Genomic DNA, 115,343 nt, shown 5'->3' with positions numbered 1-115,343 from the left:
GAATGTACATGCTGACCTGCAGGCAACATACTAATCACAACTTGAGCGTTACTCGCAGCATCTTTAGGACTTTTTGCGATGCTAGCCCCTGCTTGTGCTAAGCGCTGGGTTGCAACCTCAGACAAATCAAAAACAGACAGTGCATAACCTGCTTTTAACAAGTTCTCCGCCATTGGCGCGCCCATATTACCCAGCCCGATAAAGGCAATATTTGGTTTGCTGGGGTCATTACTCATTGTACTTATATCCTTTGTACCCATCTCATCACTCCTTGATGATTTATGATGTAGCTATTGCTACATACTATTTAACAGTATTTATTAGCGAGTATTGCTTATTAATGAATGCTGCCATCTTATGCCTTAGCACCCTTCTTTAGAACTTTATAAAATCGCTGGTTGTCTTACGTTATAAATGTCTTTTAGGCAGTTAGCGGACACTTTGACTAGCTAGTGCATTATCACCCAACCAATCGCTCAAAGGATGCTCACCTTTTGGATAAGGATTGACAAAATGCTGATCGATATACGCTTGGCCTTCTATGCTTAGACAGTCTGCTAATGAACGTGACCATTTAGGATTTCTATCTTTATCAATTAATAATGCCCGCACACCTTCTTTGAAATCAGGGTTGGCCGCGCAATGTACTGCGACATTAATCTCTAAATACAGTACTTGTTCGATCGATAGGTCAGCGACTTTGTGATACAGCGCATAGGTTAATGCAGCCGTTACCGGGCAACCATGCCGATAGGTTGCAACTGCTCGCTGAGTCCAACTGTCTTCTGCAAAGTCTTGGTTTAGCTGCATGAGTGCTTCATCGCTTTGTAGCAACGTATCGATATCAGCCAGACCACCGCTATTCATCAGTTGCTGAATAGGCTGCCAGTAAGTTGCAAGCTTACTATCAGGTAGTTCGGCTACTGGCAGCTCAGCAAGTGCCCCGCTGACAATACTATGTGCACTATTGCTATGGCACTTATCTGCACCGCTCGTGTTATCGACTGCCTGCCAGTCGCTCTGTTTAAGACGCTGTATGACGGCATCATAGTCATGGCTAGCAACGGCATACTCTGCCAGATTGGCCAATAGCGCGTCACTGCCATTGCACATCGCGCCAGTTAGACCTAAAAACAAACCCGTCTTAGCAGGCATACGCTGCAAAAACCAACTACCAGATGCATCAGGGAACAGTCCAATTGTGACTTCAGGCATGGCAAAACGCGTACGCTCAGTGACTAGACGATGACTACATCCTGCCATCAGCCCCATACCGCCGCCCATGATGATACCGTCACCCCAAAGTATTAATGGTTTCGGATAAAAGTGCATTTGACGATAGAGACGGTACTCGTAACTAAAAAACTCAGTAGCATACGGGTTTGGTATTGGCGCATCAGTAGACATGCTGTCATAGAGCTTACGAATATCGCCGCCCGCACAGAACGCTTTATCCCCTGCACCTTTTAATACAAGCGCAACCACTTGCTCGTCCGCTTGCCACTGCTCTAACTGCGCTGAGAGCAATTGACACATATCAACGCTGAGTGCATTAAGCGATTTGGGTGTATTAAGTGTCATGATCCCAATCAAGTGCCCGCAATCTGTCGGTTCAGTATTGAACAGTACAGGCGCTTCTGGTTCTATATTGGTTGCCAGCTTTTGGGTATTAGTATCATTCGTCGCTGCTGTCATAAAAGTGACCTACAAAAATTAAATAATAAAAATGGCTCAAGCGTTTTGATCGCTGCTTATTTGTTTTGCCAATTGGGTTGACGCTTTTCTAAAAAGGCTTGCACCCCTTCGCGCTGATCGTTGGTATCAAACAACTTCACGAACGTTTCACGCTCATGGATAAGATTTTGTGCAGGCGGGGTATTTCTCGCCGCTTGGATAAGCGATTTAGAATAGCTGACAGCAACAGGAGACTGTTTAGCAACTTTTTGCGCTAATGCTTGCGCCACTTTTAACCCTTCTCCTTTGGCAGCAACTTCTTCGACCAGACCAATACACAACGCTGTTTCTGCATCGACCCGCTCACCGCACAGTATCATGCGCTTAGCCCAACCTTCCCCTACTAACATAGGTAGGTTCTGTGTGCCGCCAGCACATGGCAATAATCCCACGCCCGTCTCTGGCAATGCCATCTGTGCGTGCGCTTCTGCGATACGGATATCACATGCGAGCGCACACTCTAGTCCGCCGCCCATCGCATAGCCATTGATGACAGCGATACTAACACCGCGATAGGCAGACAATGCTTCAAACGCCTCACCAAATGCAATTGCCATACTTATTGCACGGCCTTTATCACCGTCTGAGAAGTTGTTTAAATCCGCACCTGCTGAGAAGAACTTTTCGCCATCACCATGCACGATTAATGCGTAAACATCATCGTTGGCATTGAGGTCGTTGATGAGCTGCTTAAGCGCATGCAAACTGTCCATCGTCCATGTATGTGCCGGTGGGTTATTCAACGTCAATGTTGCGGTATGGCCATCAATTGATAGCTGTAGATTTGTATACTCTGTCATAAAACATCCTTGTTTCAGTAAAACGAGATAAATTAGCGTAGCTGGCTTAACCCTTCATCTTGCAAGACCTGACGTGAAATAATCACTCGCATGATCTCATTGGTGCCTTCCAAGATTTGATGCACACGTAAGTCTCGTACATGGCGCTCAAGTGGATATTCATTTAGATAACCATAGCCACCGTGCAATTGTAGAGCTTCATTGGCAACATCAAAACAAAGATCCGTAGACAGACGTTTTGCCATTGCGCAGTAGGTAGACGCTTGCCCATCATTATTGTCAACTTTATCAGCTGCTAGATACAGCATTTGCCGTGCGGCAATGGTCTGAGTCAACATATCAGCAAGTTTAAACTGTACCGATTGTAAGCTAGCAATCGGACTACCAAATTGACTGCGCTCTTGCACGTAACTGGTTGCGGTCTCTAACGCCGCTTGTGCCGTTCCTACTGCACAAATACCGATATTAATACGACCACCATCTAGTCCTTTCATCGCGATACGAAAACCTTGGCCTTCCTCGCCTATTAAGTTCTCTACTGGGACTTTAACGTCTTTAAAACTAATCGTGCGTGTTGGCTGTGCTTTCCAGCCCATTTTGTGCTCGTTTTTGCCATATTCGATACCAGCACTATTGGCGTCTACGACGAACGCTGACACACCTTTTGGCCCAGCATCACCAGTACGTGCCATCACCACCAATACATCGGTTGAGCCTGCGCCAGAAATAAAGGTTTTTTCGCCATTCAGTACGTAATGTTCGCCTTGCTTTTCAGCTTTGGTACGTAATGAAGCTGCGTCCGAGCCTGCATTTGGTTCTGTTAAGCAGTAGCTACCCAACCACTCACCGCTGACCATATTGGGCAGATATTTTTTGCATAGCGTATCGCTGCCATATTCACCAATCATCCATGCGGCCATGTTATGAATACTCATATACGCTGCTACAGCCGTGTCGCCCCATGCAAGCTCTTCGAATACCATCGCTGAGTCGAGTCTTGGTAGGCCCAAGCCGTCATACTCTGGATTGGCATACAGCCCCAAAAATCCAAGCTCACCAGATTTTTTGATCACATCTATTGGGAAATGCGAGTTACGATCCCATTCAGCAGCATTTGGCTTTAGCTCTTTTTGCGCAAACTGACGGGCGGTTTGGCGAAAGGCGACTTGGTCATCGGTCAATGAAAAATCCATAGGGTCATCCTTGTTCTTATAGATCAAATATAGGGCTTAAATCTCAGATAAACGTTAATAAAAGCACTAATGAAAATGTTGGTCAGAGATTTTATAAGACATTAGCGCGACATGATAGCGGCATAACGATAATAAAATTGCGTTTAATAGTACCGCAAGTCGCATTATCGTCATACCGAAAACACAAAATGTCATACTGAAACAACAATGAGCTGACGATTAAATTGAAATCGTCGTATTAACACCGCGGCTTGCTTCATCATCAAACCAACGTGCCGTCACTGTCTTCGTCTGAGTATAGAACTGGACGGCTTGCTTGCCATAAGGTCCTAGGTCACCAAGCTTGCTGCCACGTGAACCTGAGAAGGAGAACATAGGTAGTGGCACAGGGATGGGCAAGTTAATACCAATTTGACCGACTTGAATGTCTTGCTGGAATTTATGTGCAGCTGCTCCTGACTGAGTAAATATCGCCGTACCATTGCCATGTGGATTGGCATTCAATAGTGCAATCGCTTCGTCCAAGCTGTTAGCACGCATAATACATAGTACTGGACCAAAGATTTCTTGTTGATAAATTTGCATATCACTTGTGACATTATCAAAGATAGTTGGGCCAACGAAGTTACCTTTCTCGAACCCTTCAACGGTAATTCCGCGACCATCTAGTATCAAGCTCGCGCCCTCTTCTACCCCAGTCCCAATCAAATGCTCGACACGGGCCTTCGCAGCAGGCGAAATCAACGGCCCCAAATCCTTGTCATTTTTGCCAGCTGAGACGACCAAGCTTTCTGCTTTTGCTTTAATCTCATCAATCCACTCACCAGCTGCGCCTACTAGTACGACGACTGACAGCGCCATACAGCGTTGACCAGCTGCACCAAATGCTGCGCCTGCTAACTGATTGAGCGTTTGCTCTTTATTGGCATCTGGCAGGATAACGCCATGGTTTTTGGCACCCATCATGCACTGGGCACGCTTACCTGATTGGCTAGCACGCTCATAGACGTGTTTGCCTACATGAGTAGAGCCTACAAAAGAAACGGCTTTGATATCTGGATGGTCGCAGATAGCATCGACGGTTGCTTTGCCTCCATGTACCACGTTTAGAACGCCTTCTGGTACGCCCGCTTCAATCGCTAGCTCAACCAAACGCATAGTCACCATCGGATCTTGTTCAGACGGTTTTAGGATAAATGTATTACCCGTAGCAATCGCCATTGGGAACATCCATAGTGGAATCATCGCTGGGAAGTTAAATGGTGTGATACCAGCGCAAACGCCGAGTGGCTGCCAAATACTATAAGTATCGACACCTGACGCCACGTTTTCTACGAAGTCGCCGATTTGCAGATTGGCAATACCAGCGGCATGCTCTACCACTTCTAGACCGCGGAACACATCACCGCGTGCATCTGCAATCGTTTTGCCTTGCTCTGCGGTCAAGATTTCTGCCAGCTCATCCATATGATCACGAATCAAAGATTGATACTTTAAAAAGATACGCGCACGCGTGGTGATTGGCGTTTTGCGCCATGTCTCAAACGCTGTCTGTGCAGCGGCGACAGCTTGGTTAATCTCATCATTGGTGGTTTGAGGGACTTTTGCGATGACTTCTTGAGTTGCTGGATCGGTGATATCAATCCATTCGTCGGTATTTGATTGTACGAACTGACCATTGATGAGCTGCTGAACGTGGTGCATAAGATATCCTTATCTTTTTTGCGAGACTACCGTGTGACGGTATCTGAGTATTCATTAAAAGTTAAGCGCTATAAATAGTTATTTGTAAAATATTTATAGAAAACCAAATTTTAAAATGATTTATTTTGTATCGTTATTGACTATAACAATAAATCAATTTTACGGTCAAGCGCTTTATCAAAATTTTCGCTAAGTTTGTTTTGTTAAAGGGGATTTATCCAAATATTAGAAACAAAAAGCCCATGATTGCTCATGAGCTTTTTGAAGTTAACCTGACTTTGATACGCGATGAACAACATCACTATTTTTGTATGAGGCTAATTTATACCAATCAATAATCTTTCATCGCCTGCTTGATCGCATCAATAGCAGTTGGGTTATCAAGCGTTGACATATCTCCTGTCGGTTGGTTTTCCGCTAGAGCACGAATTGAGCGACGTAAGATTTTACCAGAGCGAGTTTTTGGCAGTGCCTGTGGGAAGTAGATAGCAGCTGGTCGGGCAATGCCGCCCAAAGATTTGACGACAGCGCCTATCACTTGTTGCTCGATACGGAAACGGTTTTCGGTGGTTTCAATTTGCGTTTGATCTTTTAGGACGCAGAACGCAATAGGTAGCTCACCTTTTAGCTCGTCTTGAATACCCACCACGGCACACTCTGCCATCTCTGGATGCGTACTGATTGCCTCTTCAATCTCTTGTGTGCCTATACGATGTCCTGCGACGTTTATCACGTCATCGGTACGCCCTAAGATATAAAAATAACCCTCTTCATCTGTCACTGCATAGTCCGAGGTTGAGTACTGCTGACCATCAAACAGACCAAAGTAGCTGCTAATAAAGCGCTCGTCATTACGCCATACCGTGGTGAGACAACCAGGCGGTAGTGGTGCTTTAATTGCAAGTAATCCTTTTTCGCCAGCCTGACAAGGATCGCCCGTTTCCTCATTGATGACATGCGCCTCATAACCGTACATCGGGTAACCAGGTGACCCTTGCTTGTGCGGCTTATGATTGAACTTTGGCGTATGGCTCAAGATTGGCCAACCAGACTCTGTCTGCCAATAGTGATCTAAAATCGGTACGCCTAGGTGCTGAGTCAACCAACTAGCCGTCGATTCATCAAGTGGTTCACCTGCCAAAAAGAATGACTTCACACTGGAGACATCGTAACGCGTCATCCAGCTTTCATCTTGTTTTTTGAGCATACGCACGCCTGTGGGCGCTGTGAATAAAATATTAACTTTGTTAGCTTCAACAATACGCCACCAAATACCAGGGTTTGGCATATGCGGCAAGCCCTCATACATGATACTGGTCATACCCGCCAGTAACGGCGCATAGATCGTATAAGAGTGCCCTACAGCCCAACCAATATCAGATATCGCCCAGAACGTCTCGCCCGCCTTGCCGTCATAGACATAATCTATCGACGTCGTCAGCGCGACGGCATGACCACCTGTATCGCGCTGCACCCCTTTTGGTGTGCCAGTAGTGCCAGAAGTATAAAGCAAATAGGACGGGGTATTTGACTCAAGCCAAACTGGCTCTACGACTGCATTGGCCTCACAGCTATGACGACGCTCGGTCGCATAATCAACATCGATCGCTTTGGTTTCAAATGGCAATATACCGCGATTGACCACCAGTACATGCTCTGGCTTGATAGTCGCTTGTTCGACGCCTTGATTGACTAGGTTTTTATAATTGACGACCTTACCGCCGCGTAGCCCTGCATCTACCGTAATGACCATTTTGGCTTCGGCATCATCCATACGAATAGCCAAGTTATGGGCGGCAAACCCACCAAACACGACTGAATGCACGGCACCAATACGCGCACAAGCCAGCATGGCATAAGCCGCTTCCAATATCATCGGCATATAGATAATGACACGGTCACCCTTGCCAATACCGTGACGCTGTAGCACATCGGCAAAATAATTAACTTCTTTATACAAGTCATTATAAGTTAGACGACGCTTGGTATAGTCTGTATAAAACTCGACGTTATTGCCCAAATCTTTAAACGAATCAACGACCGCTGGAAAGGTTTCTATCAATTCTTGATTAATCTCTGATGACACCCACACAAAAGCATCTTGCTCTGCACGGTCTACCAGATGACGATCGACACAGTTATAACAAAGATTGGTCTCACCGCCGACAAACCATTTGGCAAAAGGCAGATTACTGTCATCTAGAATTTGCTCAGGCTCTTTATGCCAATAGATACGCTTCGCCTGCTCAGCCCAAAACTGCTCTCGATCCGTAATAGACTCATGATAAACATCAGCGAAGTTTGGCGTGTCTGTCGTTTGGGTAGAAACTGGGGATTGGGAATGGTCGCTCATAGTAGCTGTCCTTAGCATAAACGAGAAATGAGGCAATAGTATTTTATAGTTAAGGCACTTAATAAGTTATAAAGGTATTCACCTCGTGCAACGTACTGTCTACGTGCCACTGGCTAATACCAACTCTAAAATGCTTCAACTATAAAAAACCATGTCTTAGTAAATACTGGTCATCCTTGCCAGAATTAAAAAACCGATACATATTGTATCGGTTTAAAATGTAGCAGAGCCTATCGGAAAGGTCAACTATTAAGCGTGTAATACGCACTACATTTTGACGAATACAAATATTTGAACATTTAACTAATACTAATTAAATCTCAGTTTGATTGGCATACATCTCACGCATGACTTTTTTATCATGTTTACCAACGGAAGTTTTGGGTAGCTCATCAACGAACTTAAACTGACTTGGCACGCCATATTTAGGAATGATACCGCGCTCTACCGCTTTTTCTGCAATCGCTTTGATATCATCAGCACTAGTATCCTTAGCATCAGGCTTTAGCACCACCAAAGCCAACGGACGCTCACCCCATTGCTTATCACGCACCCCAATCACTGACACATCAGCCACTGACGGATGTAGTGATAAAATGGTCTCAATCTCTAGTGATGAAATCCACTCACCACCTGATTTGATTACGTCTTTTAAGCGATCGGTGATTTTAATGTAGCCATCAGGACGTAGGTAAGCGATATCTTGGGTATGCATATAGCCATTTTCCCACAGCTCTTTGCCAGCATCGTCATTCTTAAGATAGCTTTGGGTCAACCAAGGCGCACGCAATACCAGCTCGCCTGTATTGTCTGGTCCAGTCCCTACGGATTTGTTGCCTTCACCCCATACTTGAGCATCAACCATGAGCACTGGCTTACCTGTCATACAACGACGTTCAATATCCTCTTCTTCCGTCATTGCTGGCTCATCTAAGCTAAAGTGGGTCAAACTAATGAGCGGTGCAGTCTCTGACATACCATAGCCTGTATAGACTTCGATACCTTGTGCCATTGCCGTCTTAGCTAGACCTTCTGTCAATCGTGAGCCACCAATAATCATTTTTAGACCATTAAAGCTAGCGTCACGGTCTTGTGCTTCTTTGAGTACCATTTGCAAAATCGTTGGTACACAATGGGTGATACTGACCTTTTCATTGACAATTAAGTCCATCAACGTATCAGGCGCATAGCGACCTGGATAGACTTGCTTTAGACCTACCATCGTTGCTGTAAACGGAAAACCCCATGCATGCACATGGAACATTGGCGTCATAGGCATATAAACATCACCATAGCTCACGCCTTGCTTATCAGGCAGCATACCCAAAGTTGCCGCTTCTGCTAGTGTATGTAGCACTAGCTGACGATGACTAAAGAAGACCCCTTTTGGATCACCTGTCGTGCCTGAGGTATAAAAAGTCGTTGCGATGGTGTTTTCATCAAAATCTGGGAAATCAAATTCGCTATTGGCAGCTTCTAATAGCGCTTCATACTCGCCTGTGACACGGCTTTGATTGCTACCAAAGATACCTTCAGCAGTGACACCGTTGTCATCAAGCCAGATAATATGCTCAATGCTTGAGTTCTCAAACTGATAGTCTTTAACCAATGGCGCAAACTCAGAATTGAGCATGAGTACTTTGGGCTTGGCATGGTTGATGGTATAGAGGATTTTTTCAGGAGATAAACGGATATTGACGGTCTGTAAAACGTACTCTGACATTGGCACGGCAAAATAAGATTCAAGATAACGATGACTGTCCCAATCCATCACGGCAACCACATCACCTGCATCAAGCTTTAAGTCTGCCAATACATTGGCCAATCGATTGATACGCTCAAACAACTCTTTATAAGTCAGGCGCTTTTTGTCCGCATACACAATCTCTTGATCTTGCGATACCGTTTTTGCACGGCTTAATAACTGCTTGACCAGTAATGGATAATCGTAGGCAGATGGTGCACTGTGGTAAATGTTTGACATAGATCTGACTTCCTTGTTTATCGTACTTATAAGAGATAAATAACAATCAAGTTAATAGCAGCATAAAATCTACTGCGCTAACCATTTTAATTTTTATAATAACATCGTTATTGATAGTAAGAAAAAAGCGGCGCTGTGTAAAGCGGTCTTACATTAAGTATCACAAGATGACTGATCAAACATACACTACATAAGAAAGCCAATCACTTTGCCCGTACTGTGGTTTTAATCATTCCAAAGCTGGCTATTAATAACGCCAGTACCTGCACAAACAATAACAACCATACGGTAAGAGACCACTGCCCTCGCGCATAAGCTATGCCACCCAGCCAGGCCCCTAGCGTACCGCCTGTATAGTAGCCCATATAATATAGACCCGAAGCTAATGAACGACCCTTTTTCACATTGACCGCGATATAGCTGATAGTCGCTGACTGTGTGATAAATACACCTGACGACATAATAGCCAGTCCTATAATCACCCCCCATAATGGCGTGACTAGAGTCAATAATACTCCGACCATAGATACGACGATAGCCACCCGTACTGTACGCGCTGAGCCAAACCGACGTAGCAATGTCGTAGATAACGGCGTGATAATAACACCAAGCAAATATACTGCAAAAATATTGGCGAGCGCACCAGTGCCAAGCTCATAAGGCTTATCTGCCAAATGTAAATTGATAAAAGTGAAGCAGCCTACAAGGGAGAACAGCACGCAAGCGCCAAGCAGACATGCTGTTACCACATAGCGATTGGTGACATGCTCACCCAGCGTCTGTATCGCCGAGCGAAAATTAGGGTTGGCCACAAAGTGACGAGACGATGGTAGCATCTTGCCGACCCATATCGCGCCTAGCAAGGTCATTGCGGTCATGACGTAGTAACCATGCCGCCAGCCAATCAACTCATGCAAATGCCCCAGCAAGAACCGACCCATAAAGCCGCCAAGCACGCATCCTGACACATAAAAGGACATCAACTCAGTCATTGCCCGGCCCTCAAACTCCTCACCGATATAGGCAATTGTCACCACCGTAATACCCGGTACAGACAACCCTTGCATAAAACGCCAAATGCCGACCCATTCAATGCTCGAGCTCTGGGCAATAAGCGCTGTTGGTATCGCTAAAAACAATAAAGCACCAACGATAAACGACTTGCGCCCGACTGCATCTGAGAGCATGCCTAGAAATGGTGACATAATCGCAATGGCTAACACAGTGGCACCAACGATCATGCCTGCTTGTACTTCGGTCGCAGCAAAGTCCACCATCATGACCGGTAGTACTGCCTGAATAGAATACACTTGCAAAAAAGCAAACATACCTATCAAACCGATTGTGAGCTTCAATATCCACGATGTTGAATGATTGGAGGTGACTGGTGGCACAGCTGTTATATCTTGGATCTGATCTTTAGAATTATTCACAGGGGATCTGACTATATTGGTTATACCATGACTGTAAATGATAACCGTCACTGGCGTGGATGGTAGAGAGGAATAAAGGTGATTTATGCTAAATGTATAAGCAAAAGCACCGTTATTAAACGATAAATGTTCATCATAATGACAAGCCAATTATGGTAGCACATTCATCAATATACTCAGGTTTAAAAGTGTTATTGCCTCTTGATAGATTCTTTATTTGGGTTCGAGATTATCGTAGAAAAACTTGACTAGGAATCACATTTCGACTTAAGACGGTGAAGACAGTTTTCGACTCACAAGGTCATGATCAACGTTACGTTTATTGCATATACAGGATAGTATGGTTAGATGCTGTTGACGCATTTGTTAATCATTTAACTACTTTAACGATTGATAACAGTGACAGTTAACAATCACTACCTACGTCTATTTTTTCTAGCCTAGAGACGTGCACGACTACACAATCTTTTAGAATACAATTTACTATGATGAAAAATATGGTGCTTTCAAAACTGATTATTGCGATGAGTACATTGGTTTTCTCTACGATGGCTGTAGCAGAAATAACTGTGTCCGAAACTAGGGTTAAAAACCTTAATCCAGTCGTATCGACATTTAACTCTACAAACTCACTAGCGGCATTAGACTGTATAAAGGATGACGCTATCACTGCTACTGAGCTCACAAAAACACGTGATAACGGTCCGTTTTCTGTAAAGTCCAAGCACGTGAATCGCCAATCAGCCAATGGTTTTGGTGGCGGCACCATACACTATCCAACGGATGCTGCTAACTGTGGTCTACTAGGTGGTATCGCGGTGGTGCCAGGTTACGTGTCTTATGAGTCTTCTATCAAATGGTGGGGACCGCGTTTAGCCTCTTGGGGATTTGTCGTTATTACTATTAATACTAGCTCTATTTACGATAACCCAGATAGCCGTGCTGAGCAATTGGGCACTGCTCTCGATCACCTTATCGCTGATGAAACAGTAGGACATATGATCGACTCAAACCGTTTGGGGGCGATTGGCTGGTCAATGGGCGGCGGCGGTGCGCTACGATTGGCAACTGAGCGCAGTACGGTGCAAGCCATCATTGCACAAACGCCCTATCACGATACGAGCTATGGTGCGATGGATACGCCTGCTCTATTCATCGCTTGTGAAAATGACCGTATCGCCCCGAATAAAAAATATACCAATGCCTTTTATCAAAAAGCTGACGGTCCAAAAATGAAGGTCGAGATTAACAACGGCAGTCATTTCTGTGCCAGTCATCGTTTTAACGAAAAGCTATTAAGTAAGCCTGCTATCGCATGGATGCAACGTTATATTAACGGCGATACCCGTTTCGATAAATTCTTATGTGGCAATGAAAGCTACAAAGACGATCCTCGTATCTCAGCCTATGATTACGAAGACTGTTTATAAGCTATTTTTTAATCTACTTACAAAAGGAAGGACAGACAGCTTTCACTGTTAATAATGACATTTGAATAACAACTCTTTTTTATTTTTACACATCTACATTGCTTCTATCTTTTTTCTTACAGACATTACTGCCATAAAAATTAATAATCATATAGTCAATCCTCTATAAATTGGATTCGGTGTCAGGCTCGCTTAGTCTACTATTTGTGTCAGGCTCGCTTAGTCTACTATTTGTGTCAGGCTCGCTTAGTCTACTATTTGTGTCAGGCTCGCTTAGTCTACTATTTGTAGTACTTTCACTCGCCTTCCTTGTATCCAAATCATATTGAACTGACTATAGAGTGCTACAAACAAGTAAAACGATTGAATAAATGAACAATCAAGGAGTAATGTTGATGACTGATGAAATTTATGATCTAGGGGCAGGGTTTTGGAGTATTCGAGGCTCATTTATAAAGAACGGCATACTTGATATCGGTGTCCAATGTGCCCTCATAAAACTACCATCAGGACGATTTATATTCTTAGATAGCTATACGTTAAAGGATGACGTTCATCAGCAAGTAATGGCATTGACCAATGATGGTCAAGATGTTGAAGCCGTGCTTAATGTTCATCCGTTCCATACGGTACACTGTGCTCAAATGGCGAAAGACTTTCCGCAAGCGACGTTTTATGGCAGTAGCCGACATCCAGAACAAGTGCCTGAAGTCAATTGGGCAGATGACTTGGTCGAAAGCGATTCCGTTGCTGCGCGCTACCCTGAACTTAAATTTTCCTTGCCCCAAGGCATCCATTACATCTCACCGGATGAAACGGTTCATGCCAGCTCGCTGTTAGTCTACCACCCTGCTAGCCAAAGCATTTATGTCGATGATACTTTTGAGATACCACCTTCCAAGCGATTCAATGCCGTACAGCCTAACCTAGGCTTACATCCAACCACCAAAAAAGCGCTCAAAGATGACGCTAATGCTGGTAAAGAGTATTGTGATTGGGCAATAGAGCTGGCACATGAGTGGCGCAGTGGCCGTCATTTTTGCGGCGCACATTCAGGCTTAGTGGTGTTTGAGGAAGGTAAATTTGAGGCAGCACTCTTGTTAGTCATTGATAGCGCTCGTAATGAGCTTGAGTCTAAGTGATTTTAGACGTTACTATATTAAGAGCGAAAGTTAAAGATTAGCAACAGAAAAGCATGGTTATTTTTTTAACTCAATATATAAAATAAGGAAAACTATAAATGTCAGATAAAATTCATGATTTAGGGGCAGGGTTTTGGAACATACGCGGAACATTCCGTCTCGGTGGCGTGTTAAATATCGGCACTCAATGCTCGTTGGTCAAGCTGCCATCAGGGAAATTTATCTTTTTGGACAGTTACGCTCTAACGGGTGATGTTCGAGATGAGGTTATGGCACTTACCAATAATGGTCAAGATGTTGAAGCGGTGCTGAACGTACATCCGTTTCATACAGTCAGCTGTGCTCAAATGGCCAAAGACTTCCCGCAAGCGACGTTTTATGGCAGTAGCCGTCACCATAAAAAAGTACTAGAAATCAATTGGGCAGATGATTTGGTAGAAAGTGACGCAGTCGCTGCACGCTATCCTGAACTTAAGTTTTCAATGTCAGAGGGCATTTACTATATTTCGCCCAATGAGATGATCCATGCAGGTTCTTTATTGGCTTATCATCCTGCCAGTCAAAGCTTGCACGTAGATGATACTTTTATGAGTCCACCAACGAAGCTATTAGAAGCTGTATTGCCTGAGCTAATACTGCATCCTACAACCAAAAAAGCACTGAAAAACGAGCCAAACGCTGGCGCGCAATACTGCGACTGGGCGACCAATTTGGCTCATGAATGGCGTGACGTACGCAATTTCTGTGCTGCGCATTCTTATCTTGTTCAGTTCAAAGAAGGTGGGTTTGAGAAAGCACTGGTGAAAGCCGTTAAGAAAGCACGTCCAAAACTAGAAAACGCCTAACTTCTCACACCTTAGACATATATTTTTTATAGATATAAAAATGGGTCGCTATTACTGTATTTACTAGTGTAGCGACCCATTTTTGTGAGCTGATCATAATCATATCAACACTATTATCGAAGCTGTTACCGAAACAGCAATGTCGCAAGCTCATCTTCGTTGTTCAGAATATCTGCTAATGTATAACGCTCAAGCACATTGATAAATGCGGTGAGTGCTTCAAAAAACACGCTTTTTAGCTGGCAGGCTGGACTAATCACACAGCCTAGTGATTTATTCTTTTCTTCCTCAATGAATGTCACTGGTAAATCCGTCTGATGATCGCCCTGCTCACTATCATTATGAGACACTGGTACGGCAAAGCACTCAACCAAATTAAAATCAGGCTCTATCTGTTTGATCAATACGCCCAAATTTATATCTTTAGGTGCACGTGCCAATCGTATGCCACCGTTTTTGCCGCGCACACTTTCTATATAACCCAGCTGACCCAGCTGATGAATAATCTTGGTCAAATGACTTTTAGAAATGCCATAGCTGTCAGCAATATCGCTAATATTAGCCAATAGTGATGGATCTGGTCTCACGGCTAAATAAATCAATGAGCGTAGCGCGTAGTCACTATAATTGGTCAGTCGCATTCATTTGCGCTCCTATTTTTATAAATTTTATATATTAAGCTAGGGCGTGTCCTCATTTTAAAAATGGTGATAAAAATGAGATAAATTGATGCTAAATAAGGAAAAGTTCGCAGTGAATATGAACATATTGACAAGAACTTTGACACAGTTTAGCGAAAATTTAGCCATTTTAAGGCCATAAATTGCATCAATGTGCTAATTGATGACACGCCCTAGACAAAGTAAGTCACATTTTTGGTAATAACATTTAGACATAGCATTTGTGGACAGTATCGTTAGCCGGCTTTAACCAAACAAACCATCAGGCCGAGGACGTGCCAGCATGGGCAGATAACTGATGCAAAATAGCACAAAACATGCAATCCAAGCACTTTGCGCCACCATAATCCATATTAGGTAATGACTCATATCTACTAGCGGTAGTAGTACGCGACTGATAAATACCAATACCATCAAGCCATACATAACGTTTACCATTTTTGGCGGTTGATGAATACTGCGACCCGTATGTCCCAGAGATACTCTAGTCATCATTGCTAACGTCATCATACCAACACCTGCAATCGCTAGTCCATGCATGGCGATGCTGTGCGGATAACCGAGCCAAGGTTGTAGTGCATACAATAAGAAACTCAAACACGTGCCTAAAAACGCAATATACAGCGACCAAAGTAATGGTTTTTGCCAAATACCGTGATGATACCACCCTATCAGACGTACGATATTAATCACTGCTACGCCAAGTGCAGTAATCGTTAAAAAATACTTATTTGGATAAAATACACCACTAATAAAAAAGGCGAAGAAAAACACTAAGCTTGCGATATCTTGTGTCTTACTATTACGTAGTTTAATGGGTTCTGACGTTTCCATATCCATACTAAGACCACGTTCGATAAAAAATGGCACTACACGTCGACCAATCGTTAGCACTAACCCGATGATCAAATAGAACCCAAAATAAATGCCTATCTTGGTTGTGTTCATATCAGCATTGATAATGCCCCAATAGCAGAGTCCGTTGCCAAAGGTCAGCAGTGCCAGCTTGGCCAAGATACCTGTTTGCTTGTATTGCTTAACTTGCCGTACTGCTCGACATATCACATATGCCATCGAGGCGACAAATACTACATCAAAAAGGGCTGCTATATATAGCAAAGATATACTATCACCTATGAGCGTTATGCCAAGCCCAAAACTTAGCCAGCTCAGACGTGCTAACAACCAACAGACAAAGATACCTAGCAATTTATAACCATGCGGCATCATAACCCCTGTCCATGTTTTGACCGCAGTTAGCAAGAACCCGGCTACCACTGCCAGAGCATAACCATACACCATTTCATGACCGTGCCAGTATAACGGGTTCAAAACCTGTGCATCGATATCGGTGTGACCAGTAAAAACAAACACCCATAGCAGCATCGTTACTACGGCAAATAGTGCAGCAGCACTAAAAAATATGCGAAAGCTTAAATTAAGGATAGGATGCGGAGAGCTTGGTGGTTTGCTAGGTAACTTGATAGAGTGCATAGCCATCTTCTTAGAGGAATATAGATGGCTTTGATTATAACATTCATTTTAAATGAACTTTATAAATCTTTAGTCTAACTATCAAACACTTTACTCACCAAAGTGCGGCGCCTGCGGAAATCTCTAAAATCAATCTCCCAATTATAAAAATAGAGAAATCAAGCTGGCTGTTCTTTAGCTATTATTTAGCCATGACTTAGTTAATACCACTTACAACTGTAATGCCGCGACGACTAACGATATGACTACTATCATCGTGACATACTTCCTAACCTTAAAGTATGCATGGCTAATAATTTGCGCTCGATGAAGATTGTAATCAATAACCAACAGACTTATAAAACCAATCACTAATAGCCAAATAAAACTACTGGCTGATAAGATTAAAAAACCAAGCCAGAGGCCAAGCGCAATGATATTGCTATACAGTGGAAGTCTAATAGCCCACTTATTGTCGTCAGCCAAGCTCAGATGATTACCCCAATGCGCGCCTGCCATAAACGATGCAATCACTAGCCCATAAGCACTTAGTATATCGACTACCGAGCCAAGCATAGGCACGGTAACAACGTCTATCATCAGCAAAAATGCACAGGCGGCAAACGGAATAGCACCTGCAAAAGTTAGATAAGGACTGGGCTTTTTCATTGTTTAAACCTATCTTATGATTAGTCTAATAATAGTTGTCACCTGTTGAGTGGAAGTTTTCAACATACATTAATCACTCTTTTGAGTGTTGCCTTGCCACTGACGGATAAATTCACCGTTTGGATCGTATTGCTGGGTTTGCTTGTCGAGATTAAACTGTCTGCATCCTCTTGGATCAGCGCCGACGCCTGCCAAATATTGCCAATTACCCCAATTACTGCCGACATCGTAATCAACAAGATGTTGCTCAAAGTAAGCTGCCCCGTAACGCCAATCAAGCCCTAGCTCGTGAATAAAGCAACTGGCAACCAGTTGTCGCCCGCGATTCGACATATAGCCTGTCGTGCGCAATTGGTTCATGCAAGCATTGACGATAGGATATTGTGTTGTACCACGCTTCCATTGCGCTAACAGACTCTCAATCAATTGGGTTGAAGGCGCGTGCTGACCGATACCTTTAAACCAAAATAACTTTTGCTGATGGGTGACAGCATACCAGTAGAAATACTCACGCCACAGCAGCTCAAACCATATCCAGTAAGTAGAGTCATTTGCGATGATATCGCGCTCATAGCGACGCAGACGATTTAATACTGTGTTTACAGATAGCGATCCGTTTGCAAGCCAAGCGGAGAACTTCGTAGAATGTGTCCAGTCATCTAGCGCGTTTCGGGTTGTTTTATAAGTGCTGGGTGCATCGGAGTCAAAATAGCTATGTAAGTGATTCAGGCCATTTAACTCACCACCTCTAAAACTGGATAGCTGCTGTGATGGTTTATCATGCCCTGCCTCATTAGACAACTGAGATTCAAAAAAGTACTCGTTCCTACTCAGCATATGCTCAGGCAATGGAGCAAGTGATTCTGGCGTTGGATAAATTACTATATCTTTTTCTGCATGTAGCAAATCATAATCAGTTTCGATTTGTTTACGAAATTGCGTAAAGCTTTTGGGCAACTGCTCTAACGGCAACTCATCAAACAAAGTCGATGTTGTTTGAATGTGCCACTGTATCTCTGGATATTTCGCCTGTATAAGGTCATATACTTTGTTTTGATTATAATCTGCCGTTTGACTGATGCAGATATCTGTCACTTGTTGCTGCGCTATTAGATCATTCAACTGAGTAAAGACGTCCAATGCTTCATCGTCTTTCTGTAAATACAGCAACCTATTACCCCGCTGCATCAATGACGCATTTAAATCAGCTAGGCTCTCATGCAAAAACTGCTGGCGGGCTTGGCCCATAGCCTCATAGCGATAGGCATCGTAATGATCTTTATCGTCTAATACATCTGTCAACGATGAGGCATAAACCAATAGCAGCCTTCCATCAGTGGAGATTTCAGATGCTTTTAATAGAGTGGCATTGTCCGCTACCCGCAAGTCATTGTGAAATAGCACCAATGTGACATTGTTGTGCTCTGAGTTGTTCGTTGCTTGATTTGACATACCCTATCCTTCTGGCTGTTTAGCGCTTATCTATTATTTTCAATATTTAGTCTGTAGTCTTGAAATATCATATACAGTGTAAAACATACTTAGCATTCAACTATGATGCGAGCCTAATACTTGTAAGGCAATGCGCTCAGCCCCAGAAACTACTTATAAGCACTGACTCTCATGTGTCTGACTGCTTAAATGGCTTACCTCTAGGAGAACACCATGACTCAAAATAATACTACGACTGAAGAAAATAAATCAGATGAAAAGCGTAAACTTATCAATCGATTTTTGATGAGATTGACAAAAGAACAGCCTCAAATGTATTACGCGACTACCTCTGAGATATCGCGGAGTATTCATACGATGATAAAAGAGCACACCAATCGCTTGTCGGTAGAAGAACAAGCACTGGTAAGACGGATGACGATGGAAGAGATTGAAGGGCTACTTGGCTTTCATGCCAGATAAGAAATTGACCAACTTCAAATACGTCATTCTCAGTAAGTTGCCAAATATCACACAAAAAAGACCGCTATCAAAGCGGTCTTTTTTATTAGCTATCAGCATTCTATTTTAGGACAATTAGAATGGATATTCACGTGGTTCATTTTGCATTGAGATCCAATGCGTTCTAGTGAACTCTTCTAGTACCCACTCACCGTTAAAACGACCGATGCCTGAGTTTTTCTCACCACCAAAAGCCACGTTACTTTCATCGTTTACTGGAATATCATTTATATGGGTCATACCTGCTCGGATACCACGAGCGAAACGTAAACCTTTTTGCATGTCTGCGGTAAACACCGCACTAGATAAGCCATACATAGAATCATTAGCTATCGACAAAGCATCCTCTTCATTTTTGGCTCGAATAATGCCTATCAATGGTCCAAATATTTCATTATAGGCAATATCCATCTCTCTAGTAACTTCGGTAAAGACATGGGGCGGGACTAATTGACCATTGATTTCACCGCTCAAGAGCATTTTTGCGCCCTCTTTCTGTGCCTCATCAATCTTATCTCTAAGTGACTGAACTTGTTTCTCATTGATGATTGGGCCAATAGCAGTACCTTGATCGTTAGGATCACCTACCTGTAACGTTTTAACATGAGACAAGAAACGCTCTACAAACTCATCGTACACTTCATTTTCAACAATAATTCGGTTAATAGCCATACAAATCTGGCCTTGATGCAAGAACTTACCGAACACGGCTGCTTTTACTGCCTGATCAATATCTGCATCCTTGAGTACAACAAATGGACTGTTTCCACCTAACTCAAGTGCCACTTGTTTGATATGCTCACCACCATTAGCTAGCTCACCGATGTGTTTACCCACTGAAGTTGATCCTGTGAATGACACAAAACTTGACGCTTTGTGTTCAACGATTGCATCGCCTATCTCGCTACCTGAACCCACAACCACGTTTAACAGACCTTTTGGTAGACCCGCTTCTTCAAATACTTTGGCCAATAGCAAACCACCAGTCACTGGCGTATCGCTAGCAGGCTTGAGTACCACTGCATTGCCAAGTGCTAAGGCTGGTGCGATAGAACGCTGGGTCAAATGCAGCGGAAAGTTCCATGGGCTAATAACAGCGACAACGCCGATTGGCTCACGATAAATGAAGTTTTCTTTACCAGGGGTATTCGATGGACGAATCTCACCATGGACACGGTTAGGAAAAGTCGCTGCTTCAAGGGTAATCGCGCGCGTCGCACCGAACTCGACCATGGCTTTGATACGGGTACTGCCCGACTCTTTGATTAGCCAATCAACGATTTCTTCTTGGCGCTGATCAAGTATGTTTACGACTTTATACAACACTGCAGAACGCTCTGCTGGCGTCTGCTTGGCCCACGCTTCTTGAGCTTGGGTCGCAGCATCATAGGCTTCGTTCAACTGATCTTTGGTCGCTTGCTGGATCTCTACAAGCGTATCACCGTTATATGGGTTGGTATTGGTGTTGGTGCTGTTGTCTTTACCGGTTTGCCATTCACCAGAGATGAACTGCAAATGGAAATCACTGTATGCACTCGTAGTATTGGTTGACATAATCATCCTTATTTTTGATTTATTGTGTTAAGTATTGGTTTGCGATTATTAAAATAAAATTATCAAGTCGGCGATATCTTAATGAGAAAATATCTGGCAAGTAGTAAGTCTAAAATCGTTACCGATCTATAGTCATCACACTATAAAAGTATTACAGCGTTAACCTTGCTTGAGGTATCAAATATACATCTGCACTCGGTTGCCTTGTACTACTCTTAAATTGCATCGACTAGATCAATTAACAGTCATCAATTAAAAAAGCTCTAATGAAAGATGTTCTTTAGCAATAAATACTAACGGTAACGGATAACAACAAAACCTACCTTGCTAGACGACTGGTCTAATGCTACCATAGCTACTAATAAAACAAGACTATTTTGTCAGTGAATATTGTTGATAAAACGTAACACATATAACTATATCCTATTACAATATGCCATCAACGTGACGTTCAAATGAACGCTAACTGTTTTAACTGACTATCTAATGCATACGCTAATACAAGCAACTACTAAGGGAGATAATCCTGTTTATGTCTAATACAGACGCAACGACACCAGATACTAAAGCTCATTTACTTGCCACTGGCTACCAATTAATCGCCAAAAAAGGTTTTACCGCTGTTGGTCTAAAGCAAATTTTAGATACAGCAGGTGTGCCAAAGGGTTCTTTTTACCATTATTTCGCTTCTAAAGAAGCCTTTGGTGAAGCCATTATTAATCATTACTTTAGCTTATATAAGACTCGGTTGGATGTCATCGATGCACAAGATGTCAGTGCACAGCAAAAGCTATATGATTATTTTCAAAACTGGTATGACACCCAGCAGAATGGCTGTGACCATGAGAAATGCTTGGTAGTGAAGCTCAGCGCAGAGGTAGCCGATATGTCAGAAACCATGCGTAAGGCACTCGATACTGGCTATCAGCAGACGACCATGTGGCTCGCCAAGCAGATCAAAGCTGGCTGGCTCGATGAGTCCGTCCCTCGTCACGATAACATCTCGGCTGAGAGTATGGCCAAGCGTTGGTATTTTGCATGGCTTGGCGCAAGCTTGATTGCAAAGATTAGCCAAACCAATACCCCTTTAGCAGAAATTTGGCAAATGACCACGACCCAAATGGGACGCTAATCGTTAACCGTTCAGATTTCTAGCAACTGCAATTCTAGCGTAACCATTAAGGCACATTGAATATTTATAACTCTCATAGATAGTAGCGGTTAGTACTACGCTTGAGTATTCAGTGTGCTTTATTGCCTTCTCTTTTTTAAATAAATTTCTGAAAGACATCTGCATACGGCTTAGACAGTTATACGAGAGTTTTGTAAATATAACTAGACGACTGGTCTAATTGGTGTACAATGCGCACAAATATTAAGAATGAATGTCTATACGAGCATTGCTTATCATTCATTGATTGATATCAGACAATATCCCATGTCAAAACCATTTAATTGAACCGTTTTTATTACTAATTAGGAATCTTATGAATAACTTCCAATATTACAACCCAGTCCGTATCGTTTTTGGTGAAGGTCAAATCGAGCAATTATCAGATCTAGTCCCTACTGATGCGCGTGTCCTCATTACTTATGGTGGTGGTTCAGCACAGCGTACTGGTACTTTAGACGAAGTAAAAACTGCCTTGTCAGCAAGCGGTAACCGTACTGTATTTGAATTCGGTGGCATTGAAGCCAATCCAGAGTTCACTACGTTATTAAAGGCCGCTGATATGGTTAATGAGCACAACATCGACTTCTTATTAGCAGTTGGCGGTGGTTCTGTGATTGACGGCAGCAAATTTGTCGCACTCGTTTCTTCGTTGACTGAAGAAGACGGCACTGTCTCACGTGACCAAGCTTGGGATGCCTTAACTGGTTATTGCAAAAACATCGATTCTGCTGTCGATTTGGGCGCGGTATTGACCATCCCAGCCACAGGTTCTGAGATGAACTCAGGCGGCGTGATCAACTATAGCGAACGTCAAGCAAAACTACCGTTTGGTAACCCACTTGCCTTCCCTAAATTCTCAATTCTAGATCCAATCAAAACACTTACCTTGCCTGAACGTCAGGTTATGAATGGTGTGGCTGATGCATTTGTTCATGTAATGGAACAATATCTGACTTACCCAGTAAACGCTAAAGTACAAGATGCCTTTGCTGAAAGCTTGCTTAAAATCCTTATCGATGAAGGTCTAGTTGTTAAGCAATATCCAGAAAACCTAGAAACACGTAAAAACATTATGTGGACAGCAACAATGGCATTGAACGGCCTGATCGGTACTGGTGTGCCACAAGATTGGACAACTCATATGGTTGGTCATGAGCTGACGTCACTACATGCTATCGATCATGCACGTACGCTAACCATCGTATTGCCATCAGTCATGCGTGAGCTAAAAGAAAGCAAAAAAGAAAAACTGCTTCAATATGCGCGTAACGTATGGAACATTACCGATACTGACCTAGATGACGATGCCATCATCGAAACTGCTATTGTTTACACTGAAAACTTCTTCCGCGAGCTTGGCTTGCCAGTTAGCCTAGAAGACGTTGACTTGACGGAATCAGCGATTGATCCAATTATCAAGCAGCTTGAAGTACATAACATGGTTAAGCTTGGTGAACATGGTACCAACGACCTAGAAGTATCACGTCGTATCTTGCAGCGTGCTGTAACTAGCAAAGCGTCTTAATAAGCGCTATAGCAAGAACTGTCAAAAGAACTATAAGAAAAATCGTGACAGTAACAATAAGTACATATCGTTATGCTATCTATAGTAGCTATTCCATGCTGAGTAGCTACTACATTTAACCCCACTATAATAATGACAATTAATAAATATAAAGGAGTCCTACAATGAGCTTCGACAAACAACAGAATCAACAAACAAACCGTCAAATCAAATTAGCGAGCCGCCCGAACGGCGAGCCAACTGCTGACAATTTTGACATGGCGACTAGCGACATCCCAACGCCAAACGATAACGAGATGCTACTACGCACGGTATATCTGTCATTAGACCCATATATGCGTGGACGTATGAGCGATGCAAAAAGCTATGCAGACCCATTAGCAGTCGGTGACGTCATCATGGGTGGTACCGTAGCGCAGGTAGTCGAGTCAAATATCGATAACTTCGCAGTAGGCGACTTAGTCGTATCAAACTCAGGCTGGCAGGACTACAGTGTCAGTGATGGCGAAGGCGTCCTAAAACTGGACAAAAATATGACTAACCCTTCTTATGGTTTAGGCGTGTTAGGTATGCCAGGGTTCACGGGTTACATGGGTCTGACTGATATCGGTAAACCACAGAAAGGCGAGACTTTAGTCGTGGCAGCAGCAACTGGACCCGTCGGTGCCACTGTCGGTCAAGTGGGTAATCAATATGGTCTGCGCACCGTTGGTGTAGCAGGCGGTAAAGAAAAATGCGATTTTGCGGTCAATGAGCTTGGCTTTGATGTCTGTATCGACCACAGAGCCGATGATTTCGCTGAGCAATTAAAAGCAGCGTGCCCAGATGGTATTGATATCTATTACGAAAACGTCGGTGGTCATGTGTTTGATGCGGTCATGCCTTTACTGAATGCTCATGCTCGCATTCCTGTCTGCGGCCTTGTTGCCCAGTACAATGCAACCGAACTGCCTGAAGGTAAAGATCGTTTGAGCGTATTGACCGGACTTATCTTAAGCCGCCGTCTCACCATCAAAGGCTTCATTATCTTTGAAGAGTATGGCGACCACTTCCCAGAGTTCTTAGAAACCATGAGCAAATGGGTAGAATCGGGCGACGTCAAAACTAAAGAACACATCGCTGATGGTCTAGACAATGCACCAAAAGCCTTTGTCGGTATGCTAAATGGTGATAACTTTGGTAAGACAGTGGTTAAAGTCTCTGACGTTCAATGATTGATGTTAGGTAAGTCTTGTTAAGTAGCTCTTGTTAAACAACAAGCGATAGGTAGCGATTTTTGTTAATAACCACTTAACAACACAACTTGCTAAGATCACTACTGAAAGTTACGTTTGAAGCAGGAATAATATTAGCGGTCACCACTTATACTGATAACGTTTATACTGATAACGTTTATACTGATAACGTTTTGGTCATCTGGCTCGCCATTTGAATGAATCTTCTATCAATGAAAATGTGGATGTTAATAATTTGCTTTACTCACATATAAACAATAAATAAGGATAATTATGAATATTTTAATGGTACTAACCTCACACGACCGTCTAGGCGATACTGGTAAGAAAACAGGATTTTGGCTAGAAGAATTTGCAGCTCCTTACTACGCGTTTCTCGATGCGGGTGCTAATGTCACTTTAGCTTCTCCTGCTGGCGGTCAGCCACCACTAGATCCTAGTAGTGATACTGAAGACACGCAAACCAAAGATACCAAACGTTTTAAAGACGACAAAGATGCGCAAGAGCACTTGGCCAATACCAAAAAACTTGCTGACATGAAAGTAGAAGATTTTGATTCAGTCTTTTATCCAGGTGGTCACGGTCCATTGTGGGACTTGGCAGTAGATAAGCACTCTATCGAATTGATCGAGAGTTTCGTCAAGCAAGACAAGCCTGTTGCCTTTGTTTGTCATGCACCTGGCGCGCTTAAAAGCGTCAAAGTTGATGGCGAGTACTTAGTAAAAGGTAAAACCGTTACTGGCTTTACCAACTCAGAAGAAGAAGCGGCTGGCTTAACAGACGTGGTGCCTTTCTTAGTAGAAGATGTCTTGAAAGCCAACGGTGGTAACTATGAAAAAGCCGCTGATTGGGAAGAGTTTGTGGTCGAAGATGGTTTATTGATCACAGGTCAAAACCCAGCCTCATCAGAAGAAGCGGCTAAGCGTTTGATCAACAAGCTCAAAGGTTAGTCAAATTCACTACGCAATAAGGTCGATACCATGATTCGCTTACATCATCTCAATCAATCACGTTCATTACGTACGCTATGGCTCTTGGAAGAGCTAGGCGTTCCTTATGAAGTAGTCAGCCATCAGCGCGATACCAAGACTCATTTGGCACCAGATTCCCTGAAGGCAGTTCACCCACTCGGTAAATCTCCAGTTATCGAGATGGACGGCCAAATTTATGCTGAATCAGGGGCCATTACTGAGTTACTGATTGAGCGATTTGCGCCCGAGCGTCTACGTCCTGCGACAGACAGCTCGGACTATGGGTATTATCTACAGTGGATTGACTTTGCAGAAAGCTCGCTGATGTTGCCATTAATGCTTGAGCTATTTACTAATAAAGCAGGCATCAATGACAATGAGTTTTTGAGTGGCTATATCGATACAGAAAAAACCAGATTGTTTGAATATCTGGATGCTTCGGTTAAAGGTAAGTCGTTCATTGTGGGTGATAAGCTAAGTGGTGCTGACTTTATGTTGTCATTTGACTTAATCATTCTCGCTAAGCGTCAAAAACTCGACGCTTACTCGAATATCAGGCAGTATGCTGAAGCGCTTGCCAGTCTCGATAGCTATCAGCGCGCTATGCAGCTAGAGGCTAAGTACGACCAATCCGTTTAGCATTGCATCATAACTGACAGACCAATTTTCCGATACACACAAACAGCTCTGTATAGAGCTGTTTTTTATGCGTGCTTTATTTTATGATTGCATGAGTAACCATCGAATTATAGTCATCAATGTCATATGAGAGCATTAAGCTATAGAGCAACCAAACAAATTGCTCAGCACCATCCATGAATTACGTGTCGATGACAAAAGCACGATAAAAGTTATGATAAAATCCTTTCTGAATTTTTTGGGTTATCTTTCAGATACCATCAGTGAGTTGACTGGCTTTTCACGCTATAAATACCAATTACACTGACCTGACTCCCCGTCTGGCATCTGTCCTATATCACTCTATTTCCTTATACAGATTGTGGTACGCCCATGAGTAACGAATACCAGTTTAAGCCCCACGAACAGCCAATAATGGTGGGATCTCCAGCCAATCCTGACCATCCGGCACGCCGTAAAGTATTTTATTTGCTTATTGGGATTTTCGTTGGTCTCACTGCCAGCTTCCAAAATGGTCTACTTGTCGCCAACCTGACGCAAATTCAGGGTCAGCTAGGCTTAACGCCAGCTGAAGGTGGTTGGATATCGGTCAGTTATAATATGACCAATGCCTGTATCACCGTTCTGCTGTACAAAATTCGCCAACAATTTGGTATGTCACTGTTTAGTAAAATCACTCTGTTCTTTTTGTTAGCCGCCACCAGTCTACAGTGGCTGATCAGCAGCCACTTGTTAGACACACCTAATATTAGCATTGAGCCCTATTATTTAGAGATTGTCGCTAGGGGACTTAGTGGTATGGTGGCAAGTGGTATGACCGTATTGGGCTTGTTTTATTGTCTTCAGGGTATGCCAACCGTCAAACGTACTAGTGGTCTCATATTGGGTTTTGGTTTGGTACAGTTTGGTATTCCATTATCACGTGTCATCTCGCCCTACCTCGCCATCGACGGTCAGCTTGAAAACTTATTTTTATTTCAATTTGGTCTGGCGCTGATTTGTTTTGGGCTGATTAATATATTAGAGCTACCACCAGGGAATACAGAAAAAGTATTTGAGAAATTGGATTTTGTAAGCTTTGGTTTTTTCGCCAGTGGTCTGGCTGCATTGGCTGTCGTTTTGGTACAGGGTCGAATTTTATGGTGGACAACACCTTGGCTCGTCTATCCACTGATGATTGCTATCGTCGGGATTAGCATCGCGTTATGGATTGAGACGCATCGCAAAAATCCGATGCTACAAGTGCGCTGGATGCGTAGCCGCAATATTATTGCCTTTATGGTGACTGGCGCTGTCATGCGGATTTTGCTATCTGAGCAAAATGTCGGAGCGGCAGGATTGCTCGCTAACCTCGGCTACGGTAACGATCAGCTGGTTACTTTTTATGCTGTTATTATAGCCGCCAGTGCACTGGCTTTGATTATTAGTATTTTTAGTACCAATGCGATGGATTTGCGCCGACCTGTTATTTTTGCAGTGGCATTGATTGCCTTAGGGTCTTGGATGGATGTTGGTGTGTCTATTAATTCAGCGCCCTATATGTTTTATCTTAGCCAGTTTTTGATTGCCTTTGCTGCAGTCTATTTCATGGGGCCTTTGGTTTTTGAAGGGTTTTTGCGGGCTATTGGCAGTGGCCCTGCGTATATTATTAGTTTTTCAGTGATTTTTGGCATCTCCCAAACAGTTGGCGGACTGGCAGGTGCGGCAGCCATTCAGGCATTTACGACCATTCGTACACAAATGCATTATGCAGATATGGTCAGCTCATTGAATTTGGGCGATCCTGCATTTAGCGCTCAGGTGGCAGGCACTCGTAACATGCTGTCGAATCAGACCACTGACGCAGCCCAAGCAAATATCAGTGCAGTTAGCCAAGTACTGCAAGGCATTCAGCGCCAAGCAACTGTCTCCGCTTATAGTGATCTGTTCTTTTTGATGGCCAGTTTTGCTACTTTCGTTACAGCCATTTTATTGATCAATTATTTTTATAACCGTTACCACAAGCGCAATCCACTTGCTAAAGAGCTTGCCGTTATTGCAAAAATGCGTGAGTCAAAATAACTCAGCTTATTCTATTAATAATGTTTCACCCCATTCATTTATAGCCAGTCTATTTTAATATTTATTGAAAATTTAGGAGCACGTCATGAGCCAAGAAAAACCAAATGAGCTTAATCAAACACCTCAGACGTCCACTGGCGCTCCAGCAACAGACACACCTATAGCGTCCGATATAAGTAAAGAAGAGTCTGCTGCAACTTCTTCGCCATCAGCAACTAAGACAGCAGAAGGTGATGTAGAAAAAAGTTCAGACAACAATGAAACACCAATGCCACCAAAAGAGCCAATACCCGATACTACTGGTTGGTCGCCCAAGAAAAAATCCTATCTAAATTTAGGCTCATTAATTTTATTGATTGTCATTGGCGTGGCATTGATTTTGTATGCATGGAAGCTTCCACCGTTCACCCCAACGGTACAGCAAACCAATAATGCTTTTGTCAAAGGTCAGACGACTATTATTAGCCCGCAAGTTTCTGGCTATGTCACCAAGGTAGCCGTGCAAGACTTCGCCAACGTAAAAGCTGGCGACTTACTCATAAAGATAGATGATCGAACCTTTCAGCAGCAGCTCGACCAAGCCCAAGCAAATACCGAGGTAGCCCTTACTAACCGTTCTACCAATGACCAGGATACACAAACCAGCCAAGCGCAAATTGAAGCACGTAGAGCTGATTTGTATAGTGCCAAAATCAATGTAGAAAGCGCGCGTGAAGATGTCAACCGTTATCAAGGTTTAGATGCTATTGGTGCGGTATCGAAAGCAGAAGTTGCTCACATCAAGGCGCAATTGGCTCAAGCACAAGCAGGGGTACAGCAAGCAGAGGCTAATTTACAGGCCGCTCAAGAAAACCGTGAAAAGACTAGCGGTAGTCGCTCATCGCTGGACGCAAATATTAAAAATGCTGAGGCAGGTGTCAAGCAAGCGCAAATCAATCTAGACAATACTATCATCACTGCGCCTGAATCTGGCCAGCTAAGCCAAGTCAGTGTCAAAGAAGGTCAATACGTCAGCGCTGGTACGCAGCTCATGTATATCGTGCCAAAGGGCATTTGGATTATTGCAAACTTTAAGGAAACTCAAATAGCCAATATGGCAATCGGCGAGCCTGCGACCATTCACGTTGATGCGCTTGGCGGTGCCAAATTTACGGGTCACGTGAGTAATATCTCGCCAGCGACTGGTAGCGAGTTTAGTGCTGCTGCTGCCAACCCTGCGACAGGTAACTACATAAAAATTGCTCAACGTATTCCTGTACGCATTGACTTAGACCAAAACCAGCCTGAACTGGCACGCTTACGTCCTGGCATGTCAGTCTCAGTGGATGTCGATACCAATATTAAATGAAAGGTTGAATGAAAGGTTGAATAAAAAATAATGCCAAACAAGGTAAATAGTCAACGTAAAAAAGCCACTCTAGATACCAAAGAAATTGGATTTAGAGTGGCTTTTTTAGTTTTCTATAATCTATAGCTTCAAACTACAGCAACTATGGTAATAAACGTTTGGTTGTCCAGCTTGTATTGCCTTCACTGACTTCACTGTCGTCGCCGCTACTCTGCGCATACACAATTCGGTCATGCATCCGATTGGCGCGACCTTGCCAAAACTCGATTTGTTCAATCGTAATTTCATACCCACCCCAAAACTCTGGCGTTGGTACGGCAGTATTATCAGGATGTGCCGCTTGAAGCTGTTCAAACGTTTGCTCCATGACTTCACGATTGGCCACTTCACCACTTTGCGGTTGACTAACCCAAGCACCTACTTGACTATCATGGGGACGCTTTTGGAAATAAGCAGCCGATTTATCAGCAGCTATTTTAGCAATACTACCGCTGATACGAACTTGGCGCTCCAGCTCATGCCAAAAGAATAACGCTTCGGCATTAGGATTTTCTGCTATATCCTGCCCTTTTGCGCTTTCATAATTGGTATAGAAAACAATACCTGTCTCAGTAATCTCGCGTAGTAACACAATACGGACGCTAGGCTTATTGTCTGCGCCACATGTTGCCAAACTCATTGCATAAGGCTCTTGCACCTTTTGTGCTAACGCTTCATTCATCCAAGCTTTAAAGAGCTCAAATGGTGACGTTGGTACTGACTGTTGGTCAAGCTCGCCTTTCTCGTATGAGAGGCGTTGGTCGGTAAAGTCCATGCTCATGGCAACTCCTTATTTGAAAACTATAATGTTGTTGTCTTAAATACCATTCATTATCTTGAATGCCACTTATTGCCTCAAATACTATTAGCCTAGTACCGATTTTATAAGATCAGCTAAGTCATTAGCCATTACATCACATTCTATTTCATCATCTGATTCTACCATCACGCGAATCATAGGCTCTGTACCTGACTGACGTATCAACAGACGACCACGACCCTCTAGCGTTGCCTGTGCTTTATCAAAAGCAGCAACCAACTCCTCATGTTTGAATGGATCTTGCATTTGAGACAAACGTACATTGACTAGCTTTTGCGGCAACACTTCAAAACCTTCAACAAGCTCACTTAACGCACGCTCTCTGGCTTGCATGACTGCCAGTACTTGCAAGCCAGCAATGATAGCGTCCCCTGTGCGACTTTTGTCCAAGCAGAGAATATGACCAGATGGCTCACCGCCCAATATCCAACCATTGGCCTCTAAGTCCTGCATCACATAGCGATCACCCACCTTTGCGCGAGTAAATTTAATGTCTGCATCTTTTAGCGCCAGCTCTAATCCCATATTACTCATGAGTGTGCCGACAACACCTTCAGCTTTGGTTTTACCTTGGGTAGCAAGCACATATAAGATCCCATCGCCGTCGACTAGCTTACCCGTCTCATCAACCATTACGATACGGTCACCATCACCATCTAGCGCAATACCAACATCTGCGTCATGCTCAAGCACAGCCTTCTGTAAGCTCTCAGGATGGGTAGAACCACATTCAGCATTGATATTGATGCCGTCTGGCGTATTATTGATGGCAATCACGTTGGCCCCCAACTCGCGCATCACTCTAGGTGCTACGCTATAGCCTGCGCCATTGGCACAATCCACTACTACCGTCAGATGACTGAGGTCATATTGATAAGGGAAGCTGCCTTTGCAAAACTCAATATAGCGACCTTTTGCATCATTAATACGATTGTTCTTACCTAAATTTGCAGGATCAAGAATAGGCATCATAGCAACGTCATTACCAACGTCGTTCATAATTGCCGTCAATTTATTATTGATTGCAGTTTGCATCTCATCAGTAAGTTTTTTGCCGTCACCTGAGAAAAACTTGATACCATTATCGTAATAAGGGTTGTGCGAGGCTGAGATAACCACGCCAGCATCTGCATTGAAACTACGGGTCAAATGCGCAATCGCTGGAGTCGGCAATGGACCAAGCATATAAACATCAACACCAGCCGCATTAAAACCTGCTTGTAATGCTCCCTCTATCACATAGCCTGACAGACGCGTATCTTTACCAATCACCACACTTGGCTTACGCGTAGGATTTTCATTTTTTTCTATGAGGACAAGCCCAGTGACATAGCCTAGTTTTAAAATAAAGTCTGGTGTAATTGGTAATTCACCAAATTTTCCGCGAATTCCATCAGTGCCAAAATAGCTCATTATGTGTTCCTCAAGTCAAAAAAATAAAAGGCCAAACGTATACGCAGGCAATACTATTGTTGTAATAATCTGTTTCTGTATTTTACAAAAAAAACAGCCAACAATAACATAGCATTGTTGGCTGTTTGTATCTTAAGCTCGCTGCAGCCTTACGTCTCAGCTAACATCAATACATTTTAAAACTATAAAAGAGAAGTATTTCACGGAACGATCTAGTTTACTCGATAGTTCGGTGCTTCTTTAGTGATTTGCACATCATGCACATGCGACTCTTTCATACCCGCTGAGGTTACTTTGATAAACTGCGGATTGGTACGCATATCTTCAATCGTGGCAGAGCCCGTATAACCCATTGATGAACGTAAGCCACCAACCAGCTGATTAACGATACCCGCAACTGGTCCTTTATAAGGAACACGGCCTTCGATACCTTCTGGTACTAGCTTCTCTACGCCATCTTTTGCATCTTGGAAGTAGCGATCTGAAGAACCGTTTGATCCTGACATTGCACCCAAACTACCCATACCGCGATACGCTTTATAGTAGCGACCTTGGAACAGCTCAACTTCACCTGGTGCTTCTTCAGTACCAGCCATGAGTGAACCAACCATAATGCATGATGCACCTGCAGCGATTGCTTTTGCCATATCGCCTGAGTAGCGGATACCACCGTCAGCAATCAATGGAATGCTATCTTTTAAAGCACTAGCAACATTATCAATGGCTGATATTTGTGGCACACCGATACCTGCAATAATACGTGTGGTACAGATAGAACCAGGGCCGATACCTACTTTTACTGCATCAGCACCTGCGTCACGTAAAGCGATTGCTGCCTCACCTGTTGCGATGTTGCCACCGATTACTTGTACGTGTGGGTAGTTTTTCTTAATCCAAGAAACCTTATCAATCACGCCTTTTGAGTGACCGTGCGCCGTATCAACAACGATAACGTCGACATCAGCGGCGATTAATGCTTCAACGCGTGCTTGCGTATCAGCACCAGTACCAACAGCTGCGCCAACACGTAGGCGACCTTGCTCGTCTTTACACGCATTTGGATTGTTTTCAGCTTTGGCAAAATCATTAACAGTAATCAAACCACGCAGGCGGAAGTTATCGTCAATAACGATGACTTTTTCGATGCGATGCTCATGCAACAATCTTTTGATATTTTCGTTGCTTTCACCTTCATGCACAGTTACTAGCTGCTCTTTAGGCGTCATAATCTGACTAACTGGCAATGACAAATTGGTCTCAAAACGCCAATCTCTATGAGTAACAATACCCACAACGTTATCTGTGCCTTTTTCGACCACAGGCACACCTGAGATATTATTATCTTGAGTCAAACGCAGCAATTCACCGATGGTCATCTCTGGATGCACAGTGATAGGGTCAACGACGGTACCCGCTTCAAATTTTTTGACACGGCGTACTTGTGTTGCCTGCTTCTCGATGTCCATGCTCTTATGCAAAATACCCATGCCACCAAGCTGTGCCATAGTGATAGCCATTTCAGACTCAGTCACCGTATCCATCGCCGCAGAGATTAGCGGAAGATTAAGTGTGATGTTTTTGGTCAAACGAGTAGACAGATCAGCAGTTTTTGGCAGAACTTCAGAATAGGCTGGTAATAATAAAACGTCATCAAAGGTTAAGGCTTCATCGACAATTCGCAACATACAGACCCCTAGTGGTGGTTATTTTGATGGGTAGGAGCTCAGGGTTAAGCGTATCAATCATTGCATCTGTATGCACAGTGCCGACTCATCGCCAACCACTCAGTTATCCTATAAAAATAACGCCACATTATAACAAATAAGCGCCTCGCTGACACACTATATTTGTCAGATTATTTTACACAAGTGCGTCTTTATCGATGACAATCATGCTTCAAACCATTAATAACTCGCTTTTAAAGCTAATCAAGCTCGCAAAGCCCATTGTTACTCCTGAATCCTATTCGCCTTTTGTTAACGTAAAACGCTCTGTAGGTAGATATTTGTTCTGCTGCGCATGCAGGTAGCCAAGCATTTGCTCCCGTATCTCACAGGCCAGCGTCCATGCTTCTATAGGCCCTACTGATGAAACAGCGCCACGCAATTGAATAGTGTTTTCGGTCACATCTACTACATACATTTCGGGTTCTGTTTTATTATCCCAAAGCTTATTGTCCTTGACCATCGATATAAATGCCTCTCGGATAGCGTCGATATCTGCGCCATAATCAATATACAAAAACACAGGACAGGTCTGATGAACTTCTGTATGCGACCAGTTTTCCACTCGTTCAGTGATTAGCTCACGCATTGGCACGATCAAGCGACGCTCATCCCATGTTTTTAACACGGCATACGTGTAACGCAGGTCTTCAACCGTACTAAAATTACCGTCCATTATCACACTATCGCCGATTCGCACTGGCTGCGTCACTGCTACCTGTACACCAGCGATGATATTCCCTAATATTGGCTGTGCCGCAATACCGATAACCACACCTGCAATACCCGCTGAAGTCAATAAAGTTTTGCCAAGGCCTTCCATATTTGCAAATTCACTAAGACCTATCCAGAAGCTTCCCAAAATCATCGCGAAAATAAACACACGGCGAAATATTGATACATAAGTACGGCGGCGACGTTCTTTATCGAAATGCTCTGCAGCCAAATTTTCAATCTGCATGTCTTGATAGCGATTGGCAAAAAAGTTAATGATACGAATGCCTAACCACATGGTACTAAATACCAGTCCAATCCAAATCAATGGACGAGTAGATGAGGCGACTGCATCTAAATAAGGAAAACCACCAGAAACCAAGGTAAAAACCAGTGAAAAACTGATGGTAAAGGTTAATGGTACTGTTAGCTTGCTAACCAAATCGGCGACGCCATTGGTACTGCCAACATACACGCTGTATTTTTCTTCATCGATATAATGATTGATGATTTTTGCAGTACCTTTACTCAGTAGCCAACCCATCCCCATGGTTAATAAAAAGAACAATATCAGCGCTGAGAATTCCCATAGCGCAATTCCAAAAAACTTTAGCTTTAACCAAGTGGGCAAATAACGCTCGAACTCGGCTGGATGATACTGCTCATAGAGATTATCAATATTGCCTACTGTCTGCGCCGAAAATACCCAGACAGGGGCTTCATCCCCTACTCGTACTCGTTGCAAATAAATAGGAACACGGCGCTCGCGATAGTCAACATAGCCAAGCTGAATAGAGCGTCTAGCAATACCCATGACACTGCTATTATTACCAAGCGGTGGTTCAATTAAGCCATCGGGACGATCTGGCATATCGTCGAATACATAGAGCTCTTTTTCAGATAATAAGAAATCCAGTCGCTTTGTGAGATCAAGCGCACGGCTACGTTGACTTTTTTCATCAATCAAATTCATGTTTAGCGCGTAAGCGGCCAAATCATACTGCTGTTTCATTAATGCTGATTGAAAAAACTCTAAGGCTGCAAGCGGTGTTTCTAAGTTAGCTGGCTCAGATAACGGTGGCAACCCTGCATTTAGTTTATCGAGAATATAGTAGCTCTCACTATATTCTCCGGTCAGTGCCGTATCCCCTTGTAGCCTGCCTGCCTGCTCTACTGCGTTACGTTCAGTAGGATCAAAGATCTCTTCAGTAATACCAGAAATACTAACACTTTCATCTTTAAGCGCATTGACTTGCTGAGCGGCATATTCAGAAAAACTATCAGGCTTACTAGGCGTTTGTTTTTCCGGCTCGCTCGTGCTCTGTTCATTTTCACTATTTGCTGCATAAGCGGGTGAATAGATGACATTTATAGCGACAATCAAAAAGCCCAACAATACTTGCAGCACATGGCTTTGAAAACGACTTTTCTCTACATCTACTTGATGATTATCATCTGAGCGCAAAACGGCACAATGATGGTTCATAGGATTGTCTTTAAGTGTATTCATGTTTTCAAAGCCATCAGTCTACAAAAGGAAAGTATAAAAAATATATCGCTGCTGCTTTAACCTAATTCAGTAAGCAAAAAAAAGCCAGCCTAAAGCTGACTTAATTTATTACGAGATTTGTAGCTATTTACCATATAGACGGCAAACATTATTTTAAGCGCGGCGCCATGTGGTGCCAGCACGGCTATCTTCTAGCTCAATACCCGCCTCTTTTAGTTGCTCACGTATCTCATCAGCACGAGCAAAGTTTTTGTTGGCTTTAGACTCTGCACGTTCGATAATTAAACCATCAATAACCGCATCCGTTAGACCATCTTCTGCCTGTTCACCAGTCACTGCTTGCAAAAACTGCTGCACTGGCTGCTGTAAAATATTTAATACTTGTGCCAATGCTTTTAGTTGCTGGGCTAATTGCCATGCGGTATCGACGTCTTCCGTTTTAATGGTTTTATTGATATCGCGAGCTAATCCGAATAATACGCTAATGGCCGTCGAGCTATTGAAGTCGTCATTCATTGCCTTGATGAAATCTTGACCAACCGCGCTATTGTAAGCTTCAGCTACTAAGTCTTCATTTATTGCGATTGACTGTCCTTTTTGCTGCTCAGCCAATTTTAGTGCATTATACAGTCTGCTTAGGCTATTATGCGCTTCATCCAATGCGCTATCAGAGAAGTTAACTTGGCTGCGATAATGGCTCGATAATAAGAAAAAACGCACCGTCTCAGGTAAGTACTTTGCCATGACATCGCGAATGGTAAAAAAGTTGCCCAATGATTTAGACATTTTTTCGCCATCGACATTGATAAAACCAACATGCATCCAGTTGCGTGCATACTCACAACCAGTCGCTGCCTCAGACTGGGCGATTTCGTTTTCGTGATGCGGGAACTGTAAGTCATGACCACCGCCATGAATATCAAAGGTGCTACCTAAGCACTTAGTCGACATCGCTGAACATTCAATATGCCAGCCTGGACGCCCTTGACCCCATGGCGATGCCCACTGCGGCTCGTCAGGTTTTGCCGCTTTCCATAGTACAAAATCAAATGGATTGCGTTTATCATTTTCAACCTCGACTCGCGAACCTGCCTGCATATCGTCCAGATTGCGCTTCGATAATTTACCATAACCGTCAAAGCTATCAACAGCATAATAGACATCACCGTTGTCGCCTGCATACGCGTAGTTGCCAGTGACTAACGTCTCAATCATATCCTGCATATCATCGATATGATCGGTCGCACGTGGCTCAGCATTTGGCATCTCACAACCAAGCGCAGTCGCATCTTCATGCATTGCTTCAATAAAGCGCTGCGTCAATGTACCAATCTCTTCACCGTTTTCAGCAGCACGGGCAATGATTTTATCATCGATATCAGTGATATTACGTACGTAATTCACGTTGTAACCCAAACGTGCCAACCAACGAACGGCCATATCAAAACCGACCATCACTCGCGCATGACCAATATGACAATAGTCATAAACAGTCATGCCGCACACATACATACCAACCTGCCCTGCTTTGAGTGGTACAAACTGACGCTTGCTGCCAGTCAATGAATCGTAAATAGCAAGTTGGGACATCGCATCTGCAAGTGGTGTGGTCATAGTAAAAAAGCCTTGTAACGTAAATAAAATAGAAAATGTGAAATCTCAGCCGCCATGTATGAATAAGCCATACCAACGACTGTGACTATAAATCAGGAAAATAAAAATTCAGACCAAAAAACGTCGTGATATAAAACGTAACCCATTATCTTAGCGAAAACAGGCGTAAAATACTACAATGAGCGTGCAACTAACGCTATTCAATCATAAAAATCGTTTAAGGATGTAAAGATGGGCAATCGCTTAAGCAAAATATACACACGTACTGGAGATGACGGCAGCACTGGTATGGCTGATGGCAGCCGCCTTAGCAAAGCGGACGATCTATTTAGCGTCATGGGTGACATCGACGAGCTCAACTCACATATCGGCTTGGTACGTGCGCAACTAAAGCACAATAAAGGGCAATCTATAGAGAAAGAGTTCTCTGAGGCTTTGGTCATCATTCAGCACTTGTTGTTCAATATAGGCGGCGAGCTTGCTATGCCAGAGTATGAAGGGGTTAATGCCACTCATATTGAATGGTTAGAGCAGCAAATAGATATGATGAATGCCACATTGCCACCGCTAAAAGACTTTATTTTGCCGACAGGTTCTATATTGGTGAGTCAATTACACGTGGCGCGTAGTGTATGTCGCCGTGCTGAACGTCAAGCTGTGATATTGCAGCAGCAGCGTCCACAAGCGATTCGTCTTACTGCCGTCAGCTTTATCAATCGCTTATCTGATTGGTTATTTGTCGCTGCACGCTTTTGTACAGACCCAGAAAAAGTCTCTGAGGTGTTGTGGGACAGTCAAGCATTGAAAACGTTCACTGACAGTCAATAATACAAACTAAGTATTTAACAATAAAGAGCTTAAACCCAAAAAAACCCCGCGACATAATTGTTGCGGGGTTTTTATTATTCAGCGATAGCAATTCGCTCTACTGGATATCGCTATCTCTTATTACAATGACCAATTAATAAGTCGCGCTGTTGTCTTCAATGATCACCATATCGATGGTTTCATCTTTAGGTACGGCTTTTGGCGTGGCGGGCTTACTAGGCTCGGCAGCATCTGCTTGAGTGTTTGCAGTCGAACTGTTCTGACTTTCAGCAGGTTTATTGATGGTTGGCGGCGGCGTAGGTTCAGTTGGACGAATTGGCTCAACTGGCGTTACGGTTCTTGGCTGACGGATTGGCGCTGTTTGAGACGTATCGTTGTTCTGTGTTGCACGGCGCTCAGCAGCACGTTGGGCGCGTTGCTCATCCATTGCAGTTTTAAAGACAGAACCTGCCATCACATCTGCAACAACAGTAATTAAAGCAGGCTGACCTGCAATACGCGTACGCACTTGACCGCCTTGAGTACCGACGATGTAAGTAAACGCGTCATCAACGAGCATATTGTTATTGATGCGGATATTGTCTTGCGCTAAACGTGATTGTAGACTTGGCTGATTATTGGCCGCTTGTACCTGACTGGCTTGATACAAGTCTTCACTTGGTAGCGTCATGCTGACACTTGCTTGACAAGTGGTCATGCCGTTCTCGTTAGCTTGTTGCAAGATAGCAGCGTTTTGGACATCAATGACCACGCCATTGATTTTTTCGCTAACCACACCGTTTGCTAAACTGATTTCAGCATCATTTGCATAATTGGCAGCCAATGACTGTGCTTGTTGATTGAGCGTATTTTTTAGAGCTGACTTAAGGCGATCTTGCACCATAGGATCATCACAACTGATCGCAGGCGCAACGCTATTTTCAGCATCGACCGTCTCTTGTTCTGTTAGCTCTGCCTGCTCAGTAGTGTCTTCTTTATCTGAGCGATCACAGCCTGCAAGCGCCAAACCACATACCAATCCAATCCCAGCAACTTTATGCCACTTGCTCAAACTTATATTTGCTACGCTCATACTAACTCTACTCCCAATTTACAGGTTCGTACCGCCACTGACTGACAGTGTTCAACATTCAAATCGCAACGCTAGCTGCTACAGATATGAAAACCACATCATTATACGGTGTTTAAATCAAATGGTCATTAGTGTAGCCCATGGATATACAAATAGTGCCCCTCATTATGGGGAAAACCTGCGTTTGGTTGCAAAAACATAACAAACATTCGCAGATTTGGACTCTAAAAAGTCATATTCAAAAAAGTACGGATTGCATCGCAGTTTTTGTTAGACGTCGTTGATATGACGCTATATGATTGGGCATAAAAATCATCGATAATTGGTGCATATGATAAATTTTAGAGATACGTTATTACTAGGTCATCGAGGCGCACGCGGTGAAGCGTTAGAAAATACCTTTTCAGGCTTTCAATACTCTCAAAATCTTAAGTCAAGAGGCTTAGCAGGCGTAGAGTTTGATATACAACTAAACGCTGATGGTCACTTAATCGTATTCCATGACGATGATTTAGAGCATATGTGCGGTCGGCAATCACGTATTGACCAGTTAAAACTGACTGAGATTCAATGCCAGTTGCAGTTTGGTCAACCCATTATGACATTGGCAAGCATGGCACCTGCGCTTAGAGGATTTAACGTTATTGAGCTTGAAATTAAAACGCATAGCCGTACCAACTATGCGGTGTTGATTGCAGCGCTTCGGCAGGCATTTATTAATACACCTCTTGCCAGCTTACCAGTTGTGTTGACGAGCTTCGATGTCGAGTTACACAACCGTTTGCAACGTCACAAACTATTATCTCATATGCCTCGCGGCTTGCTTATTCGTACGCCAGAAGCGTTGGCAAGCGCGACCAATACCGCATTGCAACTCGGCTGTATTCAACTGGGCATTCATTATCCGCTTTTGACCCAAGCCGTCATCAAGCATAGCCACCGTTATGGATTGCCCGTAAGTGCTTGGACGGTTAATGATATTCCCACCATTGAGCAGCTCATCAAATGGGAGACTGATGTCATCATTACGGATTTTCCAAGTCATTTGCTGTTGCCTTGACCGAGTTATCCGTACTTTTTTGATATTTAATCATTTTTTCGATAAACGCATTCTTTCATACATATCTACCCTTCTTGTTACACTTCTCCTTCATGTCTGATAAGTCACTCGTATTTTTGACCAATACATTCTATAATCCATACAAGTTATTGTTATTTAGCAATATTTTTATAGTGTATAAGTGTTCACTTTACACGCTTTTTAAGGTACTATGGTGGCTTAAATTAATACCGTTAGGGATATTATATGATTGCAAAAAAAGCACTTGGCTTACCGCTTAAAGGCTTACGTTTCGCTATCAAATCTGGTGATACGCTTGTAAAGACCGCCAGCACTCAAGTAACGCGTTTCAAGACTCGTTTTGATGAGAAAAAAGCGCAAATGGCGCTTGATGAGCAGCCTGTTGCAAAACGCAATTATGCGAAAGCTTCTGAGCAAGCGGATCTTTCTGCGCAAGAGCAAAGCATTGATATGCGTGAGTTTGAATTTACCAAAGCACCAATTAACTGGATTCCAGCGGCTATTTTAGTAGCGACGCCAATTGCTGCTGCTGTGATTACGCCATGGTATCTATGGACTCATGAAGTTAGCGCTCCTGTTTGGGGTGTGTTTGGTGCCTTTATGGTATGGACAGGTATCAGTATCACGGCGGGTTACCATCGTCTGCTATCGCACCGTGCTTACAAAGCGCACCCTATTGTCAAAAACTTTTTATTGTTAGGTTCAACCTTAGCCGTACAAGGCTCAGCGTTTGATTGGGTTTCTGGACATCGTACTCACCATCGTCATGTAGATGATCGTTTGGACGATCCATATTCAGCACAGCGTGGTTTTTGGTTCAGCCATATTGGTTGGATGCTACGCAACTACCCTAGCGGTAAATTTGATTATAAAAACATTCCTGATTTGACCAAAGACAGAGTCTTACAGATTCAGCATAAATATTATGGTTTGTGGGTAGTTGCCATGAATGTTGGTATGGTTGCTGCTATTGGTTGGCTCATTGGTGATGTTTGGGGTACTTTACTGATCGCTGGTTTGCTGCGCTTGGTATTAACTCATCACTTCACCTTCTTCATCAATTCGCTATGTCATATGTTTGGTACACGTCCTTATACGGATACTAATAGTGCTCGTGATAACTTTTTCTTAGCTATCTTTACGTGGGGCGAGGGTTATCATAACTATCATCATTTCTTCCAGTATGATTATCGTAATGGCGTGAAATGGTGGCAATATGATCCAACAAAATGGTTGATTGCTGGTTTATCAAAAATCGGTTTAACGACGGATTTGCGTACTGTTGATGATACGACTATTAAGCATGCCGAAGTGCAAATGCAGTTCAAAGCAGCACAACAGCAGATCGATACAGCCACAAGCACTGGGCTTGATCTTCCTCATGCGATGAAGAGCTTCCAAGACCGCATTAAGTTTGAATACGATGCATTTAAACAAACTGTCGAAGAATGGCAATCACTGAAAGCCCAAACTATTGAAATGAAAAAAATAGAATGTGCTGATCGCTTACGTGAAGTTGATGATAAGCTAAAGCATGATTATGCGAAAATTGAACAGAAAATCCTTGAGCATAACAGCAATCTAAAAACTGCTTTCCGCTCTATTGGCGCGAACGAAAAAGCGGCTTAATTAACCTCTGATTTATTTTATAATTTTGAAGCTTCTCCATCCCCCTATCCGTCCTAGATAGGGGGATTTTTTTGCTTATACTTTATCGATTATGTCATTACAGCTACTTCTAATGATTTTATTATCATAATAAATGGTCAAATACATTGGCTGAACCATTGCTTTCTCTAATCCAAAAACAATAACCATCTCATCCATCATATTCAGTTAATTAAAGACCGAAAAATTTATTTTTTGTCCAGATATTACAAGAGACGGACAGAGTGCAACGATGCCATATGAGAGCTATGCTATAGTGACATTCTCACTTTTATATTTTAATGGAAACGGCCTGTATGCGTTATCAAAACACTTACGTCAACCTAGACACGCGCCTTTATCATGAGCAGCCACCGACGCCACTAGACAATCCTCGTGCCGGTCACTTCAATAGTCAAGTTGCACAGCAGTTAGGCTGGGCCGACGATGAGGACCTGATGAGCAATTGGGTTGAGATATTGGGCGGTCAATACGTGCCAGCTGATTTCAAACCACTATCTATGGCCTATGCTGGTCACCAGTTTGGGCAATGGGCTGGGCAATTGGGTGACGGACGCGGTTTGCTCATGGCGCAGGTACTCGATAATCATGGGCAGCCACAAGACTTGCATCTTAAAGGTGCTGGCTTGACGCCCTACTCACGCATGGGTGATGGGCGCGCAGTCTTACGTAGTACCATTCGCGAATACCTGTGCGGTCATGCATTGACGCAGCTTGGCATCTCCTCATCTAACGCTTTGGGGTTTGTGGTATCGGATACGAGAGTGCGCCGTGAGCGTATCGAAGCAGGTGCAGCACTAATGCGTGTGGCAGACAGTCATATTCGTCTCGGTCATGTTGAATGGATTGCCAGCTTTGCCCCTGATGTACTGGGTGAGTTCACTGACTATATGATTGACACTTACTATCCAGAGTGCCGCGATAGCGAAACGCCTGTCTTAGCTTTCTTGACCGCAGTGGTTGAACGTACGGCTCGTATGATTGCTGATTGGCAATTGATTGGCTTTGCTCACGGTGTGATGAACACAGATAACTTATCTATCACAGGCAGTACTTTGGACTTCGGGCCGTTTGGCTTTATGGAGCGCTTTAATCCTGCATGGATCAATAATCACTCAGACCATACGGGTCGTTACGCTTATCAGAATCAGCCTGCTATCGGGCACTGGAACCTAAACGTTTGGCTGCCACACTTTATGCGCCTAGAAGGCGTTACTCGTGAGACTCTATCTGACTGCCTAGCACCTTATGAAGCAACCTTTATGCAGCACTATCAGCAAGGTCTGTGCCGTAAGCTTGGCTTACCGCATCAAAGAGAGAGTCTCAGCTTGGCCTTTGAATGGTTGACACTATTAGAAGACAATTTGCTCGACTATACTAATAGCTTTCGCGCCCTACTCGGTTTGGTCGCACCAGCAGATCATCCTTATGAGCAAAAGCTACTGGCTACTATGACCACTGAATTAAGCGGTGATGCGCAGCAAGTATGGCAAGACTGGTCAACACGTTATCTGGCACAGATTGAGCAGCTGCCACTTGAGCAGGCAGTTAACGACATGCAGACCAACAATCCTGTCTACGTCCTTCGTAATAGCATGGCGCAGCGTGCAATTACTGCCGCAGAGCAAGGCCAGTTTGAAGAAGTTGATCGGGTATTCCGTTTACTAGCCAATCCTTATAGTGTGCAAGATATCGCTAATGATTTAGATAGCAGTGCGCTTGCGCCTGATACACCGCAGATGCCTATTAGTTGCTCGTCTTAGTAGCTGCTCATCTTAGTAGTTGCCCGTCTTAGCATCTTTCAATTCTGTAATATTTTGAAATATTATGAAATTAAGGTTGATATCTAACCGCGTTTTTTGGCATTATCAACGAGATAAATAACGAATATCATTTTATTATATTATTCGCACAATTCACCGTTGTTGACTAGGCAGTGAATTGGCAATAATGCTAGAATGAATATTTTAGCTGGTTTGCTTTTTTGACCTGATTTTTGATCGTCGACCATGATTCTGATGGTCGTGAGTCGTTTAACGTTTTTATACCTTTCAATTATTATCATTCAATGATCTTTGAAGGGTTGGACGTTGTTTTTTATCACCATTTAATTTATTCCAATTTATTCCAACCATGGCAATTATTATGAATGACGATACCACTTCGAATACGGATAACCTCAGTACAGAAAAAGAGCAGTTTGAACAAGCTGCCTTACATTACCATGAGTTTCCACGCCCAGGTAAAATTTCGGTAACCCCTATTAAGCAGCTAGCTAACCAACGTGATTTAGCACTCGCCTACTCTCCAGGCGTGGCTGTACCTTGTCTTGAGATCCAAAGAGATCCAAAACTTGCGTCTAAATACACGGCACGTAACAACTTAGTTGGTGTTATCACTAACGGTACTGCTGTATTGGGTCTGGGTAATATCGGTCCATTGGCATCGAAGCCAGTCATGGAAGGTAAAGGCGTTCTATTTAAGAAGTTCGCAGGTATCGACGTTTTTGATATTGAAATTGACCAAAATGATCCAGATAAGTTCATCGAAGCTGTTGCTTCTCTTGAGCCTACCTTTGGTGGTATCAACTTAGAAGATATCAAAGCACCAGAATGTTTCAAAATTGAGCGCGTATTACGTGAGCGTATGAACATTCCTGTGTTCCATGATGATCAACATGGTACCTCAATCATTGTTGCCGCAGCGATGCTAAACGCTTTGTTGATTACTGGCAAAAAAATCGAAGATATTAAAATTGTTTGTTCAGGCGCGGGCGCAGCAGCCATTTCTTGCTTAGATATCATTTGCGCACTTGGTGTTAATAAAAACAACATTATTGTTTCAGATTCACGCGGCATTATCAGCACTAGTCGTGAAAACCTTGATGAAACCAAACAGCGTTATGCTCGTGATACCACGGCCACTTCTATTGAAGAAGTCATGGACGATGTGGATATGTTCCTAGGCCTATCTATGCCAGGTACTCTATCAGAAGATATGGTTCGCCGTATGGCAAAAGATCCTATTGTCTTTGCACTTGCCAACCCAACACCTGAAATCATGCCAGAATTGGCACATGCGGTACGTCCAGACGTCATCATGGCAACTGGTCGCTCAGATTATCCAAACCAAGTAAACAACGCACTATGCTTCCCATACATCTTCCGCGGTGCATTGGACGTTGGTGCGACAACCGTCAACGAAGAGATGAAAGTCGCTTGCGTAAAAGCCATCGCTGCGATGGCACACGTCGAAGCTACGCCAACTACCAGCGCTAGAAACATCGAAAAGATGCAGAGTTTTGGTCGTGATTACTTAATCCCAGGCCCTCTAGAGCCAAATCTAATCATTGAAATCGCATCTGCTGTTGCCAAAGCAGCGATGGATTCAGGCGTTGCCACGTTACCGATCGATGACATGCAAGCCTATCGTCAGCGTCTGTCTGAGTTTGTTTATAACTCAGCGTTTGTAATGAAGCCAATCTTTGCTCGTGCTAAAGCCGATCCAAAACGTATCGTGTACTGTGAAGGTGAAGACAACAACATCTTACTTGCTGTGCAAGTCGTCGTTGATGAGAAGTTAGCGCAACCTATCTTAGTTGGTCGTCCTTCAGTTATCGAAGCCAATATCAAAAAGCTAGGCCTACGTCTAAAAGCTGGCGAAAATATTACCATCGTCAACGTTGATGACGATCCTCGCTACAAAGACTACTGGCAGGGCTACTATGAGAAAAACAAACGCCGCGGTGTAAGCATCGAGCTTGCGCGCCGTGATGTTCGCCGTAAGACGACTTTGATTGGTTCTTTGCTGGTTGAAAATGGTGCGGCAGATGGCATGGTATGCGGTACCTTTGGCCATTACCAATTGCATCTAAAATACGTTGAAAGCGTCATTGGCAAAAAACAAGGTATGAATGATTTCTATGCGATGAATGCAGTACTCATGCAAGATCGTAATATCTTTATCGCTGATACTTATGTCCATGAAGACCCAACAGCTGAGCAATTGGCTGAAATGACTGTCTTGGCAACGGATCAGCTACGTCGCTTTGGTATTACGCCACGCGTGGCGCTAGTGTCTCATTCTAACTTTGGTGCTTCAGATCGTGCCAGCGCTGTCAAAATGCGTAAGGTTCATGAACTATTAACCAATATGAATGTCGACTTTGAGTTTGAAGGCGAAATGCAAGGTGATGCCGCGCTTAACGAAAATATTCGTCTAAACGATATGCCATCAAGCCCATTGAAAGGTGCAGCGAACCTGCTTATCTTGCCAACCCTTGATGCCTCAAACATCGCTTTCAACCTGCTTAAAACAGCGACTGGCAGTGCTTCTATTGGTCCTATCCTATTAGGTACTAATAAGCCGGTACACATTTTGACGCCATCAGCGACAGCACGTGGTATTGTCAACATGACTGCATTGACCGTCACTGAAGCACAAGACCTAGAAAATGAAAAATAGTCATACATCATACCCAGTATGAATGCACTATATCGGTTCAATATAATTTGGATACCAGGAAGCCGAGTGAAAGTACTACGAGTAGTAGACTGAACGTGGCTAACACCGGACCCAATTTATAGAGGATTGACTATATTAAGAAGGGCTCTGTCATCCATTGACAGAGCCCTTCTGCTATACTAAAACCAGTCAATGCAACTTATAGAGCATTGGCTGTTTTTTTGATTCATAAAAATTGAGATAGTGATATAAAGCTCAATAATAAGAAGAGGCTTCTATGCAAATTTACCTCGTAGGCGGTGCTGTACGCGATCGACTGCTCAAGCGTCCTATCAAGGACAAGGACTTCGTCGTCGTTGGCGCTACTGTGGCAGAGATGATTGATGCAGGGTTTCAACAAGTCGGTGCTGATTTTCCGGTGTTTTTGCATCCGACCAGTCATGAAGAGTATGCGTTGGCACGTACAGAGCGCAAGCAAGGCTCAGGCTACAAAGGCTTTAGCGTACATGCCAGCCCTGATGTTAGTCTAGAGGATGATTTGCGCCGTCGTGATTTAACCATCAACGCGATGGCAATCGAAGTTACCAGCTTAACTGACGACACCCCTATTGACGGACAAGTCATCGACTACTATGGTGGCCTACAAGACTTAAAAAGTAAGACATTGCGTCATGTGTCTAATGCTTTTAATGAAGACCCATTACGTGTACTTCGAACAGTGCGCTTCTATAGTCGTTACTACGATTTAGGGTTCACCATCGCGGATGACACTTTAACGCTGATGCGTCAATTGGTTGATACAGGAGAGCTGGCTCATTTAAGCGCCGAACGTATTTGGCAAGAATCGAGCCGTGCAACTATGCAGTTATCACCGCAAGTCTATTGGCAAAAACTGTTTGAAATTGGTGCGCTCATAGAGTATTTCGCGCCTTTGCATCATGCTTGGGACAATGTCCAAATAAGAGAAACAGTTCAAACTGCATTATACTTTGCGGGACAGATGCAGTTGAATTTATCGCAGCGCTGGGCACTGCTAATGACTAGCTTGACCTCATCACTATTTAATAGCGAAAACTCTGAGTCTCCGTCTAACGTATCAACCGCTATAAAAAATATTAACGCTATCGGTAATAAAGCCAAAGTCCCAAAAGCACATACTCAGTTCGCAACTTTATTCGTTCAGCAAGCTGAAAAACTAAGCACAATAAATAACTTAACTGCGGCTGAAAAAATCGATCTAATCCAAGCCTGCGGTGCGCATAAGGAGCCTGATAAGCTCTCTCAACTGCTAGTGTGCAGTCATGTGTTACAGCTAGCAATACAGCATCGCCAAATGATGTTAGCACTAAACAGCTTTCACGCCATCGGCATGACTGACATTGCGCCAGACCTTAAAGGCCCCGCTATTGGTGCAGCCTTACGCCAAAGCAGGATTGAACACTTGCAAGCGCAACAATGATATAGACAAGCGCACTAGAGAAAAAAGTAGTATTGCTATGGACCAAGAACTTAATGCCTACCAAGCAGAAAATATGAATAACCAAGCGCCAGTGATGCTTGTCACAGGTAGTGCTAGGCGTATTGGGGCGGCTATTGTTAAAACAGCTCATAGGCAAGGTTACCGCGTCATTATTCATTGTCACCGTAGTGAACAAGACGCTAATGACTTGGCTGACCATCTGAACGACATCCGTGCTAATAGTGCAAAAGTTATCGTTGCTGACTTGACAATAGTTAATGATAAAACAGCTTTAGACAGCTTTGTTGGAAGTATTATAGAGGCGTTTGGACAGCTTGATGTACTGGTGCATAATGCCTCACGGTTTTATCCTAGCCCACTTGGTAGTATCAATCATGCACAGTGGGATGAGTTGCTTTTGACCAATGCCAAAGCCCCTTTATTACTAAGCCAAGCCCTACTACCTTATCTTAAGCAACAACAAGGCTGTATTATCAGTTTATTGGACATACACGCGCATGATAGACCATTTAACAACTATACCGTTTACAATATGGCGAAGGCTGCGCATCGAATGATGGTACAGTCGCTAGCGCTAGAGATGGCGCCAGAAGTAAGGGTCAACGGGGTTGCTCCTGGAGTCAACATTTTGCCTGACCCTACTAGCGACCAAGCTATTGACAATGCACAACAAAAAAGTATCATCGATGCTATTCCTATGCGGCGCATAGGCCAACCTGATGAGATTGCTCATAGCGTACTGTATCTTGTGCAGGCAAATTATGTCACAGGAGAGATCATCACCGTGGATGGTGGCCGTAGCCTAACCATAGCTGGTGGTCACCTGTAATACAAAAATGTGGCTCAATAAAAAATATCTTGATTACTGCCTATCTTTTACTTGAAAAATTAAAAAAATCAGGTATCATTGTGCGTCTAACGTTAGGGCCCATAGCTCAGTTGGTTAGAGCAGAGGACTCATAATCCTTTGGTCGTAGGTTCAAGTCCTACTGGGCCCACCATATTCAAACCCTTATAAGCATTGGCTTGTAAGGGTTTTTTATTGTCTAAAATTTATGCTAACGCATGGATGTAATTAATTTTTTGATACTATCTTGATACTTTGACCCTTATAGTAATTAAAGTATGATGACTACTAACACTATGGTTATGTACTGCTACATGGGTGATATATGAAGGTTAAACTTACCAAAAAACTTATTGATTCAATAGACTATACCGCTAAAGGTACTGATATCTATATGGATGATGTATTGACTGGATTTGCACTACGTGTAGGTAAGCAATCAAAGCGCTATACATTACATAAGCGTATAAATGGAAAGCTATATCGAGATGAAGTAGAAGAAACACACTTGATTACGCTAACCGAAGCACGTGAAAAAGCCAGCATAATGATGGCTAACATCAAAAAAGGCATGCATGTTTATGACGGGCTTCATGAGAACCTAGAAGATCCGAAGGATAAGACCAATAATGTGCCAACACTGCAAGAAGCTTATGACTACTTTAAATCAACGAAGACTGGTTTAGCTGAAGGCACTATTACCACTTATGACCGTCAAATACTGAATAAGCTGAAAGACTGGCTAAATATCTCTCTAAATGATATTACTAAGTCAATGATAAGTAATAAACATAAGGAGATAAGCAAGCATAGCGAAGCTCAGGCTAATGCAACTATGAGAGCTCTGAGATCAGTTTGGAATTATTGCCGTGATAGCTTTTTAGATGATGACGAAGACTTTTTAATCAAAGAGCAACCTATACGCATACTTAATGCAAAGAAAGATTGGAATAGAGTTAAGCCACGTACCAAACATATCGAAGAAGAATATTTAGGTACGTACATCAAAACGCTTTTAAGTTATGTTGATAGAAGCTCACATATGCAAGCGCCTCATAGCAATAATGCACGAGATATCATGCTACTTTTTATGTTCACTGGTGTGCGTTTAAACGAGGCCCAGTCTTTAAAGTGGTCTGACATTGACCTTAAAGCGGGCAGGATAATATTCAAAGATACCAAAAACGGTTCTGATTATCATATGCCTACTAGTAATATTCTACAGGCTCTACTTGAAGAGAGGTGGAGAATAAGTTCTGGTAAGCAATGGGTATTCCCAAGTGACTTGCAAGCTAGCGATGACCATATAAAAGATTTAAGTGGTAGTTATAAGGCCATAGGTAATCAAGCAAACCTATATATTACGCCACATGATCTGCGTCGTACTTTTGGAACGGTAGCCAATAGCTTAAATATCAGCTATCCAGTCCTTAAACGCTTACTCAATCATCGTGAAGCTAAATCAAGCGATGATGTTACCCTACAGTATGTGCAGGTGTCACAGCGGCAACTAAGAGACGCTTTAAATTCAATAGAGTCTTTCTATTGTCAGCATGCTGGCATGACACAAGCTGAAATAATCAGTAAATATTACTAACCTACTAAAATTCCAAGAAGAGTTCTTTAAAATATCGTCAACTGATTTAGTCAGAACAAGCCGTGATGGTGACCAGTTTCACTATTTATGGGCATCAAGAAGAGCTTTATTACTGCTACAGTCCGATTCCAAGTTAAAGCTAATAACGATAGAAGGAGTCTCTGCTGTTGAGCTAGGTGACCAGCATGTTTCTGATGGAGAATATGTGGTTGACGTCGCTGAATACTATGGCGGAGAAAGTTTTGAGACAGCTGATAGCATAAAATATTATCAGCTAAAGCATACGACGAAGAGTAAGGAAACTCCTTTTGACCCAAGTAAACTAAGAAATACGATAGAAGGTTTCAGCGACCGCTACAAAGCTCTTATTGAGGTTATTGGTAAAGAATCAGCCCAAGCTAAGCTCAAGTTTATATTCGTATCGAACAGATCTATCAATAAAGGCTTTCATGAGAGTATCAAACAAGTAGCTTTAGGGTACTCTACTAATCTGACTAATCAAAGAAAGCTTGAGCTATATACAGGCTTAAACGGTCACAACCTCTCTGACTTTTGTAAATTAATAACTTTTGATATCACTGCTGACGATTATTGGGAACAACGTAATATTCTTGCCTCAGAAACCGCAACTTATCTCGCTGGTTCTGACGTACACTCCCCTATTAGTTTAAAAGAGCTAATCACGAGAAAGGCGTTAAGCGAAAGTCAAAATAGCAACTCTATTAATAAAATCGACGTTTTAAGAACGCTTAATACGAATGAAGACGCTCTATTTCGGGAGTTTCCTAAAAACTGTGTAACTGCTTATAATCCATTAACAGGAGAATAAGCAATGACTACTCAATCTGACCTTAAAAAACTGGCCGAGCAAATGGCTGGTAGCATGAAAAGCTTTGATGACATCAAAGACTTTCAGAAGCAGCTCATGCAATCCTTTATTGATACTGCCTTAGAAGCTGAGATGGAAGACCATCTCGGCTACCCCAAGCATGAGAAAGCAGATAAACCAAATAAACGCAATGGGCACACTAAAAAGACCGTCCGCAGTGACACAGGCGAGCTTGAGATATCCACCCCAAGAGACCGTCATGGTGACTTTGAACCTGTACTCGTTAGTAAGCATCAAACCCGTATCTCAGGTCTCGATGATAAAATCATATCGTCACTACAGGCATAGCCTTCCGTCTTGCGCTTCGGGCAAGTGTGCCCCACACACTTGCTTATCCTCGCTCATACGCCAAGGGTCAAACCACCACCGAGATTGTAGAGAGCATTAAAGAGCTCTACGATGTCGACATCTCAAGCTCTCTTGTCTCAAGAGTCACCGATAACATATTAGAGGACATCACTGCTTGGCAGAACCGGCCGCTGAGCAGTGTTTATCCTATCGTCTATTTGGACTGCATCGTCGTGAAGATACGTCAAGACAAGCAGATCATCAACAAAGCTATCTATCTGGCACTAGGCGTGGGACTTGATGGTAAAAAAGAGCTGCTTGGTATGTGGCTCTCAGAGAATGAAGGCGCCAAGTTCTGGCTAGGTGTTCTTACCGAGCTTCAAAACCGTGGCGTACAAGACATCTTAATCGCTTGTGTTGACGGTCTAAAGGGCTTCCCTGATGCCATCAATACCGTTTATCCCAACGCTCAGGTTCAGCTGTGTATCGTACACATGGTGCGCTATTCGATGAAGTTTGTGCCGTGGACGGATAAAAAGGCCGTAGCGGCTGATTTAAAGGCCATCTACGGCGCTGATACGCTTGAGATAGCAGAGGCCAACCTTGAGCATTTTAATGAGGTATGGGGCAAAGATTACCCGCACGTGGTCAAGTCTTGGCGCAATAACTGGGAGGGCTTAACGGTGTTCTTTGAGTATCCGAAAGACATCAGAAAAGTGATTTATACCACCAATGCTATTGAGTCGCTAAACAGTGTGATTCGGACAGCGGTGAATAAGCGTAAGGTGTTCCCATCTGATCAGGCTGCATTCAAAGTGGTGTACTTAGCCACCCAGCAGGCATCCAAAAAGTGGTCGATGCCAATCCGTAACTGGACGTCTGCTCTGAATCGTTTTATGATTATGTTTGATGACCGTATAAGCAGGCATTTAATCTAAATGGCAGTTACACAGAATCTGGGATGGGCTCGTATGAACAGCTCACAGATTGTCGAAAACTTAATATTCTGAAAGAATACGAGAACGAAAACACAGAACTACGCCCTTGAGGTTATATAGCGCGATGTTCGCATGCTGATTGAAACAGTAAAAAAGGCTGCTAACACTTATTATGCATAGTGTTAGCAGCCTTTTTTTTATTTAGTATTTTACTTAGATGATTTGCTGAATATCGAGGCTTGAACAGTACTTTACTTTAACCTAGTTTTAGTTAATATCTAAACAAATATACTTAGTCTCAACATACTCTTCGATACCATATTTTGAGCCCTCACGTCCCAAGCCGGATTCTTTGATACCACCAAACGGTGCCAACTCTGTCGTCAGCATGCCAGTATTGACTCCGACCATACCAACTTCGAGTGCTTCAGCAATACGCCATACACGACCAATATCTCGGCTATAGAAATAACCTGCCAAACCATATTCAGTGTGATTTGCGAGAGCAACGCCCTCTTCGTCTGTCTCAAATTTGAAGATTGGCGCAATAGGACCAAAAATTTCTTCATCTGCGACGCGCATATCGTTATTAACGTCGGTCAAAATAGTTGGCTCAAAAAAGTTGCTACTAGCCTCAACTCTTTGACCGCCACATAATACCGTTGCACCTTTACTTTTTGCATCAGCAACCAGCGCCTCTGCATTATCTGCCGCAGCCTGAGAAATCAAAGGTCCTTGTGTTATGCCAGCTTCTAAACCGTTACCGATTTTTATGGCTCGTACTTGCTCTGCTAATTTTTTGGTAAATTCCTCATAAACACCTGCCTGTACGAAAAGACGATTGGCACATACACAGGTTTGACCGCTATTGCGGTACTTACTCATCATTGCGCCTATCACAGCGGCATCTATATCTGCATCATCAAAAACGATGAAAGGTGCATTGCCTCCCAATTCTAATGACATTTTTTTGACAGTGTCAGCACACTGCTTCATTAGAATTTTCCCCACCCGAGTGGACCCAGTAAAGCTTATTTTCTTGACTAAAGCGTTTGTCGTCATCTCCTCTCCGATCGCTATCGGATCACCTGTGACTACGCTATATATACCATCAGGAATACCCGCTTTCTGAGCCAGATAAGCCATTGCTAACGCAGAATAAGGCGTTTCCATTGCAGGCTTGACAATCATCGGGCATCCCGCTGCTAGCGCAGGACCTGCTTTTCGGCTGATCATAGAGTGCGGAAAATTCCATGGAGTAATGGCTGCAGTGACGCCAATAGGCTGTTTAATCACGACTAAACGCTTATCTGGCATGTGCCCAGGAATAAAGTCACCGTAAATACGTTTCGCTTCTTCAGCAAACCATTCTAAGTAGTCCAGCCCACTTTGTATTTCGCCTTTTGCTTCAGCAATAGGCTTGCCTTGTTCATTGGTCATTAAGACAGCCAAATCTTCCATATTTTCAGCAATCAGCGTATGCCAACGACGTAAGATGCTACTACGTTCCTTACCTGTTTTTTTCGACCAAGTTGATTGAGCGATATCTGCAGCTTCAATGGCGCGTCGAGTCTCGGTACTTCCCATCATTGGCACAGTACCAATCAATTCTCCCGTTGCAGGGTTTAGTACTTCATGGGTTGCTTTGTTATCAGCATCACACCACACGCCATTAATAAAGGCTTGTTGTCTAAACAACGCATTATTTTTTAATTGCATTTCTCACTCCAACTGTTTTTTTAGGACTACAATAATCCGCGTGTGGTCAGCACTTCACGGGCAATTCGAAAGCACTCTACACCTTGTGGTACACCGCAATAAATCGCAATAGCATGTATAGCAGCGCGTATTTCTTCAACAGAACAACCGTTATTAATTGCTCCATTTAAATGCAACTCCCATTCATGCATTTTCCCCAAGGCAGCAATCATGGTTAAATTCATTAATGAACGGGTTTTGGCATCAATCGTCTCATCGCCCCATCCAAATCCCCAGCACCATTCGGTCATTGCTTCTTGAAATGGACGGTTAAAATCATCAGCAGCTTGTAGGTTTTTTTCGACGTACTCAGCACCCAAAGTGGCTTTACGTTGAGTAAGCCCCAATTCAAATCGTTGTTTGTCCATTACTACTCCCTATTTCTGTTTATTAAGATGCAACCCCATATGGCAGGCTTCATCAATGTGTTTTCGACAAGCTTCGATTGCCGACTTACTGTCACCTTTGGCAATACTATTAACGATATCTTGCAAGTTATTAGGACCTTTAGCAGCACGCTCTTGCGTAGATAAAGTCATAAAACGCAAACGACCAATACGTCCATTCAATCTCTCCGTTAACTCCCATGCGACCGTCATACCAGCCGTTACGAATAAATGCTCGTAAAATGAATAAGAATGTGCAAGCGCCTCCACCACATCTCCTGCATGTAAGTGTTCTCGAATCTGGACTAAGTGATTTTGTAACTTATCTACTAGCTCAGGTGTCACTTGCTCAGCACAATAGCGAACTGCTTCGCTCTCTAGCATCGTACGCAAATGATAAATTTGACGAATCTCATCACTTTCTAAAACAGCAACTGAAGACCCTCCCGCAGAAAAAGTCACCAAGTGCTCGCTTTCTAAATGTCTTATACATTCACGTACAACAGTCCGGCTGACACCCAGCTGCTCACAGATAGTGCGCTCAACCAAACGCTTACCTGGTTCAAGCTGTCCAATCATGATCGCTAAGCGTAACTGTTCTAATGTTGTCTCTTTTAACGTTTTTGGTTTTTCCACTTTCTCTAACATACGACCTCTATTTTGTAAGATGTAAATGCAGAGTATAACGACTGTGAAGCAAAAAAACAGTACGCTTTAATATAGTATTACGGTATACCATAATATTTTTTTTCAAAAAAAGCTAGTAATTAATTCAATACCGTATTATGGTATACCAACGTTAAGACGAACTATTAATTATCTTTTATGACCGTAGGGAACCAATAATGCTAAAACCAGAAATCAGAAAAATCGTAACTTTTGAGGAAGAAACGTTCATTGAAGGATTCAAGGCCGCTGATACACCACTTAGAATGTTTGCTGTTGCGGCGGTGATTACTAATCCGTGGGCAGGACGTTATGTCGAAGATCTAAAACCTGAGATTCAAGCGTTTGGTCCTGTGTTAGGCAAGCTAATGACCGATAAGATCATCGCTCTAGCTGGCGGTGCAGACAAAATACAAGCGTATGGCAAAGCGGCTGTCGTTGGACTTAATGGTGAAATCGAACACGCCTCAGGCCTGATTCATACGCTGCGTTTTGGCAATTTTTATCGTGAAGCTTTATCTGCCAGTAGTTATTTATCGTTTACTAACATGCGTGGCGGTGCAAACTCCCCCATTATGGTGCCGTTGATGGATAAAGATGATGTCGGTCGACGTTCACATTATCTGACCATTCAATTCGCCATTCCAGATGCCCCTCGTGATGATGAGGTAGTCATCGTCTTAGGAGGTGCTACTGGTGGCCGTCCGCATCATCGTATTGGTGATCGTTATCAAGACTTAGAAGATTTGGGCCGCGATCTAGATAATCCAGCAGCCGTATAGGGAGTAGATATTAATGAAGTGGTCACGTAAAACATCCAACGGAATCGCTTATCATTACAGTGTAAATGCCAGTGATAGCGTTAATGAAAAATCCACCCCAATTGTTTTTATCCATGGTGTGGGCTTACGAGCAGAGAGTTGGTACCAACAGCTGTCTGTATTTACTAAACACTATCATTGTTATGCGATTGATATGCCAGGACATGGGGAGAGCGATTTATTATCCAACCCTGTCCTGACGTTGGAAGACTTTTCTGATGTGCTAACAACATTCATTAATAATGTTGTGGGTCAACCAGCCATCATTGTTGGTCACTCATTAGGCGCGATGATGGCGTTACAGACTGCCGTATCGTCTCCCAAAGTAGTACTCGGTATCGCGGCATTGAATGCGATTTATAATCGTCCAGATGAGGCGGCTCAAAATGTACAAGCTAGAGCCGAATCACTCATCAATGATCTCAATCAAAATGTCACTGAGCAACCAATAGCCAGATGGTTCGATGGCAATCCTAAATACCGCTCAGAGGCAGAGCTATGTCAAAAATGGTTAGATAATGGCAGTCGCTTAGGATATGCACGAGCCTATCAGATGTTTGCACATTTACGTGGTATTGCAGAAGCGGACTTGCGACCCATTACAGTACCTGCGTTATTTCTAACAGGCGAACTGGATGTTAACTCTAAGCCCGAAATGTCACTGGCAATGGCAAATATATTACCCAATGCTGATGCCGTTATCGTACCCGAAGCCCGTCATATGACTCAAATGACACATTCAAATACGGTTAACGCTGCATTGGCAAAATTTTTTACTCAATGTAACTCACATAATATGACGCTTGCTTAATCTAAAAGCACGCCTGTTTTTAAAAAGAGGTTCTCATGAAGCAACTTGATCCTAAAAGTCTACGTAATGCCTTTGGCAGCTACATGACTGGTGTTACTGTCATAACTGCCATGTCTAATGACGGTAAACCTGTCGGTTTTACTGCTAATTCATTTACATCGGTATCACTTGATCCACCGCTCCTACTGGTATGCCCAGCAAAATCATTGTCCAGTTTTGACGTCTTTGCTAACTGTAAGCATTTTGCTGTCAATATTTTGAGCGAAGATCAACAGAATATCTCGAATATCTTTGCTGGCTCAAAGGACGACCGCTTTAGTCAAATTGAATGGCATAAAGATGAATACGGTAATCCAATCATAAAAGGCGCCTTGACGCATTTTTCTTGTAAAACAGACCGCAATCTCGATGCTGGTGATCACCACCTTTTAGTTGGTGAAGTGCTTGATTTTTCATCTCGCGAGGGGCACGGCTTAGGATATGCGTCTGGTGGTTATTTTAGCTTAGCACTAGAGCGTGAAGCGGCAGAAATCAGTACGCAGGAAAAGCATGTCAATGTGGGTGTAATTATAGAACACAATGGAAAAGTCTTACTCAGTCAAAAAGATGGTAAAGAAACCTTACCCAGTACAACTACCGATGACAATACCAATGCCGTCAGCACGATCCAACAGTTTTTGGCAGACAATGGTATTGATGCGCAGTTGGGTGCGGTCTTCTCTATTTATGAGAATACCAAAACAAATACCAATTATATTTTTTATCGCGCTATTGCAAACTCATCAGAGACCAAAGGGCTCGGCGAATACGTCTCAATTTTTGATATCGCGGAACAAGATTTTGCTACTCCTGCCATGCATTCGATGATGACACGTTATGCGACTGAAAGCGAAAATGGGTTGTATGGCGTGTATGTTGGCCAAGAAGAACAAGGTCACGTCCATTAAAATTTATATCTAAATCAAATTGAACCAAAGTAAATTAAACCAAAAAGCAAAGGATTTGCCTCATGAAATTTTCACTATTTTTACACATGGAACGCCTCGACGAATCACAGACCTATCAACAACTGCATGATGATTTCATTAAGTTGGCAAAAATAGCCGACCAAGGCGGCATGCATGCTATCTGGACTGGTGAACACCATGGTATGGATTTTACCATCGCTCCAAACCCATTTTTAAATCTAATTGATCTATCCCATCACACCGAAAACGTACGTCTAGGTACTGGTACAGTGATTGCACCGTTTTGGCATCCAATCAAACTGGCTGGTGAAGCGGCCATGACTGACATCATCACCAATGGCCGATTGGATTTAGGAATTGCTCGCGGTGCTTATAATTTTGAGTACGAGCGCTTGATGCCTGGTATGGATGCTATGGAAGCAGGCGGTCGCATGCGTGAACTTGTCCCTGCAGTACAGCAACTATGGAAAGGTGACTACGCCCACGATGGTAAGTATACCCAATTTCCATCAACCACTTCAGCGCCAAAACCTCTACAAAAAGGTGGTGTACCCATGTGGATTGCAGCGCGCGACCCTCATAGCCACAACTTTGCGGTAGAACATGGCTGCAACGTGCAAGTCACCCCGCTATGGCAAGGCTTGACAGAAATCCAAAATTTAATGACAGCCTTCAAAAATGCCAAAGCTGAACACGGCGAAGGTAAAAACCCAAAAATCATGCTGTTGCAACATGCCTATGTTGGTAGTGATGCCAATGACGTGGCTGAAGCGGCCAAATGTATCAGCCGTTTCTACTGTTATTTTGGCGCGTGGTTCAAAAACGAACGCCCTATCCATCAAGGACTACTTGAGCCATTAAGCGAAGAAGAAATAGCAAAAATCGACATGTATGCTCCTGAAAAAATGTTAGAAAACATGCCTATTGGCACATCTGATCAGGTTATTGAAAAACTCAAGGTATACGAAGAGCTTGGTTATGACGAGTTTGCATTTTGGATTGACTCTAGTATGACTTATGAGCAGAAACAGGCATCCTTGCGCCGTTTTATTGATGACGTCATGCCAGCATTTGCATAACCGTACTTAGTTTCTAGTAAATGATAAACAGATAACCCAATAAGAAATTTGGAGAACCACTATGGCTAAACCTCATTATCAACTCTATATCAATGGCGAGTGGTGCGAAGGAAGCACTAACCAAGTCCTAGACAGCTATAACCCTGCAACGAATGAAGCATGGGCAACATTCGCCTGTGCTAGCCCTGCTGATGTTGAGCGCGCTGTCGATGGGGCTAAGGCTGCACTGAATAATCCTGAATGGGCAAAAATGACTGCCACCCAACGTGGTAAGTTATTGTACCGCTTAGCAGATCTGATCGAGCAAAATGCCGAAAAACTGGGGAAAATTGAAACAACGGATAGTGGCAAACTGGCTCATGAAACTGTGGCTCAAACACGTTACGTCAGCGACTATTATCGTTACTTTGCAGGACTGGCTGACAAAGTAGAAGGCGCTACACTACCAATTGATAAGTCGGATATGCATGTGTTTACCACACGCGAACCTATTGGCGTAGTCGCTGCTGTTGTGCCATGGAATGCGCAAATGTTTTTAACAGCGACTAAGCTAGGCCCAGCGCTAGCAGCAGGCTGTACTATCATTTTGAAAGCTTCCGAGATAGCACCTTGTCCTATGTTTGCTTTTGCTGAATTAGTAGAACAAGCAGGCTTCCCTAAAGGCGTCGTATCTATCATTACAGGCGATGCTGAAAACTGTGCCATTCCATTGACCAGTCATCCTGATGTAGACAAAATCGCATTTACCGGTGGGCCTGATGCGGCAAGGCATGTAGTCAGAAACTCTGCCAATAGCTTTGCGGTAACTAGCCTAGAGCTAGGTGGCAAGTCACCCATCCTCGTCTTTGAAGATGCGGACCTAGAAAGTGCGGCAAACGGTTTGATTGCTGGTAATTTTGGCGCTTCTGGTCAGTCTTGTGTGGCGGGATCTCGCGGGTTTGTTCACCGCTCTATCTTGCCTGAAATTATCAAACGTGTAGAAGAAAAAGCCAAAAACATTGTCATTGGTAACCCTCTCGATGCCAATACTCACGTAGGCCCTTTATGTACCAAAGCGCAGGTTGAGCGTATTAAAGATACTCTTGAAAAGGCAGTCTCACAAGGCGCGAACATTCGTTTCGGTGGCCAGCCGCCTACTGATCCTGCTTTAGCAAGCGGTAATTACTTTACACCTACCTTAGTAGAATGTCCTAATACTGACATCGAAACGCAAAGTGTGGAGATGTTTGGACCTGTTATGTCATTGGTCGCGTTTGACACTGAAGACGAAGCTATTGCTATGGCAAATGATAGTGTCTACGGCTTGGGCTCTGGTGTATTTACTCAAAATTTAGCTCGGGCGCACCGTGTCTCGCAACAGATTCGTTCAGGCATTTGCTGGGTAAATACCTATCGAGCTATCTCTCCTACAGCACCTTTCGGTGGCTACAACCAATCAGGTTATGGACGTGAAGCTGGGAGCGAATCTGTACTTCAGTATACTCGCACAAAAACGACATGGATTAATATCTCGGCGGAGCCGATGGCTAATCCTTTTGTCATGAGGTAACCACTCGCTGCAATCTACTACATTAGTTTTAAGGAAGAAACTATGCCTATTCGTCCCCCATTGACAGAGTTAAATATAAAAACTCATGACAAAGGTTTCTACAAAGGTTTTAACCGTATTGTCACCATAACATCGAAGATTTTGGTGACATTAGTTGTTATCTGGATTTTAAGCGACATTGATCGTTCCGGTGCGATTCTGGATAATATGAAAAACTGGTCTTATACCAATCTCAATAGCTACTATACGTATTCTGTCGCATTTTATATATTGGTTTGTCTTACTGCTATCTTATGGCCATCTTTTGGACGCACCAAGCTTGGCTCCGATCCTAATGGAAAACCTGAATTTTCAAACTTTTCATGGTTTTCTATGATTTTTGGGGCAGGTATTGGGATTGGTGTACTCACCTATAGTGCTGCCGAACCTATTTGGCATTTGGCAAACAATCCTGACACTATTATGTCCAAAGAAATAATCATATCAGCGTTGAATGCTAATGGTCTCAAGCTACCTCAAGGTGCTGATGTATTCAATTTTTATCAAGACCAAGTGGCGGCCAGTACTTTAACTGCTATCGATGGCGTGGTATTACCCAAAACTGAGTCAGCACTAGACGCGGCCTTTCGCTACTCTTTTCTTCACTGGGGTATCAGTGCTTGGGCAACTTATTGCTTAGTCGGTATTTGTTTAGCGTATTTCAGTTATTCTCGTGGATTGCCATTAACCATGCGCTCAGCATTAACACCTTTATTTGGTAGACACTTAGAAGGGTTGTTGGGTCATATCATTGATATATCTGCAGTAATTGCCACGATATTTGGTATTGCACAAACAATTGGTATTGGCTTAAGCTCTTTTGCTTCCGGGCTATACAGTATTACTGGTATTACTTGGTTGGTGACCAATACTAACAACCCTGAGCCCACCACCGGAGCATTATTACTATCGTTGTTTGTGGTCATGTGCCTAGCGATGATTTCTGCTTTGTCAGGTGTTGGACGGGGCGTCAAGTGGCTAAGTAATATCAATATGGTACTGTCATTTTCCCTTTTAGCATTTTTCTTGATTTTTGGGGCCTCTATGTTTGCCCTAGAAATGTTGGGCAAAGGAATTTTTACCTACGTTGTGCACTTGCCTGCAATGGTATTTACCGTATGGGAACCCAATACTGAATTGGGTAGCTGGCAAACCAGTTGGTCTATTTTTTACTGGGCATGGTGGATTGCTTTTGCACCATTCGTTGGTATGTTTTTAGCACGTATTTCCAAAAACCGTACCATTCGTGAATTTGGATTGATTGGTATTGTAGCACCTAGTCTGACACTATTTGTCTGGTTCTCTTTCATTGGTGGTACTGGCATCGATTTAGAGTTAAGTGGTATTGCTGGTGGTAAAATATTTGAGTCAGGATTAACCGCTCAGCTATTCGAAATTATTGGCTTTATGTTAGAACCAATGATGGCAAAAATATTATCAGCGATGGTGGTGGTATTGCTATTAACCTATTTGGTTACTTCTGCTGACTCTGCTCTGCTAGTTGTCAATATGCTAAATGCTGGAGGTGAGGTCGAAGTTGAAAATGGCCAAAAACACATCATCGTGTGGGGTCTTGCTCTAGCTTCCGTTATTGCAGCATTGTTATTAGCTGGTGGATTGAATGCTATTACCTCGGCTATGATTATTGCCGCAATACCCTTTTCACTCATCATTATTTTGATGGCAGTCAGTTTACTGAAGGCTCTTATTTTAGATGGCGTACGAAAAAGAGAAAAGTGATTGATATTTATTTAAAAGTATCATCTTTGTTAGATCTCTTATAATCCGATTGCTACTTCATAGGAGCTCTTTTTTTAATAAATAAAAATCGTGCTGTTTCTACGTAACGGATATGTTGTTTAATTTATATTATTGCACAGATAAAAAATCACCCTAGCTATTTAAGTGAGGGTGGTTTTTTTAGGTTTGAGAAACTACTTTCTAAGGAAATAAGTACAACGCAAGTCACCTTTCTAATACTGTATAAAGCAATTACATATTTATGAGTGTTCTTATTTTTCGGGGAAACTACCCTTCCACCGAGATGTGGCAAGCGCTAAAGCAAAGAACTTGCATGCTGCCATTACTTATATTTACTTCACTGAACTAGTGCCTGATAGTCTGATTAATCTAGCTAATAATCCTTGAGATTGATATTAGACATAGTTAACGCTAAAGTAGATCAATTTCTTATTGAAACTATAACTTATTAGGTAGTAAATCCCTGAATATTATGGTGTTTAAAATATCATCATACTCTGCATATACTATGGTCAATCTTACTCTGACAATTCGGAAAAGCTCTATATGCTATTATTTATATAGTGTAGAGGGCTGGGGTATGAAAATTATTTTTCTTAGGTGACGCTATTAATATCGGGGTTTGAAAAAAGCATCCTAATGTTTTCAATATATACGTATCTTGCGAATTAAGTTTTTGGGGCTGTAGTAGATAAGCACTATGCTAGACTACTTTTATGAAGATAACCCGTTGTAAACTAAGTAAAAAAGTACAGCGAAGGCTATTAGAGTTTTTCACGGCTGAAGTAACTGCTAGAACAGCCGCAGATTTGCTTGATATCCAGCCTAACAGTGCTGCACTTTTTTATCATAAAATTAGACTTGTTATAGGTCATCATCTCTCATTACAAGCTGATGAGCTTTTTGATGGCGAAGTCGAATTAGATGAAAGCTACTTTGGCGGCGTACGCAAAGGCAAAAGAGGTCGCGGAGCTGCTGGTAAAACAGCCGTGTTTGGTATCCTAAAACGACATGGTAAGGTTTATACCATTGTCGTAGCAGACACCAAACAAACCACCCTAATGCCTGTCATCAAGCGTAAAATCAAGCCTGACAGCTTTGTTTATACTGATAGCTATCGAAGTTATAATGCATTAGATGTGAGCGAATTCAAACATTTCAGAGTCAATCACTCTAAAGAGTTTACTTGTGGTAAAAATAATCACATCAACGGCATTGAGAACTTTTGGAATCAGTCTAAACGAACGCTCAGAAAATATAATGGAATTGATAAGAAGAATTTCCATTTATTTTTAAAAGAGTGCGAGTTTAGATTTAACTATGGGTCACCATCTAATCAGCTTAAAACGCTGAAAAAATGGTGTGATATTTAATCCTTATCTACTACAGCCCCAAGTTTTTTGCTTCGTATTCATTTACTGTAATGTACCTTTATGTATGCGATTCGATGAAGTTAAACGGTACTATTAAGGGCATAACTAACGACAATATCTTATTTAATAATGATGGTAAAGAATTCACTTGGCCGTTACTGACTGAATATTGTCGTCTTCTTGAGTGAAGAAGCTAAGCAATGCTGAACATTCATAGGGTTACACCTCTGTTGCTAAATACTCTAACCTACACTCTCCCTGCCCCGCGACTAGATGCTTCACTATTCTCAACCAATATAGCCGCTGCTGTTTTTTTGAGTATCGCCCACTGTTCGTCATCGACATAGATACCCTCTTTCCATGCGCGCTGATGAGTCTCAAACAGCTCGTCTGTCGATATTTTACGATCGAAATGCTGGATATCATGTTCGATATCGAAGTTTTGAGTCGCAACCTCAATAACCATATTATTGGTATTGTAGTTGGACTGGGGTTTGTCGAAAAAGTAAAGATCAGGATAGACAAACCCTTGATTCAATGTAAATAACGTATGCTTGGGCACAGAGCCATTATCCCATTTGGCCAAACAAGCATAGCCTTTTTGTGTGAGACATTCATCTGAATATCACCCAACTGTTTTACCATAAAACTCTTTTACTCTGTTGATTCGAAAATCACCTAAATGCTATTGTTTATATAGTGCAGAAGACTGAGGTATGAAATCCACTTTTCTCAGGTGGTGTTGTTAATATTGGAGTTTGACCAGGTGTCTTAATCACTAATGCCTTCTAACAACTATGGTGAAGTAAGATGTCGTTGACATCCCTACGTCAAAACGAGCAGCACTTTATATATAATAAAACTGTTGCATGATTTTATCCTTAAGCGAGTCAATATTAGGAAGCTTAACGAATAGTGAGTAAATTGCTTAAATCTCTTCACGCCGATAAACAAACTCCTCTTCATCATATAACTTGTAGGTGACATCGAGTAGCGTTTTTAGCAAATCCGACTTATCAAAATGACGGACATTCATAATAACTGGCGACGTTAATAATCCATCTTCTAATGGAATATAACCAATCTCTGTACCGCGTAGGTTCTTAAGCGCTTGAGGCACAATGGTGATCCCTTCTCCTGCAGCTACTAAACCTAAAGCCACATGCAATTCGCTGACTTCTGAAAATGAATTTGGCTCAATATTGCGTTCCTCAAACAAACTCAAAACAAAGTCAATAAAACTAGGGCGCGGTGCCTTTGGATATAATAATAGATTCTCATTAGCTAGATCAGCGATAGTTATAGTGCTTTGTCGTCGTTGAATGATGGGATGATCAATAGGAGTGGCTACCACTAAGCTCTCCTCTCTCAGTAAAATACGTCTCACCGCAGCGTCTTCAAAAAATAATCTTCCAAACCCCACATCTATCTTGCCATTTGTCAGTGCTTGCGTTTGCTGCCACGAATTTAACTCGTGAAGCTTTATTTCTATATTAGGATATACCTTGCGAAATCGGGAGATCACTCTTGGTAACGTTCCGTATAAAATCGACGCCACAAAACCTATAGACAAAGAGCCATCAAACTTCCCTTTACGCATAGTCATCGCTCGAAGATTATCAGACTTTTTTAGAATCTGTATGGCATGCTCGTAAAAAAAGACCCCTGCTTCAGTTAACTTAAGAGGCCGTTGATCACGATCAATCAAAAGTACACCCATCTCTTCTTCTAACTGTTTTATCTGACGACTAAGCGGTGGCTGTGATATAAAAAGCCGCTCAGCCGCTTTACTAAAGCTCTTCTCTTCTGCCATTGCGACAAAATAACGTAAATGTCTAAGTTCCATACCGTTATCCTTATTATCATTTTTTTAATTATCATTAGGTTGTCAATCAACTTTGTCCGTCTATTTAACCCTTGTATTACCACCATACTATACCTAAAAGGTATAAAAAAGCATCATATAAGGTCTTAGACACGGCAGTTTATAAGTCTTATAGTTAATAACAAGCATAACAACTAATTAATCAAGGGTTAGCGCAATATGATTCGTTCAATTACGACATTGCTGGTTCCGATACCTACCATTCGAACTCATAAACTTGCTTGTACGGTAATGAATGAGCAGACATTAGTCTTAGTTCATATTCAAACAGAAGATGGGCTTGAAGGTTGGGGCGAAGCGACAACCATCGGTGGGCTCAACTATGCAGAAGAGAGCCCACATAGTATCAAGACCAATATAGACACTTACTTCACGCCTTTGTTATTAAAAGAAGCCCCTACTTCCACTGCCAAAGCTATGCAGTTACTAAACCAGCATATCAGTGGTAATCGCTTTGCGAAATGCGCAATTGAAACCGCACTACTCGATATCGAGGGCAAACGTCTTGGCATACCGGTCAGTGAGTTATTAGGTGGCCGTGTACGTAATGAGCTTGAAGTGGCATGGACACTTGCCAGCGGTAATACTGATCAAGATATTAGCGAAGCAAAACAGATGATCGAACAAAAAAAGCATCGGATTTTCAAATTGAAAATTGGCAGTAATCCTATTAATGAAGACATTTCTCATGTACTGGCTATCAAGCAAGCTATACCAGAGTATCGTGTCACCGTCGATGTCAATCAAGCATGGACTGAGCTTGAAGCCATGAGCGCAATCAAGCGTCTGCAAGCTGGCGGGGTAGATTTAATAGAACAACCTATCTCTATGCGTAATCAGGCGGGACTGAAACGTTTAAAAGAGCATTTTGAGGTAGCCATCATGGCCGATGAGATTGTCCAAGATCCACAAAATGCTTTTCGTTTAGCAATTGATCATTGCGCCGATGTCTTTGCAGTCAAAATCAACCAAGCTGGCGGACTAAAGGCAGCCTGCCTCATTGGACAAATGGCACAGCTTGCAGGAATAGAATTATACGGTGGTACGATGTTAGAGGGCCCCATTGGCACGGCCGCATCGGCTCATGTGTTTTCAACTTACCCTAGTTTAAATTTTGATACTGAACTTTTTGGACCTCTATTACTCACCGAAGATATTCTAGCTCGTCCGCTAGATTACAGTAACTTTGGACTGTCTGTGCCAACAGGCCCTGGACTAGGGATCGAGGTGGATCGCGATAAAATCTATCATTATGCAGGACTCAGCCTATCAGCGGTATCAAATACAAACTCTCAACCCTACCTTGCTGCTGAAAATAGCTTATAAAGAATTAAATAATTAACGGGCTCAAAACCATAAGGAAAGAATAATGCTATATCACGTACGAATGGATGTCTTAATACCAAACGATATGGATGCTGACAAAGTTGCCGAACTAAAAGCCACTGAAAAAGCGCTATCACAAAAATTGCAAGAGCAAGGCAAATGGCGTCATATTTGGCGATTGGCTGGCGAGTACTCAAACTTTAGTATCTTTGATGTTGAGAGCAATGAAGAGCTGCACGATATCATGATGTCATTGCCTCTTTATCCTTACATGAAAGTAGAAGTTACGCCACTACTTCGTCATCCATCATCTGTTCGTGAAAATGACAGCTAAAACGATTGAACGACCACGAGGATATCCTCATAAATCAGGTTAAACCCAAGGAGAAAGGACATGGAACAAGCAGATTGAAAAAAAATGACAGCTAAAACGATTGAACGACCACGAGGATATCCTCACAAATCAGGTTAAACCCAAGGAGAAAGGACATGGAACACAAGCAGATTGAAAAATTGGCTGAACAGTTCATTAAAGGCAAGATCGACTTCCCTGAGCAAGTTAATCCACGTGTGCAAGAAATCACCCTGCGCATTGTGACCGATTTGATGAAAACGATTAATGATCTAAATATCACTGCTGATGAATACTGGACTGGTGTGTCTTACATTGGCGATTTAGGCAAAGAAGCCGGCCTCTTATCACCAGGTTTAGGTTTTGATCATTTCATGGATTTAATGATTGAAGAACATATGAAAGCGGCTGGATTAGAAGGTGGCACAATACGTACCATTGAAGGGCCACTATATGTATCAGGTGCTCCTGAAGAAAAAGGCTTTGCGAGGCTTGATGATGGTACTGAAGATGAAGAAGGCACAGTGCTATTTATGCAAGGATATGTTTATGACGAAGATGGCAATCCTATCCCTAATGCTAAAGTAGAGGCATGGCATGCCAACACTTTAGGTAACTACTCTTTCTTCGATGAATCGCAACCTGACTTTAATCTACGTCGTACTATCATTACTGATGGTGACGGCAAGTATGCTTTTCGTAGTATTGTGCCACTGGGTTACTCAGTACCACCAGGTGGTATGACGGATCAAGTATTAAGTGCTTTAGGACGTCATGGTAATCGCCCTGCTCACATTCACTTCTTCGCTAGTGCTGAAGGTATGCGCAAAATAACCACGCAGATCAATATTGATGGTGATGAATACCTTTGGGATGACTTTGCTTTTGCCAGTCGTGAAGGCTTAGTACCGGAAGTCACCATGGTTGACAACGCTGATAAGCTCAAAGAAAAAGGTCTTGATAAGCCTTATGCTTCAATCGATTTCGACTTCCATCTGTTAAAAAATAGTAAAGCTGATGTACATGGTAGTGAGGTAGCACGTCGCCGTGCACAAGGCTAGATAGTATATTTTGTTAAATACTTAGTTAAATACCTAGCTTCTTCAGGTATTTACATAAAAGTCATGACTAATAATCTCAATATCTACTTGATACCACTCCCTGCTGTGGTATCAAGTTTAACTTTCGGCAAGCACTCATTATTTTCAACCTAATATCTAATCTTTTTTAACTCACTAATCCATTCATGAACTTGTTGACTAATATAAACACTAATATTAAGTTTTGGACAATCATAAAATAAAATATGGACAAGGATGTTCTATGAAAAATACGATGAAGAAAATCACCCTACTTACTATCGCTGCTAGCTTGTCATTTACCATCCATGCTTCTGACTCCCACTACGTCCCAGGCATTGAAGGAATAAAAGCAAGTGTAGTACCACCACCTGGAGTGTATTACAGAGGCTATCTCATAAATTATAGCGCTGATGAAAATGAGGCGTTACCAGATGACAGCGAGGTTAATGTTACCGCACTTGCCAATCGAGCGATATGGGTCACACCGCAAAAGGTACTAGGTGGCGATTTGACATTAGAGGCCATTGTACCGCTTATAAAAACAGATCTAAGAGTCGGTGGTCAGGATGTCGATGAACGTACAGGCTTAGGTGATTTATATGTGGGCGGTGTATTAGGCTGGCATGGCGATAGATGGGATGCAGTCAGTGGTATCGGTTATTGGGCAGAAACTGGCGACTATGATAGCAATCGATTTGCAAGCCCTGGCAAAGGTTATGATTCCGTCATGCTTACCCTTGGTGGTAACGTTAAGCTCAACCAACAAGGTGACTTAAATCTCAGTGCCTTAAGTCGTTATGAGATGCCTAATGGTGACGACCTAGATGATGAGCTAATCATTGAATGGGGTTTGAGCAAAAGTTACGGCTTGCTAGATGTTGGCCTGGTTGGTTATAACACTTTTGAGACCGGTGACGGCGACGAGGAAAGAAACGCTTTAGGCTTATCTATGGGTTATTTTTCACCGCCTAACCTACTAGGTGGGGATGTCGCCGTGTATAAAGAGTATTCAAATAAAAATACTTTTGAGGGAGAGGTGATCAGAGCGTCGCTAACCAAAGTATTCTAAAGATTTCCACAAGATCTAAAATGGGGTCAAACTATGATTAACAAAGCGGAGAAAAGCATCACGAATGTGCTCAGTCAAATCAAAGACGGCGCCACGATTATGATTGGTGGTTTTGGTACGGCAGGACAACCTGCCGAACTGATTGATGCGCTCATTGATTTGGATATCAAAGACCTAGTGATTATTAGCAATAATGCAGGCAATGGTGATCATGGTCTTGCCAAACTATTAAAAACAGGGGCAGTGCGTAAGATCATTTGCTCGTTCCCACGTCAGTCAGACTCTTGGGTATTTGACGAGCTATATCATGCGGGAAAAATCGAGCTTGAGCTGGTACCACAAGGCAATCTGGCCTGCCGTATTCAAGCTGCTGGCATGGGACTTGGTGCGGTATATACGCCAACGGGTTTTGGTACTTTGCTTGCTGAAGGTAAAGAGACGCGCCATATCGATGGCAAAGACTATGTGCTTGAATATCCAATCAAAGCAGATTTTGCCTTAATCAAAGCGGATCAGGGCGATCGCTGGGGTAATTTAGTCTATCGAAAATCAGCACGTAACTTTGGTCCCATCATGGCCATGGCAGCTGACGTGACGATCGCTCAAGTTTCTAGAAGCGTCGATCTGGGTGAGCTTGATCCTGAACACATCATCACGCCAGGTATCTTTGTGCAGCATGTGGTGCAAATCGAGCCTACTCATTCTACTACCGCAGCCAGCGCTTAATACGGTCAATCATAAGGAGCGTCATCATGAGCCATACATTACTCACACGGGATCAAATCGCTGAGCGTGCTGCCCGAGATATTCCAGATGGTGCCTATGTCAATTTGGGCATTGGTCTACCCACCAAAATCGCTAAGTACTTGCCTGATGACAAAGACGTATTTTTACATTCAGAAAACGGCTTGTTGGCTTTTGGCCCGCCCCCTGCCAAAGGCGAAGAAGATCCAGAGCTGATCAATGCTGGCAAGGAATACGTCACCATGTTAGATGGCGGTAGCTTCTTTCACCATGGTGACTCGTTTGCCATGATGCGCGGCGGTCATATTGATATTTGCGTATTGGGTGCGTTTCAAGTGGCGGCCAATGGTGATTTGGCCAACTGGAGCACTGGTGAAGAAGGTGCAATACCTGCAGTTGGCGGTGCTATGGACTTAGCCATCGGTGCCAAAAAAGTCTTTGTGATGACCAATCATACGACCAAGACTGGTGAGCCCAAGATCGTCAGCGAGCTTACCTATCCTGTAACTGGCAAAAACTGCGTCGATCGAATTTTCACCGACCTGTGTGTTATAGACGTTTCGATTAAAGGGCTGGTAGTGACTGAAATGGTCGAAAACCTAAGCTTTAATGACTTACAAGCGGTAACGGGTGCCACACTCATTAACGAGACTAAATAAAAACGCCTCATAATTAAAACTTAGGATAATCACTATGATCGATTCGACCACTGATTTAAACAACGCTTATATTATTGACGCCATTCGCACGCCTTTTGGACGTTACGGTGGTAGTCTAGCCCCTGTACGTACCGATGATTTGGGCGCTATTCCTATTAAAGCCTTGATGGAACGCAATACCAATGTCGATTGGGTGCAAGTAGATGATGTTATTTACGGTTGCGCCAATCAAAGCGGTGAGGACAACCGTAACGTCGGGCGCATGTCATCATTGCTCGCAGGTCTTCCTTATCAAGTGCCTGCTACTACGGTCAACCGCTTATGCGGCTCATCAATGGATGCGTTAGCCATCGCCGCACGGGCAATTAAAGCCGGAGAAGCCAGTCTCATTATTGCAGGCGGCGTTGAGAGCATGAGCCGTGCGCCATTTGTAATGGGTAAGTCAAATCAGGCATTTGGTCGTAACCAAAAATTAAAAGATACTACCATGGGCTGGCGCTTTATCAACCCAAAGCTCGACGAGTTATATGGCACGGAGACCATGCCGCAAACGGCGGAAAATGTCGCTGAGCAGTTCAACATCAATCGTGCTGACCAAGATGCCTTTGCACTACGCAGCCAACAACGTACCCATGCCGCACAAGCATCAGGATTTTTCAAAGACGAGATTACCCCAGTCATTATCCCGCAGCGCAAAGGTGAGCCCATCATTGTCGATAAGGATGAGCATCCTCGTGCAGACACCACGCTTGAGAAATTAACCAAACTTCGTGCCGTCGTTAAAGAAAATGGCACAGTCACTGCTGGTAATGCCTCAGGCATTAATGATGGCGCAGCAGCCTTCTTAGTAGCGTCAGAGCAAGCCATTAAAGAATTTAATCTCAAGCCGCGTGCGCGTATTGTGGCTTCCACCACGGTAGGTGTCGAACCACGTATTATGGGCTTTGCTCCAGCGCCTGCGATCAAAAAACTACTGGCGCAAACTGGACTGTCACTTGATGAGATGGATGTCATTGAATTAAACGAAGCCTTTGCAGCGCAATCCCTAGCCTGCACGCGTGACTTGGGATTAGCTGACGATAGCGAGCGTGTCAATCCGAATGGTGGTGCGATTGCGCTTGGTCACCCACTTGGCGCATCAGGCGCACGTTTGATTTTGACAGCACTCAATCAACTTGAGAAAACGGATGAGCGTTATGCCATCTGCTCGATGTGTATTGGTGTTGGACAAGGTATCGCCATGATTATTGAACGAATTGAACATTGAATGCATTAATGGCCAACCACCATAAACCTATACGCCACTACCATCATAATCACCCCAAAATGACAAATAAGGATGATCGTTATGCCTGTACTTGAAAATAAAGACATTACCTTAAACTATGTCACTTTTGGTGATAGCCGTAACCCTGCGCTTATATTCTCCAACTCTTTAGGTACCAACTACCACATGTGGCAGCCGCAAATTGATGCTTTGCAAAACGATTATTTCATCATCTGTTATGACACTCGTGGTCATGGAAAATCTTCTGCACCCAAAGGCCCTTATAGCTTAGATCAGCTTGGACAAGACGTCATTGATCTGCTCGATCACTTGAATATTGATAAAGCGTTCTTTTGTGGTATCTCAATGGGTGGTATGACAGGCCAATGGCTGGCTATTAACTACCCTAATCGCTTTCATCATTTAATGTTGTGTAATACAGCAGCGAAGATTGGTACGGAAGCAGCTTGGCAAGACCGTGCCCAGCTCGTCCGAACAGAAGGTTTGAGCACTATTGCCGCTACAGCCGCATCGCGCTGGTTTACTGAGGGCTTTATCAGTAACCATCCTGATATCGTCAACGCCTTGTCTGACACTCTTGCCGCTAGCAGTAGCAAAGGTTATGCCAGCTGTTGTGAAGCGCTGGCTGTCGCTGATACTCGCGAGCAGTTAAAAGATATCGATGTCGCGATTACGGTGGTGGCAGGTACTGAAGACCCAGTGACGACGGTGGCCGATAGTCAATATATGGTCGATCATATCCCAAATGCCACACTCGCGACTATTGACGCGTCACACATTTCAAATATTGAGCAACCACAAGTATTCAATCAAACTATTCGTAAACACTTTGCCTAAATAAGCATTTTATTTAAATAAACATAATGCTTAAACCGATTAAAATGATTCGCTTTAAACAATAGCTAAAAAACCCCGACATAAATATGAACTGCCCCCCAAAACTTGGACGGTTTAGTTTACCCCAAGGACTGAGTTCTGTACTGCACAGGACTCAGTCCTTTTAGTTTCAATTGAATACGCTCATTGTTGTAATAATGATTCTTTGCTATTTTACCCAGTTGACCTTTATATGATCGGTACTTTTGTCTTCTTATCTTCGCACTGAGTTTCAACTGTTTCATGAGCTTGGCAATAAGCTCATGGTTATGATGAACACCTGACTGTTTTAATGCGACAGTGATTCTGCGATAGCCATACCTGCCCTTGTGCTTGTGATACAAATCGGCAATACGCTGCTTTATATGAGCGTATTTGTCTTTATGACTTAGCGTTGTTCTATGGTAGTAGAAGCTACTCCTTGGTATACGTGCTGTCTTTAATAAGTCAGATAAAAGATATTGATCTCTTAATCCTTCGATGAGCCTTGTTTTGTCGCAGTTTGTTCCCTCTCCCTGAGCAAGGCATCGAGCTTTTTTAGGTAAGCGTTCTCCGTGCGCAGGTATGCCAGTTCACGCTTAATCTCTGCTGTTGTCTTGTCGTCATCTGGTTTTCTTGTGATATCTGGCTTGGTCATGGCGCCTCTACCTTGTCGTTTGGGAGTGAGTCCAGACATACCATACTGTCGATACGCTTTATGCCAAAGGCTGATAAGAGCGGGTGAGCTGATGTTGAACTTTAATGCCGTCTCAGATTGACTTAAGCCTTGTTCTAACATGACGGTTATCACTTGGTGTTTAAAGTCGCTACTGTATTTAGTTTTACTCGCCTTTGGCTTGATAGCATCTATACCGCCGCTTTGGTATTGATAAGTCCACTTAGACACTATTTTTTTATCAAGTCCAAACTTCTTTACTGTTGCGATTCCGGCATGTCCTTATGCGATGACTTTGATCTTAAAGTCTAGATTGTAACGCATAAAAATACCCCATAAGTTGTGTCCAACTTATGGGGCAGTTCAGATGGCGGGGTTTTTATGTAAGCATATAGTGAGAAAAATATGACAAACTTATGACTACTAAATACGCTTAAATAAAGCAGAACGACTTGACTCGTCCGTACCATCAGCCGCAGTTAAGAAACGCTCCATATGAATATCGCGCTCAAATAGACGGGCTTGCATCAAAGTTGTAATAGTCGCATCAATCATAGGCGGCGGACCACACATATACGCTTTATGACCTGAGCATTTCCCATTAAAATGGTGCTTGACCGCATCATTCACATAACCTTTGAAGCCTGACCACTCCCCTAACGTATCTTCATCACTTAAAGCAGGAATGTAATGAAAGTTGTCATGCTCTGTTGCTAGCTGCTCAAACTTATCTCTATGATATAGCTCAGGAATATTTCTAGCCCCTTGAAACAGATAGAGCTGACGAGTTTCCCCTTGCTCTAATAAGTCCAGAATCATCGACTCAGGACTTGATAAACCTGACCCGCCTGCCACAAAGATCATATCTTGACTATCGCTACTGCGCACAAAAAACTGACCATAAGGACCTGACAGCTCGATGCTATCACCAACTGCTAACTCATTATGGAGCCAAGAAGTGCCTTTACCTTCATTGACTAAGCGCACATGCAGTTCAACGATATTAGACTGCGACGGCGGATTGGCAATAGAAAAGGCTCGCGTCCCAACATCAGGGATATCTAAGTTGATATATTGGCCGGCTTGGAATTGCATATCGCGATCTAACTGCAAGCGAATTCCTAAAATAGTAGGCGATAAAGGCGTCACTGACTCAACTGTCGCTGTATAATCTTCTACCGGATAGCCCAAAAAGTCAGGATCAACATCTATATCGGCTTCGATGACCAAATCGGACTCAGGATAACAACAACAAGCGAGTACTTTGCCTTCATCGCGCTCAACCTCCATCAGTGCAAAAGTAGAAGCCTCACCAAGATCCGCAAACCCCTCCAAAACTTGAACCTTACAAGTACCGCAAGTACCATGACCGCAAGCAAAAGGTAACCAAACCCCTTGCCTTAAGGCAGCTTGCAGTATCGTTTGACCATCTTCTACTTCAATAACATCACCGGTCGGCTCAATAGTGACTTCATAAGACATATCGCTCTCCCTCGCAATATCTGTAATTATTTATTACTTAGATGAATCTGCGCTTCAAATAATGGTGGATTTTATACCCCTGTTCCTTTCCAACCATTTAAGCCAGGTGTTTTAAATCGTAATAATGACTTGTGATCAAACCCTAATGCTTCAAGCGTTTTGTCATCTGTTGGCGTTATTGATTCTCCATTAAGATTCCACTCAACCTCATCCCATTTGATATTTTCAAAATCTGGATGCTGATTAAAACCTTCAGATAATACTCCAGCCTTAAAATCTGCAAAAGTCATTGTGGGAGGTAATGGGAAGGCTTTAGCTGAACAAAACAGTAAATGCTCATCCCAACCAATAAAGACTAAAATGTTGTCGCCATAGTTTTCTTGTTTGTCCATAACCTTGCCCGTGTAATCTGGGCGAATCGCTGTAACTGCCATAATAATTTCCTTATTAATATATTTGCTAATTAATTACTTGCTTACTAACTATTTAACATTCTATTGTTGAGAGCTTATTTGTGTATTTTGGTTCAGTAGCGCTGACTTTGTTTAGCCGCGCTACTAAGCTCTAATCAACCAATAAATTAAGCGGTGCCTTTCCATTTGTTCCAGTTTTGCTCATCCACAGAACCTTTGAAGTCCATATTATCGACACCCACATTGAAGCGATAATACTCACTAAGAATCTTCTCAAGCTCAGGGCCACCACAGTTACCTTGCAATATTTGCTGTACTGGTAACCACGCTTGCACGTACTTTTCAGGCTCATCAACGAAGATATCATGGCAACCATTTGAACACATGTGGTAGCGCTCATCGTTATAAACTGTCGTGCGATAGCTAAATGTACCAGGATCACCGTCCATTTCCGTAAAGGTCATGGGTACCTGACAGACTTGGCACAACATAGGCAGGCCTGAGCTATAAAAACGCTTGCCTTCTGCTTCCATTTTCTTTGCCAACTCCCAACGTGGACGATAGTATTTATCGAAGGTCTCAGGATACTTTTCGCTTAACCAATCCATCTCTTCATCTGATGGAATCCAAGTGTGAAAGCCAGCAACATGACCGAAGTTATAGAAGATCCACCACGCTTGATGCGATATATGTTCTTTCTCTTTTTCAATCACTTCACTATATTTTGGTTTTTCGATACCATAGCGAGCTAAATCGTCGAATAACGCTCCACCTGCATCTTCAAAGTAGACTTCCCATGCTTCTTTCCATGACATAACTTTATTTGGCAACATATAATCCATCATCATGCCCACGATAGACAGTAGACGGGTGCCACGCCAAAACCACTTATCAATCCATTTTTGTACAATTGGCAGGTTATCTTCGTGCTGTTCTAGCAAGAACTTGATAATCTCAAGCCCTAATGTCATATGACGTGCTTCATCCGATTGGGCACTAAAGCCAAAAGTGACGGTAGCCATATCACCATTGTGAGCTGCACCAGACATGAAAGGTACAAACAACAGATTGGTTAAGACATATTCGAACGAGAATGATATTGCCAATAAAAACTCAAATGGTCCTGCTGAACGCGCATCTTCAAAGAAAGATTTAGGAACAGATAAGTACCAAACGCGGTCATGCATATGGCTCCAATCTTGAAAACCATTGAAATACTTATTAAAGTGACTCATTGCATGAACTTGGGTTTGAACATGACGTAGCTCATCGATAGACTGCATTTGACAAGCAATGCGTGCACCAATACCACTGAACTGACGACCTACGTTAGCGTAGCCTTGATAGGCCTGATACTCTAAAGGAGTAACTGCTGTCAAAAAAAGCTTGATAGCATTAAGGTAGCGTGGGTCTGAGACGTTCATTTGACCATTATTCTGAGAAAATGCATCAAAAATAGCATAAAGCTTTTTCTCTTTTTCGGCCTGATACTTCCAATAAGTATCCATCGTCAGACGGAAAGGATCTTCCCATTTTGACCAGTCAGTGATTTTAATACCTTCAAACTCTTCATGAGGAAAGGCTTCTTTTTTATCTTCATAAGAAAAGTCCCAATCAAGATCACGCGTCAAGAGACGATACTTCTCTTTTAAATTGAGTTTCTTAGCTGTTTTAGTAGTAGCCATGCTGTGCTCCTTAGCAAATGCTAAATTATTAATTTAATAAGTTTGAATAATTACTGATTCCAACTTAAGGTCAGTGAGTCCTCCTCTTCCTCAACGTTACCACCCAAAGTGACTAGACTTAATTGCAACTCTTGGATTTCCCATTCGCGACCGATTTTTTCTTCGACCGTGGCACGATTGACGACAAGCTTGCCTTCACATTCCATTCGAATCATAGCTGGCTGATAAATCACCGTTACTTCTGGATTATCTTCTTCTACTGCCTGAACAATATAATGTGACATATCGTTGTCTTGTAACGCCAAGTATACTTTTGACATAAGCTTCCCCTTAGAAAATTAATAAATATTAATGAGCAATTTAAATACGGTTAAAAGCAATTAAGCAGCAATTTGAACACTTAACCCTACTGTTTTACAACGTTTTGCTAACTGAGTTTGAATATCATCTAGTGCGATTAATACTTGCTCTTCACTAAACATTTTCTCAATTAAGGGACGATAGGCGGTGACTACTTTTTCTTGCCACTTATCTAACCATCGCTGACAGTTCTGTTTGTTATCATCACTTTCGGCAACTACTATCTTAATAGTGCTGTTACTCCAGCCAGTAAGATCTTTAAAGCAATCCTGCATAAACTCAGTTAACATAGCGACATCACGACCATTGTTTTCGACTAACCACTCATCTAAATGTTGGTAGTGAACCACATGAATAAAAGTATCCATAACTAAAGATTGTGCAATGAATAACTCAAACCAATCTTTTATAATTAAGGTATGTTCACACAATGCACGAATACCTTGCCATGCTTCATCATCCATCCAATAGTTTTTGGCTTGAGTCAATGAATCACTAGAGTTGCCATCTATTAATAAACCTATCCGCGATAGATATTGCGCCATGCCCAGTCTGTCCATGCCAGCATACAAACACGCTTGGGTAATTGCTGTGCCATAACCATAAGCAGCACCATACATATAATTTAAGTTAGCAGTCTGTTCAACATGACGTAACGGTAATAGTCCAAATGTAACTGCGTCTATTACATCTTCGCCAAGGTTTTCAACTAAATCACGCTTTTCAAAAAACTTATAACTACCTTCAGCGGTATCTTGCAGTCGTGCACGATTTTGCACATAAGCTCCATAATAAAACTGACGAGGATCTTTCAGGTCGTACCAATCTTCCATCTGAATAATCGTGTAGTTTTCATCGTTCAATGTTTTGTCAGGATTCCATAGTGGACGATAATGAGAGTTAGCCGTGCCCTGCGCATCATAAGTTGCCTCTTGATAACGAGTTGCAGGTTTGTCACCAAAACGCCGAGCGATGTTCGCATAGGTATGACGGATAGGCTCAAGGTTCGAGGTTTTAATTTCTAAAGACATGATTACTGCTCCTTTTTGAATGTAATAATTCTTGAAAATGGTAAAAGGTTTAGTGACTACTTTCAGATCGATTATTACTAATCAAAGTAGCCTCTGTGCCATAACGCCACTTATCTTCCTCCTCATCATTGAAGACCATCTGTTCTGCAGTCATTGGAATAACTTTGTTATTAATACAGAAATCTTCAAAGCTTTTAGGAGGTAAGACTAATTCGACAAATAGACTAGAGTCGCCGATAGCAAAGTCAAACATTACGAATTTAGCATCTGGCTCACTTCTTACTCGTACATATTTGGGCAAGTCATTAAAAGAAAGATTAGACTCTTGATGATAATTTGATGAGGTATTAGGTGAATTCATTCTCAACTCCTTTTCTTAAATGGTATGAATATAGACAGTCCTTATCCGGTATTTACTACCTTACAAGTTGTATGCCAACTTTATAATTATTGACTTAAGTTTTTGATTTTAATAAAATTATTAAATAACACTACGCATTAACCATCTAAGCTCAATAGTTTTATTTCATGATTTGAGTCATTCATTTTTCAAAATTTCATGAAATACTTAAATTATTAAATTTAGAATCGCTGCTCATAGTTTGATATAGCTTGATAGGCCATGTATTTAGCATGATAAAATTGCATGATTTAGATGGATGTGTAATGATGATTGGCTTAACCATCTAAGGATAGATGTTACTCAGCTCCTTACAAGGAACGCACCTGCTATGTCAAAACAAACCTCTTATAAAGATGATACTCCTGAAGTAAATGCAGTCCCTCATCCATCTAAATTTCTCGATGGCAAGGCTATACCTGAGCCAATCAAACTTAATAAAAAAAATAATAAAGAGAAAACTGAATTCTCAAAGAGAATCGAAGATTTATTGACACATCTTGAGTTTGATTTGCATTCAGGGAAAATATGGTTCGGCGGTCAACGCATGATATTAAGCCATGCTCATGCCCTATGGCGTCTACGAGAGGATGTCGAGTCGACTTTGGGTAGCGATATTATGCAGCGGCTTTTTTTTCGTTACGGTCATTTTGCTGGGGAACAAGACGCTGAGATTAGTAAGAAATTACGGCCAGAAGGCAGTTGGAAAGAGGTGTTTTTATCTGGTCCACAGCTGCATGCCATACGCGGTATGGTGAAGGTCGTTCCTGATAAAATGAGTGTCGACTTCGACAACGGTAGATTCTTTGCAAGCTTTGATTGGTATAACTCTTTTGAAGCCGCTTATCATAAAAAGTTCCATGGGGTTTCAGATAAGCCGATATGTTTTAGCTCACTGGGTTACGCCAGCGGCTATACCAGCTCCTTCTTTGGCCGTCAGATTGCTTTTAAAGAAGTACAATGCGCGGCAATGGGTTTTGATCATTGTCGTATTGAAGGGCGACCATTAGAGGACTGGGAGGAAGAAACGGATCTTGAAAGGTTTTTCAACACTGAGCGCTTAAATACTGAACTGTTTGAGCGGCGCAGTAATTTTGATGAGATAAAAAGACAAAACCCTGATTTACGTATCAACCCTGAAGGATTTTTTTCTGCTATTGGTGAATCGCCTTCTTTTAAAAAGGCAACAGCGCTGATGAAAAAGGTCGCAAAAACCAAAGCGACTGTTTTATTGCAAGGAGAAACTGGGGTTGGTAAAGAGGTGTTTGCTCAAGCGCTCCACGATGCTAGTGATCGCAGAAGCAACCCTTTCATCGCTATAAACTGTGCCAGCATCCCTACCGATCTTATTGAGTCTGAGCTGTTTGGTGTTGAAAAAGGCGCTTTTACTGGCGCTACGCAATCTCGAAAAGGCAAAATTGAAGCGGCACATTTAGGGACACTCTTTTTGGATGAGGTTTTTGAGTTATCATCGCGGGCGCAAGCAGCTCTACTGCGCGTATTACAAGAAGGTATACTCAACCATGTCGGCAGCTACATTGATATAGCTGTTGATATTCGAGTGGTGGTAGCCACCAATGAGAATCTAAAACAGGCCGTAGCTCAAGGAAAGTTTCGTCAAGATTTATATTATCGATTAAACACTTTTCCTATCTACCTACCTCCTTTACGAGAGCGTAAGCAGGACATACTTCTACTAGCCAAGTTTTTCTTACATAAATATGCGGATATGTATCAAAAAAATATTCAAGGTTTTACAGATCAAGCGCGAGAATATCTGAGTTTATATAATTGGCCAGGCAATATACGAGAGCTACAAAACGTCACCGAGCGAGCGGTCATACTCAATGATAACCACAAGTGGATTGATGCTAGTGATTTACTTTTATCCAATATCGAAGATAATAATATGAATGATAATAAGCTTCGAATATCGGCTGAAAGTGGTGGTTTACAGCATTCTAGCATTGACGACCATAGTAATACCGCACTTGCCACCTTATTCCATGGTGGCTTTGATTTAGAAGTGTTTAACGACAAGCTTATTCGTGTCGCTTTAAGTCAGTGTGATGGTAATGTATCAAAGGCTGCACGACTCTTAAATATCAGCCGCGCAAAACTTGACTATCGACTACGCAAGCTCAATTAGCGGTGATTGTTATATGCAAAGTAACTAAAACTATAGTCAATCCCACTGACTTACTCGCTAGATTATCGCAAACAAGTACTAAAAAGCTTAGACGAGGGTATGACCCTTGCCGAGGCAGCTGAGTTTTATAACCTCAGCCCAACCACCATACAAAACTGGAAGCGGCGTGTTCATAGCAAAACAACCAGGCAAACCAAGCCCTATAAAATACCAGATGATGTGCTACTTAATGATGTCAAAGAACATCCTGATGATTACCAGTATGAGCGAGCACGTCGTTTGAACTGTAGTAAAACAGGCATTCATCATGCCCTAAAGTGCCTAGGCATCAGTCAAAAAAAAGACTTTAGAACATCTAAAAGCCTGTCCGATCAAAAGAGCGATATACCACAGTAAGCTTAATAGCTTTAGGCAGCAAGGCTATCCTATCGTTTATATATACGCGCGCGGCTTTGAGAGTCAAACCATTCGCTCTCATGGTTATGCACCGATTGGTAAGCCTTGTATCGATAGCTACAACTGGCAAGGTAAAAAGCGAACCAACGTTATCGGTGCTCTATATGAAAAGATGCTGTTTGCCCTAGATTACTTTGAGACAAACATCAACAGCATCGTCTTCTATCACTGGTGCAAACACAAGCTAATCCCAAGTCTTAAAACAAAATGCGTGATTGTGATGGATAATGCCAGATTTCATAAGAGCAAGCGTATTCAAAAGCTACTGAATAGACATGGTCATCGTATTTTATGGCTGCCACCGTACAGCCCTGATCTAAACTATCGAAAAGAAATGGGCTCAGGTGAAGTTTCTACGCCAAGGCTGGATGGAAAACGACTTATCCAAATTGTTCTATGATGTTTGTCCTAACCATAACAATTTTATTTTGAACTGACTATAGCGTTATGAATCTTTAATTTAGCTGACACAGAGTTTTGAACGTCCTCTACCTTTGATACATATTCTTTTCATCAATAAGTCGATACGATTAAGTAGACTTTAACTTATGATTAAATATTTTTTTAGCTACATTAACGAAATTATCAACGACGGTATAGTTTTCTTTTTTTCGGTATCTGAGAATAATTGGGCTAAAAGCAAACTCTTCACTTAGAGGAAGAAATACCAGATCTTTACTATAAAGATTAACCACCCCCTCATTCACTATTGTAATTCCAAATCCAGCCAACACTAATCCCAAAGCAGATTGAATATCACGTACAGGCTCAAATAAATTTGAGGGTGACATCATTTTGACTTCGAAAATTTCAAGAATAATTAATAGGAAATTTGGTTGTGGAGTATCAGGAAATAAAATCATCGGTTCATTAACGATATCTTCTAAAGACAGAGACTGGTTAACTTTTAGCTGTAACAGTGGATGCTCTTTGTATAAAGCAACATAAAGTTTTTCTTCTTTCAGAATAATACGCTCAATCTCGTGATCTATAATTTTAAGCCCACCAACTCCTATGTCAATCTTGCCGTTTTTTAATTCTTCAATCTGTTGAAGAGTATTCATGGCTTCGACATGAATGGAAATATCAGGATACTTTAATCGGTAATATTTGATGCATTCTGCCAGTTCGCTATACATGGCAGAACCAATAAATCCAATACGCAGTGTATTATTGGCTCCGCCAATTTGCTGAGTCATCTTCTTAAGATGCATTTCACTCTGCACAATTTTTTTAGAATTTTCATAGAAGTATTTACCTGCCTCTGTCAATTCTATGGATCGAGTATTACGTACCAATAACGACACTTCTAACTCTTCTTCCAAATTTTGTATAGCACGACTTAATGGTGGCTGAGCAATAAATAATTTTTCAGCCGCTTTTGTGAAACTCATCTCATCAGCTACAGCAATGAAATATTTCATTTGGCGAATATCCATATTGTGCGGCTGTCCTCTTAAAGATCAATAATAAGGTGCTGTGATTTTATTTTTGAACAGCAGGGTGTAAACATAGTCAAATGGTCTGTTTCATTTAAAATCATATCCTGATGATGTAACTCACCTCCGGTATAACGCAGCGTACATGTGCCACAAATACCCTGTTCACATGACATTGGTACTACATAACCTGCCTTATTTAAAACCTCGGCAATATTATCCGTTTGTAATAATGAAATTTTTTGACCTGTAGATGCAATTTCTAAGCTATGCTCTTGATCAGATGCTAACAGCAACTCAGTCATAGGATTTTTAAAACATTCTTTATGAATAAATTCTTTTGTCCATTGCATAGCTAATGCCTGCGCTTCGACATACTGAATAAAATGTCCAGAGCCACAAACATAAATGTGTGTATTGACTTTTTCTTGCTGTAAAACTGCTGCGATATCAAAGCCGTTAGTTTGTTGATTACCAATATAGGTCACATAATGGCTATTACGGTTCATGATATGAAATTCATCAATACGGTCAATAAATGGGATATTCGGCTGACGTATACAGTAATGTAAATCACATTTACGTTGATCGATAGCAAGGCTCGACCACATACTCAAAATAGGTGTAATGCCGATTCCACCTGCAATCAACAGAACTTTTTGGTCAGTATCATCGAGTTCAAATAGATTACGTGGTTCACTTATTTTAATAAGGTCGCCCACTCTAAGTTGCTCGTGAATATAACGAGATCCACCTAGTGATTGCGGCTCTTTTAAAACACCTATTTCGTAATATCTACGGTCTTGTAGTGGACTGATGAGTGAATATTGACGTACTTTGCCATGAGGAAAATGGAAGTCTATGTGCGCACCACTATTAAAATGAGGTAATAACTTGGTATGAATTGGAACAAGTTGAATACTTAGGATATTGTCAGATTCATAGCGCATTTGCTTTATGCGCACATCAATGAGGTTATTCACATTCAATCCATATCTTCTACAGGGTTTAAAATTATGATTCGATATATCTTTATTAGGCCGTGTCCCTAATTTAAAAATACGGTAAAAAGTGCCAAACTACGCCTAAATTTATAGAATTTAGAACAGGAAAAAATGGCACGAATCGCATTGGCAGATGAATTCTAAAAGTCAGCCTATGATTCTCATTCTTCAAGTTTATAGCAAACCTTAACCCTGTATTTTCTTTCGAATGATTGATATTTTTTTCATGATGAATATCCTTATTGATTTAATGCACATTGTACTGTATAAAATCAATTAGTTTAAAGGTCTAATTCCAGAACAGGAGAACGTGATCTAGAAACACAAATCATCATCCGTTGGTTGCCTTGTTTCTCAGTATCACTTAAAACCATATCTAAGTGCTCAGGTTCACCACGAAGTACTCTGCATTCACATGCGCCACAAATACCCGCACGGCAAGAAAATGGCACCTCTACGCCCTGCGCTTCGATTGCTTCCAAGATTGACTGCTCAGGTTTTACAAGAATGTCGCGTCCTGATTTTGCTAATTTTACGGTAAAGTCTAATATAGCCAGTTCTGTCTTATTCTCTGACGTATTCAGTTTCGGCGCATTAAACCATTCAAAATGTACTCTTTCTGCAATATCAGCTGAAGCCTCTTTGAGTGCCAGCATTAGTGGATTTGGACCACAGCAATAGATATGGGTATTTTCAGCATTATCTTGTACAATTTTTTGTAAATTCAACAAATCTGCTTGTTCATCATTGAAATGGAAATGAATATTTTTTTCCTGATTAAGCGCACATAGACTTTCATAAAATGCAGCACGTTGTCGATTTCGTACAGAATAATATAATGTCCATTTTTTTTGATGTGCAATACACCAATGAATCATCGAAAGAATTGGAGTAATCCCAATCCCTCCTGCAATAAAACAATATTGTTCAGCATCAACCAACTCAAAATGATTACGTGGTGTGCTTACGCTCAGCATATCACCGAGCTTTATCTTTTGATGAATAAAAGCTGAACCACCCTGGCTATTTGGATCCAAACTCACAGAAAATACATAACGATCACTCTCTACAGATGAATTTAACAATGAGTAATGTCTCGTCAGTCCATTCGCAAGATAAATTTCTATATGCGATCCTGGTGTAAATGATGGAAGTGCTTGTTTCTTTTCATCTCTAAGCTCCAAGAGCAGGATACCTTTGGCTTCACATTGGATATCTGTCACTCTGAGCTTTAATTTTCCTACTGTCATAACCACCACCTCCTTTTAGTGGAATGAACGTGAAGTACTTCTCAACAAGTACTTCACGATGTATTGATAATATTTAAGCTTGATTTTGCTGTGTCTCTTGGCTAATCAGCTCTAAAAGTTTCTTACGTACACGTACAGGTGCAATATCATTTGACATTAATACTGGGTCTAAAGAGAAGAAATCGGTAGTTTCCATCTCTGTCTGTACGGCTTCAAGTAACGGTACGTCTTCATCTTCAAATGCACGATGCATATTCTGAATTTTCATCATATTAAAACTTGCATCTTCTTCGATATGATTACGACGTGTCGCAAAGAAATAGTGTGTTGTGGTATCAGTTTCAGGGGTGGTAGTATGTAAATCATATTGATTTAAATCATCTACGCCAAATTCTCCGTTTTGTACAGCAGCAACAGTAAGTTGAATATGCGAAGGTGCCGTCCATGTAATGTTAAAATATTGCTGAGCTGAGGCTTGTGGATCTGGTAACAATGGTGCAAAAATCATCATTGCAGGTTGTTGTTCCCATTCCCAACGTGCAGAAATACTATTATATGTTTCTGTAACCTGTGGAATAATTGGTGACAGCTTGCCACGCGTTGTAATAATTTCACCATGTACATGATCGATATGACTTAAATCCATTACATTATCGGTTATGAGCTCAAAATTGCATTTTACATGCATATAGGTATGACCAACCGAATTTGGATGTCCTGACAATAGTTCGCTGTAATCTGGGATTAAATTTTCATCGGCGTTTTCTGCGTTACCCATCCAAATCCAAATAAAACCATAACGTTCTATCAAAGAAAAAGATTGTATTTTCGCCGCAGTTGGAATGTGACCTTTCCCGTGAGGATTATGTACACATTGACCAGTGCAATCAAATTTTAAAGCATGATATGGGCAAACCAATTGGTCGCCTTCTCTTCTCCCTAAACTTAAAGGTGCGAAACGATGAGGACAACGATCATGTAGCGCAACAGGCGTACCATCTTGAGTGCGATAAATTACCATGTTGATATTCATAATTTTGCGCTTAAATAGATTAAATGCATCAACCTCGGTTGAAAGCGCAGCAACATACCAGCATTCTTTTAAAAAAACATCCTCAGACTGCGTGTGCGTTTTAAAAATCATCTTATTCATTTAGCATCTCCTTGCTATATTGACAATATTTATTGAACTATTCCGTTTAGCTAATTACTTTATAAATGAGTTTAGAAACGTTTTCCAATATCAAATATCTCTTAATTGGATACTTTAAAGGTATTAATTCTAAATTGTAGATTTAACTAGGGTGTGTTGACAATTACCGTAAATGGATAATCGTCGCTGCTAAATAGATATTAGCAGCAAACGACTCATCCGTTTTTTCAGCACGCATGGCCATTTTCTTGAAATCTTTCAGCTTACAGAAGAAGTTCTCGATTAAATGACGCCACTTGTACATTTCTTTATCGAAATCTCGTTGCTTTAAACGCTCGTTGCTTTAAACGAGAGCGTTTAGGGGGTATGACCGCTTTGCTACCACGCTCTTTTCAGTCTAGCAGTAGCCAATCCGTGTCAAAGGCTCTATCAGCAAGCAATGCATCAAACTCTTTGTCTTTCATTAAAGGGTTAACGCCAGCCATGTCATGCTGTTGTCCTTTCAATAAAGTAAAATCAACAAGGTTGCCTCATGCATCAACCATTGCCATGATTTTAGTGGTCATACCGCCTCTTGATTTGTCAATTTCCTGATGACAAGCCCCCCTTTTGCGCCTTGTCCATGACGATGTACCTTAACAATAGTGCCATCAATCTTGGCATACTCTAAATCTGAGTCATTCAGAGCATTAAATAGCTTGCTGAATCTATCGCTTTTTACCCATCGACGGTAGCGCTTATAAACACTGTTCCAGTTACCAAATTCAGGGGGTAAGTCTCGCCACGGACTACCTGTTCGGACAATCCATAGAACAGCTTCGATAAATAGTCGATTATTTACCGCTGTTCTACCAACATCGGTCTCTTTACCTGCACAATACGGTTCTATCTTTGCCCACTGGGCATCACTTAGTGTTAATCTTGTCATAACAATATGATTATCAATTATTCTCTATATGTCAACACACCCTAAAATATCTTTATTTCAACCACATATAAATAAAGCCAGCTAGCAGCTAGCTTTTTTGATACCTTGAACTGAATACTTGTCCCTTACTGTTAAGTATCAGTAGATAGCAGCCATAACTATTTAGACTTTTAGAGAGTATCAATACTATTAATTTGATACTATTTTGATACTCTAAATTTATTGATACGCATATCTACTTGTTGATAGGTATATTTATCTTTTAATCCCATCCTTTAATGGGAAAGGCTTTCAGACAATAATTGCAGCTAATTATCGCCATCCATTGTGTATTGTTGTTGTAAAAACAAGGACTCATAATCCTTTGGTCGTAGGTTCAAGTCCTACTGGGCCCACCATATTTGAGTTTTAATAAAAAAGACCTTCAAGAGATTGGAGGTCTTTTTTATTGTCTGTTGTTTTTTTAGTAAATAACAACTATGTGTATAAGCATAGATATAGGCACTTTATTCAAGCCTCTTCGCTGACAACGGATAATTATTGATAGTTTTGTAGTGCTAATTTTTTTAGACCTCTTGCGAGCCGCTACAGCGTAATGTGCTAGTTTTAGACCCAAAAAGCCTAATTATTAATATAAATAGGCTTTTCTTAGGTAAACAGGTTTTCTACATCCAAAAGTCAGTAACAGATCTATACATGTAATGACTATCTGTTCGTAGTAGACAGTTTTTATATAATCATTGAAGATGGCTTAATAAAATCCATGCACCGATGGCAATTAGCATCACACCACCAAATATTTCAGCTCTATGACCGATTAGGGAGCCCAATGCTTTTCCTAACATCACCCCTAGCGTGACCATTACTGTAGTGGCCAAGCCAATAAGACCTGCCGCCAGTAAAATATTGACCTTTACAAATGCTAGGCTCACACCGACAGCCATGGCATCGATGCTGGTACCAAATGCAGTCAAAGCAAGTTTGAAAAAAGAATGTCTCGACGGCGCTTCTGCCGTTTCATCACTTGGTTTCAGTCCCTCATAAAGCATGTGCAGACCGAGAGCTGCAAGAATGACAAACGCGACCCAATGATCCCATGCCTCAATAAAAGACGCATCTATAAAGGATGTAGCAGAGTGACCAATTAACCAACCAATAATAGGCGTGATCGCTTCAATGGTGCCAAAAATAACACCCATTCTGAAGGCTTCAATAAAACGAGGGTTTTTAAGAATTGCTCCTTTACTGATTGCCACAGAAAAGGCATCCGTAGACATAGAAAAAGCAAGTAATAGAAGTGCGATAGGATTCATGTGATTTTCTCTGGTCGAGTATAGAGTCCACGACATAGCCACACCCCCGACCTGCAGTGTAGATATATCGATGGTCTCGCCAACCGAGAGGTGTTCGCACCATGGCATGTGGCCAAGTATGTTGATACGAACGCTTTCGCAGTACGAAAGCAGGCTACTCCCCAAAGAGTGCTTAGATTAGCATTGATACGCTATAAGTCAATCATAAAATACTAAAGAAGAATTTTACACCTGATAAAGCGTGAAGTTGGAAACGCTAGCAAATACTCTTGGAGCAGATGAATGATTTAGAGAGTTATGAACATTAAAAAACCCTTCACGCTAAATTTTCATAGCATGAAGGGTTTTTTAATGCGTGACGCTTTTTAGTAATCCACGGTATAGCTCAAGCCGTAAGTTGTCCCTGAAGCAGGTAAGCGGTTTAAATCGCCAAAGGTCGTTTGATGATACACGGTCTGATAGTCTTTGTTTAAGATATTATACACGCCGTAGCCCATACGTCCGACAGGTAATTTGACTTGCCCAAGCACATCAAAGGTCGCATAGCCTGTCAATGGCTGCGCACTCGCGTCTGGGTCGTTCTGTTGGTCTTTATAAGCCTTGTCGCTACCGCCGACTGCCAGCGCTTGCAAGCGAATGTTACTGCCTTCGCTAAAGTTATACTGCGCGTATGCCGTGCCTTTGAGTGGCGTCAGGCGTACTGCATCCAGCTCCAGCCAGTCGCCGTCTTTTTTGTATTGCCCGCGGGTATAAGCAACACTGCCGCCTACTTGCCAGTCTTTGTTTAAATCATGCGTGAGCGAGGCTTCAGCGCCGTAAATACGTTCGTCCGTATCGACGACTTCGACGGTATAGTCGTTGGTAAAGCGCACGGTTTTGTCTGAGTCGTTATAAAAACCGCTAACCTTTGCGCTGGTATCACCGCGCGTACCTGTCCAGCCCAGCTCGTAGTTATTGATAGAAATGGGCTGAATATTGTCTGAGTTGACCACAAATCCAGCGCGCACGTCACGTAAGGCGCGCTGCACGTCAGCCGTGGTAAAGCCTTGCGAGAAGTTAGCAAAGACTTGGTCGTCATCGGTCAACTGATAGCTGGTACCAAGGTTAAACAGCACTTTGTCGTGCTTACTGCTACCCGCCTCAACCGCGCCTGCTTCGTAATCAATACCGTAAGCGTCAGCAATATCACTGATGCCATTGGTCGCAAAATAATCCGCCAATAGCTGTTCATAAATGGGCACAAAACGGTCGGTATCCGATTTGATGTTTTGATAGCGCACGCCAGCGCTGGTGTGCCATTTGTCGGTCATATCCACATCGGCATTGACGAACGCGCCCCATTTATCGATAGTGGTTTTTGGTCCGCCGTTATAGCTCAGACCATTACTTGTTGAAGTCAAGCCATTACTTGCAAGGAAGGTAGTCAGGTCTTGGCCATAATAGGTCTGCTCACTCTCTTCACGTTCAAAGTCCGCGCCATAGCTGAACAAGGTATTTTTACCCATAACATCGGTTTCAGTCTGCATAGCGGCGCGCAATCCCATCACCTCAATGTCCGCTTCTGATTGAGTAACCACAGCCGATGCAGCCAATAATTTTCCTAAGGTTGTTTCATCCGTCAAGCCATTATTTACCCACACCTCTTGGGCTTGTTTGTTAAAAAGCTTTCCTGACGGATAAAAGCGCGCCTTTTCGTCACGGTAATAGCCTGTCAGACTTAAGTTAGAACCCAAAAAGTCGCTGTCATTGTAGTTTAGGTTGACCGAGCTTTTGGTATTGTAGGGCTGGTTTTCGATATTGGCGCCATCGATAGCACGTAGTGACGGTATAGTACCTTTTACTAGCAGTACAGACAGATCATTGCCGTAATCGACGCCATAATCGGTATCTTGCTCGCTGTCATAATAAGTCGCCGCAAGATTCATGGTTTTGGTATCGCTAATATCAAAGCCAAGGTTGGCGTTGACGCTGATAGTATCGGTGTCTTGGTTGTCGGTTTGGTTGGCATCAGGGCTGATGCGGTCGCCATGACTGTCAAACTTGCCACCTGTGGTCTCGTAGTCTACATCGACATTACCATACACGCGCTCGCCGCCGTAGCCGATGCTTTGTCCCACATGATAGCCGAGCGAGTCGGATTTAAACTCGCGGCTGCTGTTGATGCCAAGGCGCGTCTGTCTTGTCAAGCCATAGCCTGCCGTCGATTTGGTCACAATATTAATCAGACCGCCGGCTGCCCCCGCGCCATAGATGCTGGTCGCACCTGAGAGCACTTCGACGCGCTCAATTTGCTCAGGGTCGATGCTGTTTAGCTCGCGTGACAGACTGCGCGAGCCAGATAATGGCACGCCATTTAGCAAATACTGTACAGGACGCCCGTGCATGGTCGTGCCGTAGTTACTAACCGAGCCGCTGCTCACGCCAAGGCTGGGCACGAGCTGGGCTAAGATGTCCCCAACCGTGCGGTTACCTGTCGCCTGCGCCTGAATGTCCGCCTCATAAATCACTTGCGTGACAGCAGGCATTTCACTGATTTTCTGTGCCAGCGCTGTGCCTGTTTTGGCATTGGCACTAACTGTAATAGCATCTAAAGTCACACTAGGTACATCGCTTGATGATGCATTCGGGGTCGCCGCAGCGGTGGCCTGCACACCTGATGCACTTTGCACTGAATTGGTATTAGTTTGGGCGTATAACTGCTGGCTGATACAAAGGGTAAGAAGAGATAGAGCAACATGATGGTGGCTTTTCATAATTACTTCACTTAGGTTATTTCACTTAGTTGGATAGGTGGACAGTGATACGCGTTATATTTAGCAAATAATACTGTATGTACTAACTTTGTGAATGACATTCTAAATGATAATGATTTTTATTTCTATAAGTATTTACAAATAGGTTTTTATAAGTAGCGAGTGACCATGTTGACTGACTTACTGCAATTACCGTCCGTTTCTTTGGTAAATTTGGCGAAATGGTTAGACAGTGACATAAGCGGCTTGTCTCAAAGTTTGTTCAAATAAATAGATAAAAGGGATAAGCCTTCAAGCAGATCGTCATTGACACCGGTAATCTACATGCTGCCCAACTATGAAGTTGATCGTTATGGCGCGCGGGGTAATTTGCACGCTGAAGGAATCGTAAATATCAAAATTACAGCGATAATTACCAATACTTCTTGGATCGCGCTTGCCATGCTGTTACTACTACCTGCTGCCAATAACTGCGCACTTCGACTGCCTATATAAAGGGTGGACAGCGTGATAAATATAGTAGAGATGATACGGCGACTGATGTTATTAAGGGCGGCTCCCTCAGTGACTGCGTCTTTGGGTAAGCTACTAAACCCAACCGTGGTGGTTGGCAGATACGCCAAGCCTACCCCAATACCTCGTACACTCATAATTAGCATTAATAGCCAAAGCTTGGGCTGATACAAGCACCACGCCAGCATAAAGGTAGACAGCGCACTAATCGTGATACCCGCCATACCAATCCCTCGGGCACCGCGTTTGTCTACCCGCTTGCCAGCGTAATGCGTGGTGATACTGGCCACGAGCGTCGCGACCATCAGGACAACACCTGTCCATAAGGCATTCTCGCCCATCACGTCTTGGATTAACACGGGCAATAGCAAGAGACACAACATCAAACCGACTGTTTGGCTAATGCTAATGATATTACTGTGCAAATAGGTCTTATTGTTAAACAAGCGCACGTTCAATAACGGATGACGCTGACGCCGCTCATATGCCCACCAAACCATCGCAGACAGTAGAAATCCAATAGATAATAAACCCAACGTGGCTATCTTTAATAATCCGTCACTGCTGAGTAGCCCGCCAGTAAAATCTATTTTCAGCGTGCTCAGCCAAACCATCATCGCAAGCAGCCAAACAAGCAAACTGATAAACCCGATGATATCGAAAGGGGTTTCTTGATCATGTGAGCGCATGTCAGGTATTAGCCGCCATACCATCGCCATGACCGCCACACTAAGTGGCAACGTAATGGCAAACAGTGTCCACCACGCAAACTGCTCAACCAAGTAAGCACCGACCAAAGGGCCAAACGCTAATGACATCATAATAACAATGCCCCATAGCGCCATTACTCTGCCGTGCTGTTGCTGCGGATAAATCTGATACAGCATACCAATAGACAGCGGGATAATCAGACCGCCACTCAGTCCTTGTATAGCCCTAGCAATAATGACAAAGCTCATACTAGACGCCAGCATGCCAATAACTGAGCCCAACATAAATCCAAAAATTGCCGCCAAATAAACATGCTTAAAAGGAAACTTTTTGTTTAAGTAGCCACTCAGCATCAGCCCCACACTCATGGCCAAGACATAAGCATTTAGCACCCAGCCGCCCATCACGATATCGACATCAAACACCGACATAAAGACAGGAATCGCTGGATTGAGCGCACTATTGCTAAAGCTGACGACCGTACCGCCGAGTAGTAATGTCAGTAATATCTGCTGTACTTGTTTGTCGCTCAAGCCATCACTACTACTCTGAGAGACTTCGCTTATAGGCGACTCAGTTGTAGATGCCTTATTTATAGGGGCATTGCTCATTAAGCAGTGGCACCATAAAATTGAGTGATGGTCGGCATGACTTGCTCCTAGTTATTATTTTGCTAGCCTGCCGAGCACGTCATCCAATCTCGCTGAAACTTAGCATCATTATTCTTATCAAAATACTGATCAAATAAGGTTAGATAAGCCTCTGCTGAATGAAGTCAAAATTGTCGGCTATTCAAATTCAATGCTTGCAGACATGAGCTACCTTTTTGCTGAGGCTGGTACCTTACGAATGAGCCATAAGAAATACCCACCACCGATAATGGCAGCAATCGTACCAGCTGGCAGCTCATAAGGGAAAATAACATAACGGCCAATCCAATCCGCTATCACCATTACCCCTGCCCCTAAAAGTGCAGCTAGTGGCAATTGTCGTTCAAGCTTCACAGCTCCCAGTGAAGTAGCCAAATGCGGCACCATCAAACCAATAAAGCTCAATGGGCCAACGGCAAGCGTGCTGGCCGTACTAAGTGCTGCTACTAATGCCAATAACGACAAAGTCACTGGCGTAACCGCCACACCCAAATTACGCGCCACACCTGTACCTAGCCCAAGAACTCGCAAAGGCTTAATCAGCAATAGGCTAAGCACAAATAAGATAGCAGCGATGCCAATGAGATACCATACCGTACTGGGCTGAGCGCTATAAGTTGTCCCTGACAGCCAGCTGAGCATCGCTTCTAGACGCGGATCTCCTGAAAGCTTGACCATATGCATCACCCCATCCATCATGGCGGCAATGCCTATACCTACTAACAATAAATAACCTGAGCTGACCCTGCGTGCTAGCCAAATAATCAATAGCAGCACGGCCATCGCCCCTGACAGTCCTGAAATTAGCAACGTCCCTGCTCCCGCAGATAGCCCTAAACTTGGTAATAATAAAAACCCTAAAATAACCCCAAGTGCCGCGCCTGAACTGACACCTAGCACCTCAGGACTGGCCATAGGGTTACGCGTTAATGTTTGCAGTAGCACACCGGCGACTGCTAACATCAAGCCTGTGGCAGCAGCACTCAAACTGCGAGGTAAGCGGTACTGCTGCGTGAGTGCCCAGTCCGTACTGAGCCCCCAACCATTGATATCTTGTACAAATAAACAGGCAAACATGATAATAGCGAGCACGCCAACGCCCCATCGCCAAAAGGCAATGGATGTATGCTTACCTGCAAGCATCGGTGTCACTGTCTCTATCCGCTCGCGACGCTGACGCAAAATCAGCCAAATAATCAGCGGTGCACCCAAGATACCTGTCATGGCATCAGCTGGAATCTGCATATCAAGTAACGGCTCAAGCAGTAACGCGACATTACTGGTCAACAACAACAGCAGCGCCCCCAACCCAAAAGCAGTAGCCAAACGCTTACCAATAGCAGAGATGCCCAGCGCATTGACCAAACTTGCCGCACCAAGACCAATAAAACCAATCAAGCCCACTTCACTAACCACTAAAGCGGTCACAACGGCGACCACCAATACAACAAGTGCGCGAATCCCATTAATAGGTACACCCAGACGTTTTGCCTGCGTGTCATCTAGACTCATCAGCGTTAATGGTTTTAGTAATGGCAGACATACGACCGCCATCAAAATAGCAGTGATGACTAGCGCGATACTGGTATGCCAGCTATTTTGTGCCAAAAACCCAGCCGCCCATGACAGCATGCCATTACTACGCTCAGCAAAAAACAGTACTAGAACATTGGCTACTGCGGCCAGCAAAATATTGACGACCAAACCGGCCAATATCAAAATCAATGGATTAAATCGACTGGGTGCTGACAAGGCAAATACCAGACCCATACTAATGATAGCCCCCACAAAGGCCACGTAAATTCCGCCATAAATAGCCAAGCTTGGCAAAAACAACGTGACAATGAGCATGGCCAACTGTGCACCCACGCCCACCCCTAGCGTCGTATCTGATGCTAAGGGGTTTTTTACCAATTGCTGTAGTAAAATACTGACCACGCCTAATAGCCCGCCAGCCAACAACGCCACCACGCTGGTCGCCACTAGATGCAGCTGTATCGCCATACTGGCAATATCCAATTGCGAGCTTGGTATAAGCAAGTCACTGACTGGGCGCGTCCACTGCTGATCTAGCAGTGCCCAACTACTCCATAATGACAGAGCCGCTAATCCGATGAGCATGGCCCATAGTCGCCAAGACAAATTGGCAAACAAGGAAGTTTGAGAATTGGGTTGGTTCGGTGGCTGATTCAGTGGTGATGATGACTGTTTCAATGATTGCGACGATGATAACGTTGATGAAGGTTTTGAAACCGTTGCTGCTTGAGAGGCTAATGTCATCGTATGAGCACTGTTGTTATGAGAACTGTCGATGTGGTTATTGATATTATTGTTTTGGTTGTTGTGAGTATCTGCATTGGCGCTCATAGTACTTCCCCGCCTTTTAATGAAACTTCTGACAAGTTATTTGCTAAGCTGATCAATGATGACATCCCCCCATAAATCCATACTGGTGGTAGCTCGCCCACACAGCGGGTATTGCCATAACCTAGGCGCTGCCAAATCAAGCTGTCATCAATTTCAGCTCTAGTAATTGGGCTTAGTGGATCGATAATTAATAAACAAGTCTCATCATCTAATTGCGCCAAATCTCCCATTCGTATTGGCACAAACCCCCACTGATTGCCCTTTCCCAATACCACAAGCTCTCTGTCCATCTGCTCTAACGCAGGCTGAAATAAGCTGTTTGCCACATACATACGCATGTTATTAGCATCCGCAAACTGTACCACTGCGAATTTCTTGGCTTTTGGATAACGCTCCTTGAATTGCTGACTGGCTAGCTTTATGTTTTTCTGACTTTGTGCAATATAGTCTTCAGCCATCTTTGGGTTATCGATCAGTACGCCAAGCTCCCGCGTCGGCTCGGTATAGTCAGCCCAAGTTGCCGTCTCTCCTTTTGCCGCAGACATCACAGATTCCGCAGGGACATCGCCGTATAAGTTACGTGCATGCTCATAAAAATAATTATCTATGACCATATCGACAGGCAGTTGAGCGATTAGCTCAGCGTTGGGCTGATAGCGTATACCTAAGTCTGTTATCGACGCTGGCAGTTTGGGGCTTCCCACCCATCTGTCCCAAACCCTGACATCACCTGTCGCAATTGGTGCATGCCCCATCGCTGTTAAAGTCGCTGCATTACCCCAGTCAGGAGACACGATATTCATCCTATCGCTATGACTGTTTTCTACTTCTGAGGTAGTGGATGTTTGACTATTACAGGCGGTCAATACCAAACACAATGCGAGGGCGAACCATTTCAGTGCTGTCATTACTGATACTGACGTAACTAGTAGACGTTTCGATAATTTATCTGTATAAAAAACGGGAGGCATAGAAGCGTATCTTTGTAGGCGAATTAAAAAGAAGGGGCAAAAACCAGACGTTAAGCGACAGCGACAGGCTGTCCAGTAATAGGATGACTGAGTAGCTGCATATCGACATTAAAGATATCGTGTAGCACGGTAGGTTGCATGGTACTGGCGATATCGCCGTTGTGGCATATTTGACCATTTTTCAGCGCGATGACTCGATCGGCATATTGCGCGGCCAAATTAATATCATGGATAATAATTACCACGCTTAATCCTTGCTCGTCCACCAGACGACGAATGAGCTGAATGACCTCGATTTGATAGTGCATATCAAGTGCAGCAAGTGGCTCATCGAGCAATAAGTAACGGGTATCCTGTGCCAGACACATCGCAAGCCACGCACGAGCGCGCTCACCACCAGATAGCGTGGTAGTAATTCGATCAGCAAACGCTTCGGTTTGAGTCACTTTTAATGCTTGCGCGACTTTGTCTTTATCTATTTGAGTTGGCTTTTGCAGCCATTTTTGATGAGGATAGCGCCCTAGCATGACCAGCTCACGCACCGTGAATCCAGCAGCTTCTGGCAATTGCTGCGGCAGATATGCCATTTGCCGCGCTAATTCCTTACTGCCATAGTCATTGATACTGTGCTCATCTAAAGTGGCATTGCCGCTACTACTTGCCATCTCACCCGCTAGCGCTTTGATCAAGGTCGACTTGCCAGACCCATTATGCCCAACCAAAGCCACCAGTTGATTGGTATCAATCTCACAAGTCACATTGTCTAATAGAGTATTTCCTTGACGGCTGATAGTCAGCTGGTTTGCACGTAGCATATAAGCACTCATTGTTGATAAAAATAATATGTCATAAAAATTAGGGTTTATCGGCTATCGGTTGTAGACCAATTTTTGACGATCAAACCACAATAAAAATTGATTTTACTCGTAAATGATAACAAAAACAATTATCATTAACTATAAACTCATTCACTTTAATTTCAACGCTCTGTTGATTGCGAGTATTTATATGACTAATCTTCTTTTAGCTTCTACAGAAAACATCGATAACCAAAACAATCAACACACTCCCCTAAACGACCCTGAAATAGCAGGTGTGGTCGCGCATATTAATGAAGAGCACCTCGACGAACTGCTTGGATTTTTGAGTGCATTTACCTCATTATCTACCACCGAATTGGATCTGGTCGATGCGCAAATAACTGATATTTATGCTGAAGGTATTGCTATACAGACTTGTCTAAAAAGCTCAGAAATTCAACCAGCTGGCGCTCACAATACCTCGCTCCATAACCAGACTTTCTTTATCGCTTTTGCCGCCCCCATCTTCCAGCTTGATGACTTGCAAGCCCAATATATTTTGCTAAAACAAAGAGCAGATAAAAAGCTAGGCAAAAAAACAATCAAACTGACCAAGCAAGTATTTGAGGTACAAAATAGCTATAGAATCAGCAAAAATATGCTGCGCCTTGAATTGAGCATGCTGTCATTAAGCGATACGCCATTAAATAATGCCGCTCAATTAAGTAATGCTAAGGGCGCAAAAAACTCGACGTCAGTACCTACCAACGAAGCGGGTTACGCTTACTTGTTTGATTTAGAGCACAATGCAATGACCAACGCATTGATGACTGATAGCACTGATGGCAATAAAGCTGGTGACTATAAAACTAATGGTAGCGATAAGGAGAACGTACGCCCTGCTCGTCTTCACTGTTATTACACTTTGAGAAAAGCATGGCAAGCTGATGATGAGATAAGAGCTTGGGTCGATGTTTTTTTGCATGGGGATACGCCGGGCGGCAACTGGGCAACAGCACTACAAGCAGGCGAGACCGTCGTCACAAAACGAGAGTTTCCAGAAAAGGTAGAGCACTTACGAGACGGTCAAGCGGTACTGATTGTCGATGAGACATCAATGCCAACGGCAGCACGACTGCTAGAGCTATGGAACAATCCTACACCACCATTGGTCATTTGCGTGACGCAAGATGCAGGCGATCAAAGCTACCTCGATACTGTAAAAATGCGCAGTTGCATTGATAACATTGGTAATGACAACAGCAATACTGACAGTGACACTAATAATGATTGCGATACGGAAAGCCGCAAGGATGATCGTTTTACCGTATTGCCTATAGTGACCAATCAACCAAACTCAGGAGCAGAGTTAGCCACGCTAATTGACAGAGAGTTAGGCGACTATTTGACTGACAATCCTCTACAGATTGATAAAGTTTGGGGGGCGCTAGAAGCAAATACTGCCAAAGCATTGCGCCCATTGCTGAAAGACCGACTTGAGCTAAGTCGTACCGATGTCGTGGTAAAGGTCTACTGGCGTCACGATTAGATTAGCCTTATAAAATGAAACTCAAAACCTATCCTATATATAGTGGATGCTACTGACGCATCCACTATTAATGTTTGCAGCAACGAATGCATGTAGGGTATAGTTTTCATTTTGAACGTTTAATCAACATAGTATATCGGCAGATAGTTTTATCGCTAGGATTACCAGTGATAGTCGAGTAGCACTTAGAGACTCATTTTTAATAGACTGTCTAACACCTGTGCCAGAATGCACTGTTATTTTTCTAACCCAAGGATGATGTATGAAAAAACTTAGGACACCTGAATCGTGTTTTGCTAACTTGCAAGATTACGATTTTGAACCGAAATATTTGATGGTCGATGATACAGAAGGTGGCGAGCTACGCGTACACTTCCTTGATGAAGGCCCAAGCGACGCCGACCCTATCTTATTATTACATGGTGAGCCTTCTTGGTCTTATCTGTACCGCAAAGTCATTCCCATACTAACAGCAGCAGGACACCGCGTTATTGCACCAGACCTTCCTGGGTTTGGACGTTCAGACAAACCTGCATCGCGTACTGACTATACTTATCAGCGCCATGTCGATTGGATGCAATCGGTGTTTGATCAGTTGAACTTAAAAAATATCACACTGTTTTGTCAAGATTGGGGCGGTTTAATCGGTCTACGCTTAGTAGCAGCGCATCCTGATAAATTCGATCGCGTCGCAGCAGGCAACACGATGCTACCGACTGGGGATCACGATCCGGGCGAAGGCTTTCGCAAATGGCAGAAGTTCTCTCAGGAGACGCCGCAGTTCAATGTAGCAGGCACCATCAAAAGCGGTACCACAACGACATTGTCTCAAGCCGTACTGGATGCTTACGATGCACCCTTCCTTGATGAGTCCTATAAAGAAGGTGCTAGACAGTTTCCTATCCTAGTGCCCACGACACCAGATGATCCTGCTTCAGAAAACAACCGTGCAGCTTGGGGCGTGCTAAGCAAATGGAACAAGCCATTGATTACATTGTTTAGTGATTCTGACCCCGTAACTGGTGGCGGTGATCGCATCATGCAAAAGCTAATTCCTGGTACCAAAGGCCAAAATCATACGACTATTGTTAATGGCGGTCATTTTCTGCAAGAAGACCAAGGCGAAACGTTGGCTGAGCTTCTACTGAAGTTCATCAATGACAATCCAAAAGCACAGTAATAGATAACGAAAACCCTGATTGCTAATGTACTAGCAATCAGGGTTTTTAGTAATAATATAGTCAATCCACAATAAAAGGGATACAACCCATATCATGAAAGAGCTTAGGTAGATTATTCTCCATCCACCCTTGGCGTAGAAACTTAGCTTGCGCCCATTTTTTCTCGATAGGGTTCAGATCAGGGCTGTAGGGTGGCAGCCATAAAATACGATGGCCATGCCTATTTAGTAGTTTTTGAATACGCTTATTTTTATGAAACCGAGCATTATCCATGACAATAACGCATTTGGTTTTAAGGCTTGGAATTAGTGTTCGTTTGCACCAGTTGTAGAATATGTTGCTGTTAATATTCTGCTCAAAGTAATCAAGCGCAAACAGTATCTTTTTATACAGAGCGCCTATTACGTTAGTACGCTTTTTTGCTTGCCAGTTGTAGCTATCAATACAAGGGCTACCGATTGGCGCATAGCCACAAGGTCTTGTTGTTTCAGCTTCGAAGCCGCTCTCGTCCATATAAATAATGGGGTAGCCTTGTTGCGTAAAGCGATCAAGCTTACTTAAATACGCCGTTCTTTTGATCAGACAGGCTTTTGGATGTTCCAAGGTCTTTTTTTTGACTGATACCCAAACGCTTTAAGGCAATCTCAATGCCTGATTTGCTACAATTTAAACGCTGTGCTCGCTCATACATGTAATCGTCTGGATATTGCGCAACGTCTTGAAGAAGTGCTTCATTTGGTATTTTACTGGGTGGTTTATCCCGAGATTGTTTGATACTAGGGTTCTTCAACCAGCGTTGTAACGCCGTTTTGCTAACATTATAGAAAGTACACGCTTGACGAATAGTCATGTCTTTGTTTTTGACGCTTTTGATCACTTGCGCCCGGAAGTCTGCAGAATAAGTCATCGTTATTAATATCTTTCTCTCGGTTTTAAAAGTATTGTATCTTATTTATAAAAGACTGACTATATGATGATTGGTCAACGACAAAAGGCGCGAGCTGTCATAACTAAAAATCTGCTTTTTATCCAGCCCTGCTATACGATATTTTTAAAAATATCATCGATATATTTCTCTACTGCATCATTGTCGTTAGTGACCTGCGCATAAGTCCTGAGACCTATAATTTGAATTTGGAAATAACGCGCCAGCTCAACTGGATCTTTTTCTGCGCTAATTTCACCGCTATCAATGGCTTGTCCAAAGAGCACGGCAAATGACGCCTCTATACCTTCTAAGATATTCGTTGCATGTGCGAGCAAATCTGGACTATCGTTTTGAGTAAGCTCAGCGACTGTTTTGACGATCATGCACATACCACTAGGCGCAGTGGCGCTATTACAGACAATCACCGTATGGATAAAATGTTTTAAGCCATCCAACACTGTGTCTTTTTGCTCAATACAGTCGGCCAATCTCTTGGCACCATCTGCGGCATAGCGATTCAGCGATTCTGTAAATAGTTTATCTTTACTACCAAAAGCTGCATAAATACTACCTGGGTGCATATTCACCACATCTTGCAAATTGCGCATTGATGTCGCGTGATAGCCTTTTTCCCAATAGAGATTTTTTGCTTTTTCGATCACATCCTCACGATTGAACTTTATCGGAGCACTCATAATTTTCACCTTAATATCTTTGCCATGAACTATCCACTACCTTGCTTATAGGTAGAGGTTTCTTAGGTAACGCTCTTACTTAATACGCTATTCTGTATCAGCGGTTAAGCGAATTTACTAAGCTAACCCTATCGCACCGACAGTTTTTGATTGTTTAACCAATATCAATCCTTGATTTAAGATATTGATGCTGGCATTGATGTCTCGATCATGGGTCTGTAGACACCTTGGGCAGTCCCATAATCTATCGCTGAGTTTAAGGTCATCTTTGCCAAGAACATAATCACAGCCTGAGCATGTTTTAGATGACGGATACCATTGGTCTATTCTCACAAGCGCTTTGTCATACCATTCTGCTTTATAAGCAAGCATAATTGTAAAGACTGACCATGAACTATCGTTAATAGCTTTGGCAAGCTTTCTGTTTTTAACCATCCCTTTAATGTTCAAGTCCTCTATAGCAATGACATCGTGGTTTTTGATGATATTGAATGAGAGTTTATGTAGAAAATCAAGACGCTGGTTGGTTATTTTTTCGTAAATCTTCGCGACTTTAACTTTTTGCTTTTGATAATTACGACTGTCTGACAGCTTACGCTGCTGAGCTTTAGCAACCTCTCTACGTTTGGCTAAAATCTTTTGCTCACGCGCAAGCTTGTCTTTCAGCTTCGATAGAAACCTAGGATTAGCAACTTTAGTACTGTCTGATAAGACAATAAAGTTGGTCAATCCTAAATCAATGCCTATATTAGAATAAGTCTTTGGTAGCGGCTCCACTACTGTTTCAACCAATAGGCTGACAAAGTACTTACCAGATGGAGTTGCGCTGATAGTGGCACTTTTAATAAGCCCATTAATGCGGCGATGTATTTTTGCTTTGATATGACCAATTTTAGGGAGTTTGACACTGTTATATGTGAGTGCAACCGTCCCTTTTTGGTTGTTAGTGGTGTAGCTGTCTTTGATACCTTTTTTCTTGAATTTAGGGAAGCCTGTGCCTTGTTCGAAAAACTTTTTATAGGCGCTGCGAAGGTTCTGCTGCACGTTAGCTAACGCTAAGCTATCTACTTCTTTGAGCCATTCAAACTCTTTTTTATACTGAGCAGGGGTGTTGTTTAGAATCGTTTTATTTGCTTTATAATGATTAACCTTATCAGCTAACATCTTATTCCAAATAAAGCGGGTACATCCAAATGATTTAGCAAAGAATACTTGCTGTTCGTCATTTGGATATAATCTCACTTTATAAGCTTTTAAGATTTGTTTGGGCATAAGGTATGATAACATCTTAAGCTATACTAAAAAATAATGATATACTCATCCCTCTACTTTAAAGGTAGAGGAATTCTGCACATAGTCATTAAAATCTATTTTAAGGCAAAGTTTGTAGAATCAACCTTAGTTACTGGTTTTAATCACTTTTTATATTATAAGACTTATTGAGTCTCTTTGCTTCGATTAACTATTTTTATCAAAGTTTTGCGGATAAAGCGCGCGTGCAGCAACGTCGTCAAACTCAGTTTTGAAATCAATACCTTTAGGAATGTCACGGGCTTTTTGTACCGCTGGACGAGCATTAATGCTATCAAACCAGCGCTTTAGATTCGTATAATTATCCAAGCCGCCTTCGCTTAGTACAACTGTCGCCTTATCAATCCAGCCCCAAGTAGAAATATCAGCGATTGAGTAGCTATCACCAACCATATATTCACGGCCTTCTAGGTGCGTATCTAGCACTTCATAATGACGCTCAGCCTCACGAAGGTAGCGATTAATTGCATATGGGATTTTTTCTGGCGCTTTATGTCTAAAGTGAACAGATTGACCAGAAAAAGGGCCCAATCCAGATGCTACAAACATTAGCCACGATAGCATCTCGCTACGATCTTCTGGCTGTCCTGCCAGCTTGCCTGTTTTTTCAGAAAGATACATCAAGATAGCTGTAGAATCAAACACGCGTTTGCCATCATCTTCTAGGGCAGGTGTTTTGCCGTTTGGGTTGATAGCACGGTACTCAGGTGTATGCTGCTCACCTTTTAGAGTATCTACTGCCACAAGCTCATAAGGCAGACCAGTTTCTTCAAGAAACAATGCTACTTTCATTGGGTTTGGCGTTTGATGAAAATAAAATTTAAGCATAACTTTATCCTATTATATGAAGACAGTCGTCTGATGACTATCAAATCTAGTGACTATACTAATGACTATAAAAACTGTAATGAGATAACAAAAATAGACGTCGAAATTTGAAGCACATTTTTATTGTCTGATATACACTATAACCACAAATGAACGGTCGTTCAAGTAATGTTATATATTGATATAATAAGCATCATATTAATACTATTTTCTCTACATGCAATGGATGAAGTCGATCAGCTCCATTTCGATAAGTCTTGTTCGTACTACAGAGCCACTAAAGTTAAAAAATATTTTTATCGTTGTTTTTTCTTACTACTTACACAGTGTTACCTTCTTAAGATATTGATATTAATAGAGTAGTATGAATTAAGCAGAATAATGTAATTTAGCCATTACAATTTACTTGAACGATTACTCAAGCCAATAATTAAATGTAAATCAGCGACTGCTTTGAAGCGGGCATGAAAACTCTAAAACACACTAAATCTTAAACCTATTATCAGGAATTATATTATGACCGAATTTACTCTACACGATAAAGACACAGCCCCAGCAGAAAGCAAAGACTTACTTGATTCTTCAATCAAAGCATTTGGTATGGTACCTAACCTACATGCTGTGATGGCTGAAGCGCCTGGCTTACTAGAAGGCTACCAACAGCTACATCAACTGTTTTTAGACAGTAGCTTTGATGATGAAGAGACCACTGTTGTATGGCAAACTATCAACGTTGAGCATGCTTGCCATTACTGTGTGCCTGCGCATACTGGTATTGCTAAGAGCATGAAAGTAGATGACGCTATCACTGATGCATTACGTGATGAAACGCCACTACCAACTGAAAAATTGGAAGCATTGCGTACCTTCACACTATCTGTAGTCCGTAATCGTGGTAACGTTGATGACAGCGCTGTTCAAGCGTTTTTAGATGCAGGCTACACTAAGCGTCAGATTCTTGAAGTTATCCTTGGTGCTGCTCAAAAAGTCATGAGCAACTACACGAACCACCTAGCTAACACACCAGTCGACAAACCATTCCAGAAGTTTGAATGGCATAAAGCTGACTAATACGTTTTTCAGCTAACGCTGACACAGTCTATTTGATGTTTTCATGCTGTTGTTCGAAACATCTTCGGGCAGCAGTTTTTCATTTTAATTCATCGCTAATGAGAGATCCTATGGAACAGGTAAAAAAACCCTTACAAATAGACATCGTGTCAGACATTGTATGCCCTTGGTGCGCTATCGGTTATAGTCAATTGGCCGAGGCATTAAAACAAACCAACACGCCGCATGAGATTCATTGGCATCCATTTGAACTAAATTCTAATACGCCGCACGGAGGACGAAACTATCGTGAGCATATTATGGAGAAGTACGGTACAACTGCTGAAGACGTTAAAGAGAGCCGAGCTAGAATGACAGCAGCAGGTGCAGAAGCTGGATTTAATTTTCAGTTTACCGATGATTTCCGTACCTACAATACTTTTAATGCGCATCAGTTACTGCATTGGGCTGATCAGCAAGGACGTATGCACGACCTAAAACAAGCATTATTCGTTGCACACTTCGTTGATAATAAAAACGTGGCTGACAGTACCGTACTGGCAGATGTCGCAGCAGATATTGGACTAGATCGTAATGAAGCACTCGCCGTTATCGCAGACCAACGCTTTGCCAATGTGATACGTGAAGCCGTACAGCACTCAAAACAACAAGGTGTTCAAAGCGTACCATCGGTTATCTTTAACAGTCGGCATCTGGTAAGCGGCGCGCAAGGTGTAGAAAACTACAAAAACATCTTAAAGCAACTAGCAGACATGCCAGAATAAAAACAATAAACTGGAGCTGATTTACCAATTACACCCTACTGAGCACAGTATATAAAAAGGTATCATCATTATGTCAAACTCTAATCATTACGAGCCACCCAGCGTCTGGACATGGGATGCAGAAAGCGGCGGTAAGTGGGCAAGTGTCAACCGCCCTATCGCTGGCCCAACGCATGAAGCAGAACTACCTCGCGGCAAACATCCGTTGCAAATCTACTCAATGGGTACCCCTAACGGTCAAAAAGTCACCATTATGGTCGAAGAATTATTGGCGTTGGGTGTGACAGAAGCTGAGTACGACGCGCACCTTATTCAAATTGGTGAAGGCGGACAGTTCTCATCAGGTTTCGTTGAGCTAAATCCAAACTCAAAAATTCCTGTGCTTTTGGATACAGAGACTGGTAGCCGTGTGTTTGAGAGTGGCGCTATTTTATTCTATCTTGCCGAAAAATTCGGAAAACTACTGCCTAAAGATGCAGCAGCACGTACTGAAGTGATGAATTGGCTCTTCTGGTTACAAGGCTCTGCCCCTTACTTGGGTGGCGGTTTTGGACATTTCTACTTCTATGCACCAGAAAAGTTTGAGTACCCTATCAATCGATTCACGATGGAAGTGAAACGCCAATTAGATGTACTAGAACGTGAGCTTGCAGGAAATCGCTATTTAGGTGGCAATGAGTATACGATTGCAGATATCGCCACTTGGCCTTGGTATGGCAATCTAATACTAGGCGAAGCATACAATGCAGGAGAGTTCCTGCAAGTTGAGAGCTATCCAAATGTACGCCGCTGGGCAACTGAGATTTTAGAGCGTCCTGCTGTGCAACGTGGTCGCAAGGTAAACCGCACTTGGGGTGAACCTGCTGAGCAACTACACGAGCGTCATGACGCCTCAGACTTTGAGCTAAAAACTCAAGATAAAACAGACGCTCAGACAACTGAAGAAGCAAAAAAATAGACGCTTTGTCTATGACTTACTAGGGCGTGTCATCATTTAGATTGTGAGGCTCAAAATGAGAAAAATTGCAGTCAAACAAGGAAGAACTCGCCGCAAATATGAACATATTGACAAGATTTCTGACGATGTTTGACAAAATTTAGCCATTTTAAGACCACTAAATGTTTCAATGTGCTAATTGATGATATGCCCTAGCCTACTTAAGTAGTCTTATTAATCGAATTTAAAGGTAATGTTAATTTTTCCTGTTACTACTTGGGACGACTGTAAACATCCAATACTTTTGCACTTAAGACTGCTACTGTAAGGCTGTTAAATACCAACTAACCATAAAAATACTATTAAAAAGGATAAGAACTATGTCAACAGATTATGCTCAAAAAATTCAAGCCGGTACTACGTTTCCTAAAATGGAAGTACAAGTATTAAACAGTGAAATGACTTCGTTAGGCAAACCTGAAAACGGTCATGACTGGAAACTGGTTGTTGTATACCGTGGTAAACATTGCCCAATTTGCACAAAATACTTAAATACCTTAGAGACAGTAAAACAGTCTTTCTATGACGTCGGTGTCGATATCATCGCAGTATCTGCAGACAGCAAAGAGCAGTTAGAAGGTCATCTCGATCAAATAGATGTCAGTTTCCCTATGGCTTATGGTCTGACTATCGAGCAGATGAACACGCTAGGTCTATACATCTCTGACCCACGTTCAGAAAAAGAAACTGATCATCCTTTCGCTGAACCTGCTGTATTCGTTATCAATGCTGAAGGAAAAGTACATATCGTTGATATCTCGAACGCACCGTTCTCTAGACCAGATCTTGAAGCCTTGGCAAATGGTTTGGCTTTTGTTAGAAACCCAGAAAACAACTACCCTATCCGTGGTATGCACGGCTAATTGATATAGTAAATATAGAGTGTTGATTCACTCGATTATTTGGCTGATTAATATCTAACCAGTTAAATTGCAAAGGGCGTATTGAGATAATTCTTGATACGCCCTTTTTTTATTTATTGATAACCTATCTGCTATCAAACGTAGTCGCTTCATATCTAACTTCCTTAGTATTTGATCAGTACTAATGTGCGAGTAGCACTGTGAATCTATAAAAAGAGGTTCTGTACAAAATTCATAGACTAGCCAGCATATAAGGGCTATATTTGAACTCAAAATATCATCTACAAACATTTTACCTTTGAGCAAGCTATATTTCTTTTTTCATCGGTTAGTTTTTATAAATAAAACAGACTGTGTTTATGGTCTGGTTCGTATTTCGCTTTGGCAAAATCTTGATATAATTGTACGTTCTAATTCACCAATGCTGTTTATTATTTGTTGTTAACACTCGTACACTGAGATTAATTTCTGCTAAAATCATGCAGCAACATTATCAATATCTCATCATAGGTATGAGTAAAAGGATTCGATATGCGATTGAAATCAATCGTTCAAAAATTACATGAACGCGCTCCAAAATTGGGCAAAGCTGCCTCACTGACGACAGCAACCAGCGTTATCACTTTTAATAGTATGTTAGCTGGTTTACCTGTCTGGGTAATGGGTGCTACCAAGGCTATCACCGGTGCTGCCATCGCTGACAAAGCCGTTATCGATGTGACGAACTATTGGATCAATAGCAACAATGCATTGATCGATAACGTATTACCGCGCAAAGACTGGCGCATTAACCTACCTGACGATGTGCATACCAACGGTAAGTATCTACTGGTAAGCAATCATCAGTCATGGGTTGATACCAGTATCGTGCAATATATCAGCGAAAAACGTTTGCCATTGACGCGTTTTTTTACCAAGTTTGAGCTCATATATATCCCTGTCATTGGTCAAGCTTTCTACTTTCTCGACTTTCCTATGATGCGTCGACACTCTAAAGAAGCCATCGCCAAAAACCCTGCTCTAAAGGGTAAGGATATCGAAGAAGCGAAACGAGCATGTGCATTGCTCAAGGACAAGCCTTTTACACTATTGAACTATCTAGAAGGGACTCGCTTCACTCCTAGCAAACATGATAAACAAAAATCCCCATATACGCATTTACTCAAACCGCGCGCTGGCGGGTTGTCACTGGCTATGAGTGCATTAGGGGAAGAGATTGATGGGATTTTGGACATGACGATTGTCTACCCTGACGGTGTACCAACTTATAGTGATCTATGGAAAGGTAACATCAAACGTCTAGGCGTCGATGTGCGACATATAGAGATACCTGAAGACCTGTTTACTGCGATCAAAAACGGCGGCTATGAAACAGATGAAGCGATAAAAGCACAGATGTTTGAATGGGTAGAGCAAATATGGCATCAAAAGGATCAGCTAATCACAGAGATGCTAGCTGACTTTGAGAACAAAGATACTCATATATAGATAAGAATTTCTCATAGTGTACTAAGTTCTAATACAGATAATTTGGCACCTCATGACTGAAAAATTGACGTGCCAAAGTTTTTGATGATGTATGTTTCAATAACTAGCTATTAATAACGAAGTCATTCAAACCTCTTCAATATCTAAACCGATGATATGGTTAGGATTGCCAGTTTTTAGGTATATCGTCACGCCCTCCACCCCTGCCTTTATTTGTACATTTGCATCTATCGGTAGGCGTATCCAACTATTCTGCTGATATATCTGTCCGCCCTCTATTAGCTCGCCTGCTACAACTAATATTTCTTCACCGCCATGAACTGTCTCAGTGAATAACAACTCGCCTGCATCGATACGCTGTAGACTAACGTGCTCTACCCCATCGGAAAAAAGCGGGCAGATAGTACGGTTGCCTTGTTGCTGCCAATTAGCATCATTATAAGTGTCGATAGCCACGTGCTGCGTTTCGTCAGACGACATTTGCCGCAATTTAACGAAAATGACAGCACCTTCGTCACTATAAGGCCGATGACCTGAAGACGGTGGGTTACGTAAATACCAACCTGCTGGATAATGAGTGTCATCTGCAGAAAAAGTGCCTGATAATACCAATATCTCTTCGCCGCCTGGATGCAAATGATACGGGAAGTAAGAGTTTGGCGCATAACGTACAAGACTGGTAGCGCGAGCTTTCTCCGCGCCCATACGATCAAGCATCACACGCTCTACACCGTTTTGTGGTGACTTAATCCATTGATGTGCTTCAGGGATTAATGAAGCGCGTTGTGAAAAATCTGCATTAATTAGCATAAAATATTCGGTGGTGTGTCAAAAAGTATGCTGATTAAAATTTGAACAATTTTTGAAGCCTTGAAAGCCCTATAGAATCAGAGAACTTAGCATAGATTTCTTATTGACTTTTATCACCAGCATACTTTTTAGAACACCACCAAATATTCCAAAGATATTAAATGATTAGGGCGTACCCACAATATAAAACTGAGGACACGCTCTAGACGATAGACACAAATATATGACGTTATTACCGCACTAGAATGACCGGCGATAAAGTGCTAGCGATAATTTCTGTCGTTGTACTACCGAGAAACAGTTGCTGCCATTTCGAATGTCCGTACGCACCTACCACCATAATGTCGACATTGTTTTCTACCTGAAACTTTAACAACCCGTCCACCGCATCAGAAGCAGATAAGTGATGTGCTTCAACGACAAACCCGGCATCTTCTAACTGTGCAGCGGCGGCGCTCATACTTTGCTTGGCGACGTCATTATGATTGCCCACCATCACGATATGACCTTTTAGACCTTTTAATAGTGGACTTTTTGATACCATTCGTGCCGCTTTAATAGAGGTTTTGCTACCATCAAAGGCAATCATATAGGAGCTTGGCTCTTCAAATTTCTCTGAACAAATCAATATAGGAATATCTGACCCACGAGCGACCGTCTCAATCTGACTACCAATATTAATCCGACTGTTCTTATGATCTTCTCCGCGTCGTCCCATCACAATCGCACGATTTTCTTCTTTAAAATGCTCAATACTAGGAAGCAACTTACCGTGGCGTTGATAAACGCGAACATTGACATCAGCAAAACTGCTTTGAATGTGGCTTTTTGCATCTTGTACCAACGCATTACTATAGCTGTTGACGACTTTTGCTCTTTGCTCATCTAACTGGGACAACTCTTCTAATAAAAACTGGCGGCTATTTATGCCTATAGCACCTGATAAATCCCGCCTGGTCGATGCTGGTATGTCACTGACATGCAATAACCCAACAGGTACGTTTAGTTTACTGGCATACCATGCTGCATAGTCACAAACCGATTCAGTCACTGCCGAGCCGTCAATACAGGCCAAAATGTGCTGTGATGTTGTCATAATCTGTCCTTAGATTGAGTTATTTAACACCTTAGCGCGGAACTCCCCTACTTCTAAAGTAGTGGGATGAATGCGTTGTTGGTAGTAACTATTTCTACGTGTGGTATTATTAATAATAAATATAGCACGAAATATAAGCACCGTCTGTATGCCCACGCAAATCCTAAAAGCCTATAAAGTCAGATTATATCCAAATGCCGATCAGCAAATATTCTTTGCTAAATCATTCGGCTGTACGCGCTTTATTTGGAATAAGATGCTTGGTGATAAGATGGCGCACTACAAGACCACTAAAAACACCCTAAACAACACCCCAGCTCAGTACAAAAAAGAGTTTGAATGGCTCAAAGAAGTGGATAGCTTGGCCTTGGCTAATGTGCAACAACAGCTAAGAGGTGCTTTTGGTCGTTTCTTCAAAGACGGGTTTGGCTTCCCCAAGTTCAAGAAAAAAGGCATCAAAGACAGCTATACCACCAACAATCAAAAAGGCACAGTTTCAGTCACTAACCATACCGTTAAACTGCCTAAAATCGGTCATATCAACGCCAAATTCTCCAATAAAATAAACGGCTTAATAAAAAGTGCCACCATCAGCAAAACCCCATCAGACAAGTATTACGTCAGCCTATTGGTTGAAACGGTCGTTGAGCCACTACCAAAGACTCACTCTAATATCGGCATTGATTTAGGACTGACCCACTTCATCGTCTTATCAAATGGATGCAGAGTTGCCAATCCTAAGTTTCTGGCAAAGTTGCAAGATAAACTGGCGCGAGAACAAAAGATTTTAGCCAAACGTAGAGCTGTGGCCAAAGCGGATCAACGTAAACTATCAGAGAGCGGTAACTACCAAAAGCAAAAAATCAAAGTCGCTAAAGTCTACGAGAAAATAACCAATAGCCGCAAAGACTTTCTACATAAGCTCTCATTCAATATCATCAAAAACCACGATGTGATTGCCATAGAGGACTTGAATGTAAAGGGTATGGTTAAGAACAGGAAACTGGCTAAAGCCATATCGGACAGCGCTTGGTCGTCATTCACCACCATGCTGGCCTATAAAGCAGAATGGTATGGTAAAACGCTGGTAAAAATAGACCGATGGTATCCATCCTCTAAGACCTGCTCAAACTGTGGTCACTTGCTGACGAAAGCTGAATTACCGCTGTCGTTAAGATCTTGGAATTGTCCAAGTTGTATGCAAGAAAATGACCGCGACCTTAATGCCAGTATCAACATCTTACATCAAGGATTGCTACTGGCTACACACTCAAAAACTGTCGGTGCGACAGGGTTAGCTCAGTCAATTCGCTTAACCGCTGATACAGAATATTGTGTCAAGTATGAGCGTTACCTAAGAAACCTCTACCTCTAAGGTAGTGGGTAGTTCATTCCTATACAGCTTGTCATACATAATCAAGCTATGCCCTTTATTGGGAGACATCTACAGAAAATATATCCCTCAATTCGATGATAACCAATTTGGGCGGCTTCATCCAGTGATGTATGCGCTTTTGCCATCATCGCAAACGTGCTAGCCGTTCGTAGCCCTATTATTACTTATGGTTTGTAAGAGTATTATATTGCTGCCTTTATAAACTCTGAGCACTGTCTAACCACAAGCGCTGGTAAATTTTGCTACAATACGTCTTTTAGCATTTATGATTTCAGTATCGTTATTTAGGTGATTGTATTATGGCAAAAAATGCCCTACAGGCTCAACTATTAAAGGCTGGTTTGGTCGATAGTAAAAAAGCCAAAAAAATCAGTAAGCAAACTCAGCATGCCAAGCGTACTGGTGACTCAGAAAGCATGGAAGCAAAAAAAGCATTGGCAGAAGCACAAGCGAAAAAGCTTGAGAAAGATCAAAAGCTCAATCAACAAAAACAGCAAGCCCTAGAAGAAAAGGCGCTGAAGGCTAATATCATTCAAATGATTAAGCAGCATCAGATAGCTGAGACAGATGGTGAAGTTAGCTATCAGTTTGTAGATGAGTCTAAGGTGAAGAAGATCGCTATCACTCAGAAGCTGTACGATCAAATCGTGGCTGGCCACGTGGTTATCGCACGCTTGGAAGAGAGCTACGCGCTATTGCCTCGCCCATTGGCTGATCGAATTGATTCAAAAATGGAAGGCTTTATGGTTGTGTCAAACGACACTGCTGAGGAAGCATTGGCAGAAGACGATCCGTATGCCGCTTATGTGATTCCAGATGACTTGATGTGGTAGGTAAACACTTAGTCCAGTTAATATCCATCAAAAACACATTAAATTTTGGACTGTTTTAGCTTATAATATATTAGAAATATTTTCTCATCATCTATTTTTAACTCTGGTATAAGTGCAAACAGTCTAAATAATTATTACTTACTAAGTCCAAATAACCCTTATAGATAAGCCTAAAATAGATAGTGTTAAGTATAATTTTTGCTAGAATTTAACTTTAACCTTGATTGTCGTTAGCAACATCAGATTTTCGTTATTAGTAAGTCTTTACGACGAGATAGACTTACTTGGAAATAATATTTTAGTATATAAAGACCATATTATTAACAATAACTGAACCGCCCCGGGATTGTCGGAGACTCAACATTCTGAGAGAATACGACAATGAAAAGACAAACCTACACTCCTGAGATTAAAGAACGCGCCGTTCGCATGCTGATAGAAGCGTCGAGCGACTATCCTTCTACATGGTCAGCCATTCAAGCCATAGCGTCAAAGATTGGCTGTACGCCTGAGACACTGCGATCGTGGCATAAAAAGCACATAGACCAAACCATTCCCGCCTCAGTGCAGGCTCAAAGTGACAAAGAGCGTATCAAAGAGCTTGAACGCGAGAACAAAGAGCTCAAGCAAGCCAATGAGATTATACGTAAGGCTGCTGGTCTTGAAGCCCAGGCGGAGCTCGACCGTCCACCCAGATAATGGTTCAGTTTATTGATGACTATAGAGGTAGTTATGGGGTCGAGCTGATTTGTAGAGTACTACCGATTGCCCCGTCAACCTATCACCGTACTAAAGACCTAGAGTGCTGCCCTGAAAGGCGTTCACTGCGCAGTCAGCATGACGACTACTATCTCAGCGAGATTAAACGCATCTGGCAGGACAGCAAATGCCGCTATGGTGCTCGCAAAGTCTGGCGGCAGATGAAGGCAGATGGCATTTATATCGCACGCTGCACCGTCGAGCGTTTAATGAGTCAGCACGGCTTACAAGGTGTCTGGCGCGGTAAGGGTAAGATTACCACCAACAGCCGTGACGACCAAAAGCGTGCTGACGACTTGGTCAATCGTAACTTTAATGCCCATCGTCCTAATCAGCTGTGGGTTGCAGATTTTACTTATATCAAGACATTGAGCGGCTGGGTTTATACCGCTTTTATCATCGATGTATTTGCTCGCGCTATTGTCGGCTGGAAAGTATCGAATCGTATGAACACGGATATGGTAATGGCGGCATTAAATCAAGCGATAACAGATAGAAACAATCCCAAAGATGTCATTCATCACAGTGATCGAGGGGTTCAGTACTTATCTATTCGCTATACTGATAAGATGACGGACTCTGGCGTGATTGCTTCTGTTGGTACAACAGGCGATTCATACGACAATGCATTGGCTGAAACGGTCAATGGGCTTTACAAGTCTGAGGTGATTCATTATTTAAAGCAGAACTGGACTGGTGTGAACGATGTTGAACTTGCAACCCTTGAGTGGGTGGATTGGTTCAACAAGAAGCGTCTACATAGCACGATTGGATATGTGTCACCCTTTGAGTTTGAAAAGCGGTATTATGATAATTTAACCCTGTCAGGCATCGCTGCCTGACTCAAGTAAATCACTCTCCGATAAAGTCGGGGCGGTTCAGATAAGAACTATGTAAATATTTAACATACAC

The 115,343-nt window shown here is 42.5% G+C and carries 97 protein-coding genes, 1 tRNA gene, 2 pseudogenes, 1 riboswitch and 1 other annotated feature (1 of these 102 running past the window's edge); of the genes and pseudogenes, 50 read left to right on the top strand and 50 right to left on the bottom strand.

What is annotated here, in order from left to right; translation table 11 throughout:
- The 8 genes from mmsB to CXF60_RS07815 form a co-directional block, all read right to left on the bottom strand.
- Positions 1-236, bottom strand: the 5' portion of a protein-coding gene (gene mmsB, locus CXF60_RS07850) for a 3-hydroxyisobutyrate dehydrogenase (RefSeq protein ID WP_228707070.1). Its footprint begins 685 nt before the window's first position; the window shows 236 of its 921 coding nt (coding positions 1-236); it begins with the start codon at positions 234-236; its stop codon lies off the left edge, out of view.
- Positions 237-429: 193 nt separating this feature from the next.
- Positions 430-1,695: an enoyl-CoA hydratase/isomerase family protein gene (locus tag CXF60_RS07845; RefSeq protein WP_102091492.1), complete on the bottom strand. Its 1,266-nt coding sequence runs from the start codon at positions 1,693-1,695 to the stop codon at positions 430-432.
- A 56-nt stretch (positions 1,696-1,751) separates the two neighbouring features.
- On the bottom strand, positions 1,752-2,534 hold the full coding sequence (locus tag CXF60_RS07840; RefSeq protein WP_102091491.1) for an enoyl-CoA hydratase: 783 nt from the start codon (positions 2,532-2,534) through the stop codon (positions 1,752-1,754).
- 32 nt (positions 2,535-2,566) lie between these two features.
- Positions 2,567-3,727, bottom strand: a complete 1,161-nt coding sequence (locus CXF60_RS07835) for an acyl-CoA dehydrogenase family protein (RefSeq protein ID WP_102091490.1) — start codon at positions 3,725-3,727, stop codon at positions 2,567-2,569.
- Positions 3,728-3,946: 219 nt separating this feature from the next.
- Positions 3,947-5,431 (bottom strand): CoA-acylating methylmalonate-semialdehyde dehydrogenase, encoded by a 1,485-nt coding sequence (locus CXF60_RS07830; protein WP_102091489.1) that lies wholly within the window; start codon positions 5,429-5,431, stop codon positions 3,947-3,949.
- Between the two features lie 331 nt (positions 5,432-5,762).
- Positions 5,763-7,784 (bottom strand): propionate--CoA ligase, encoded by a 2,022-nt coding sequence (locus CXF60_RS07825; protein ID WP_102091488.1) that lies wholly within the window; start codon positions 7,782-7,784, stop codon positions 5,763-5,765.
- A 313-nt stretch (positions 7,785-8,097) separates the two neighbouring features.
- On the bottom strand, positions 8,098-9,768 hold the full coding sequence (locus tag CXF60_RS07820) for a fatty acid--CoA ligase (RefSeq protein WP_102091487.1): 1,671 nt from the start codon (positions 9,766-9,768) through the stop codon (positions 8,098-8,100).
- A gap of 203 nt (positions 9,769-9,971) precedes the next feature.
- Positions 9,972-11,162: an MFS transporter gene (locus CXF60_RS07815; protein WP_201568044.1), complete on the bottom strand. Its 1,191-nt coding sequence runs from the start codon at positions 11,160-11,162 to the stop codon at positions 9,972-9,974.
- Positions 11,163-11,698: 536 nt separating this feature from the next.
- On the opposite strand from CXF60_RS07815, the gene CXF60_RS07810 reads away from it, so the two are divergent.
- From CXF60_RS07810 to CXF60_RS07800, 3 genes are all read left to right on the top strand, one after another.
- Positions 11,699-12,631, top strand: coding sequence for a dienelactone hydrolase family protein (locus tag CXF60_RS07810; RefSeq protein WP_102091485.1), 933 nt, complete (start codon positions 11,699-11,701; stop codon positions 12,629-12,631).
- A 395-nt stretch (positions 12,632-13,026) separates the two neighbouring features.
- The gene (locus CXF60_RS07805) at positions 13,027-13,773 is read left to right on the top strand and encodes a hypothetical protein (protein WP_102091484.1); all 747 of its coding nucleotides are present in this window, start codon (positions 13,027-13,029) and stop codon (positions 13,771-13,773) included.
- A gap of 98 nt (positions 13,774-13,871) precedes the next feature.
- Positions 13,872-14,618: a hypothetical protein gene (locus tag CXF60_RS07800; protein WP_102091483.1), complete on the top strand. Its 747-nt coding sequence runs from the start codon at positions 13,872-13,874 to the stop codon at positions 14,616-14,618.
- Positions 14,619-14,743: 125 nt separating this feature from the next.
- Here the strand turns inward: CXF60_RS07800 and CXF60_RS07795 are convergent, their stop codons facing one another.
- From CXF60_RS07795 to CXF60_RS07780, 4 genes are all read right to left on the bottom strand, one after another.
- Positions 14,744-15,259, bottom strand: coding sequence for an Rrf2 family transcriptional regulator (locus CXF60_RS07795; protein WP_057760508.1), 516 nt, complete (start codon positions 15,257-15,259; stop codon positions 14,744-14,746).
- Between the two features lie 285 nt (positions 15,260-15,544).
- Positions 15,545-16,792, bottom strand: a complete 1,248-nt coding sequence (locus CXF60_RS07790; protein ID WP_102091482.1) for an NnrS family protein — start codon at positions 16,790-16,792, stop codon at positions 15,545-15,547.
- 210 nt (positions 16,793-17,002) lie between these two features.
- Positions 17,003-17,440 (bottom strand): DUF3429 domain-containing protein, encoded by a 438-nt coding sequence (locus CXF60_RS07785; protein ID WP_102091481.1) that lies wholly within the window; start codon positions 17,438-17,440, stop codon positions 17,003-17,005.
- Between the two features lie 69 nt (positions 17,441-17,509).
- Positions 17,510-18,892 (bottom strand): DASH family cryptochrome, encoded by a 1,383-nt coding sequence (locus CXF60_RS07780; protein ID WP_102091480.1) that lies wholly within the window; start codon positions 18,890-18,892, stop codon positions 17,510-17,512.
- Between the two features lie 213 nt (positions 18,893-19,105).
- Between CXF60_RS07780 and CXF60_RS07775 the strand changes: the two genes are divergently transcribed.
- On the top strand, positions 19,106-19,354 hold the full coding sequence (locus CXF60_RS07775) for a hypothetical protein (protein ID WP_057760515.1): 249 nt from the start codon (positions 19,106-19,108) through the stop codon (positions 19,352-19,354).
- Between the two features lie 114 nt (positions 19,355-19,468).
- Here the strand turns inward: CXF60_RS07775 and CXF60_RS07770 are convergent, their stop codons facing one another.
- A complete protein-coding gene (locus CXF60_RS07770) occupies positions 19,469-20,947 on the bottom strand; it encodes an aldehyde dehydrogenase family protein (RefSeq protein WP_102091479.1) in 1,479 nt (492 codons plus the stop codon).
- 532 nt (positions 20,948-21,479) lie between these two features.
- On the opposite strand from CXF60_RS07770, the gene CXF60_RS07765 reads away from it, so the two are divergent.
- The 7 genes from CXF60_RS07765 to CXF60_RS07735 all read left to right on the top strand — a co-directional run bounded on the left by CXF60_RS07765 (position 21,480) and on the right by CXF60_RS07735 (position 29,901).
- Positions 21,480-22,079 carry a TetR/AcrR family transcriptional regulator gene (locus tag CXF60_RS07765; RefSeq protein WP_057760518.1) on the top strand — a complete coding sequence of 200 codons (600 nt, stop codon included), beginning with the start codon at positions 21,480-21,482 and terminating at the stop codon, positions 22,077-22,079.
- A gap of 355 nt (positions 22,080-22,434) precedes the next feature.
- Positions 22,435-23,646, top strand: coding sequence for an iron-containing alcohol dehydrogenase (locus CXF60_RS07760; protein ID WP_102091478.1), 1,212 nt, complete (start codon positions 22,435-22,437; stop codon positions 23,644-23,646).
- A 164-nt stretch (positions 23,647-23,810) separates the two neighbouring features.
- Complete coding sequence (locus CXF60_RS07755) at positions 23,811-24,860, top strand: NADP-dependent oxidoreductase (RefSeq protein WP_102091477.1); 1,050 nt, start codon at positions 23,811-23,813, stop codon at positions 24,858-24,860.
- 294 nt (positions 24,861-25,154) lie between these two features.
- The gene (locus CXF60_RS07750) at positions 25,155-25,832 is read left to right on the top strand and encodes a type 1 glutamine amidotransferase domain-containing protein (RefSeq protein WP_102091476.1); all 678 of its coding nucleotides are present in this window, start codon (positions 25,155-25,157) and stop codon (positions 25,830-25,832) included.
- A 30-nt stretch (positions 25,833-25,862) separates the two neighbouring features.
- On the top strand, positions 25,863-26,492 hold the full coding sequence (locus CXF60_RS07745) for a glutathione S-transferase family protein (protein ID WP_102091475.1): 630 nt from the start codon (positions 25,863-25,865) through the stop codon (positions 26,490-26,492).
- Positions 26,493-26,864: 372 nt separating this feature from the next.
- Entirely contained in the window at positions 26,865-28,553 is a 1,689-nt protein-coding gene (locus tag CXF60_RS07740) for an efflux MFS transporter permease (RefSeq protein ID WP_102091474.1), read from the top strand.
- Between the two features lie 85 nt (positions 28,554-28,638).
- Positions 28,639-29,901 carry an HlyD family secretion protein gene (locus CXF60_RS07735; protein WP_102091473.1) on the top strand — a complete coding sequence of 421 codons (1,263 nt, stop codon included), beginning with the start codon at positions 28,639-28,641 and terminating at the stop codon, positions 29,899-29,901.
- A 142-nt stretch (positions 29,902-30,043) separates the two neighbouring features.
- Here CXF60_RS07735 and pdxH read toward each other — a convergent pair whose 3' ends face one another.
- The 5 genes from pdxH to cysS all read right to left on the bottom strand — a co-directional run bounded on the left by pdxH (position 30,044) and on the right by cysS (position 37,735).
- The gene (pdxH, locus tag CXF60_RS07730; RefSeq protein ID WP_180958116.1) at positions 30,044-30,715 is read right to left on the bottom strand and encodes a pyridoxamine 5'-phosphate oxidase; all 672 of its coding nucleotides are present in this window, start codon (positions 30,713-30,715) and stop codon (positions 30,044-30,046) included.
- Between the two features lie 90 nt (positions 30,716-30,805).
- Entirely contained in the window at positions 30,806-32,173 is a 1,368-nt protein-coding gene (glmM, locus tag CXF60_RS07725; RefSeq protein ID WP_102091471.1) for a phosphoglucosamine mutase, read from the bottom strand.
- A 212-nt stretch (positions 32,174-32,385) separates the two neighbouring features.
- A complete protein-coding gene (guaB, locus tag CXF60_RS07720; protein ID WP_057760534.1) occupies positions 32,386-33,858 on the bottom strand; it encodes an IMP dehydrogenase in 1,473 nt (490 codons plus the stop codon).
- Between the two features lie 277 nt (positions 33,859-34,135).
- Positions 34,136-36,121 carry a mechanosensitive ion channel family protein gene (locus CXF60_RS07715; protein ID WP_228707068.1) on the bottom strand — a complete coding sequence of 662 codons (1,986 nt, stop codon included), beginning with the start codon at positions 36,119-36,121 and terminating at the stop codon, positions 34,136-34,138.
- A gap of 153 nt (positions 36,122-36,274) precedes the next feature.
- Positions 36,275-37,735: a cysteine--tRNA ligase gene (cysS, locus tag CXF60_RS07710; RefSeq protein ID WP_102091469.1), complete on the bottom strand. Its 1,461-nt coding sequence runs from the start codon at positions 37,733-37,735 to the stop codon at positions 36,275-36,277.
- Between the two features lie 231 nt (positions 37,736-37,966).
- Here cysS and CXF60_RS07705 point away from each other — a divergent pair, with 231 nt between their 5' ends.
- On the top strand, positions 37,967-38,563 hold the full coding sequence (locus CXF60_RS07705) for a cob(I)yrinic acid a,c-diamide adenosyltransferase (RefSeq protein WP_102091468.1): 597 nt from the start codon (positions 37,967-37,969) through the stop codon (positions 38,561-38,563).
- Positions 38,564-38,696: 133 nt separating this feature from the next.
- On the opposite strand, the gene CXF60_RS07700 is transcribed toward CXF60_RS07705, so the two are convergent.
- The gene (locus CXF60_RS07700; RefSeq protein WP_102091467.1) at positions 38,697-39,635 is read right to left on the bottom strand and encodes a hypothetical protein; all 939 of its coding nucleotides are present in this window, start codon (positions 39,633-39,635) and stop codon (positions 38,697-38,699) included.
- 331 nt (positions 39,636-39,966) lie between these two features.
- Here CXF60_RS07700 and CXF60_RS07695 point away from each other — a divergent pair, with 331 nt between their 5' ends.
- The 10 genes and pseudogenes from CXF60_RS07695 (at position 39,967) to CXF60_RS07650 (ending at position 52,887) form a co-directional block, all read left to right on the top strand.
- Positions 39,967-40,695, top strand: coding sequence for a glycerophosphodiester phosphodiesterase (locus CXF60_RS07695; protein WP_102091466.1), 729 nt, complete (start codon positions 39,967-39,969; stop codon positions 40,693-40,695).
- 471 nt (positions 40,696-41,166) lie between these two features.
- Positions 41,167-42,345, top strand: coding sequence for an acyl-CoA desaturase (locus CXF60_RS07690; protein ID WP_179799003.1), 1,179 nt, complete (start codon positions 41,167-41,169; stop codon positions 42,343-42,345).
- Positions 42,346-42,680: 335 nt separating this feature from the next.
- Positions 42,681-44,147 (top strand): protein adenylyltransferase SelO, encoded by a 1,467-nt coding sequence (locus CXF60_RS07685; RefSeq protein WP_102091465.1) that lies wholly within the window; start codon positions 42,681-42,683, stop codon positions 44,145-44,147.
- 382 nt (positions 44,148-44,529) lie between these two features.
- Entirely contained in the window at positions 44,530-46,848 is a 2,319-nt protein-coding gene (locus tag CXF60_RS07680; RefSeq protein ID WP_102091464.1) for an NADP-dependent malic enzyme, read from the top strand.
- A 277-nt stretch (positions 46,849-47,125) separates the two neighbouring features.
- On the top strand, positions 47,126-48,307 hold the full coding sequence (locus tag CXF60_RS07675; protein WP_102091463.1) for a tRNA nucleotidyltransferase/poly(A) polymerase-related protein: 1,182 nt from the start codon (positions 47,126-47,128) through the stop codon (positions 48,305-48,307).
- 37 nt (positions 48,308-48,344) lie between these two features.
- Positions 48,345-49,157 (top strand): pteridine reductase, encoded by an 813-nt coding sequence (locus CXF60_RS07670; protein ID WP_228707067.1) that lies wholly within the window; start codon positions 48,345-48,347, stop codon positions 49,155-49,157.
- A gap of 95 nt (positions 49,158-49,252) precedes the next feature.
- A tRNA-Ile gene (locus tag CXF60_RS07665) sits at positions 49,253-49,329 on the top strand.
- A 171-nt stretch (positions 49,330-49,500) separates the two neighbouring features.
- Positions 49,501-50,772 carry a tyrosine-type recombinase/integrase gene (locus tag CXF60_RS07660; protein WP_102091462.1) on the top strand — a complete coding sequence of 424 codons (1,272 nt, stop codon included), beginning with the start codon at positions 49,501-49,503 and terminating at the stop codon, positions 50,770-50,772.
- A gap of 205 nt (positions 50,773-50,977) precedes the next feature.
- The gene (locus tag CXF60_RS07655) at positions 50,978-51,601 is read left to right on the top strand and encodes a hypothetical protein (protein WP_102091461.1); all 624 of its coding nucleotides are present in this window, start codon (positions 50,978-50,980) and stop codon (positions 51,599-51,601) included.
- Positions 51,602-51,604: 3 nt separating this feature from the next.
- Positions 51,605-52,887: pseudogene (locus CXF60_RS07650) on the top strand (IS256 family transposase).
- 267 nt (positions 52,888-53,154) lie between these two features.
- Here the strand turns inward: CXF60_RS07650 and CXF60_RS07645 are convergent.
- From CXF60_RS07645 to CXF60_RS07635, 3 genes are read right to left on the bottom strand one after another with little or no spacing between them, the layout of a single operon-like run.
- A complete protein-coding gene (locus CXF60_RS07645; protein WP_102091460.1) occupies positions 53,155-54,606 on the bottom strand; it encodes an NAD-dependent succinate-semialdehyde dehydrogenase in 1,452 nt (483 codons plus the stop codon).
- Positions 54,607-54,632: 26 nt separating this feature from the next.
- Positions 54,633-55,013 (bottom strand): carboxymuconolactone decarboxylase family protein, encoded by a 381-nt coding sequence (locus CXF60_RS07640; RefSeq protein WP_102091459.1) that lies wholly within the window; start codon positions 55,011-55,013, stop codon positions 54,633-54,635.
- Positions 55,014-55,022: 9 nt separating this feature from the next.
- Positions 55,023-55,679: a GntR family transcriptional regulator gene (locus CXF60_RS07635; RefSeq protein WP_102091458.1), complete on the bottom strand. Its 657-nt coding sequence runs from the start codon at positions 55,677-55,679 to the stop codon at positions 55,023-55,025.
- Between the two features lie 197 nt (positions 55,680-55,876).
- Between CXF60_RS07635 and CXF60_RS07630 the strand changes: the two genes are divergently transcribed.
- From CXF60_RS07630 to CXF60_RS07600, 7 genes are all read left to right on the top strand, one after another.
- On the top strand, positions 55,877-56,479 hold the full coding sequence (locus CXF60_RS07630; RefSeq protein WP_102091457.1) for an amino acid synthesis family protein: 603 nt from the start codon (positions 55,877-55,879) through the stop codon (positions 56,477-56,479).
- Positions 56,480-56,492: 13 nt separating this feature from the next.
- Positions 56,493-57,329, top strand: coding sequence for an alpha/beta fold hydrolase (locus CXF60_RS07625; protein ID WP_102091456.1), 837 nt, complete (start codon positions 56,493-56,495; stop codon positions 57,327-57,329).
- Positions 57,330-57,364: 35 nt separating this feature from the next.
- Positions 57,365-58,276, top strand: a complete 912-nt coding sequence (locus CXF60_RS07620) for a flavin reductase family protein (protein WP_102091455.1) — start codon at positions 57,365-57,367, stop codon at positions 58,274-58,276.
- 62 nt (positions 58,277-58,338) lie between these two features.
- Positions 58,339-59,376, top strand: coding sequence for an LLM class flavin-dependent oxidoreductase (locus tag CXF60_RS07615; RefSeq protein ID WP_102091454.1), 1,038 nt, complete (start codon positions 58,339-58,341; stop codon positions 59,374-59,376).
- A 61-nt stretch (positions 59,377-59,437) separates the two neighbouring features.
- On the top strand, positions 59,438-60,925 hold the full coding sequence (locus CXF60_RS07610) for an aldehyde dehydrogenase (RefSeq protein WP_102091453.1): 1,488 nt from the start codon (positions 59,438-59,440) through the stop codon (positions 60,923-60,925).
- Positions 60,926-60,967: 42 nt separating this feature from the next.
- Positions 60,968-62,704: a BCCT family transporter gene (locus CXF60_RS07605; RefSeq protein WP_102091452.1), complete on the top strand. Its 1,737-nt coding sequence runs from the start codon at positions 60,968-60,970 to the stop codon at positions 62,702-62,704.
- A gap of 737 nt (positions 62,705-63,441) precedes the next feature.
- A complete protein-coding gene (locus tag CXF60_RS07600) occupies positions 63,442-64,098 on the top strand; it encodes an IS1595 family transposase (protein WP_102091451.1) in 657 nt (218 codons plus the stop codon).
- 247 nt (positions 64,099-64,345) lie between these two features.
- Here the strand turns inward: CXF60_RS07600 and CXF60_RS07595 are convergent, their stop codons facing one another.
- Both CXF60_RS07595 and CXF60_RS07590 read right to left on the bottom strand, forming a co-directional pair.
- Positions 64,346-64,684, bottom strand: a complete 339-nt coding sequence (locus CXF60_RS07595; protein WP_227673302.1) for a hypothetical protein — start codon at positions 64,682-64,684, stop codon at positions 64,346-64,348.
- Between the two features lie 342 nt (positions 64,685-65,026).
- Positions 65,027-65,944, bottom strand: coding sequence for a LysR family transcriptional regulator (locus CXF60_RS07590; protein WP_060491266.1), 918 nt, complete (start codon positions 65,942-65,944; stop codon positions 65,027-65,029).
- A gap of 198 nt (positions 65,945-66,142) precedes the next feature.
- Between CXF60_RS07590 and CXF60_RS07585 the strand changes: the two genes are divergently transcribed.
- The 8 genes from CXF60_RS07585 (at position 66,143) to pcaD (ending at position 73,340) form a co-directional block, all read left to right on the top strand.
- Entirely contained in the window at positions 66,143-67,309 is a 1,167-nt protein-coding gene (locus CXF60_RS07585) for a muconate/chloromuconate family cycloisomerase (RefSeq protein ID WP_102091450.1), read from the top strand.
- A 43-nt stretch (positions 67,310-67,352) separates the two neighbouring features.
- Positions 67,353-67,643, top strand: coding sequence for a muconolactone Delta-isomerase (catC, locus tag CXF60_RS07580; protein WP_102091449.1), 291 nt, complete (start codon positions 67,353-67,355; stop codon positions 67,641-67,643).
- 155 nt (positions 67,644-67,798) lie between these two features.
- Positions 67,799-68,722 (top strand): catechol 1,2-dioxygenase, encoded by a 924-nt coding sequence (catA, locus tag CXF60_RS07575; RefSeq protein WP_102091448.1) that lies wholly within the window; start codon positions 67,799-67,801, stop codon positions 68,720-68,722.
- Between the two features lie 262 nt (positions 68,723-68,984).
- A complete protein-coding gene (locus CXF60_RS07570; protein ID WP_102091447.1) occupies positions 68,985-69,812 on the top strand; it encodes a SphA family protein in 828 nt (275 codons plus the stop codon).
- Positions 69,813-69,845: 33 nt separating this feature from the next.
- The gene (locus CXF60_RS07565; RefSeq protein ID WP_102091446.1) at positions 69,846-70,538 is read left to right on the top strand and encodes a 3-oxoacid CoA-transferase subunit A; all 693 of its coding nucleotides are present in this window, start codon (positions 69,846-69,848) and stop codon (positions 70,536-70,538) included.
- A 26-nt stretch (positions 70,539-70,564) separates the two neighbouring features.
- Complete coding sequence (locus tag CXF60_RS07560) at positions 70,565-71,215, top strand: 3-oxoacid CoA-transferase subunit B (protein WP_102091445.1); 651 nt, start codon at positions 70,565-70,567, stop codon at positions 71,213-71,215.
- Positions 71,216-71,249: 34 nt separating this feature from the next.
- Positions 71,250-72,482 (top strand): 3-oxoadipyl-CoA thiolase, encoded by a 1,233-nt coding sequence (gene pcaF / locus CXF60_RS07555; protein WP_102091444.1) that lies wholly within the window; start codon positions 71,250-71,252, stop codon positions 72,480-72,482.
- 81 nt (positions 72,483-72,563) lie between these two features.
- Positions 72,564-73,340, top strand: a complete 777-nt coding sequence (pcaD, locus tag CXF60_RS07550) for a 3-oxoadipate enol-lactonase (protein WP_102091443.1) — start codon at positions 72,564-72,566, stop codon at positions 73,338-73,340.
- A 119-nt stretch (positions 73,341-73,459) separates the two neighbouring features.
- Here the strand turns inward: pcaD and CXF60_RS14720 are convergent, their stop codons facing one another.
- The 8 genes from CXF60_RS14720 to CXF60_RS07510 form a co-directional block, all read right to left on the bottom strand.
- Complete coding sequence (locus CXF60_RS14720) at positions 73,460-73,732, bottom strand: IS3 family transposase (protein ID WP_227673304.1); 273 nt, start codon at positions 73,730-73,732, stop codon at positions 73,460-73,462.
- Positions 73,733-73,848: 116 nt separating this feature from the next.
- The gene (locus CXF60_RS07540; RefSeq protein ID WP_227673301.1) at positions 73,849-74,265 is read right to left on the bottom strand and encodes a helix-turn-helix domain-containing protein; all 417 of its coding nucleotides are present in this window, start codon (positions 74,263-74,265) and stop codon (positions 73,849-73,851) included.
- Between the two features lie 192 nt (positions 74,266-74,457).
- Positions 74,458-75,516: an NADH:ubiquinone reductase (Na(+)-transporting) subunit F gene (locus CXF60_RS07535; protein WP_102091441.1), complete on the bottom strand. Its 1,059-nt coding sequence runs from the start codon at positions 75,514-75,516 to the stop codon at positions 74,458-74,460.
- A gap of 71 nt (positions 75,517-75,587) precedes the next feature.
- The gene (locus CXF60_RS07530; protein WP_102091440.1) at positions 75,588-75,950 is read right to left on the bottom strand and encodes a phenol hydroxylase subunit P4; all 363 of its coding nucleotides are present in this window, start codon (positions 75,948-75,950) and stop codon (positions 75,588-75,590) included.
- Positions 75,951-76,096: 146 nt separating this feature from the next.
- Positions 76,097-77,614, bottom strand: coding sequence for an aromatic/alkene/methane monooxygenase hydroxylase/oxygenase subunit alpha (locus CXF60_RS07525; RefSeq protein WP_102091439.1), 1,518 nt, complete (start codon positions 77,612-77,614; stop codon positions 76,097-76,099).
- A 50-nt stretch (positions 77,615-77,664) separates the two neighbouring features.
- The gene (locus CXF60_RS07520; protein ID WP_102091438.1) at positions 77,665-77,934 is read right to left on the bottom strand and encodes an MmoB/DmpM family protein; all 270 of its coding nucleotides are present in this window, start codon (positions 77,932-77,934) and stop codon (positions 77,665-77,667) included.
- A gap of 60 nt (positions 77,935-77,994) precedes the next feature.
- Entirely contained in the window at positions 77,995-79,005 is a 1,011-nt protein-coding gene (locus tag CXF60_RS07515; RefSeq protein WP_102091437.1) for an aromatic/alkene monooxygenase hydroxylase subunit beta, read from the bottom strand.
- Between the two features lie 49 nt (positions 79,006-79,054).
- A complete protein-coding gene (locus tag CXF60_RS07510) occupies positions 79,055-79,366 on the bottom strand; it encodes a phenol hydroxylase subunit (protein WP_102091436.1) in 312 nt (103 codons plus the stop codon).
- Between the two features lie 370 nt (positions 79,367-79,736).
- Here CXF60_RS07510 and CXF60_RS07505 point away from each other — a divergent pair, with 370 nt between their 5' ends.
- The 3 genes from CXF60_RS07505 to CXF60_RS07495 all read left to right on the top strand — a co-directional run bounded on the left by CXF60_RS07505 (position 79,737) and on the right by CXF60_RS07495 (position 82,410).
- Positions 79,737-81,554 carry a sigma-54-dependent Fis family transcriptional regulator gene (locus CXF60_RS07505; protein WP_102091435.1) on the top strand — a complete coding sequence of 606 codons (1,818 nt, stop codon included), beginning with the start codon at positions 79,737-79,739 and terminating at the stop codon, positions 81,552-81,554.
- A 99-nt stretch (positions 81,555-81,653) separates the two neighbouring features.
- Positions 81,654-81,950, top strand: coding sequence for an IS630 transposase-related protein (locus tag CXF60_RS07500; protein WP_320157865.1), 297 nt, complete (start codon positions 81,654-81,656; stop codon positions 81,948-81,950).
- Complete coding sequence (locus tag CXF60_RS07495; protein ID WP_201572146.1) at positions 81,925-82,410, top strand: transposase; 486 nt, start codon at positions 81,925-81,927, stop codon at positions 82,408-82,410. The genes CXF60_RS07500 and CXF60_RS07495 overlap by 26 nt, the downstream gene beginning before the upstream one ends.
- Positions 82,411-82,540: 130 nt before the next feature.
- Here the strand turns inward: CXF60_RS07495 and CXF60_RS07490 are convergent, their stop codons facing one another.
- The 11 genes and pseudogenes from CXF60_RS07490 to CXF60_RS07435 form a co-directional block, all read right to left on the bottom strand.
- Positions 82,541-83,449 (bottom strand): LysR family transcriptional regulator, encoded by a 909-nt coding sequence (locus CXF60_RS07490; RefSeq protein WP_102091433.1) that lies wholly within the window; start codon positions 83,447-83,449, stop codon positions 82,541-82,543.
- 17 nt (positions 83,450-83,466) lie between these two features.
- Positions 83,467-84,432, bottom strand: coding sequence for a PDR/VanB family oxidoreductase (locus tag CXF60_RS07485; protein WP_102091432.1), 966 nt, complete (start codon positions 84,430-84,432; stop codon positions 83,467-83,469).
- 302 nt (positions 84,433-84,734) lie between these two features.
- Positions 84,735-85,703 (bottom strand): PDR/VanB family oxidoreductase, encoded by a 969-nt coding sequence (locus CXF60_RS07480; protein WP_102091431.1) that lies wholly within the window; start codon positions 85,701-85,703, stop codon positions 84,735-84,737.
- 73 nt (positions 85,704-85,776) lie between these two features.
- Complete coding sequence (locus CXF60_RS07475; protein ID WP_102091430.1) at positions 85,777-86,856, bottom strand: aromatic ring-hydroxylating oxygenase subunit alpha; 1,080 nt, start codon at positions 86,854-86,856, stop codon at positions 85,777-85,779.
- A 163-nt stretch (positions 86,857-87,019) separates the two neighbouring features.
- Positions 87,020-87,784: pseudogene (locus CXF60_RS07470) on the bottom strand (IS5 family transposase).
- A gap of 737 nt (positions 87,785-88,521) precedes the next feature.
- Positions 88,522-89,097, bottom strand: a complete 576-nt coding sequence (locus CXF60_RS07460; protein ID WP_102091429.1) for a manganese efflux pump MntP — start codon at positions 89,095-89,097, stop codon at positions 88,522-88,524.
- Positions 89,098-89,104: 7 nt separating this feature from the next.
- Positions 89,105-89,272: riboswitch (yybP-ykoY riboswitch) on the bottom strand.
- A gap of 190 nt (positions 89,273-89,462) precedes the next feature.
- Positions 89,463-91,850: a TonB-dependent receptor gene (locus CXF60_RS07455; RefSeq protein ID WP_102091428.1), complete on the bottom strand. Its 2,388-nt coding sequence runs from the start codon at positions 91,848-91,850 to the stop codon at positions 89,463-89,465.
- Positions 91,851-92,200: 350 nt separating this feature from the next.
- Positions 92,201-93,685: an MFS transporter gene (locus CXF60_RS07450; RefSeq protein WP_102091427.1), complete on the bottom strand. Its 1,485-nt coding sequence runs from the start codon at positions 93,683-93,685 to the stop codon at positions 92,201-92,203.
- A gap of 207 nt (positions 93,686-93,892) precedes the next feature.
- A complete protein-coding gene (gene fhuB / locus CXF60_RS07445) occupies positions 93,893-96,091 on the bottom strand; it encodes a Fe(3+)-hydroxamate ABC transporter permease FhuB (RefSeq protein WP_102091426.1) in 2,199 nt (732 codons plus the stop codon).
- Entirely contained in the window at positions 96,088-97,062 is a 975-nt protein-coding gene (locus CXF60_RS07440) for an ABC transporter substrate-binding protein (protein WP_102091425.1), read from the bottom strand. Before CXF60_RS07440 ends, fhuB begins: the two co-directional genes overlap by 4 nt.
- Positions 97,063-97,112: 50 nt before the next feature.
- Positions 97,113-97,877 (bottom strand): ABC transporter ATP-binding protein, encoded by a 765-nt coding sequence (locus CXF60_RS07435; protein WP_102091424.1) that lies wholly within the window; start codon positions 97,875-97,877, stop codon positions 97,113-97,115.
- 193 nt (positions 97,878-98,070) lie between these two features.
- Between CXF60_RS07435 and CXF60_RS07430 the strand changes: the two genes are divergently transcribed.
- Complete coding sequence (locus CXF60_RS07430) at positions 98,071-99,411, top strand: siderophore-interacting protein (RefSeq protein WP_180958114.1); 1,341 nt, start codon at positions 98,071-98,073, stop codon at positions 99,409-99,411.
- Between the two features lie 262 nt (positions 99,412-99,673).
- A complete protein-coding gene (locus CXF60_RS07425) occupies positions 99,674-100,591 on the top strand; it encodes a haloalkane dehalogenase (protein WP_102091422.1) in 918 nt (305 codons plus the stop codon).
- 61 nt (positions 100,592-100,652) lie between these two features.
- On the opposite strand, the gene CXF60_RS14595 is transcribed toward CXF60_RS07425, so the two are convergent.
- From CXF60_RS14595 to CXF60_RS07400, 5 genes are all read right to left on the bottom strand, one after another.
- A complete protein-coding gene (locus tag CXF60_RS14595; protein ID WP_145990208.1) occupies positions 100,653-101,195 on the bottom strand; it encodes an IS630 family transposase in 543 nt (180 codons plus the stop codon).
- Complete coding sequence (locus CXF60_RS14590; RefSeq protein WP_102091420.1) at positions 101,146-101,499, bottom strand: IS630 transposase-related protein; 354 nt, start codon at positions 101,497-101,499, stop codon at positions 101,146-101,148. The genes CXF60_RS14595 and CXF60_RS14590 overlap by 50 nt, the downstream gene beginning before the upstream one ends.
- Positions 101,500-101,630: 131 nt before the next feature.
- Positions 101,631-102,215 carry a TetR/AcrR family transcriptional regulator gene (locus CXF60_RS07410; protein ID WP_101205246.1) on the bottom strand — a complete coding sequence of 195 codons (585 nt, stop codon included), beginning with the start codon at positions 102,213-102,215 and terminating at the stop codon, positions 101,631-101,633.
- Positions 102,216-102,332: 117 nt separating this feature from the next.
- A complete protein-coding gene (gene tnpB / locus CXF60_RS07405) occupies positions 102,333-103,487 on the bottom strand; it encodes an IS200/IS605 family element RNA-guided endonuclease TnpB (protein ID WP_102091511.1) in 1,155 nt (384 codons plus the stop codon).
- A 186-nt stretch (positions 103,488-103,673) separates the two neighbouring features.
- The gene (locus CXF60_RS07400; RefSeq protein ID WP_102091419.1) at positions 103,674-104,354 is read right to left on the bottom strand and encodes a glutathione S-transferase family protein; all 681 of its coding nucleotides are present in this window, start codon (positions 104,352-104,354) and stop codon (positions 103,674-103,676) included.
- 516 nt (positions 104,355-104,870) lie between these two features.
- Here CXF60_RS07400 and CXF60_RS07395 point away from each other — a divergent pair.
- From CXF60_RS07395 to CXF60_RS07375, 5 genes are all read left to right on the top strand, one after another.
- Entirely contained in the window at positions 104,871-105,425 is a 555-nt protein-coding gene (locus CXF60_RS07395) for a carboxymuconolactone decarboxylase family protein (protein ID WP_101205249.1), read from the top strand.
- Positions 105,426-105,535: 110 nt separating this feature from the next.
- Positions 105,536-106,189, top strand: a complete 654-nt coding sequence (locus CXF60_RS07390; protein WP_102091418.1) for a DsbA family oxidoreductase — start codon at positions 105,536-105,538, stop codon at positions 106,187-106,189.
- Positions 106,190-106,259: 70 nt separating this feature from the next.
- Positions 106,260-107,147: a glutathione-dependent disulfide-bond oxidoreductase gene (yghU, locus tag CXF60_RS07385; RefSeq protein WP_102091417.1), complete on the top strand. Its 888-nt coding sequence runs from the start codon at positions 106,260-106,262 to the stop codon at positions 107,145-107,147.
- Between the two features lie 359 nt (positions 107,148-107,506).
- Entirely contained in the window at positions 107,507-108,049 is a 543-nt protein-coding gene (locus CXF60_RS07380; RefSeq protein WP_057760581.1) for a redoxin domain-containing protein, read from the top strand.
- A gap of 531 nt (positions 108,050-108,580) precedes the next feature.
- Positions 108,581-109,537: an acyltransferase gene (locus tag CXF60_RS07375; protein WP_102091416.1), complete on the top strand. Its 957-nt coding sequence runs from the start codon at positions 108,581-108,583 to the stop codon at positions 109,535-109,537.
- A 126-nt stretch (positions 109,538-109,663) separates the two neighbouring features.
- Here the strand turns inward: CXF60_RS07375 and CXF60_RS07370 are convergent, their stop codons facing one another.
- Both CXF60_RS07370 and CXF60_RS07365 read right to left on the bottom strand, forming a co-directional pair.
- On the bottom strand, positions 109,664-110,347 hold the full coding sequence (locus tag CXF60_RS07370) for a cupin domain-containing protein (protein ID WP_102091415.1): 684 nt from the start codon (positions 110,345-110,347) through the stop codon (positions 109,664-109,666).
- A gap of 232 nt (positions 110,348-110,579) precedes the next feature.
- Positions 110,580-111,443 (bottom strand): universal stress protein, encoded by an 864-nt coding sequence (locus CXF60_RS07365; protein WP_102091414.1) that lies wholly within the window; start codon positions 111,441-111,443, stop codon positions 110,580-110,582.
- Positions 111,444-111,591: 148 nt separating this feature from the next.
- On the opposite strand from CXF60_RS07365, the gene tnpB (CXF60_RS07360) reads away from it, so the two are divergent.
- From tnpB (CXF60_RS07360) to CXF60_RS07350, 3 genes are all read left to right on the top strand, one after another.
- A complete protein-coding gene (gene tnpB / locus CXF60_RS07360; protein ID WP_228707066.1) occupies positions 111,592-112,818 on the top strand; it encodes an IS200/IS605 family element RNA-guided endonuclease TnpB in 1,227 nt (408 codons plus the stop codon).
- A gap of 320 nt (positions 112,819-113,138) precedes the next feature.
- Positions 113,139-113,672: a DUF2058 domain-containing protein gene (locus CXF60_RS07355; protein ID WP_102091413.1), complete on the top strand. Its 534-nt coding sequence runs from the start codon at positions 113,139-113,141 to the stop codon at positions 113,670-113,672.
- Between the two features lie 381 nt (positions 113,673-114,053).
- A protein-coding gene (locus tag CXF60_RS07350) for an IS3 family transposase (protein WP_102091412.1) occupies positions 114,054-115,273 on the top strand; the annotation gives its coding sequence in 2 pieces (ribosomal slippage) (positions 114,054-114,336 and positions 114,336-115,273; 1,221 coding nt in all).
- Positions 114,329-114,445 (top strand) — a sequence feature (AL1L pseudoknot). Its footprint overlaps the gene before it by 117 nt.
- Positions 115,274-115,343: the final 70 nt, after the last annotated feature.

The sequence above is a fragment of the Psychrobacter sp. 4Bb genome (assembly GCF_002836735.1).
Taxonomy (GTDB): Bacteria; Pseudomonadota; Gammaproteobacteria; order Pseudomonadales; family Moraxellaceae; genus Psychrobacter.
The sequence above is the reverse complement of the archived record's forward strand: the minus strand, read 5'-3'. Positions and strand labels throughout refer to the sequence as shown.

What these genes read in the sequence shown, in the direction of transcription:
- CXF60_RS07845 (WP_102091492.1), bottom strand. Translation starts at nt 1,695, where the DNA reads ATGACAGCAGCGACGAATGATACTAATACCCAAAAGCTGGCAACCAAT.
- CXF60_RS07840 (WP_102091491.1), bottom strand. Translation starts at nt 2,534, where the DNA reads ATGACAGAGTATACAAATCTACAGCTATCAATTGATGGCCATACCGCA.
- CXF60_RS07835 (WP_102091490.1), bottom strand. Translation starts at nt 3,727, where the DNA reads ATGGATTTTTCATTGACCGATGACCAAGTCGCCTTTCGCCAAACCGCC.
- CXF60_RS07830 (WP_102091489.1), bottom strand. Translation starts at nt 5,431, where the DNA reads ATGCACCACGTTCAGCAGCTCATCAATGGTCAGTTCGTACAATCAAAT.
- CXF60_RS07825 (WP_102091488.1), bottom strand. Translation starts at nt 7,784, where the DNA reads ATGAGCGACCATTCCCAATCCCCAGTTTCTACCCAAACGACAGACACG.
- CXF60_RS07820 (WP_102091487.1), bottom strand. Translation starts at nt 9,768, where the DNA reads ATGTCAAACATTTACCACAGTGCACCATCTGCCTACGATTATCCATTA.
- CXF60_RS07810 (WP_102091485.1), top strand. Translation starts at nt 11,699, where the DNA reads ATGGTGCTTTCAAAACTGATTATTGCGATGAGTACATTGGTTTTCTCT.
- CXF60_RS07805 (WP_102091484.1), top strand. Translation starts at nt 13,027, where the DNA reads ATGACTGATGAAATTTATGATCTAGGGGCAGGGTTTTGGAGTATTCGA.
- CXF60_RS07800 (WP_102091483.1), top strand. Translation starts at nt 13,872, where the DNA reads ATGTCAGATAAAATTCATGATTTAGGGGCAGGGTTTTGGAACATACGC.
- CXF60_RS07795 (WP_057760508.1), bottom strand. Translation starts at nt 15,259, where the DNA reads ATGCGACTGACCAATTATAGTGACTACGCGCTACGCTCATTGATTTAT.
- CXF60_RS07790 (WP_102091482.1), bottom strand. Translation starts at nt 16,792, where the DNA reads ATGCACTCTATCAAGTTACCTAGCAAACCACCAAGCTCTCCGCATCCT.
- CXF60_RS07785 (WP_102091481.1), bottom strand. Translation starts at nt 17,440, where the DNA reads ATGAAAAAGCCCAGTCCTTATCTAACTTTTGCAGGTGCTATTCCGTTT.
- CXF60_RS07780 (WP_102091480.1), bottom strand. Translation starts at nt 18,892, where the DNA reads ATGTCAAATCAAGCAACGAACAACTCAGAGCACAACAATGTCACATTG.
- CXF60_RS07775 (WP_057760515.1), top strand. Translation starts at nt 19,106, where the DNA reads ATGACTCAAAATAATACTACGACTGAAGAAAATAAATCAGATGAAAAG.
- CXF60_RS07770 (WP_102091479.1), bottom strand. Translation starts at nt 20,947, where the DNA reads ATGTCAACCAATACTACGAGTGCATACAGTGATTTCCATTTGCAGTTC.
- CXF60_RS07765 (WP_057760518.1), top strand. Translation starts at nt 21,480, where the DNA reads ATGTCTAATACAGACGCAACGACACCAGATACTAAAGCTCATTTACTT.
- CXF60_RS07760 (WP_102091478.1), top strand. Translation starts at nt 22,435, where the DNA reads ATGAATAACTTCCAATATTACAACCCAGTCCGTATCGTTTTTGGTGAA.
- CXF60_RS07755 (WP_102091477.1), top strand. Translation starts at nt 23,811, where the DNA reads ATGAGCTTCGACAAACAACAGAATCAACAAACAAACCGTCAAATCAAA.
- CXF60_RS07750 (WP_102091476.1), top strand. Translation starts at nt 25,155, where the DNA reads ATGAATATTTTAATGGTACTAACCTCACACGACCGTCTAGGCGATACT.
- CXF60_RS07745 (WP_102091475.1), top strand. Translation starts at nt 25,863, where the DNA reads ATGATTCGCTTACATCATCTCAATCAATCACGTTCATTACGTACGCTA.
- CXF60_RS07740 (WP_102091474.1), top strand. Translation starts at nt 26,865, where the DNA reads ATGAGTAACGAATACCAGTTTAAGCCCCACGAACAGCCAATAATGGTG.
- CXF60_RS07735 (WP_102091473.1), top strand. Translation starts at nt 28,639, where the DNA reads ATGAGCCAAGAAAAACCAAATGAGCTTAATCAAACACCTCAGACGTCC.
- pdxH (WP_180958116.1), bottom strand. Translation starts at nt 30,715, where the DNA reads ATGGACTTTACCGACCAACGCCTCTCATACGAGAAAGGCGAGCTTGAC.
- glmM (WP_102091471.1), bottom strand. Translation starts at nt 32,173, where the DNA reads ATGAGCTATTTTGGCACTGATGGAATTCGCGGAAAATTTGGTGAATTA.
- guaB (WP_057760534.1), bottom strand. Translation starts at nt 33,858, where the DNA reads ATGTTGCGAATTGTCGATGAAGCCTTAACCTTTGATGACGTTTTATTA.
- CXF60_RS07715 (WP_228707068.1), bottom strand. Translation starts at nt 36,121, where the DNA reads ATGAATACACTTAAAGACAATCCTATGAACCATCATTGTGCCGTTTTG.
- cysS (WP_102091469.1), bottom strand. Translation starts at nt 37,735, where the DNA reads ATGACCACACCACTTGCAGATGCGATGTCCCAACTTGCTATTTACGAT.
- CXF60_RS07705 (WP_102091468.1), top strand. Translation starts at nt 37,967, where the DNA reads ATGGGCAATCGCTTAAGCAAAATATACACACGTACTGGAGATGACGGC.
- CXF60_RS07700 (WP_102091467.1), bottom strand. Translation starts at nt 39,635, where the DNA reads ATGAGCGTAGCAAATATAAGTTTGAGCAAGTGGCATAAAGTTGCTGGG.
- CXF60_RS07695 (WP_102091466.1), top strand. Translation starts at nt 39,967, where the DNA reads ATGATAAATTTTAGAGATACGTTATTACTAGGTCATCGAGGCGCACGC.
- CXF60_RS07690 (WP_179799003.1), top strand. Translation starts at nt 41,167, where the DNA reads ATGCGTGAGTTTGAATTTACCAAAGCACCAATTAACTGGATTCCAGCG.
- CXF60_RS07685 (WP_102091465.1), top strand. Translation starts at nt 42,681, where the DNA reads ATGCGTTATCAAAACACTTACGTCAACCTAGACACGCGCCTTTATCAT.
- CXF60_RS07680 (WP_102091464.1), top strand. Translation starts at nt 44,530, where the DNA reads ATGAATGACGATACCACTTCGAATACGGATAACCTCAGTACAGAAAAA.
- CXF60_RS07675 (WP_102091463.1), top strand. Translation starts at nt 47,126, where the DNA reads ATGCAAATTTACCTCGTAGGCGGTGCTGTACGCGATCGACTGCTCAAG.
- CXF60_RS07670 (WP_228707067.1), top strand. Translation starts at nt 48,345, where the DNA reads ATGGACCAAGAACTTAATGCCTACCAAGCAGAAAATATGAATAACCAA.
- CXF60_RS07660 (WP_102091462.1), top strand. Translation starts at nt 49,501, where the DNA reads ATGAAGGTTAAACTTACCAAAAAACTTATTGATTCAATAGACTATACC.
- CXF60_RS07645 (WP_102091460.1), bottom strand. Translation starts at nt 54,606, where the DNA reads ATGCAATTAAAAAATAATGCGTTGTTTAGACAACAAGCCTTTATTAAT.
- CXF60_RS07640 (WP_102091459.1), bottom strand. Translation starts at nt 55,013, where the DNA reads ATGGACAAACAACGATTTGAATTGGGGCTTACTCAACGTAAAGCCACT.
- CXF60_RS07635 (WP_102091458.1), bottom strand. Translation starts at nt 55,679, where the DNA reads ATGTTAGAGAAAGTGGAAAAACCAAAAACGTTAAAAGAGACAACATTA.
- CXF60_RS07630 (WP_102091457.1), top strand. Translation starts at nt 55,877, where the DNA reads ATGCTAAAACCAGAAATCAGAAAAATCGTAACTTTTGAGGAAGAAACG.
- CXF60_RS07625 (WP_102091456.1), top strand. Translation starts at nt 56,493, where the DNA reads ATGAAGTGGTCACGTAAAACATCCAACGGAATCGCTTATCATTACAGT.
- CXF60_RS07620 (WP_102091455.1), top strand. Translation starts at nt 57,365, where the DNA reads ATGAAGCAACTTGATCCTAAAAGTCTACGTAATGCCTTTGGCAGCTAC.
- CXF60_RS07615 (WP_102091454.1), top strand. Translation starts at nt 58,339, where the DNA reads ATGAAATTTTCACTATTTTTACACATGGAACGCCTCGACGAATCACAG.
- CXF60_RS07610 (WP_102091453.1), top strand. Translation starts at nt 59,438, where the DNA reads ATGGCTAAACCTCATTATCAACTCTATATCAATGGCGAGTGGTGCGAA.
- CXF60_RS07605 (WP_102091452.1), top strand. Translation starts at nt 60,968, where the DNA reads ATGCCTATTCGTCCCCCATTGACAGAGTTAAATATAAAAACTCATGAC.
- CXF60_RS07600 (WP_102091451.1), top strand. Translation starts at nt 63,442, where the DNA reads ATGAAGATAACCCGTTGTAAACTAAGTAAAAAAGTACAGCGAAGGCTA.
- CXF60_RS07590 (WP_060491266.1), bottom strand. Translation starts at nt 65,944, where the DNA reads ATGGAACTTAGACATTTACGTTATTTTGTCGCAATGGCAGAAGAGAAG.
- CXF60_RS07585 (WP_102091450.1), top strand. Translation starts at nt 66,143, where the DNA reads ATGATTCGTTCAATTACGACATTGCTGGTTCCGATACCTACCATTCGA.
- catC (WP_102091449.1), top strand. Translation starts at nt 67,353, where the DNA reads ATGCTATATCACGTACGAATGGATGTCTTAATACCAAACGATATGGAT.
- catA (WP_102091448.1), top strand. Translation starts at nt 67,799, where the DNA reads ATGGAACACAAGCAGATTGAAAAATTGGCTGAACAGTTCATTAAAGGC.
- CXF60_RS07570 (WP_102091447.1), top strand. Translation starts at nt 68,985, where the DNA reads ATGAAAAATACGATGAAGAAAATCACCCTACTTACTATCGCTGCTAGC.
- CXF60_RS07565 (WP_102091446.1), top strand. Translation starts at nt 69,846, where the DNA reads ATGATTAACAAAGCGGAGAAAAGCATCACGAATGTGCTCAGTCAAATC.
- CXF60_RS07560 (WP_102091445.1), top strand. Translation starts at nt 70,565, where the DNA reads ATGAGCCATACATTACTCACACGGGATCAAATCGCTGAGCGTGCTGCC.
- pcaF (WP_102091444.1), top strand. Translation starts at nt 71,250, where the DNA reads ATGATCGATTCGACCACTGATTTAAACAACGCTTATATTATTGACGCC.
- pcaD (WP_102091443.1), top strand. Translation starts at nt 72,564, where the DNA reads ATGCCTGTACTTGAAAATAAAGACATTACCTTAAACTATGTCACTTTT.
- CXF60_RS07535 (WP_102091441.1), bottom strand. Translation starts at nt 75,516, where the DNA reads ATGTCTTATGAAGTCACTATTGAGCCGACCGGTGATGTTATTGAAGTA.
- CXF60_RS07530 (WP_102091440.1), bottom strand. Translation starts at nt 75,950, where the DNA reads ATGGCAGTTACAGCGATTCGCCCAGATTACACGGGCAAGGTTATGGAC.
- CXF60_RS07525 (WP_102091439.1), bottom strand. Translation starts at nt 77,614, where the DNA reads ATGGCTACTACTAAAACAGCTAAGAAACTCAATTTAAAAGAGAAGTAT.
- CXF60_RS07520 (WP_102091438.1), bottom strand. Translation starts at nt 77,934, where the DNA reads ATGTCAAAAGTATACTTGGCGTTACAAGACAACGATATGTCACATTAT.
- CXF60_RS07515 (WP_102091437.1), bottom strand. Translation starts at nt 79,005, where the DNA reads ATGTCTTTAGAAATTAAAACCTCGAACCTTGAGCCTATCCGTCATACC.
- CXF60_RS07510 (WP_102091436.1), bottom strand. Translation starts at nt 79,366, where the DNA reads ATGAATTCACCTAATACCTCATCAAATTATCATCAAGAGTCTAATCTT.
- CXF60_RS07505 (WP_102091435.1), top strand. Translation starts at nt 79,737, where the DNA reads ATGTCAAAACAAACCTCTTATAAAGATGATACTCCTGAAGTAAATGCA.
- CXF60_RS07500 (WP_320157865.1), top strand. Translation starts at nt 81,654, where the DNA reads ATGACCCTTGCCGAGGCAGCTGAGTTTTATAACCTCAGCCCAACCACC.
- CXF60_RS07490 (WP_102091433.1), bottom strand. Translation starts at nt 83,449, where the DNA reads ATGGATATTCGCCAAATGAAATATTTCATTGCTGTAGCTGATGAGATG.
- CXF60_RS07480 (WP_102091431.1), bottom strand. Translation starts at nt 85,703, where the DNA reads ATGACAGTAGGAAAATTAAAGCTCAGAGTGACAGATATCCAATGTGAA.
- CXF60_RS07475 (WP_102091430.1), bottom strand. Translation starts at nt 86,856, where the DNA reads ATGAATAAGATGATTTTTAAAACGCACACGCAGTCTGAGGATGTTTTT.
- CXF60_RS07460 (WP_102091429.1), bottom strand. Translation starts at nt 89,097, where the DNA reads ATGAATCCTATCGCACTTCTATTACTTGCTTTTTCTATGTCTACGGAT.
- CXF60_RS07455 (WP_102091428.1), bottom strand. Translation starts at nt 91,850, where the DNA reads ATGAAAAGCCACCATCATGTTGCTCTATCTCTTCTTACCCTTTGTATC.
- CXF60_RS07450 (WP_102091427.1), bottom strand. Translation starts at nt 93,685, where the DNA reads ATGAGCAATGCCCCTATAAATAAGGCATCTACAACTGAGTCGCCTATA.
- fhuB (WP_102091426.1), bottom strand. Translation starts at nt 96,091, where the DNA reads ATGAGCGCCAATGCAGATACTCACAACAACCAAAACAATAATATCAAT.
- CXF60_RS07440 (WP_102091425.1), bottom strand. Translation starts at nt 97,062, where the DNA reads ATGCCTCCCGTTTTTTATACAGATAAATTATCGAAACGTCTACTAGTT.
- CXF60_RS07435 (WP_102091424.1), bottom strand. Translation starts at nt 97,877, where the DNA reads ATGCTACGTGCAAACCAGCTGACTATCAGCCGTCAAGGAAATACTCTA.
- CXF60_RS07430 (WP_180958114.1), top strand. Translation starts at nt 98,071, where the DNA reads ATGACTAATCTTCTTTTAGCTTCTACAGAAAACATCGATAACCAAAAC.
- CXF60_RS07425 (WP_102091422.1), top strand. Translation starts at nt 99,674, where the DNA reads ATGAAAAAACTTAGGACACCTGAATCGTGTTTTGCTAACTTGCAAGAT.
- CXF60_RS14590 (WP_102091420.1), bottom strand. Translation starts at nt 101,499, where the DNA reads ATGACTTATTCTGCAGACTTCCGGGCGCAAGTGATCAAAAGCGTCAAA.
- CXF60_RS07410 (WP_101205246.1), bottom strand. Translation starts at nt 102,215, where the DNA reads ATGAGTGCTCCGATAAAGTTCAATCGTGAGGATGTGATCGAAAAAGCA.
- tnpB (WP_102091511.1), bottom strand. Translation starts at nt 103,487, where the DNA reads ATGCCCAAACAAATCTTAAAAGCTTATAAAGTGAGATTATATCCAAAT.
- CXF60_RS07400 (WP_102091419.1), bottom strand. Translation starts at nt 104,354, where the DNA reads ATGCTTAAATTTTATTTTCATCAAACGCCAAACCCAATGAAAGTAGCA.
- CXF60_RS07395 (WP_101205249.1), top strand. Translation starts at nt 104,871, where the DNA reads ATGACCGAATTTACTCTACACGATAAAGACACAGCCCCAGCAGAAAGC.
- CXF60_RS07390 (WP_102091418.1), top strand. Translation starts at nt 105,536, where the DNA reads ATGGAACAGGTAAAAAAACCCTTACAAATAGACATCGTGTCAGACATT.
- yghU (WP_102091417.1), top strand. Translation starts at nt 106,260, where the DNA reads ATGTCAAACTCTAATCATTACGAGCCACCCAGCGTCTGGACATGGGAT.
- CXF60_RS07380 (WP_057760581.1), top strand. Translation starts at nt 107,507, where the DNA reads ATGTCAACAGATTATGCTCAAAAAATTCAAGCCGGTACTACGTTTCCT.
- CXF60_RS07375 (WP_102091416.1), top strand. Translation starts at nt 108,581, where the DNA reads ATGCGATTGAAATCAATCGTTCAAAAATTACATGAACGCGCTCCAAAA.
- CXF60_RS07370 (WP_102091415.1), bottom strand. Translation starts at nt 110,347, where the DNA reads ATGCTAATTAATGCAGATTTTTCACAACGCGCTTCATTAATCCCTGAA.
- CXF60_RS07365 (WP_102091414.1), bottom strand. Translation starts at nt 111,443, where the DNA reads ATGACAACATCACAGCACATTTTGGCCTGTATTGACGGCTCGGCAGTG.
- tnpB (WP_228707066.1), top strand. Translation starts at nt 111,592, where the DNA reads ATGCCCACGCAAATCCTAAAAGCCTATAAAGTCAGATTATATCCAAAT.
- CXF60_RS07355 (WP_102091413.1), top strand. Translation starts at nt 113,139, where the DNA reads ATGGCAAAAAATGCCCTACAGGCTCAACTATTAAAGGCTGGTTTGGTC.